103 protein-coding genes, 1 other RNA gene and 2 pseudogenes (2 of these 106 cut by a window edge) are annotated in these 115,343 nt (G+C 34.8%); 80 read left to right on the top strand and 26 right to left on the bottom strand.

All coding sequences use genetic code 11. The features are described 5' to 3' along the window. Window positions 1-380: the 3' portion of an MIP/aquaporin family protein gene (locus H3T43_RS01070; RefSeq protein ID WP_198211922.1), read on the top strand. It extends 340 nt beyond the left edge of the window; only the last 380 of its 720 coding nucleotides appear in the window; the start codon falls outside the window, past its left edge; its stop codon occupies window positions 378-380. Window positions 381-463: 83 nt separating this feature from the next. Here the strand turns inward: H3T43_RS01070 and H3T43_RS01065 are convergent. Beyond that, window positions 464-1,520 (bottom strand): annotated as a pseudogene (locus H3T43_RS01065) (transposase). 165 nt (window positions 1,521-1,685) lie between these two features. Further along, the gene (locus tag H3T43_RS01060; protein WP_198211920.1) at window positions 1,686-2,579 is read right to left on the bottom strand and encodes a LysR family transcriptional regulator; all 894 of its coding nucleotides are present in this window, start codon (window positions 2,577-2,579) and stop codon (window positions 1,686-1,688) included. 193 nt (window positions 2,580-2,772) lie between these two features. Here H3T43_RS01060 and H3T43_RS01055 point away from each other — a divergent pair, with 193 nt between their 5' ends. From H3T43_RS01055 to citX, 18 genes are all read left to right on the top strand, one after another. Beyond that, window positions 2,773-4,569 carry an FAD-binding protein gene (locus H3T43_RS01055; protein WP_370520766.1) on the top strand — a complete coding sequence of 599 codons (1,797 nt, stop codon included), beginning with the start codon at window positions 2,773-2,775 and terminating at the stop codon, window positions 4,567-4,569. Window positions 4,570-4,581: 12 nt separating this feature from the next. Beyond that, entirely contained in the window at window positions 4,582-6,417 is a 1,836-nt protein-coding gene (locus tag H3T43_RS01050) for an FAD-binding protein (RefSeq protein ID WP_198211918.1), read from the top strand. Window positions 6,418-6,421: 4 nt separating this feature from the next. After that, window positions 6,422-7,837 carry a DASS family sodium-coupled anion symporter gene (locus tag H3T43_RS01045; protein WP_198211916.1) on the top strand — a complete coding sequence of 472 codons (1,416 nt, stop codon included), beginning with the start codon at window positions 6,422-6,424 and terminating at the stop codon, window positions 7,835-7,837. Window positions 7,838-7,969: 132 nt separating this feature from the next. Continuing rightward, window positions 7,970-8,926 (top strand): N(4)-(beta-N-acetylglucosaminyl)-L-asparaginase, encoded by a 957-nt coding sequence (locus tag H3T43_RS01040; RefSeq protein ID WP_198211915.1) that lies wholly within the window; start codon window positions 7,970-7,972, stop codon window positions 8,924-8,926. 26 nt (window positions 8,927-8,952) lie between these two features. Further along, window positions 8,953-9,588, top strand: a complete 636-nt coding sequence (locus tag H3T43_RS01035; protein ID WP_198211913.1) for a copper homeostasis protein CutC — start codon at window positions 8,953-8,955, stop codon at window positions 9,586-9,588. 611 nt (window positions 9,589-10,199) lie between these two features. Then, window positions 10,200-11,573, top strand: a complete 1,374-nt coding sequence (brnQ, locus tag H3T43_RS01030) for a branched-chain amino acid transport system II carrier protein (RefSeq protein WP_198211911.1) — start codon at window positions 10,200-10,202, stop codon at window positions 11,571-11,573. A 97-nt stretch (window positions 11,574-11,670) separates the two neighbouring features. Continuing rightward, window positions 11,671-13,728, top strand: a complete 2,058-nt coding sequence (locus tag H3T43_RS01025) for a copper-translocating P-type ATPase (protein ID WP_232350221.1) — start codon at window positions 11,671-11,673, stop codon at window positions 13,726-13,728. A 181-nt stretch (window positions 13,729-13,909) separates the two neighbouring features. Next, window positions 13,910-15,313 (top strand): class II fumarate hydratase, encoded by a 1,404-nt coding sequence (locus H3T43_RS01020; protein ID WP_198211909.1) that lies wholly within the window; start codon window positions 13,910-13,912, stop codon window positions 15,311-15,313. A gap of 31 nt (window positions 15,314-15,344) precedes the next feature. After that, window positions 15,345-16,742, top strand: coding sequence for a flavocytochrome c (locus H3T43_RS01015; RefSeq protein WP_198211907.1), 1,398 nt, complete (start codon window positions 15,345-15,347; stop codon window positions 16,740-16,742). A 181-nt stretch (window positions 16,743-16,923) separates the two neighbouring features. Next, window positions 16,924-17,853 carry an L-lactate dehydrogenase gene (locus H3T43_RS01010; RefSeq protein ID WP_198211905.1) on the top strand — a complete coding sequence of 310 codons (930 nt, stop codon included), beginning with the start codon at window positions 16,924-16,926 and terminating at the stop codon, window positions 17,851-17,853. Between the two features lie 19 nt (window positions 17,854-17,872). Then, entirely contained in the window at window positions 17,873-18,583 is a 711-nt protein-coding gene (locus H3T43_RS01005; protein ID WP_198211903.1) for an RraA family protein, read from the top strand. Window positions 18,584-18,588: 5 nt separating this feature from the next. Beyond that, window positions 18,589-20,055 (top strand): DASS family sodium-coupled anion symporter, encoded by a 1,467-nt coding sequence (locus H3T43_RS01000; protein ID WP_198211901.1) that lies wholly within the window; start codon window positions 18,589-18,591, stop codon window positions 20,053-20,055. Then, a complete protein-coding gene (locus tag H3T43_RS00995; RefSeq protein WP_198211899.1) occupies window positions 20,056-20,850 on the top strand; it encodes an alpha/beta fold hydrolase in 795 nt (264 codons plus the stop codon). A 20-nt stretch (window positions 20,851-20,870) separates the two neighbouring features. Further along, entirely contained in the window at window positions 20,871-21,926 is a 1,056-nt protein-coding gene (gene citC, locus H3T43_RS00990; protein ID WP_198211898.1) for a [citrate (pro-3S)-lyase] ligase, read from the top strand. Then, window positions 21,916-22,212, top strand: a complete 297-nt coding sequence (gene citD, locus H3T43_RS00985; protein ID WP_034979687.1) for a citrate lyase acyl carrier protein — start codon at window positions 21,916-21,918, stop codon at window positions 22,210-22,212. The genes citC and citD overlap by 11 nt, the downstream gene beginning before the upstream one ends. Continuing rightward, on the top strand, window positions 22,213-23,127 hold the full coding sequence (locus H3T43_RS00980; RefSeq protein WP_109586341.1) for an aldolase/citrate lyase family protein: 915 nt from the start codon (window positions 22,213-22,215) through the stop codon (window positions 23,125-23,127). It abuts the gene before it with no gap. After that, window positions 23,117-24,655: a citrate lyase subunit alpha gene (gene citF, locus H3T43_RS00975; RefSeq protein ID WP_305067080.1), complete on the top strand. Its 1,539-nt coding sequence runs from the start codon at window positions 23,117-23,119 to the stop codon at window positions 24,653-24,655. Before H3T43_RS00980 ends, citF begins: the two co-directional genes overlap by 11 nt. A gap of 85 nt (window positions 24,656-24,740) precedes the next feature. After that, window positions 24,741-25,289, top strand: coding sequence for a citrate lyase holo-[acyl-carrier protein] synthase (citX, locus tag H3T43_RS00970; RefSeq protein WP_198211896.1), 549 nt, complete (start codon window positions 24,741-24,743; stop codon window positions 25,287-25,289). Between the two features lie 2 nt (window positions 25,290-25,291). Here citX and H3T43_RS00965 read toward each other — a convergent pair whose 3' ends face one another. Beyond that, on the bottom strand, window positions 25,292-26,236 hold the full coding sequence (locus tag H3T43_RS00965) for a sugar-binding transcriptional regulator (RefSeq protein ID WP_198211895.1): 945 nt from the start codon (window positions 26,234-26,236) through the stop codon (window positions 25,292-25,294). A 132-nt stretch (window positions 26,237-26,368) separates the two neighbouring features. Then, window positions 26,369-26,869, bottom strand: coding sequence for a Cys-tRNA(Pro) deacylase (gene ybaK / locus H3T43_RS00960; protein WP_198211894.1), 501 nt, complete (start codon window positions 26,867-26,869; stop codon window positions 26,369-26,371). 63 nt (window positions 26,870-26,932) lie between these two features. Here ybaK and prmA point away from each other — a divergent pair, with 63 nt between their 5' ends. The 6 genes from prmA (at window position 26,933) to H3T43_RS00930 (ending at window position 34,973) form a co-directional block, all read left to right on the top strand. Beyond that, a complete protein-coding gene (prmA, locus tag H3T43_RS00955; RefSeq protein WP_198211892.1) occupies window positions 26,933-27,877 on the top strand; it encodes a 50S ribosomal protein L11 methyltransferase in 945 nt (314 codons plus the stop codon). 418 nt (window positions 27,878-28,295) lie between these two features. Further along, complete coding sequence (locus H3T43_RS00950) at window positions 28,296-30,536, top strand: bifunctional (p)ppGpp synthetase/guanosine-3',5'-bis(diphosphate) 3'-pyrophosphohydrolase (RefSeq protein WP_198211890.1); 2,241 nt, start codon at window positions 28,296-28,298, stop codon at window positions 30,534-30,536. After that, on the top strand, window positions 30,536-30,973 hold the full coding sequence (gene dtd / locus H3T43_RS00945) for a D-aminoacyl-tRNA deacylase (RefSeq protein WP_198211888.1): 438 nt from the start codon (window positions 30,536-30,538) through the stop codon (window positions 30,971-30,973). The genes H3T43_RS00950 and dtd overlap by 1 nt, the downstream gene beginning before the upstream one ends. Window positions 30,974-31,243: 270 nt before the next feature. Then, window positions 31,244-32,530, top strand: a complete 1,287-nt coding sequence (gene hisS, locus H3T43_RS00940; protein ID WP_198211886.1) for a histidine--tRNA ligase — start codon at window positions 31,244-31,246, stop codon at window positions 32,528-32,530. A 3-nt stretch (window positions 32,531-32,533) separates the two neighbouring features. Beyond that, complete coding sequence (aspS, locus tag H3T43_RS00935; protein WP_198211885.1) at window positions 32,534-34,375, top strand: aspartate--tRNA ligase; 1,842 nt, start codon at window positions 32,534-32,536, stop codon at window positions 34,373-34,375. Window positions 34,376-34,472: 97 nt separating this feature from the next. Next, the gene (locus tag H3T43_RS00930; protein WP_198211884.1) at window positions 34,473-34,973 is read left to right on the top strand and encodes an NUDIX hydrolase; all 501 of its coding nucleotides are present in this window, start codon (window positions 34,473-34,475) and stop codon (window positions 34,971-34,973) included. Between the two features lie 51 nt (window positions 34,974-35,024). On the opposite strand, the gene tpx is transcribed toward H3T43_RS00930, so the two are convergent. Together tpx and H3T43_RS00920 are read right to left on the bottom strand one after the other, a co-directional pair. Further along, window positions 35,025-35,519: a thiol peroxidase gene (gene tpx, locus H3T43_RS00925; RefSeq protein WP_198211883.1), complete on the bottom strand. Its 495-nt coding sequence runs from the start codon at window positions 35,517-35,519 to the stop codon at window positions 35,025-35,027. A 90-nt stretch (window positions 35,520-35,609) separates the two neighbouring features. After that, window positions 35,610-36,794: a pyridoxal phosphate-dependent aminotransferase gene (locus H3T43_RS00920; protein WP_198211882.1), complete on the bottom strand. Its 1,185-nt coding sequence runs from the start codon at window positions 36,792-36,794 to the stop codon at window positions 35,610-35,612. Between the two features lie 160 nt (window positions 36,795-36,954). Between H3T43_RS00920 and msrB the strand changes: the two genes are divergently transcribed. Continuing rightward, complete coding sequence (gene msrB / locus H3T43_RS00915) at window positions 36,955-37,386, top strand: peptide-methionine (R)-S-oxide reductase MsrB (RefSeq protein WP_034979756.1); 432 nt, start codon at window positions 36,955-36,957, stop codon at window positions 37,384-37,386. Between the two features lie 58 nt (window positions 37,387-37,444). Here msrB and H3T43_RS00910 read toward each other — a convergent pair whose 3' ends face one another. From H3T43_RS00910 to H3T43_RS00895, 4 genes are all read right to left on the bottom strand, one after another. Next, a complete protein-coding gene (locus H3T43_RS00910) occupies window positions 37,445-38,323 on the bottom strand; it encodes a YitT family protein (protein WP_187160172.1) in 879 nt (292 codons plus the stop codon). 134 nt (window positions 38,324-38,457) lie between these two features. Continuing rightward, window positions 38,458-38,994 (bottom strand): peptide-methionine (S)-S-oxide reductase MsrA, encoded by a 537-nt coding sequence (gene msrA, locus H3T43_RS00905; protein WP_198211881.1) that lies wholly within the window; start codon window positions 38,992-38,994, stop codon window positions 38,458-38,460. Between the two features lie 133 nt (window positions 38,995-39,127). Next, window positions 39,128-40,723, bottom strand: coding sequence for an ABC transporter ATP-binding protein (locus tag H3T43_RS00900; RefSeq protein ID WP_198211880.1), 1,596 nt, complete (start codon window positions 40,721-40,723; stop codon window positions 39,128-39,130). Window positions 40,724-40,818: 95 nt separating this feature from the next. After that, window positions 40,819-41,646, bottom strand: a complete 828-nt coding sequence (locus tag H3T43_RS00895) for a pyruvate, water dikinase regulatory protein (protein ID WP_034979765.1) — start codon at window positions 41,644-41,646, stop codon at window positions 40,819-40,821. 176 nt (window positions 41,647-41,822) lie between these two features. Here H3T43_RS00895 and rpsU point away from each other — a divergent pair, with 176 nt between their 5' ends. The 10 genes from rpsU (at window position 41,823) to rpoD (ending at window position 51,924) form a co-directional block, all read left to right on the top strand. Continuing rightward, window positions 41,823-41,999, top strand: a complete 177-nt coding sequence (rpsU, locus tag H3T43_RS00890) for a 30S ribosomal protein S21 (RefSeq protein WP_009560161.1) — start codon at window positions 41,823-41,825, stop codon at window positions 41,997-41,999. A 139-nt stretch (window positions 42,000-42,138) separates the two neighbouring features. Then, window positions 42,139-42,582: a GatB/YqeY domain-containing protein gene (locus tag H3T43_RS00885; protein WP_198211878.1), complete on the top strand. Its 444-nt coding sequence runs from the start codon at window positions 42,139-42,141 to the stop codon at window positions 42,580-42,582. Between the two features lie 24 nt (window positions 42,583-42,606). Beyond that, window positions 42,607-43,557 (top strand): PhoH family protein, encoded by a 951-nt coding sequence (locus H3T43_RS00880; RefSeq protein ID WP_198211876.1) that lies wholly within the window; start codon window positions 42,607-42,609, stop codon window positions 43,555-43,557. 5 nt (window positions 43,558-43,562) lie between these two features. After that, window positions 43,563-44,084: an rRNA maturation RNase YbeY gene (ybeY, locus tag H3T43_RS00875; protein ID WP_198211874.1), complete on the top strand. Its 522-nt coding sequence runs from the start codon at window positions 43,563-43,565 to the stop codon at window positions 44,082-44,084. After that, window positions 44,084-44,992: a GTPase Era gene (era, locus tag H3T43_RS00870; protein WP_198211872.1), complete on the top strand. Its 909-nt coding sequence runs from the start codon at window positions 44,084-44,086 to the stop codon at window positions 44,990-44,992. The genes ybeY and era overlap by 1 nt, the downstream gene beginning before the upstream one ends. Window position 44,993: 1 nt before the next feature. Then, complete coding sequence (gene recO, locus H3T43_RS00865) at window positions 44,994-45,749, top strand: DNA repair protein RecO (protein WP_198211870.1); 756 nt, start codon at window positions 44,994-44,996, stop codon at window positions 45,747-45,749. A gap of 243 nt (window positions 45,750-45,992) precedes the next feature. Then, window positions 45,993-46,910, top strand: a complete 918-nt coding sequence (gene glyQ / locus H3T43_RS00860; protein ID WP_034979786.1) for a glycine--tRNA ligase subunit alpha — start codon at window positions 45,993-45,995, stop codon at window positions 46,908-46,910. After that, window positions 46,903-48,969, top strand: a complete 2,067-nt coding sequence (gene glyS / locus H3T43_RS00855) for a glycine--tRNA ligase subunit beta (protein ID WP_198211868.1) — start codon at window positions 46,903-46,905, stop codon at window positions 48,967-48,969. The genes glyQ and glyS overlap by 8 nt, the downstream gene beginning before the upstream one ends. 14 nt (window positions 48,970-48,983) lie before the next feature. After that, on the top strand, window positions 48,984-50,789 hold the full coding sequence (gene dnaG, locus H3T43_RS00850) for a DNA primase (protein WP_198211867.1): 1,806 nt from the start codon (window positions 48,984-48,986) through the stop codon (window positions 50,787-50,789). Between the two features lie 13 nt (window positions 50,790-50,802). Continuing rightward, a complete protein-coding gene (gene rpoD / locus H3T43_RS00845; RefSeq protein WP_045928115.1) occupies window positions 50,803-51,924 on the top strand; it encodes an RNA polymerase sigma factor RpoD in 1,122 nt (373 codons plus the stop codon). Window positions 51,925-52,013: 89 nt separating this feature from the next. Here rpoD and H3T43_RS00840 read toward each other — a convergent pair. From H3T43_RS00840 to H3T43_RS00830, 3 genes and pseudogenes are all read right to left on the bottom strand, one after another. Then, a pseudogene (locus tag H3T43_RS00840) lies at window positions 52,014-53,287 on the bottom strand (ISL3 family transposase). Between the two features lie 149 nt (window positions 53,288-53,436). After that, window positions 53,437-54,597 (bottom strand): CPBP family intramembrane glutamic endopeptidase, encoded by a 1,161-nt coding sequence (locus H3T43_RS09570; protein ID WP_198211865.1) that lies wholly within the window; start codon window positions 54,595-54,597, stop codon window positions 53,437-53,439. Between the two features lie 80 nt (window positions 54,598-54,677). Continuing rightward, window positions 54,678-55,118, bottom strand: coding sequence for an 8-oxo-dGTP diphosphatase (locus tag H3T43_RS00830; protein WP_198211863.1), 441 nt, complete (start codon window positions 55,116-55,118; stop codon window positions 54,678-54,680). A gap of 178 nt (window positions 55,119-55,296) precedes the next feature. On the opposite strand from H3T43_RS00830, the gene H3T43_RS00825 reads away from it, so the two are divergent. The 17 genes from H3T43_RS00825 to H3T43_RS00745 all read left to right on the top strand — a co-directional run bounded on the left by H3T43_RS00825 (window position 55,297) and on the right by H3T43_RS00745 (window position 68,250). Beyond that, the gene (locus H3T43_RS00825) at window positions 55,297-56,346 is read left to right on the top strand and encodes an ABC transporter ATP-binding protein (RefSeq protein ID WP_198211861.1); all 1,050 of its coding nucleotides are present in this window, start codon (window positions 55,297-55,299) and stop codon (window positions 56,344-56,346) included. Window positions 56,347-56,373: 27 nt separating this feature from the next. Continuing rightward, entirely contained in the window at window positions 56,374-56,535 is a 162-nt protein-coding gene (locus tag H3T43_RS09505) for a hypothetical protein (protein ID WP_198211860.1), read from the top strand. Further along, window positions 56,520-56,885 carry an ABC transporter ATP-binding protein gene (locus tag H3T43_RS09500; RefSeq protein WP_198212343.1) on the top strand — a complete coding sequence of 122 codons (366 nt, stop codon included), beginning with the start codon at window positions 56,520-56,522 and terminating at the stop codon, window positions 56,883-56,885. The genes H3T43_RS09505 and H3T43_RS09500 overlap by 16 nt, the downstream gene beginning before the upstream one ends. Before the next feature lie 72 nt (window positions 56,886-56,957). Further along, entirely contained in the window at window positions 56,958-57,641 is a 684-nt protein-coding gene (locus H3T43_RS00810) for a class I SAM-dependent methyltransferase (RefSeq protein ID WP_034979800.1), read from the top strand. Next, entirely contained in the window at window positions 57,634-58,431 is a 798-nt protein-coding gene (locus H3T43_RS00805; RefSeq protein WP_198211857.1) for a Nif3-like dinuclear metal center hexameric protein, read from the top strand. Before H3T43_RS00810 ends, H3T43_RS00805 begins: the two co-directional genes overlap by 8 nt. A 13-nt stretch (window positions 58,432-58,444) precedes the next feature. Beyond that, window positions 58,445-59,686, top strand: a complete 1,242-nt coding sequence (pepT, locus tag H3T43_RS00800) for a peptidase T (RefSeq protein WP_198211850.1) — start codon at window positions 58,445-58,447, stop codon at window positions 59,684-59,686. 330 nt (window positions 59,687-60,016) lie between these two features. Beyond that, a complete protein-coding gene (locus tag H3T43_RS00795) occupies window positions 60,017-60,904 on the top strand; it encodes an ABC transporter ATP-binding protein (RefSeq protein WP_198211848.1) in 888 nt (295 codons plus the stop codon). Window positions 60,905-60,909: 5 nt separating this feature from the next. After that, window positions 60,910-61,665 carry an ABC transporter permease gene (locus tag H3T43_RS00790; RefSeq protein ID WP_198211845.1) on the top strand — a complete coding sequence of 252 codons (756 nt, stop codon included), beginning with the start codon at window positions 60,910-60,912 and terminating at the stop codon, window positions 61,663-61,665. Window positions 61,666-61,683: 18 nt separating this feature from the next. Beyond that, entirely contained in the window at window positions 61,684-62,448 is a 765-nt protein-coding gene (locus H3T43_RS00785) for an ABC transporter permease (RefSeq protein ID WP_198211843.1), read from the top strand. 76 nt (window positions 62,449-62,524) lie between these two features. Next, window positions 62,525-62,878, top strand: coding sequence for a GntR family transcriptional regulator (locus tag H3T43_RS00780; protein ID WP_034979815.1), 354 nt, complete (start codon window positions 62,525-62,527; stop codon window positions 62,876-62,878). Between the two features lie 10 nt (window positions 62,879-62,888). Beyond that, window positions 62,889-63,593 carry an ATP-binding cassette domain-containing protein gene (locus tag H3T43_RS00775; RefSeq protein ID WP_198211841.1) on the top strand — a complete coding sequence of 235 codons (705 nt, stop codon included), beginning with the start codon at window positions 62,889-62,891 and terminating at the stop codon, window positions 63,591-63,593. Further along, window positions 63,593-64,402, top strand: coding sequence for a hypothetical protein (locus tag H3T43_RS00770; protein WP_198211839.1), 810 nt, complete (start codon window positions 63,593-63,595; stop codon window positions 64,400-64,402). Before H3T43_RS00775 ends, H3T43_RS00770 begins: the two co-directional genes overlap by 1 nt. A 44-nt stretch (window positions 64,403-64,446) precedes the next feature. Further along, the gene (locus tag H3T43_RS00765; RefSeq protein ID WP_198211838.1) at window positions 64,447-65,274 is read left to right on the top strand and encodes a hypothetical protein; all 828 of its coding nucleotides are present in this window, start codon (window positions 64,447-64,449) and stop codon (window positions 65,272-65,274) included. 27 nt (window positions 65,275-65,301) lie between these two features. Beyond that, on the top strand, window positions 65,302-66,189 hold the full coding sequence (locus H3T43_RS00760) for a hypothetical protein (RefSeq protein ID WP_198211837.1): 888 nt from the start codon (window positions 65,302-65,304) through the stop codon (window positions 66,187-66,189). Between the two features lie 149 nt (window positions 66,190-66,338). Continuing rightward, the gene (locus tag H3T43_RS00755) at window positions 66,339-66,704 is read left to right on the top strand and encodes a GntR family transcriptional regulator (RefSeq protein WP_198211836.1); all 366 of its coding nucleotides are present in this window, start codon (window positions 66,339-66,341) and stop codon (window positions 66,702-66,704) included. Next, window positions 66,704-67,411, top strand: coding sequence for an ATP-binding cassette domain-containing protein (locus H3T43_RS00750; protein WP_198211835.1), 708 nt, complete (start codon window positions 66,704-66,706; stop codon window positions 67,409-67,411). Before H3T43_RS00755 ends, H3T43_RS00750 begins: the two co-directional genes overlap by 1 nt. Further along, on the top strand, window positions 67,411-68,250 hold the full coding sequence (locus H3T43_RS00745; protein ID WP_198211834.1) for a hypothetical protein: 840 nt from the start codon (window positions 67,411-67,413) through the stop codon (window positions 68,248-68,250). The genes H3T43_RS00750 and H3T43_RS00745 overlap by 1 nt, the downstream gene beginning before the upstream one ends. A 305-nt stretch (window positions 68,251-68,555) precedes the next feature. Here H3T43_RS00745 and H3T43_RS00740 read toward each other — a convergent pair whose 3' ends face one another. Together H3T43_RS00740 and lepB are read right to left on the bottom strand one after the other, a co-directional pair. Beyond that, window positions 68,556-68,747, bottom strand: coding sequence for an LBP_cg2779 family protein (locus tag H3T43_RS00740; protein ID WP_034979071.1), 192 nt, complete (start codon window positions 68,745-68,747; stop codon window positions 68,556-68,558). Between the two features lie 56 nt (window positions 68,748-68,803). Continuing rightward, window positions 68,804-69,382 (bottom strand): signal peptidase I, encoded by a 579-nt coding sequence (lepB, locus tag H3T43_RS00735; protein WP_034979074.1) that lies wholly within the window; start codon window positions 69,380-69,382, stop codon window positions 68,804-68,806. An 85-nt stretch (window positions 69,383-69,467) separates the two neighbouring features. Between lepB and H3T43_RS00730 the strand changes: the two genes are divergently transcribed. Genes H3T43_RS00730 through H3T43_RS00715 form a run of 4 tightly spaced genes read left to right on the top strand, consistent with a single transcriptional unit; the run spans window position 69,468 to window position 73,350 of the window. Further along, window positions 69,468-70,220: an SAM-dependent methyltransferase gene (locus tag H3T43_RS00730; protein ID WP_198211833.1), complete on the top strand. Its 753-nt coding sequence runs from the start codon at window positions 69,468-69,470 to the stop codon at window positions 70,218-70,220. Next, entirely contained in the window at window positions 70,210-71,184 is a 975-nt protein-coding gene (locus tag H3T43_RS00725) for a hypothetical protein (RefSeq protein WP_198211831.1), read from the top strand. Before H3T43_RS00730 ends, H3T43_RS00725 begins: the two co-directional genes overlap by 11 nt. Beyond that, complete coding sequence (locus H3T43_RS00720; protein WP_198211829.1) at window positions 71,168-72,550, top strand: RsmB/NOP family class I SAM-dependent RNA methyltransferase; 1,383 nt, start codon at window positions 71,168-71,170, stop codon at window positions 72,548-72,550. Before H3T43_RS00725 ends, H3T43_RS00720 begins: the two co-directional genes overlap by 17 nt. A 14-nt stretch (window positions 72,551-72,564) precedes the next feature. Continuing rightward, window positions 72,565-73,350, top strand: a complete 786-nt coding sequence (locus H3T43_RS00715; RefSeq protein ID WP_198211827.1) for an HAD family hydrolase — start codon at window positions 72,565-72,567, stop codon at window positions 73,348-73,350. A 306-nt stretch (window positions 73,351-73,656) separates the two neighbouring features. Here the strand turns inward: H3T43_RS00715 and fni are convergent, their stop codons facing one another. The 4 genes from fni to mvk are packed head-to-tail and all read right to left on the bottom strand — an operon-like array spanning window position 73,657 to window position 77,683. Next, window positions 73,657-74,673, bottom strand: coding sequence for a type 2 isopentenyl-diphosphate Delta-isomerase (fni, locus tag H3T43_RS00710; protein ID WP_198211825.1), 1,017 nt, complete (start codon window positions 74,671-74,673; stop codon window positions 73,657-73,659). Between the two features lie 17 nt (window positions 74,674-74,690). Then, window positions 74,691-75,773, bottom strand: coding sequence for a phosphomevalonate kinase (locus H3T43_RS00705; protein WP_198211823.1), 1,083 nt, complete (start codon window positions 75,771-75,773; stop codon window positions 74,691-74,693). A gap of 36 nt (window positions 75,774-75,809) precedes the next feature. Then, window positions 75,810-76,769: a diphosphomevalonate decarboxylase gene (gene mvaD, locus H3T43_RS00700; protein ID WP_198211822.1), complete on the bottom strand. Its 960-nt coding sequence runs from the start codon at window positions 76,767-76,769 to the stop codon at window positions 75,810-75,812. A 5-nt stretch (window positions 76,770-76,774) separates the two neighbouring features. Further along, window positions 76,775-77,683, bottom strand: coding sequence for a mevalonate kinase (gene mvk, locus H3T43_RS00695; protein WP_198211820.1), 909 nt, complete (start codon window positions 77,681-77,683; stop codon window positions 76,775-76,777). A gap of 75 nt (window positions 77,684-77,758) precedes the next feature. Between mvk and H3T43_RS00690 the strand changes: the two genes are divergently transcribed. The 8 genes from H3T43_RS00690 to H3T43_RS00655 all read left to right on the top strand — a co-directional run bounded on the left by H3T43_RS00690 (window position 77,759) and on the right by H3T43_RS00655 (window position 91,145). Next, a complete protein-coding gene (locus H3T43_RS00690; protein ID WP_198211818.1) occupies window positions 77,759-81,232 on the top strand; it encodes a PD-(D/E)XK nuclease family protein in 3,474 nt (1,157 codons plus the stop codon). A 2-nt stretch (window positions 81,233-81,234) separates the two neighbouring features. Next, the gene (gene addA, locus H3T43_RS00685; RefSeq protein WP_198211816.1) at window positions 81,235-84,879 is read left to right on the top strand and encodes a helicase-exonuclease AddAB subunit AddA; all 3,645 of its coding nucleotides are present in this window, start codon (window positions 81,235-81,237) and stop codon (window positions 84,877-84,879) included. A 22-nt stretch (window positions 84,880-84,901) separates the two neighbouring features. After that, window positions 84,902-87,691 carry a helicase C-terminal domain-containing protein gene (locus H3T43_RS00680; RefSeq protein ID WP_198211814.1) on the top strand — a complete coding sequence of 930 codons (2,790 nt, stop codon included), beginning with the start codon at window positions 84,902-84,904 and terminating at the stop codon, window positions 87,689-87,691. Then, a complete protein-coding gene (locus tag H3T43_RS00675) occupies window positions 87,678-88,160 on the top strand; it encodes a hypothetical protein (RefSeq protein WP_198211813.1) in 483 nt (160 codons plus the stop codon). The genes H3T43_RS00680 and H3T43_RS00675 overlap by 14 nt, the downstream gene beginning before the upstream one ends. 67 nt (window positions 88,161-88,227) lie before the next feature. Beyond that, window positions 88,228-89,526, top strand: a complete 1,299-nt coding sequence (asnS, locus tag H3T43_RS00670) for an asparagine--tRNA ligase (protein ID WP_198211812.1) — start codon at window positions 88,228-88,230, stop codon at window positions 89,524-89,526. 74 nt (window positions 89,527-89,600) lie between these two features. Continuing rightward, window positions 89,601-90,242, top strand: a complete 642-nt coding sequence (locus tag H3T43_RS00665; RefSeq protein WP_198211811.1) for a DnaD domain protein — start codon at window positions 89,601-89,603, stop codon at window positions 90,240-90,242. Continuing rightward, the gene (gene nth, locus H3T43_RS00660; protein WP_122052397.1) at window positions 90,243-90,872 is read left to right on the top strand and encodes an endonuclease III; all 630 of its coding nucleotides are present in this window, start codon (window positions 90,243-90,245) and stop codon (window positions 90,870-90,872) included. It abuts the gene before it with no gap. Window positions 90,873-90,935: 63 nt separating this feature from the next. After that, complete coding sequence (locus tag H3T43_RS00655; RefSeq protein WP_046332109.1) at window positions 90,936-91,145, top strand: DUF3923 family protein; 210 nt, start codon at window positions 90,936-90,938, stop codon at window positions 91,143-91,145. 33 nt (window positions 91,146-91,178) lie between these two features. Here H3T43_RS00655 and H3T43_RS00650 read toward each other — a convergent pair whose 3' ends face one another. Then, window positions 91,179-93,545: a transglycosylase domain-containing protein gene (locus H3T43_RS00650; RefSeq protein ID WP_198211810.1), complete on the bottom strand. Its 2,367-nt coding sequence runs from the start codon at window positions 93,543-93,545 to the stop codon at window positions 91,179-91,181. Next, window positions 93,535-94,167: a Holliday junction resolvase RecU gene (gene recU / locus H3T43_RS00645; RefSeq protein ID WP_198211809.1), complete on the bottom strand. Its 633-nt coding sequence runs from the start codon at window positions 94,165-94,167 to the stop codon at window positions 93,535-93,537. The genes H3T43_RS00650 and recU overlap by 11 nt, the downstream gene beginning before the upstream one ends. Window positions 94,168-94,236: 69 nt before the next feature. On the opposite strand from recU, the gene H3T43_RS00640 reads away from it, so the two are divergent. The 11 genes from H3T43_RS00640 (at window position 94,237) to H3T43_RS00590 (ending at window position 105,997) form a co-directional block, all read left to right on the top strand. Next, window positions 94,237-94,803, top strand: a complete 567-nt coding sequence (locus tag H3T43_RS00640) for a DUF1273 domain-containing protein (RefSeq protein WP_198211808.1) — start codon at window positions 94,237-94,239, stop codon at window positions 94,801-94,803. Window positions 94,804-94,893: 90 nt separating this feature from the next. After that, window positions 94,894-95,334 carry a DivIVA domain-containing protein gene (locus H3T43_RS00635; RefSeq protein WP_198211807.1) on the top strand — a complete coding sequence of 147 codons (441 nt, stop codon included), beginning with the start codon at window positions 94,894-94,896 and terminating at the stop codon, window positions 95,332-95,334. A gap of 26 nt (window positions 95,335-95,360) precedes the next feature. Next, an RNA gene (gene rnpB / locus H3T43_RS00630) (RNase P RNA component class B) lies at window positions 95,361-95,730 on the top strand. Window positions 95,731-95,798: 68 nt separating this feature from the next. Then, complete coding sequence (locus H3T43_RS00625) at window positions 95,799-96,923, top strand: class I SAM-dependent RNA methyltransferase (RefSeq protein ID WP_198211806.1); 1,125 nt, start codon at window positions 95,799-95,801, stop codon at window positions 96,921-96,923. Beyond that, window positions 96,920-98,149, top strand: a complete 1,230-nt coding sequence (locus H3T43_RS00620; protein ID WP_198211805.1) for a metallophosphoesterase — start codon at window positions 96,920-96,922, stop codon at window positions 98,147-98,149. Before H3T43_RS00625 ends, H3T43_RS00620 begins: the two co-directional genes overlap by 4 nt. An 11-nt stretch (window positions 98,150-98,160) precedes the next feature. Then, on the top strand, window positions 98,161-98,493 hold the full coding sequence (locus tag H3T43_RS00615) for an acyltransferase (RefSeq protein ID WP_198211804.1): 333 nt from the start codon (window positions 98,161-98,163) through the stop codon (window positions 98,491-98,493). A 215-nt stretch (window positions 98,494-98,708) separates the two neighbouring features. After that, window positions 98,709-100,385 carry a formate--tetrahydrofolate ligase gene (locus H3T43_RS00610; RefSeq protein ID WP_198211803.1) on the top strand — a complete coding sequence of 559 codons (1,677 nt, stop codon included), beginning with the start codon at window positions 98,709-98,711 and terminating at the stop codon, window positions 100,383-100,385. A gap of 8 nt (window positions 100,386-100,393) precedes the next feature. Beyond that, the gene (gene lspA, locus H3T43_RS00605; protein WP_034979154.1) at window positions 100,394-100,858 is read left to right on the top strand and encodes a signal peptidase II; all 465 of its coding nucleotides are present in this window, start codon (window positions 100,394-100,396) and stop codon (window positions 100,856-100,858) included. Next, the gene (locus tag H3T43_RS00600) at window positions 100,851-101,762 is read left to right on the top strand and encodes an RluA family pseudouridine synthase (RefSeq protein ID WP_198211802.1); all 912 of its coding nucleotides are present in this window, start codon (window positions 100,851-100,853) and stop codon (window positions 101,760-101,762) included. Before lspA ends, H3T43_RS00600 begins: the two co-directional genes overlap by 8 nt. After that, window positions 101,763-102,818 (top strand): carbamoyl phosphate synthase small subunit, encoded by a 1,056-nt coding sequence (locus H3T43_RS00595; protein ID WP_034979157.1) that lies wholly within the window; start codon window positions 101,763-101,765, stop codon window positions 102,816-102,818. It abuts the gene before it with no gap. A 2-nt stretch (window positions 102,819-102,820) separates the two neighbouring features. Continuing rightward, window positions 102,821-105,997 (top strand): carbamoyl phosphate synthase large subunit, encoded by a 3,177-nt coding sequence (locus tag H3T43_RS00590; protein WP_198211801.1) that lies wholly within the window; start codon window positions 102,821-102,823, stop codon window positions 105,995-105,997. Between the two features lie 46 nt (window positions 105,998-106,043). Here H3T43_RS00590 and H3T43_RS00585 read toward each other — a convergent pair whose 3' ends face one another. Further along, window positions 106,044-107,732 (bottom strand): NFACT family protein, encoded by a 1,689-nt coding sequence (locus H3T43_RS00585; protein WP_198211800.1) that lies wholly within the window; start codon window positions 107,730-107,732, stop codon window positions 106,044-106,046. 356 nt (window positions 107,733-108,088) lie between these two features. On the opposite strand from H3T43_RS00585, the gene H3T43_RS00580 reads away from it, so the two are divergent. The 3 genes from H3T43_RS00580 (at window position 108,089) to H3T43_RS00570 (ending at window position 110,147) form a co-directional block, all read left to right on the top strand. Then, complete coding sequence (locus tag H3T43_RS00580) at window positions 108,089-108,502, top strand: MarR family winged helix-turn-helix transcriptional regulator (RefSeq protein WP_198211799.1); 414 nt, start codon at window positions 108,089-108,091, stop codon at window positions 108,500-108,502. Between the two features lie 75 nt (window positions 108,503-108,577). Beyond that, complete coding sequence (locus H3T43_RS00575) at window positions 108,578-109,456, top strand: DegV family protein (protein ID WP_198211798.1); 879 nt, start codon at window positions 108,578-108,580, stop codon at window positions 109,454-109,456. Between the two features lie 52 nt (window positions 109,457-109,508). Next, the gene (locus tag H3T43_RS00570) at window positions 109,509-110,147 is read left to right on the top strand and encodes an NUDIX hydrolase N-terminal domain-containing protein (RefSeq protein WP_232350220.1); all 639 of its coding nucleotides are present in this window, start codon (window positions 109,509-109,511) and stop codon (window positions 110,145-110,147) included. 15 nt (window positions 110,148-110,162) lie between these two features. Here the strand turns inward: H3T43_RS00570 and xerS are convergent, their stop codons facing one another. Beyond that, entirely contained in the window at window positions 110,163-111,251 is a 1,089-nt protein-coding gene (xerS, locus tag H3T43_RS00565; RefSeq protein WP_198211797.1) for a tyrosine recombinase XerS, read from the bottom strand. A 1,342-nt stretch (window positions 111,252-112,593) separates the two neighbouring features. On the opposite strand from xerS, the gene H3T43_RS00560 reads away from it, so the two are divergent. After that, entirely contained in the window at window positions 112,594-112,953 is a 360-nt protein-coding gene (locus tag H3T43_RS00560; protein ID WP_034979176.1) for a helix-turn-helix domain-containing protein, read from the top strand. 41 nt (window positions 112,954-112,994) lie between these two features. Here H3T43_RS00560 and H3T43_RS00555 read toward each other — a convergent pair whose 3' ends face one another. The 3 genes from H3T43_RS00555 to parC form a co-directional block, all read right to left on the bottom strand. Next, a complete protein-coding gene (locus tag H3T43_RS00555; protein WP_198211796.1) occupies window positions 112,995-113,924 on the bottom strand; it encodes a manganese-dependent inorganic pyrophosphatase in 930 nt (309 codons plus the stop codon). 129 nt (window positions 113,925-114,053) lie between these two features. Further along, on the bottom strand, window positions 114,054-114,989 hold the full coding sequence (locus tag H3T43_RS00550) for a LysR family transcriptional regulator (protein ID WP_198211795.1): 936 nt from the start codon (window positions 114,987-114,989) through the stop codon (window positions 114,054-114,056). Window positions 114,990-115,129: 140 nt separating this feature from the next. Then, window positions 115,130-115,343: the 3' portion of a DNA topoisomerase IV subunit A gene (gene parC / locus H3T43_RS00545; RefSeq protein WP_198211794.1), read on the bottom strand. Its footprint extends 2,240 nt past the window's final position; only the last 214 of its 2,454 coding nucleotides appear in the window; its start codon lies off the right edge, out of view — the gene reads right to left on this strand; it ends in the stop codon at window positions 115,130-115,132.

Raw genomic sequence — 115,343 nt, 5'->3', positions numbered from 1 at the left:
AAGAAACTACTGACCAAGAAGGCATTTTAGGTTCCTTTGCTACGACACCAGCCATTAGAAACTATGCTTGGAATTTCTTTACTGAAGCGATTGCTACGTTTGTTTTGGTATTTGGCTTGTTGGGATTAACCAATGCCAAATTGGCACCAGGATTGAATCCACTATTGGCAGGATTTTTAATTACAGCAATCTGTTTGTCCTTAGGAGGACCAACTGGAATCGCGATTAATCCGGCTCGTGACTTGGGACCAAGACTTGCGCATCAGTTTATGCCAATTGCCAATAAAGGTGGTTCTGATTGGGCTTATAGTTGGGTTCCAATTTTTGGACCGCTTTTAGGTGGCGGAATTGCCGCATTTTTGTTCAACGTTATTGCTTAAGTTGAAAAAGTTCATGACTTTAAAAGTCGTGAACTTTTTTGGCTCTTTGTAAAATTCTGTTGATAAAGATTAAATGACTAGAATCAAGCAGCAAATAAACTGCTTGGTTCTTTTTCTTTTACCTTGTTTTCTGCCAGTCTAATCCTGGTTAGCAGATTGTGGAAATCGGCATAGCCAAAAGCTATACGCTCAATTTGTTTGTTTTTGGGATTGAAACCTTCTAAGCACGCGTTGGAAAAATTCCATGTTATCTCTTTGATTACTGTTTTCAGATTGGGCTTAAAAGTTAACAGGGCTTAATGCATTTGCCAGCCAACTTCTTCATTGGCATTAATGATTTTTTAATTGCTTGCGGGTGTTTAATGGCCAATGCATCATAAAATGCTTGCAGCATGTTATAGGCATTAGTGAGCTCCTCACTGCAGGATATTCCATGGTTGACTACTTGCTCTTGCGTTAGATTGTCCTTGTAGTGCAGATGAATCTTGTCAAGCACCTGCAACTTCTTAACGATTAAGTTTTAACGGCAATTTAAAGAGTCTGTCTTCTTTGCTGGTCTTTTAAAAATAGGCAGTAATTGTTTTTTATAGTGCGCTCGGAGAATTTGGCCTACCTCTTGTTTGTGGGCATCAAGACAAATAAATGCAAGGTGCGTTCAACGCCTTTAAACTCGTCGGAGGACAGATGCTCATGCAAATAGTCATAGCTGCTATTAAACTGATGCGAGCAGTAGCCTGTACTCTCTTTGCACCGTATTGACAGAGAGATTGTTTTTTCTATCAATGCTGGTCATTGAGCGAACACCTTTTAAAGCAGTTAGAATTTTAAGCTTAGAATGCCGGGAAATACATCAGTATTTGCCTACCAAATCTGTTTGGCAATTGAGCGTTTATTGCAGATGTAACACCAGACTCTTCTTAAAGAGTCTGATAATGACTGGCTGACTAGCGTTGGCAGCAGGGTAACGAACTTTGGTTTTCAATCTGCCATTGTGCTGCAGCTTCTACTAGCTACAGAAAGGAGCGGCTTGGTTGCAGTAAGACAGCTTGATGAACTTTTTGCTTATGGTCGTTTAGCCAATCGGAAAAAATAATCTTCAAAAACAATGTTTTGATCTTTAATATTAAGAGTAAATTTAATCTAATTATTGAAAGAGGACATAATTCAAAACTTCTAAAAATATTGAGTGGTATTAATATTTTATTACAAGAAGCAGGGGAAAGATGTCACTTTTTATGTATTAAAAACCTATTAATAGCTTATCACAAGGATAGAGCATTAACAGGATAAATTATAGAGCCAAAATTATTTATATTCATCTGGTTTAAAATGTCGCAGTATTTCAATCCCTTTGCGCTGATACTTGTTAGGTATGAAGCTTTTTCTCATTGCTATCTGCATGTAGGCCCACAATTTTTGTCCCGGTTTTAACCGAATGACGTGAATATCAGAAACCTCTTTTAAGCTGCTTTCCATGGCAAGAGCAATGCCCACATTGCGTTTAACTAATTCAATCATCATTCTCATCGTGGTAGCAGTGTATGAAATCTGTGGCGTAAAATCACCTGACTTCGCTTCCTGTTCCAAACATTCTCTGGTTAAATAGCCTCTTTTGCGAGCGACAAACTTGCGGTTGCGCAAGTCGGTAGCACTAATTTGATGGACATCCCGCCACTTGTCGCTCGTACTGGTAATAATGACTAGTTCGGTTCTTTGCAAGTTATGAATAAAATATTCGGGGTCATTTATAGGAACCATCCACGAATATATTGCTACATCGACGGTACCGTTAGTTAAGTCGGAAAACGCGTTAGTCGATCTTTCAATTCTCGAATCAAGTAGATTGGCAATATTTGCTTGATAAAATTTTTGAATAATATCGGCGATGTAAAGACTACCGGCTTCCCCAGAAAAGGCAAGCCGAATTTTTTTGTCACTGGCATGCATCACATCATAATTGATGCTGGCGATATCCTGTAACAGTATTTTTGCTCTTTTATAGAGTAAGTCGCCGGCATCAGTCAAAGTTATTTTACTTTTACGATTTTTTTGCAATATTAGTGGATCATCGAACTTATCTGCCAGCCGCTTCACTGCCATGGAAATTGTGGGCTGGGTAACATCAAAAAATGCTGCTGTGGTCGTATAGTTACCAGTTTCGACTAATTTACAAAAATATAATAAGTCTTTTTCATTCATGAGTACTTCCTAAATAAATAAAATTTATAAATATATCTAATTAAATTATATTAAATTTAGCTTTAATGTACAATAACAAGCTACTGTAATAGTATTTTGTATTATGAAACTGAAATATTTTTTTAAAAAATTTAATTAGATTTAAAAAGATGGTCAAGATATATTTACGTTAAGAATAGTTTATAAGAAAGTGATGGTGAAAAATTTGATCTACGATTCAACTCTAAAATGGGACGCCGTTTACGACGTAATTGTAGTCGGATTCGGTGGAGCTGGAGCCGGTGCAGCAAGATTCGCAGCAGATAATAATGCGCACGTTCTGCTCATTGACTCAGCTCCTGAAGGTCATGAAGGTGGCAATACCAGATATGCTGGTGGTGCTTTTGCTTGGAGCGATAATTTTGCTGATCTGCGTGAATATTATAAGCAAACTTATTATCCCTTTAAGTATGATCCAAAAGATTTAGACGCTTTTGTCAATAATGTTTTGAAGATGAAGGAGTACTCTCAAAAATATTTTGGCATTGAAGCACAATACACCGGCAGAAGACCTCAAGGAGAATATCCAGAATACAAGCATGCAGAAACAATGCGCTCACAAAGCATGACCGCTGGTATGTATAATGGTGGATTCTGGAAATTATTACGTAAAAAAGTTTACGAGCGTTTAGACAAAATTGATGTTTGGTTTGAAAGTCCTGCACAACATTTAGTTCAGGACTCCAACACTAAAACCATTTTGGGTGTGCAAATTAAACATCAAGGTATAAATAGAAATGTAGCTGCCAGAAACGGTGTAGTTCTATCATGTGGTGGCTTTGAAAATAACCAAGATATGGTTCAAACATTTTTAGGTCAAGGTTCTTTAGCTCCAATTGGTACTTTATATAATCAAGGTAAAGGAATTGATTTAGCAGTTGAAGCTGGCGCTAGACTGTGGCATATGTCCAACTATGATTCACATGGTTTTTCTTTAAGAGAAGGGCAGCCAAGAGAAAAATTTGCCTATATGATCAACTGGAAAAGCTTGTTTAATGGCAGTATTTTCGTTGCTGGCGATGACGGCACACGGTATTACCGTGAAGACGAAGAGGACCGTCATGGATACAAATATAACCACGGCAACTGGATTATGCAGCCTAATCAAAATCATCCACATATCATCATGGATCAAAGGCAATTTGAGCAACTAGCTAATGACGATTCAGATAAGGCTGAACAAATTAAGAGCCTGATCACCTATGCCATAAAAGCGGAAACTATTGCCGAATTAGCTGACAAGATTGCCGCACCAAAATTGGCTGAAGCTATCAGTGATTTTAACTTTTTAGTCAATGAAAAAAAGCGCGATATGTTTTTAAATCGCAAAATTGAAACAATGCGTGCCTTTGGCGCAGGCCCATATTATGCTATCCCAATTCGCCACAACATTCTGCACACGCATGGTGGTGCTCGTCGTAATGAAAATTGCGAAGTTTTGGACATGGAGAATAATGTTATTCCTCATTTATATGAAGCTGGTGAATTAGGAGATATTTTTGCTACCAAATATGTTGGTGCAAACAGTATTGCTGATTTGTTAATTTCTGGCAAAATTGCGGGAGAAAATGCTGCGTGGCCAAAAAGAAAAATGGCTGAAGTTGATGTAGTTACAGGTGCTTCAGAAAACCCTGATCTAAAATCTGACGCTCATGCTTCTTCAACTGATTTTGAAGCTGGACCCAATCAGGGAATCGGGAATAGTGAAAATGGCATTAATGATGTTCCAATTGTGGTACGCGTCACGATGTCAGGTGATAAGATTTCTCAAATTGAAACACTGCAAGAAAAAGAAACTCCTTATTTGGGAGGTAAAGCAATTCCCGTTCTAACTAATGAAATGATTGAAAAGCAAACTACAGAGGTTGATGCGGTCAGTGGCGCAAGTACAACTAGTGCTGCTTTCAAAGAAGCTGTCAACCAGGCAATTGAGAACGCTGAAAAGCAGTAAAGAAGTGCAAAAATGAAAATCAACGAACAAGCTAAGTGGAATGGTGTGTATGATGTAGTCGTTTTAGGTTTCGGTGGAGCCGGAGGCACGGCAGCTCGTTTTGCGGCAGAAAATGGTGCTCAAGTCTTATTAGTTGACGCTGCTCCTTATGGTCATGAGGGTGGTAACACCCGTTATTCAGCACAGCATGTTGCTATGGCACATGATAGAAAGAAGATTGCTGAATATTATGAGCAGCTGGCAGCGCCATATAATTTTGATCAGAAAACAATGGCTGCTTATCTTGATGGCTTTGTTAATATGCCGCAATACTTTAAAAAGTATTTTGGTATTGATCCTTTTATCTGGTCACGTGATAATCAACCGGGTGACCATTTAGCAAAGAAAAAGAATTTATGTGAGTATCCTGAATATCGCGGCTCTGAAACCTTTGATTTTGCCCTGGTTCATAACCAAGACTTTGATGCTGAACTATGGAAAGTAATTCGTGCTCAAGTCGTAAAAAATGCTGCCAACATTGATGTCTGGCTTAATTCTAAAGCAGAGCATTTATTGCAGGACGAGGCAACTGGTGAAATAGCTGGAGTAATTATTAATCGTAACAAGAAACAATATTATATTCATGCTCGCAAAGGAGTAATTGTTGCTACAGGTGGCTTTGAAAATAATAAGCAGATGCAGCAGGATTACCTGCACGTCACTAAATTAACTCCGCTGGGCACTCTCTATAATAAGGGTGACGGGATTAAAATGACTAGTGAAGTTGGAGCAAAAATGTGGCACATGAGCAATTATGAGTCATTAGGCATCGTTCCCAGCTATGTAATTGCTGAAGGTGAAAATGAGCGTGGTCGGCAGGTTAGCGGCTGGAAAAATGTCAAATCAGGTGCAATTTTTGCGGTAGCAGACGACGGCACCCGCTTTATGCGCGAAGACGCTAAATTCAGACATGGTCATATAGCTGAACACGGTGACTATTTATCGCCTCACGCTTACGACAATGCTTGGTTGGTCTTTGATAATCAGCAATATCAAAAGTTTGTCTTAGAACAAAAACAAGGAAAGCTCAAGTATGGTAAATTCTTTGACAAGGTTGTTAGTGCCGGTTCACTGGCTGAATTAGCCCAAAAGATGAATGTACCAGCCGCAAATCTGAAAAATACTGTTTCGCAATTTAATGAGTTTGCCACTAAAGGCAAGGATCTGGAATTTGGTCGTGCACCCGAGTCAATGACTAGTTTCGATTTAAAAGATGACGTCCATGCAGTTAAATTGGCTCCTGCAGTGCTTAATACCCAAGGTGGACCAGAACATGATGAGTTTGCCCGTGTACTTGATGTCAACGATCAACCAATCAAACGTCTCTACATAGCTGGTGAGCTTGGCGGAATGTGCGTCAATCGTTACCAGGGCGGTGGCAACTTAGCTGAATGTTTGATTTTTGGCAAAATTGCTGGAGAAAATGCTGCCAAGTTAGAGCCAATTGAGGATTCGATTAATTTAACGGAGAAATTGCCGCGAATTAATGATCTTTTGGATGGAGAAAAGGACGATCAAATTGAGCTGGGACAAAATCAGTTCCTAGGATCTTCTGAAGCAGGTATTGGCGGCAGGATTTTGGTTCGTGTTACTTATTTTGATAATAAAATCAAAAAAATCGAAGTACTGAAAAATCATGAAACGGAAGGAATTGGAGCTGTAGCCATTGAACTTATACCCCAAGAAATGGTAAGCAATAATTCTACGGATGTTGATGCAGTTTCAGGAGCTTCTACCACAACTAATGCTTTAAAGGAAGCCGTGAATGCGGCGATTAAGAAAGCACAAAATAGCTCTAAAGGAGAATAAAGAAATGTTAGATAAAATTCAATGGAAAAAGTGGGTTTTACCACTAGCTATTGGCATTGGCTTCTGGCTGTTAACTCCATTAAAACCAGCGGCAATTAACGTTCAAGCTTGGCACCTATTCGCCATATTTATTGCAACTATAATTGCCTGTGTAACTAAACCATTACCCATGATGGCAACTACTATAATAGCGGTAGTGATTGCTACATTAACCGGTATTTTTAAGATGGAAGAAGTCACTGCCGGTTTTGGTAATTCCACGGCATGGATGGTCGCTATGTGTATGTTTATGGCGGCCGGCTTTATTAAATCAGGTCTTGGTAAAAGAATTGCCTATTTCTTTGTCAAAACTTATGGCAAGAGAACTTTAGGTTTGGCTTATGCCTTATCGTTAGTGGAAACTGTTTTGGCAATCGGCATCCCGAGTAACAACGCTCGTGTTAACGGAATTATGTACCCAATTATTGATAACTTATCAAGAGAAATGGGTTCAGATCCTAAAAAGGGAACTGAGCGTGACATGGGTTCTTTCCTTGTCTTTACAGAATACGAAGTTAACATCGTTACTTCCACAATGTTTTTAACTGGTTTGGCAGGAAACATGGTGGCATTAGGAATAGCAAAGACGCAAAACGTTACCATTTCGTGGATGCAATGGTTTGTAGCTGCAATTGTACCGGGCATAATTTCCTTAATATTAGTACCTTTTATTCTATATAAAATATATCCGCCTAAGATCAAGGAAACACCTAATGCTCATGCTTGGGCAGACAAAAAATTACAAGAATTAGGCAAAATGACAGCTGCAGAAAAAATCATGGGTGTGGTTTTTGTCCTGTCAGTTGCATTATGGTTAGTAGGTTCTAAGTTTGGTATTGACGCTACTTTAGTCAGCTTTATTGCAGTTGCATTACTATTGGTATTTGGCGTCATTAACGTTAAGGACATTTTAGGTCAGAGTTTTGCTTGGAACATCTTAACTTGGCTTTCAATTATCATGTTGATGTCTCAAAAATTAATGACTTTGGGCTTTTTCCCTTGGTTCTCAAAGACTTTAGGTAGTGCACTTCATGGTATGAACTGGGTTTTAGTACTGGTAATATTATTCTTGGTATATTTCTACCTCCACTATTTATTCCCAAGTGTCTCTACACAAATTTCTGCCCTTTACGCAGGATTTCTCTCAATTGCGATTGGTGCCGGAGTGCCACCTATGATGGCAGCGTTAATGCTAGCTTTGGACGGTTCTTTATACTTGTCAACTTCAAGCTATTCGGCAGGTCCTGCTGCTTTACTTTCTTCAACAGGCTATGTTTCTAACAAAGATTGGTGGAAACTAAGCGCCATAATTGGTGTTGTACTTAACATCATCTGGTTAGGCGGCGGTCTGATTTGGACTAAAGTTATCGGCATGTGGTAATAAACAGGCTTTGAATTTTTGATTCAAAGCCTGTTTATTTTTGACCCAATTTGATCTTTTAAATTTGTAGCTTGTTAGTTTCACGACTCTAGTTTACTATTATTACTATACTGAATAAAAAGGAAGATCATAATGAAAAAATGGGCTGTAATATCAACTTGGAGCATGTCATACGATGGGTTGTTAAAAGCAAGCAGTATGTTGCAAAACGGTGAGAGTGCAGGGGATGCCGTTGAAAACTTAATAAAAAAAGTTGAATCTTACCCTCTTTATAAATCAGTAGGCTATGGCGGACTTCCTAATGAAGATGGAGTTGTTCAGTTGGATGCCGCTTTTATGAATGGTGATACTTTAGCACAAGGCTCAGTAGCAGCTATTGAAAATGTGAAGCATGCTGTTTCTGTAGCCAAAAAACTAAGTTTAAATAAAACCAACAGCTTTTTAGTTGGAGAGGGCGCAACTAAATTTGCTATGCAAAATGGCTTTGAAATGACCAATATGCTGACAGAAAGAGCAAAAAAAATATGGCAAAATAAGGTAAAAGAGCAATTTAAAACTGGATTGCATCCCTATGATGGGCACGATACTGTTGGTGCACTAACACTTGATCAAAATAATTCAATGGCTGCAGCTACATCAACTTCAGGCTTATTTATGAAAAAAGATGGTAGAATTGGCGATTCACCGTTATCAGGATCTGGATTTTATGCTGATAGTCGTATTGGAGCAGCGGCAGCAACTGGTTTAGGAGAAGATATCATGAAGGGCTGCCTTTCGTATGAAATAGTTCGCAGAATGGCAGAAGGTCAGTCACCTCAAGAAGCTTGTGATACTGCACTTTACCCATTTTGTGAAGATTTAAAACAGCGCTATGGTCAAGTAGGGGAAATTTCTTTAATTGCTTTAAATCGAAAAGGTGACTGGGGAGTAGCTACTAATGTGGAATTTCCTTTTTGTGTTGCTAATGAAAAACAAAAAGCTCAAATTTTAATGGCCAATCCCGGAAAAAATCAAAAAACTCAAATTGAGCCTATTTCACAGTCTTGGTTAAATGATTATCAAAAGCAAATCAATGCTCCGGTCGAGTAAGGTTTAACTAAAAGAAAGCGAATAAAATGCTAAAAGAAGCGTGTGTTGAAAATTTTTCTAATATTCCTCATGTAATTAAGGCTGGTGCTGACAGATTAGAACTGAATAATAATTTGGAGCTTGGCGGCACTACGCCTTCCTATGGCGTAATAAAGAAATCTGTTACTTATGCTGCGAATTTTAGAATACCTGTTGTCGTAATGATTAGACCTAGAGGTGGTAATTTTGTTTATAACGAAAATGAAATTAGTATAATGGCTGATGACATTGAAGCGTCTGCCAAACTGGGTGCTCAAGGAGTGGCTTTTGGTTGTTTGACCAGTCAAAATCAAATAAACAGAATTCAAATGATGCATTTGATTACATCAGCTCGTTCTCTAAACCTTGAAGTCGTTATGCACATGGCTTTTGATGACATATCAAACGATAACCAGGAAACAGAATTAAACTGGTTAGCAGATCAAGGTGTCAAAAGAATTTTGACACATGGTGGAAAATTAGACAAACCTATCTTGGCAACAATACCCCATTTAAAAGAAATTATTAAATGGGCAAATAATCGTATAGAAATTTTGCCAGGTGGAGGCATTACAACCGAAAATAGAGATGATATTGCCAAAAAATTGCATTTAAATGAACTTCATGGTTCGAAAATTGTTTAGACATAAAGTTATTTTATCTTGAAATATCTTATTAGGTTTAATCTGTTAAATAATCGTTATTATCCGTTCATTGCTAACTTCTCTGACTTTATTCTTAGTTTACTTTTTGATTGCGGTTAAAGATTACTGATATAAAGTATGAAGTAAACTAGCTTATTATGATTTTGACAACATTCGTTGTTAAATTATTTTATTTTGATTTCACTAATTTTTCAGAATTTTAGTTGACAGAAAATAAGACATTGATTAGAATATCATTAATATTGATAAAGCGAAGAAAAGATAAGTAAGCTTACAAGTAGCGTTTAAGAGAGTCCTGTTGCTGAGAACGGACCGTGATGGCAAGCTGAAAGTAACTTTGAGCTATATGGTGAATTTTAGTAGCTATTATTGGGTACACCCATTAACGTGTTAGCGTATCGCATTTTTGCCGTACGTGAAGTGACTATGCTATTTGTCATTTTTTGATTTATAGTGCAGTAATATAGGTGGTACCGTGCTAAAGCACCCTTGATTTAAAATCAAGGGTGCTTTTTTATTACCCAAAATAATCTAGCCAACCCTTTATCATTATTAAATTTATCTGTAAATTCTGTTTAGGAGGAATTGTAATGGAAGAAATTGAGCAAGATGTTAATACAAAACCTTTAACATGGAAGCAATATTTGGTAGTAGCGTCATTGTTGTTTGGGCTGTTTTTTGGTGCAGGCAACTTGATTTTTCCGATTCATTTAGGTCAGCTCTCAGGAGCAAATTGGGGAATAGCTACTTTTGGCTTTTTGGTAACGGCAGTGCTTTTACCTTTACTAGCCGTTTTAGCTATTAGCGCAAGTCATGCCAAAGGAGTTTATGATATTGGCAGGCCACTGGGTAACATTTTTGCTCTAGTATTTATGGTTTTAATCCATTTGACTCTGGGGCCATTATTTGCCACCCCGCGTACGGCAAGCATTTCATTTTCAGTGGGTTTGCAACCAGTTTTGCCGAAATCTGCCACAAAGCCAGCACTCTTAATCTTCTCTGCAATATTTTTTATTTTAGCTTTTATTATTTCGTATAAACAGTCTACGATTTTGACAAGTATTGGGAAAATTTTAAATCCATTGTTTTTGCTATTGCTATTTTCGGTTTTTTTATTGGCAGCTATCTCACCCATGGGTGCGGCTAAAAATCAAAGCATAACAGCAGCTTATCAAAGCGCTCCTTTCTTCAATGGCTTTTTAGAAGGCTATAACACAATGGATGCTCTGGCTGGATTAGCATTTGGCTATACAATTGTTTCGGCGGTAAGGCAGCTGGGGAAAACTTCTGCTAAAAGCAATGCGAAAGTTACAGCTAGAGCTGGTGTGATCGCTACAAGTGCAATTGGTATTATTTATATTGGACTAATTTGGGTAGGTGCAACTACTTTAAATCATTTTAAAATTTCCGCTGAAGGTGGCACTGTTTTTAACCAAATAGTTACTTATTATTTAGGCAATTTTGGTCATGCTTTACTTGCTACACTGGTTACACTAACTTGTTTAACAACCGCTGTAGGCTTAATAGCCGCTTTTGCACAGGACTTTCACCGCAGTTTCAACAAAATCAGCTATCATGGTTGGTTGACAATTATGACTCTTGTTTCTTTCATCACAGCTAATTTTGGCTTGGATACAATCATTTCCTGGTCAACTCCAATGCTAATGTTTTTATATCCTATTGCAATGGTTTTAATCATTCTGTCAATTGCGAGTTCGTTATTTGATCGTGATCCAATTGTTTATTTTTGGGGAATAGTTTTTACATTCATTCCTGCAATCTTAGACATGATTGCTTCTTTTCCTGCTGTAATTAGTCAACAGTCATGGGCATTACAGTTAAGGTCATTGCAATTACGCTTCTTGCCATTCGCAGATATTGGTATGGACTGGGTAATTCCGGCTGTTATTGGATTAGCTGTTGGGTTTATTATTCGTTTTTATAAAAAAGCAAAAAGTATTTAATTGTGCAAATATAATTCAAATAATTAAGCTGATATTTTGACATCACCTGTTTATAAAAGTAGATTAAAGAAAAGAGCAATTTTGGTGATTGTATAGAATGGGGCTGAATATTTTGAATAATATGAATATGAACCATAATGAAAATATGAATCATTCGATGAATAATAATTCATCAATGAAAATGGGTAATCATGATATGATGATGCATGGTGGTCACATGATGCACATGGGAAACTTAAAGAAAAAGTTTTGGGTTTCCGTTTTATTATCATTGCCAATTATTTTTTTATCACCTGCAATGGGCGTTCATTTGCCTTTCCAGTTTTCTTTCACCGGGTCTGACTGGGTAGTGGTTATTTTTGCGACTATACTTTACTTTTACGGAGGGGAACCATTCTTATCAGGTGCTTTTTACGAGATAAAAGACAAGAAGCCTGAAATGATGACTCTTATTTCTCTGGGAATAACTACTGCATATATTTACAGTATTTATGCTTTTGTGAAAAATAATTTATTAAACAGTAAAGCTCAAGTAATGGATTTTTTCTGGGAATTGGCTACTTTAATTTTGATTATGCTTTTAGGTCACTGGATCGAGATGAATTCAGTGATGAACGCAAATAGTTCTGTGCATGATTTAGCAAAGCTTTTGCCTGATAAAGTGCATGTCCAAAATAGCGGTCAATTTAAAGATATGGCTATTAATGATGTGCAAAAGAATGCTGTTATTTTAGTAAAAGCAGGAGAGAGCATACCTCTAGATGGGGTCATTCTAAGTGGTTCAAGTCAGGTAAATGAATCGCTAGTTACCGGTGAATCGCGAGAAATTACCCGCAAAGAAAACGATAAGGTGATCGGTGGTTCAATTAATGGTTCTGGTACATTAACGGTTAAAGTAACTAGTTCTGCTAATTCCGGCTTTTTAGCTAATGTGAATAAGCTGGTTCAGTCTTCACAAATGAATAAATCAAAATTGCAAAATCTGGCCGATAAAGTTTCCAGTTGGTTATTTTATGCGGCACTTGTTTTTGGGATTATAGCATTAATCGTTTGGACTAGTCTGCGTGGTATATCTGGTGGTCTAGAACGAATGGTCACCGTCTTAGTTATTGCCTGTCCTCATGCTTTGGGGTTGGCCATTCCCTTAGTTAATGCGAGAAGTACTTCAATTGGCGCCAAAAATGGCTTATTAATTAGAAATCGCAATGTCATCAGCATCAGTTCAAAAATCAATTATTTGCTTTTAGATAAAACTGGAACTTTAACTGAAGGAAAATTTCAAGTTCGAAAATTTGATAGTTTGGATAAAAATTATAGTGCTGATGAAGTAATTAAGCTTATTGCCTCACTTGAGCAGGATTCAAATCACCCGATTGCTCAAAGCATTTTACAATTTGCTAAAGAAAAGAATATTAATCTATATTCATTAACAAATAGTAAAACTTTAGATGGTAAAGGGGTCTCTGGTACTCTAAATGGAAAGGAATTTCAACTAGTAAACGAAACATCTGCTAGAAAGTTAGTGAACAATTTTCCCCAAATGGATGCTTTAAACTACACTTCAAGCTATTTAGTAGAGGGGAATGATCTTTTAGGATATGTTGCTGTTGGAGACGAAATTAAGAAGAACGCTGCTTCTTTAATTAAGCAAATTAAAGATCTTAATATCACACCAGTAATGCTAACAGGAGACAATGAAAAAGTTGCACAAAATATTGCTCACAAACTTAACATTTCTGAAGTTCATTCAGGTTTGATGCCTGCTGACAAACAAAGAATTGTTGCAGAACTTCAAGAAAAAGGCAATAAGGTAATGATGGTCGGGGATGGCATCAATGATGCTCCAAGTTTAGCAAAAGCTGATATCGGCGTTGCTATCGGAGCAGGAACAGATGTTGCTGTGGATTCAGCGGATGTCATTTTGGTAAATAGTGACCCACTTGACATTATTAGCTTTTTAAATCTTGCCCAACATACTCAAAGAAAGACTGTCCAAAATTTATGGTGGGGAGCCGGCTATAACATTGTGGCATTGCCCTTGGCAGCTGGAGTATTAGCTCCTTGGGGAATTTTATTATCTCCGGCCGTTGGAGCAATTTTGATGTCCTTATCAACAGTAATAGTAGCTATCAACGCAGAAACATTGAAAATATAACATTTAGCATTAAGCACTCGTCAGGAGTGCTTTTTTATTTTAAAGCAAATTTTATTTTTTTAAATTATAGCCCTTTTATTTAAAAATATTGAAAAAAGTCCAAAAAACCTGTATCATGAGTGAAAGAGTAATATAAAATTTATTATTAGAAGAATGTTAGCATTAAATAAGGAGACTGAACATGAGCGAAAAAGAATATCGTGTTGAAAGTGATACTATCGGTCCTGTCAAAATACCAAAAGAAGCTCTATGGGGACCGCAAACAGAACGCAGTCGCAATAACTTCCCCAGCGGTGAATTAATGCCTCTTGCGATTATCCGTGCATTTTTACATTTAAAAAAAGCTGCCGCCGAATCAAATGTAGAAGTAGGAGACGAACCCGAAGAAAAAGGAAAAGCAATTGAGGATGCTGTTGACCATTTGCTTAAATTAGATGACCATGAACTACGCAAGGACTTTCCACTACATGTATTGCAAACGGGGTCTGGAACTCAAAGTAATATGAATGTGAATGAAGTTGTTGCAAATTTAGCTAATAAGTTGCATCCAAATTTGCATATCTTACCAAATGATGATGTTAATAGAGGACAATCGTCTAATGATACTTACCCTACAGCAATGAATATTGTGGCTGTTGAGGCACTGGATAAACTTGAACCAACTGTGCAACACCTAATTGATGAACTTATACTAAAACAAAATAAGTATTGGAAAACCGTTAAAGTAGGTCGTACTCATCTGCAAGATGCCACTCCAATTACTTTTGGCCAAGAAGTTTCGGGTTATATTTCTGCATTAAAACATGACTTGAATTATATTCAAGAACTTAAACCAACATTGTACGAACTGGCAATTGGAGGGACAGCTGTTGGCACTGGACTTAATGCTGCACCTGGGATGACTGAAAAAATTGCCGGTAAATTGTCCCAAGTTTACGGACATGAATTTAAAGTTAATACCAATAAGTTTTGGGGCTTAGCTCATCATTCTGGAATTGATGTTGTTCATGGTGCATTGAAAACTTTAGCTGCTGATATGTTCAAGATAGCACAGGACATTAGATTCTTAGCTTCTGGTCCAAGGGCAGGCTATCACGAGCTCAACATTCCAGCCAATGAACCTGGATCATCAATCATGCCAGGCAAAGTTAACCCTACACAAGCTGAAGCTGTAACCATGGCAGCCGCAAAAGTTTTTGGCAATGACGCTACTATTACTTTTGCCTGTTCACAAGGAAATTTTGAAATGAACGTCTATAAAACTATAATGATTACAGCTTTTCTTGATTCATGTGATATTTTAGCTGGTACTATCAGGGGGTTTGCTGATAAAATGATATCGGGCCTAACAGTTAATGCGGAAAAGATGGATGACTTGCTTGAAAGCTCTTTGATGACTGTTACAGCTCTGTCACCACACATTGGTTATCATGCAGCTGCAAAAATTGCCCAAACTGCAGATAAGGAAGGTACAACACTTAAGGAAGCAGCTTTAGATAGTGGCAAATTATCAGAGGAAGAATATGATAAGTGGATGGATTACATGGAGATGACCAATGTATCTCAAACTAATCCTGAGAAATAACTATTTTAATGTTTTTAGAGGAGAAAAATAAATGGGTAAATTTGTTTTTACGCCTAACGGCAGTGCAGAAATTAAAGACCGTTATGATGCTGTAATCGTTGGAGCCGGTGGAGCTGGTTTAACAGCAGCAATTCAGGCAAAAGAACTCGGACTCAATGTTGCTGTTTTTGAAAAAAATGCTGACCTTGGTGGAAATACCAATAGGGCATCATCTGGAATGAATGCTTCTGAAAGTTTGGTTCAACTTAATGAAGGGATTATAGACAATAAAGAAGATTTTTATCAGGAAACCTTAAAGGGTGGAGGCAAATTAAATGACCGTGACCTTTTAAGATATTTTGTTGACCACTCTGCTGTAGCAATTGACTGGCTGATGAACCATGGGATTGAGCTTACAAATCTAACAATAACAGGTGGTATGAGTAAAAAGAGGGCTCACCGGCCTGCCTCAATGGCACCCGTTGGAAATTATTTAGTTACAGGGACTTTGAAGCAAATTCAAGAAAAAAATATTCCTATTTTTAATAATTCTCGTGTAATTAGTTTATTACAAGATAAGCAGAAAAAAGTTGTAGGAATTGAAGTTAAAACTGATTCAGGAGTCAAAAAGGTTCAAGCTACAGCAATTTTACTGGCCTCAGGCGGCTTTGGTTCTTCAAAAGATTTAATACAAAAATATCGTCCAGATCTGGCAAATTATAAAACAACTAATCAACCTGGAGCTACAGGTGATGGACTCAAATTAGCAGCCAAAATTGACGCTCAATTGGAACAAATGGAATTTATCCAAGTTCATCCTACAGCCCAAACAGATACTGATCACGTCTATTTAATAGGTGAAGGTTTACGTGGCGAAGGTGCAATTTTAGTTAACAAATCTGGTCAGAGATTTGTTAATGAACTCAACACACGGAAAATAGTTTCTGATGCAATTACTAAGTTAAATGAGGATGGAGCGTATCTTCTGTTTGATCAAACGATCCGTAATAATTTCACCGCTGTCGAATTTTATGATCATGTAGGATTAGTTAATCAAGGATCTTCCATTGAGGAATTAGCAGAAAACATTGGTGTTAACAGTGATAATCTAAAGAAAACAATTTCAAAATGGAATGAAGCTGTGAAGAATAAAGATGATAGTGAATATCAGCGGACTACTGGAATGGATCGCACTATCGAACAAGGTCCTTTCTTTGCTATTCATATTAATCCAGCTATTCATTATACTATGGGTGGAATTCATATAACTCCAAAAACTGAAGTTTTGGATTCAGACGGAAACATTATTTCAGGGCTCTATGCCGCAGGTGAAGTTTCAGGAGGATTGCATGGCAATAATAGAATTGGAGGAAACTCAATAGCTGAAACTGTCATATTTGGCCGACAGGCAGGGATACAAATGGCAGAGTTTACCAGACAACATAAATAACTACTAAAAATGCTTAGAAATTCTAAGCATTTTTTATATTATTTGAAAGATGAAAATCATTTTATATTTTTAAAAAATCAAAATTTAAATTATTTATTTTAAATATTGAAAAAACTAAAAAGTAATTTTATAATTATAAATGTAAAGGATTACATTTTTAAAAATTGAAAGGAATGACGTTATGAATAAAAAGGTTTTATTAGTTGGCGATGGAGCAGTAGGCTCAACTTTTGCCAACGATTTATTGCAACATACTAGAGTTGACGAGCTGGTTATTTGTGATGTGGTAAAAAAACGTCCACTAGGTGATTCAATGGATTTAGAAGATATATTGCCTTTTACAGGAGAATGTTCTATTCATTCTGGAGAATACTCTGATGCAAAAGACGCTGATGTTGTTGTGATCACCGCTGGTGTTCCGCGCAAGCCGGGAGAAAGTCGTTTGGATCTAGTTAACAAAAACGTTAATATCTTAAAAAGCATAATTCAACCAGTAGTTGAATCAGGCTTTAATGGCATTTTCCTTGTTTCTGCTAATCCAGTTGATATTTTAACAACGCTGACCCAAAAATTATCTGGCTTCCCTAAAAATAAGGTTATTGGGACAGGTACTTCCCTTGATTCAGCACGTTTAAAGGTAGATTTAGCACGTAGATTACATGTTCCTGTTGCTGAAGTTAATTCTATGGTCTTAGGTGAGCATGGTGATACTTCTTTCGAAAACTTTGATGAATCAACAGTTAGTGGCAGGCCTCTTAAAGATTTTGATGGTATTGACAACACTGTGCTCGATCAAGTAGAATCAGGTATTCGTAAAAAAGGGGGAAAAATAATTGAAAATAAAGGTGCTACATTTTATGGCATTGCGATGATGTTAACTCAAATTGTTACCGCAATATTAACTAATCGGTCAATCGCTTTGCCTTTATCAGCACCAATTAACGGTGAATATGGAATTAAAAGTGAGCTTTATTTAGGAACTCCTACTGTAATAAATGGTGCCGGAATCAGTCAGGTGCTTGAGACTAAGCTTTCTGAAACTGAAAAAGCTAAGATGTTGAACTCAGCTTCAAAAATGCGGGAAGTACTAGATAATATTACTTTAGATTAACCAAAAGAAGGCATGACGAATGCAGGTTGGAAAAAGAATTTTTTTAAAAAGAAACCTTCCGCAAAAAGAGGTAATAGATGCATACAAAAAATTGCCATCGTCAAACGTGGCTGATTGTATGAATAGAACAGGTGCAATGGCACCGAGAATTAAGCTTATGTCCAAACCTCATGAGGAAATGTGTGGACCAGCTTTTACAGTTCATAATCGTCCAGGTGATAATCTGACCATTTATGCAGCTTTAAAATATTGTCATGAAGGCGATATCGTTGTCATTGACAATGAGAATGACAATACCAGGGCCGTTATTGGCGAAGTGATGATGACCTGGCTTCGCGACCAAAGACATGTTGCTGGAGTCGTAGTTGACGGGCCAATACGTGACATAGATAGTTTGCGTGATTGGGACTTGCCCATTTATGCGGTTAGCACAACACCTGATGGACCATATAAAGAGGGCCCAGGAGAAATAAATGTTCCAATTTCTTGTGGGAACGTGAGTGTTAATCCTGGTGACGTAATTTTAGGTGATGCCGATGGTGTTATAAAAATTGCTTTAGAAGAAGCAAGTGAATTGCTTCCAGCCGTCCAGGATTTTCACAAAAAAGATGATGCCAAAGCGGCAAGTTTTCATGATGGCACAGGAAATATAAATTGGCTTGATGAAGAACTGAAGAATAAAAATTATGAAATTATTGACGATTTTTATCGCCCGGAAAATTACAGGTAATTAAAATGAAAACACTTGAAAAAGTTAATTACAAGGGATTTATCTTACCCCTGGCTGTTGGTATTATACTTTGGTGCATCACGCCTTTGCGTCCTGCAGGTTTATCCGCTCCAGCCTGGGAAATGTTTGCTATTTTCGTAGCAACTATTGTTGGATGTATCACTAAACCTTTGCCAATAGGCGGCACCACTTTAATCGGACTTATAGTAACGGTTTTAGTTGGTTTAGCCCCAATCAAGGACATTGCAGATCCTAAAACAGGCAAAGTAACAACTGGAATTCTCAGTGCCTTTAGCAATTCAGCTTCTTGGCTAATTGCTATGGCTTTCATCATGGCATATGGTATTAGTAAAACTGGACTGGGCAACCGTATAGCTTATTGGATGATTAAACGTTTCGGCAAGAAATCCATTGGTATCGGCTATGCCATTACTGGATTGGAATTAATTTTAGGAGCTTTGATTCCATCAAACAGTGCCAGAACTGGAGGAGTCGTTTGGCCCGTAACCGAATCAATATCTAAAGATTATGATTCTTACCCTAATGACCCTTCCAGAAAGAAAATTGGTGCCTATCTCAGTTTTATGGCTTTTCATGCCAATATTCTTTCAACTGCCCTCTTTATTACCGGCGCGGCACCAAATATGGTTGCTTCACAAATGGCAGAGCAGAAAAATTATAACATGACATGGATTAGTTGGTTTTCAGCCGCAGTAGTTCCTGTTCTTGTTGCAACTATTGTCATTCCACTTGTGATTTATAAAATTTTCCCACCTGAGATAAAAGAAACTCCTAATGCTGAAAAATGGGCCACTGATCATCTCAAGGAGATGGGACCAGTTACAAAACCTGAAAAGATTATGTCAATGGTATTTTTGCTTGCCATAATCTTATGGGTTTTATCTGGCGTTTTTGATATTCCACAATTAGATTCAACTTTTGTTGCCTTTCTAGCAGTTGGCTTGTTGTTGCTAACTGGTGTTTTAACTATGAAAGATGCTTTAAACCAAACTGGAGCCTGGAATATTCTAATTTGGCTGTCAATTTTAGTTTTTATGGCAAGTAAACTTATTTCATTTGGCTTTATTGACTGGTTCTCAAAGACTATTCAAACAAGTCTTCACGGCATCAACTGGCAAGTAGTATTAGCGGTTTTGGTAATATTAATGTTTTATACCCACTACTTCTTTGCTAGTGGAACCGCTCATATGACTGCCTTATATTTACCATTCTTGTCAGTGGCAGTAGCTACTGGTGCTCCTTTGGGACTTTCTGCAATGCTGCTTGCATTTACAGGAGCTTTCAACGCTTCAACTACTCACTATGCCAACGGCCCAGCTTCAATTTTAGCTACTACAGGTTACATTAAACAAGGTGAATGGTGGAAATACAACTTTATTTTGGGAATTATCTATTTGCTGATTTTTGGAGTAATTGGAACTTTATGGATGAAAGTTATCGGAATCTGGTAAATGCTTAATGAGAAGAGTTTTATCACTAATGATGGTATACGAATAGCATATTATGATACTGAAAAAGGCAAACAACCTGTATTGGCAATTCCCGGTATAGGGAGCACCGCAATATTATGGGAAGAAGTTGCTAAACTTTTTGCAACTGACTATCGTTTTATTGTAATAGATCCGCGTAATCAAGGACATTCACAAAGAACATTTAAGGGACAGCGTATCAGTCGTCATGCGGCTGATTTAGCGGAACTGATTACCAAGTTAAACTTGAAAAATATTATTGCTATTGGAAATTCAATGGGTGCAGCAAATATTTGGGCTTATGTTTCATTACTTGGCTATGACAGGCTACATGCAATTATTGATTTGGATCAACCTCCCAAGATGATTCGAGATAGCTCTTGGGAGTACGGTTTTAAAGATTTAACTTGGCAGAATTATCCGGATTATCTAAAGGCAGATCTTGGCAATGGCATTTATGCTCATATCAATGATGAGATGTTTAAAGAGGCCAAAATAGAAGCCCAAAAATATCCGTATAATGCTGAAGAGAATTATCTTTGTCGTATAGATCATGCTGAGCAGGATTGGCGAGATGTTTTAATTGATTTAAAAATCCCAATGCTCGTTTTAGCAGGGCAGAAATCCCCCTTTTTTGATTATCACTTCGCCTTTGCTATGGAAAGGTTAAATGTAATAATTAGCGCAAAAGTTATTAAAGATTGTGGACACTTAATTCAGGCTGAGCAGCCTCTGAGCATGCATAAAGAAGTTATGAACTTCTTAAAAAATATTTAACTCAAAGTGAGAATGGAAAAATGGATAAGACCGTAGAACTTTTTTTAAGGTTACCAAAAACAAAACAAAGGTGGCAAAATTTCCTGGTTAGTCAAGGAATTAATAATTTTAGTTCTCGTGAAGTTGCTGTGATTGATCATACAGTTGGCCTAATTGATGAAGATGGTCAATTAGTAGGAACGGGTAGCATTGCTGGAAATGTTCTCAAATATATCGCAGTTTCAAATGATGAATCTGTTCAAGGAGCAAGATTTAATCAAATAGTTTCAGCTTTACAAGAATACCTTTTTAGCCAAAATATTTATCATTCGTTTGTTTTTACTAAGGCAAAATATTCTGCCAGTTTTTCTCACTTAGGATTTAAGGAACTAGCTCATACTGATGAAGCAGCTTTTTTAGAGAGTGGCACGCCTAATATTCAGGATTTTTTGGCAAAAATTCCCAGAATAAAAGACCAAAGTCATAAAAAAGTTGCAGCAATTGTCATGAACGCTAATCCATTTACTTTAGGTCATCAAGGGCTGGTAAAACTTGCTAGTAGCGAAAATGATCTGGTATATGTATTTGTTGTTGCTACAGATGCTTCATTATTTAAGACGAGCGAAAGAATGGAGCTGGTAAAACAAGGCACATCTGAGTACAAAAATGTATTAGTAGTTAGTGGTGGAAACTATTTAGTTTCTCAATCAACTTTTCCAGCATACTTTTTAAAATCACCTGATGAACTGATCGATACGCAAACAGAAATTGATGCATTAATTTTTAAAAATACTATTGCACCGAAATTGGCAATAAAAAAGCGTTATTTGGGTACTGAACCATTTTCAAGAACAACTAATTTCTATAATCAAAGCTTAAAAAACACACTTGGTCCCAAAATTGACGTTGCAATTGTTAAGCGTTTTTGCAATAGCAATCAAATAATTACAGCTACTCGTGTTCGTCAATTGATCAAAAGTGATAATTTAAAAGACATTTCAAATTTAGTTCCACCAACTACTTTTGATTTTATTAATAAAAACTATCAAATTTTACAAGAAAGAATAGAGAAAGGAATGAACATCAATGGAAATTAAGACTGTTGGAGTGGCAGGAACTTTAGAATCTTCAGATATTCAAATAATGGTATCAGCTGGTCAAAATGGCGTTGAAATTGATTTGGAATCCGAAGTAGCCAAATCTTACGGGGATCAGATCAAAAAAGTAATAACAGATGTACTTAAAAAATTCGGAATTGAAAATGCAAAGGTTAAAGCAACTGATAAAGGCGCTCTTGACTGCGTAATTGCTGCACGTACATTGGCTGCAGCTCAAAGAGCAACCGAAACCACAGATAAACCAAGATTGGAGGTACTACAATAAATGACTTACGTAAAAAATCGTTTGCGTCGAACTATGATGTTTGTACCGGGAAATAATCCAGCTATGGTTAAGGATGCCGGTATCTATGGTGCCGACTCTATTATGTTGGATTTGGAAGATGCAGTATCTCTAACTGAAAAAGATGCAGCAAGAATGTTAGTATTTAATGCCATTAAAACCGTTGATTTTGGTGGTGCAGAAGTAGTTGTCAGAATTAATGGTCAAGATACGCCTTTTTATGACGAAGATGTAAAGGCAATGGTTCGAGCAGGAGTCGATGTTATTCGTCTGCCAAAAACTGAATCAGCTGCAATGATTAAAAAATTAGTAGCTGATATGGAAAAGGCAGAAGAAGAATATGGCGTTGAAAAAGGTTCTATTGGCGTAATGGCTGCGATTGAAAGTGCTAAAGGTGTTCTTAATGCACCTGAAATTGCAACGGCCACACCATTAATGATGGGTTTGGCAGTTTCTGGCGAAGATTATACTGCTGATATGCACACTCACCGGTATCCTGACGGACGTGAACTTGAATTTGCTCGTAATATGGTTTTACAAGCTGCTAGAGCTGCAGATGTTTATGCCTTCGATACAGTTTTTTCAAATATGAACGACACCGAGGGATTTTACCGCGAGACAAAATATATTTATGAACTTGGGTATGATGGTAAGTCTTTGGTCAATCCACGGCAAATTCCAATGGTTAATAAAGTATTCAATCCTACTAAAGACGAAATTGAAAATGCACTTGCTGTGCAAAATGCAATTCAGGAAGCAAAAGCAAAAGGTTCTGGAGTAATTTCGATGAACGGTAAGATGGTTGACAAACCTGTAGTTGAAAAAGCTGATCGTGTTATTGAAACAGCAAAAGCTTCGAATTTAATTGATGAGGAGGGTAATTACATTGGAGAATAAAGTAAAGCGCAATTTGCCGGATGATTTGATGACTGATATGAATCTTAAACCATTTAAGTCTGTTGTAGTTGGCAATCCTGAAGTAAAGAGAGTTGCACCCAAAGTACAAGTTACCACCGGTGAATCAAAAGTGGTCGATTCTTTAGAAGAAGTTATCAAAAAGACGCTAAAAGACGGTATGACTATCTCGTTTCACCATCACTTTAGAAATGGCGATTTTGCTTTTAACAAAGTAATGGATTTAATCATTAAAATGGGTTATCAAAACCTGACTTTAGCTCCTTCTTCTTTGACTGGTGTTATGAATGACAAAGTAATTGAGGCAATTAAAAATGGTGTCATTACCAATATTACTTCTTCTGGAATGAGAGGCAGCTTAGGGGATTTTGTTTCCCACGGTGGACTTAAGAATCCGGTAATTTTCCGTTCTCACGGCAATCGGGCTCGTTCAATTGAAGAAGGAGAAATCAAAATTGATGTTGCTTTTTTAGGTGTTCCCAATTCTGATCCTGCAGGAAATGCTAATGGTCAAGAAGGAGATGCTGTATTCGGTTCTTTAGGTTACGCATTGATTGACTCTCAATATGCGGATAAAGTAGTTTTATTGACAGACAACATTGTTGATTATCCAAATACTCCTGCTTCTATTAAACAAACTCAGGTCGATTACGTTGTTAAGGTTGATCAAATAGGTGACGCGGATAAAATTGGTTCAGGAGCGACTCGTTTTACTAAAGATCCAAAAGAGCTGAAGATTGCGCAAACCGTTAATCAGGTAATTACTAATTCACCTTATTATAAGCAAGGATTTTCTTTTCAGACAGGATCTGGCGGAGCTGCTCTTGCTGTGACCAGATATTTAAGAGAATCAATGTTAAAAGATGGCATCACAGCATCGTTTGCTCTAGGTGGCATTACCAAGCCCACAACCGACCTACTTGAGGAAGGCCTGGTCAAAAAAATTATGGATGTACAGGATTTTGATAAAGGTGCTGCTGCATCAATGGCTAAGAATAAAAATCAACAAGAGATTGATGCATCTTGGTACGCCGATCCTCACAATAAAGGGGCAGTAGTTAATAATTTAGATGTTGCTATTCTTTCGGCTTTACAGATTGATACAGATTTCAACGTTAACGTAATGACCGGTTCTGATGGTGTTATCCGTGGTGCTATTGGTGGTCACCAAGATGCAGCTGCAGCCAAAATGACTATTATTACTGCTCCATTGGTACGCGGACGAAATGCGACTGTTGTTCCAGCAGTTGAAACAGTTGTAACTCCTGGTGATTCAATTGATGTTTTGGTAACTGAAAGAGGAATTGCAATTAATCCACGTCGTAAGGATCTCATAGATGCTTTTGCCAAAGTGCCTGAACTTAATGTAGTTGATATTAAGGAACTTCAAAAAATGGCTCAACAACAAGTTGGAGTTCCAAAACCACTGGCATATACTGATCGGACTGTTGCTCTTATTCAGTATCGAGACGGCACAATTATTGATACTATTAAGCAAGTAAAAGACTAATTATTTATTTTAAAAAAAGTGTGAGAATGAGCTTTAACTTGTTCTCACATTTTTTGGCTATAATATAAAAAGAGGAGGATGTCAGATGGTAAAAACAATTTTTGCTGAAGGTAAGCCTCAGAGTATAGCTGAAGTACTGGAAAATAAAGATGAACGAGTCAAGCTTCAGCAAGAAATTTTGCAAAAGTTTCCAAAGATTACACTATTGGATGTTAAATTGAATATTCCCGGACCTATTAAAAACAATTGTTATTTAGAAAAAATATTTGCCGAAGGTATTTTTGATTTAGAAAAAATTTTTCAAAGTAGTAATTTGCCTTTTATTCTTTATGAACATTGGGAAAAATTAACAGGCCCCGAAAATTTTTACCTTGTTAATAGTAACTATAGAGTTGTAAAAGAAAAAGCAGTTGAATTTGAAGATCATCAAAAACTAAATCGACTTTTTGATGCTGATGTTTTAATTAATAAGCAAAAACAGGCTATATCCCGCAAAGAATTGGGTATGCCTGTTCGCAGATGTTTTTTATGTTCAAGACCTGCCAAAGAATGTGCTCGTTCGAGAAGACATTCAGTCACGGAATTACAAAATTATATCACTAATTTGTATAGACAGGAGATAAAGTCTGATTAAAACTAAAGAGTGTCATTCTTATGTAAAACTCTTTCTGCTATTCCACTAGTAGTGATCAAGTGAGTAATTACGCCTGTCCTTAACGCTCCCAAAAGAGCATCTTCTTTAAAGCGATTTCTAACAATTACAAAGCGATCAGGAATTGCAAAAATATTAGAGAGGCTGATACCAGATATATGTGGTTCAATGGGACTATAAAAGCGTCCTTTAATATCATAAGGCCTGCCAAAAATAATTCCTGCTAATTGATTTTTCTCCAGACCAGCAAAAAGTTTGTCAGCATAATGATCCATAAAGAATTGACCTGATTCTAACGACTGGAATGTTCCGATACTTGCAAATACTAGGTCGAGTTGTGAGAAATATTTTTCTATGTATTCATAATATGGTTCTTTATGAACCTTTTTTACTAAAGTTGGATCAATCGCATAAAGAGGGGCAGGAAAAGTTAGACATTTTGCGCTGAACTTATTGGCAGCATGTTGAATCAATGGCAGTTTACGCTTGCTTGCATTAACCACTTGACCTAACAACTGTACAAAAGTCAAATCATCACGCGTTTCTACTGAAAAATCATCAATAATGTCTCTTAAGAGAGTTCCCCAAGTTAAACCAATGACATGAGCGGAATTAATATAATTCTGTATTTGTTTAGCTGCAAAGTTAACAATCATTTCATTATCTTGATTTTTGGTTTCTTTATCTTCTAAGATATAAATTTCTTTTAAATCAAAGAGTCTTTGGAATTCACGCTCAAGTTTTTGTGCCCGTTTAGGACTTTGATAAATACTAATTTTCACAATTCCCTTATCTTCGGCTTCTTCTATTGCTTTAGCTATAAGATAACGAGAGAGATTATACTTTTTCGAGATTTCTGCAATGTTCAGCTTGCTCAAAAAATAGTCATGTGCGATATTCGCAAGTTGTTCATCTGTTAACAATGTCATTTGCTTATTCCTATTCTTTATACTTTACATTTGTTTTAATTATATTAGAAAAAAAGCTTTAATACTATAACTTAAGTAACTTTTAAGGAGAAAAATTTTTAGTAAATGAGACGAAATCTAAATTCGACTTTTTTATTCAAGTAAATCACAAAACTTTGCATGTGTAATTTTTTGCAAATCTTGAGGTTTTAGAAATACACTACGTCCTATTTTGCCACTTGAAACAGCAACATTTTCTTCACTAACCATACTATTGTCAAGAAAAATGGGAAAGTGATGTTTAAAATAAATCCCAATAGGAGTATTGGCACCATGTACATAACCGGTAGTCTTTTCTAAATCTTTCAGAGGCAACAATTCACATTTTTTATTACCTGAATTTTTCGCTAGTTTTTTCATACTTAAATGTTCTGTTACTGGAATCACTGCTACTAAAGCAGGTGTCTTATTTCCAAAACACACGAGAGTTTTATAGACCAAGTGTTCTTTCTCGTTTAAAATAGATGTATCCATTTTTGCCACACCACCTGAGTCTTCATGTGTAGCAAATTCTGCTTGGCGATAAGAGATTTTATTTCTATCTAATATTTTTTCAACAAGTGTTTTTTCAATCTTATTTTTCTTTTTTGACATTATGATCACCTTTTTAATGATAGCATTGATAATAGGGAAAATAAAAAGGGAGTTAAAAAAATAATGAAATTATTAATTATTAAAATAGAAACTAGTCATGAAGTTGAAGATGCACTAAATATATATAGTCATGATGTACTGCACTGTTTGGGCACTGAAACACGAAGGCGCTCGGACTTTGAACAAGCAGGTTGGGAATCTGATTCAACTATTGTTAAATTAGACGAAATAAAAGATTTACCTGAGGATATGCAATTCTTAGCGTATTTTGACACAGAACAAGATAAGGCTGATTTAGTTAAAAAGTACCAAAAAAAGTTGTCTGAATTAAAAAGCTATGGTTTGAAAATAGGCCAGGCTAAAGTGAGTGCTTCTTACATTAAAGATGAAGACTGGAATACAGTATGGCAAAAATTTTATCATCCAATTGACTTTTCTAGACACCTTGCAATAGTACCTGAATGGGAAGAATATGAGCCTGCATTTAAAGACCAGAAAGTAGTTAAGCTTGATCCAGGCCTAGCATTTGGAACAGGATCACACAAGACCACTCAACTAGCATTGTTAGGACTGGAACAAACTTTAATCAAGTCAGAGACTGTTTGTGATGTTGGCACCGGCTCTGGAATTTTAGCAATTGCTTCATCTGTTTTAGGAGCGAGATCGGTTTTAGCAACGGATATATCTGACGAGGCAATAACTGCTGCTAATGAGAATATATCTTTAAACAATTTAAATAATATAAAACTACAGAAGACGAATTTATTAAATAAAGTTAAGGGTAAATATGATATTATTGTAGCAAATATTTTAGCTGAAATTTTACTTGATTTAATTCCAGAATTGAATGAACATTTAAATTTAAACGGAAAAGTGATTTTTTCTGGGATAGATTGTGACCAGATTGAAAAAATCAAGAAGGCTTTGACTGTAAATGGGTTCCATATTATATTGTCAATGCAGCAGGGACGTTGGATTGGGCTAATTATTGAAAGAAAAGATAACTAAAAAGAGTTATAATAGATAATTAAATTAGTAAGGAACTGACAAGTTGATTGATAAACTAAAAAATATTCCTTTTTTTAAAAAGTTAAATAGCTATAAGATAACACCAGTAATTTGCTGGAGTATATTAGTCATGATTTTGCCACTTTTATTTAGCCTGTTTTCAATAGGGACTATTTATCGTGTGGGTCTCTTATTTATAGTACTCAACAGCATAATCAGCTATCACATTGGCAAATTGATTAAAGCACTTAGTTTAAGGCACTATTGGCTATTGTTTATGCCGGGCTGTTTTTGCTTAATTGTTTTATTGAAATATGCCAATTACAATTTTTTATTTGGGTTAATTTACCTGATTTTGGAAATATTTGGTTTAATGGATAATCAAATCTATGGTTAGTGCTAGAAGGGGCGATATTCTATGTCAAAGTACATTGAAATGACACATGAGCAGGTGATAGATACCTGTAAAAAATATATGAATGATGATCAAATTGCATTTGTTGAAAAAGCATATAAATTTGCTGAAAATGCTCATAAAGATCAAAAAAGAGCTTCTGGACAACCATACATCGTTCATCCTACCCAAGTTGCTGGCACTCTTGCTCAATTAAGTCTTGACCCTGATACAGTAGCTGCGGGATTCTTACATGATACTGTAGAAGATACCCCAGTGACCAATGACGATATTAAAGAAAACTTCGGTAAAGATGTAGCTTTTATAGTAGATGGCGTCACTAAGTTAAATAAATACCAATACAAATCACACCAAGAATTTTTAGCTGAAAATCACAGAAAAATGTTGATTGCAATGGCAAAAGATATTCGTGTGATTATGGTCAAGCTGGCAGACAGACTGCATAATATGCATACACTTGAGCATTTACGCCCTGATAAGCAACGCAGAATTGCATCGGAGACAATGGATATATATGCACCTTTAGCCGATCGTTTGGGTATTGGAACAGTTAAATGGGAACTCGAAGATATGAGTTTTCATTATTTAAATCCCAAAGCATATTACCGCATTGTTAATTTAATGAGTCTTAAACGTAGTCAAAGAGAAAAATATATTCAAGATGCGATCAAGACACTTAAAGAGAGCTTGGATAGTCTGGGAATCAAGTATGAAATATATGGTCGTCCAAAGCACATCTATTCTATTTATAAGAAAATGGTCAACAAGCATAAAGATTTTAATGAAATTTATGACTTGTTAGCAGTACGTGTGATTGTTAAAACAGTTAAAGACTGTTATGCGGTTTTGGGTGCTGTTCATACTAAATGGAAACCAATGCCAGGTCGCTTTAAAGATTATATTGCTGTGCCTAAAGTTAACGGTTATCAATCACTTCATACTACGATTATTGGCCCTGGTGGCAGACCTCTTGAGATACAAATCAGAACCGAACAAATGCATGAAGTTGCTGAATACGGTGTGGCTGCTCACTGGGCATATAAGAGGGGGAATTTTAAAGGCGTAGAACAAACCAGTTCAAATGAAAAATTGGACATGGTCCGTGAAATTTTAGAATTAAAAGATGAAACTTCAGACGCTGATGAATTCATGAAAAGCGTTAAAAGCGAGATCTTCTCTGATCGCGTTTATGTTTTTACTCCTAAAGGTGAAGTTTATGAACTGCCAAAAGGTTCAGTTACCTTAGATTTTGCTTATGAAATCCATACTCAAGTGGGTAGCCATGCAGTTGGAGCTAAAGTCAATGGCAAATTAGTACCATTAGATTATAAGTTAAAAAATGGTGATGTCATTGAAATCATGACTCAATCTAATGCCACCCCATCACGAGACTGGGTGGATCTTGTTAAGACCTCACGTGCACGCAATAAAATTCGCCGGTACTTTAGAAATCTTGATCGTGACCACAGTATTGAACAGGGCGAGCAAATGGTTGCAGACAAATTGCGTGAGCAAGGACTTTCACCCAAAGTATTTATGTCTAAAGAACATATCGAGCCTCTTTTAGAGCAAATAAATTACCACACTGCTGATGAAATGTATGCTTCAATCGGTTTTGGTGATCTCTCAGCAATTGGTGTGGTCAACAGGTTAACTGCGGATATACGGCACGAAAATGAAAAGAAAAAGCAACAGCAACTTGAAGAAGAAATTCTGAATTCAGGGCAAAAATCTGTTTCTGAAAATCCACCAAGTAAAAAAGATTCTAAGGCAATGAAGATCAAGCACAAAAATGGTGTCATGATACAAGGCATAAGTGACCTGATGCTTCATTTGGCCAAGTGCTGCAACCCAGTACCAGGAGACGACATTGTCGGCTATGTTACTAAAGGTCGGGGCGTGACAATTCATAGAACAGATTGTCGCAACATTGTAAATAATGACGAAAGCAAGGGCAGACTGATCGAAGTTCAGTGGGAAAATGTTGAAGAGAACAGTGCTCAGGCATTTAATGCCAATATTGAAGTTTTTGGTTACAACCGAGGAAAGCTGCTTACTGATGTTATTACAAAGTTAAATACGTTAACACCGAATATTAATAATATTTCTGGTAAGGTTAACGAGGATAATATTGCCCATATATATGCTACAGTGGCAGTCAACAATTCAGCTCAATTGGATGGAATTTTGACTAAGTTAAGGGATATACCAGACGTATACCAGACAAGGAGGGCTGATAATTAATGCGGATTGTGATTCAAAGAGTTAACAGGGCTAGTGTAAAAATAGCTGAAAATACAGTAGGACAAATTTCCAAGGGTTTATTACTGCTAGTTGGTTTAAAAGAAGGCGATGGAGCTGACGTTGTTAAAAAAGCTGCAGTTAAAATTGCTAAAATGCGTATTTTTGAAGATGAAAATGGTAAAACTAATTTAGCAATTAAAGACGTAGACGGACAGATTTTAAGTGTCAGTCAGTTTACATTGTTAGCAGATACCAAAAAAGGCAATCGACCAAGTTTTATCAATGCAATGAGACCACCAAAATCAAAAGAGTTATGGGAACAGTTTAATGAAGAATTGGAGAAACTGGGTTTAACTGTAGAAACAGGTGAATTTGGTGCTGACATGCAGGTTGATTTACAAAATGATGGTCCTTTCACAATCGTATTGGATTTGTAAATATCATGCATAGTAGTACTACAGGTTGACTTTTTGCTAGGAAAACTATATTCTAAAAAAGAATTATCAATGACAAAGACTGAAGTTTAGTATTTTTATTCAGAGACCACCTGTTTTTAGTGGAAGGGTGGTAAAAAACTAACTGTGACCCCTTTACCAGATAATGATCGCATCGCGAGCGTTATTCGCAGCAGGTAAAAGGTGGTACCGTGCTAAATCAGAGCGCCCTTGATTTGTTCAAGGACGTTTTTTTATTAAAAGGATGATTAAATGAGAGTTCAAAGACCTAAAGGAACAGTTGACATTTTGCCAGATGAATCTGGTTCATGGGAAAAGGTGGAACAAATTTTACGTGACTTTTTTAAACGAGCAAATTATCGCGAAATTCGCACACCCAGCTTTGAAAATTACAATGTTTTTTCACGTTCAAGTGGTGAAACTTCTGATGTAGTTGAAAAAGAAATGTATGATTTTAATGATAAAGGTGGCAGACACATTGCCTTAAGACCTGAAGGGACAGCTGGAGTTGTGCGTGCTTACGTTGAAAATAAGCTTTATGCACCAGAAGTAGTGAAGCCTTTAAATGTTTATTATATTGAATCAACTTTTCGTTATGAAAGACCTCAAGCAGGTCGTCAACGTGAATTTCACCAAATAGGAATTGAAAGCTTTGGTTCTTCTAATCCACTAGCTGACGTAGAAACAATTGTCCTAGCTCATGATTTATTAGCCAAACTCGGTGTAAAAAATTATGAGTTACATATTAATACGCTGGGTAATGCACAAGTTCGTCAAGATTATCATGATGCACTGGTCAATTATTTTAAGCCTGTCAGAGAAAAGCTTTCAGAAGACTCAAAGAGAAGGTTAGAAAAGAACCCTTTGCGTATTTTAGATTCCAAAGATGAACAGGATAAGCAATTTTTGCCTAAAGCACCTAAAATAGTTGATTATTTGGATCAAAAATCAAAAGAAAATTTTGACCAAATTCTAAAGATACTGGACCAATTAAAAATTAATTATGTGATTGATAATGATTTAGTTCGCGGACTTGATTATTATACTGGTGTAATCTTTGAATTTATGGTAGAAGATAAAAGTATTTGGGAATCTGCATCTGCAATTGTAGGTGGTGGCCGCTATGATAATTTAGTAGAGGAATTTGACGGACCAAGAACACCCGCAGTCGGTTTTGGTATAGGCGAAGAACGCTTGATGCTGGTTTTACAAAAACAAAATCCCGAACTTTTTAAAGATCAGGGTATTGATTTCTTTATTGCCAATATTGGTCAAGGAACCGAAGTAAAAACTGTCGAAATTGCTCGTTTGTTGCGTAAGCAAGGTTTAAAAGTTCAATATGATGTTGATCAAAAGAAGTTAAAAGCCCAATTTAAAAAAGCGGATAGAGCTAAAGCTAAATACGTCATTACACTTGGCGACAAAGAGTTAGCTGCCGAAGTTTTAAATGTTAAAAGACTTGCTGATGCTAAAACATTTAAGTTTAATTTCAACGATCTCGAAGATATGAATGCGGTAATGAAACAATTAAAGGAATAAAAAATGGAAAAAAGAACTGACTATTGTGGTAATATCACATCAAAATTTATTAATCAGAGTGTAAATTTGTACGGCTGGGTACAACGTGTGCGAAATCTAGGTAATCTGGTGTTTATTGATTTACGCGATCGAGAAGGTCTTGTCCAAGTTGTAGTTAATCATGATTCAGGCCAAGAGTTAATGGCTATTGCAGATTCACTAGGAAATGAATATGTAATTCAGGTTAAAGGTAAAGTAGTTAAGCGTTCAAGTATTAATCCTGACATGAAAACGGGAGAAGTCGAAGTCGAGGCTAAAGAAATCAATGTGCTGAACAAAGCCAAGAATCCGCCGTTTGAAGTTAAAGATAATGTTGAAGTTGCAGAACAGACTCGGCTAAAGTATCGCTATTTGGATTTGCGTAGACCCAACTTGCAAAATGCTATCATTTTACGGTCAAAAATTTTACGAGCAACACATGAATTTTTTGATCAAAATGGTTTCATTGATATTGAAACACCAATTTTAGGAAAATCTTCACCCGAAGGTGCTCGTGATTATTTGGTACCATCTAGAATTTATCCTGGCAGTTTTTACGCTCTGCCACAATCTCCCCAGCTTTTCAAGCAGCTATTGATGGGAGCGGGATTTGACAAATATTATCAGTTAGCTAGATGCTTTAGAGACGAAGATTTGCGGGGTGACAGGCAACCTGAATTCACTCAGATTGATATGGAAACTTCTTTTACCGATGAACAGCAGGTACAAGACTACACTGAAGGCTTGCTCAAGAAAATCATGAAAGACGTAATGGGAATTGATCTGAAAACTCCAATTGACCGCATTTCTTGGACAGATTCAATGAATAATTACGGAACAGATAAACCAGACACTCGTTTTGGCATGTTGATTCACGACTTAAGTCCAATCTTTAAGGATAGTGCTTTTAAAGTCTTCTCTGGTGCTATTGCCAATGGTGGCTTTGTTAAAGGGATTGCAGTTAAAGATGGTGCTCAAAAATACTCTCGCAAACAAATTGAGAAAAAGCAGGACTATATTAAGCGCTACCATGCAAAAGGTTTGGCTTGGGTCAAATTTGAAGATGGTGAGTTCTCTGGTCCAATTTCTCGATTCTTAACTGATAAAAATAAAGCTTCTTTAATCAATGAATTTAACTTGCAAGGCGGCGAATTAGTCGTATTTATTGCTGACAAATGGAAAGTTTGCTGCGACTCGCTTGACCATTTGCGTCGTGAATTTGCTAAAGAAACAAATATTATTCCAAAACATGTATTTAACTTTGTGTGGGTGGTTGATTGGCCATTATTTGAATATGATGAAGGATTCGGTAGATGGATTGCAGCGCACCATCCATTTACCATGCCCGATGATGAAGGTATTAAATTATTGGATACTGAACCGCACAAGGCTCACGCTCGCAGCTATGATATAGTTATGAACGGTGATGAATTGGGTGGAGGTTCAATACGTATTCACAAGCGTTCAATTCAGGAAAAAATGTTTAAGGCACTCGGCTTTACCAAAAAACGTGCCTATGAACAATTTGGCTACCTTCTTGAAGCTTTGGATATGGGCTTTCCACCACATGCTGGACTTGCCATCGGGCTTGACCGTTTTGCAATGCTGCTTGCTGAAAAAGATAATATCCGTGATGTATTGGCATTCCCGAAAAATGCCAATGCTTCAGAACCAATGATGCATGCACCTGCTCCTGTATCTGAACAACAATTAACTGATTTGGGTATTGAGGTCGAAGATAAGTATCAAGACGATGTAGCTAAAATTGAAGCAAACTTGAAAGTACAAGCCGAAAAAGATGCTGCACAAAATACCAGTTGGGATTAAAGAGAAGACAAAAATAAAAATAGCATGAAGAATTATGCTCTTCATGCTATTTTGTTCACTTATTGTTAAAAAATGATTTGAATTAGGAGGAATTCATATGACTGACAAGTTTCATCGAGCTTTTGGTTGTTATGGTATTATTGGCGATTCAAAAATGTTGGTAGTGATTAAAAAACATGGTGGTCCTTATATTAATCGCTACGACTTACCAGGAGGTAGTTTAGAAGACGGGGAATCATTAAACCATACAGTTAAGCGTGAAGTAAATGAAGAAACAGGCTTAATAGTTCAAGATTACAGACAAATTGGTGTTACTTCGTTTAAATACCCTTGGGATTATGAACAATGGCATTTTAATCAACATATTTGCGTTTTTTATGAAATAAAGAAAACTATTGGTAAAGTTCAAGGAGAAGTTAAACAATTCGCCGGTCAAGACTCTTTAGGAGCAATCAGCATACCATTAGCAAAGATAAGTATTGCAAATTCTTCGCCTTTAGTAGTTAAAGCCAAGCAATTTTTATTAAACCCAGACAATTTTGATTTAGCAGATCAAACTTTTGATAAGTGGATTGTACTTGATAAACCTGTTTTTTAAAGTAAAAAAAAGCGGTTAAGGAAATCATTTCCTTAACCGCTTTTAACTAGATTATTTTAAACTTTGTAAAAAATCTAAAGCCTTATCGTAATTGGGCTCGTTAGTTAATTCCTGAATAAGTTCTTGGTACAAAACTTTTTTATTTGCATCAACGATCCAAACGCTTCTGGAATCTAAGTTATTAGCTTCAATAAATAAGCCCATGTTTTTACCAAAATCAAAAGAATCATCAGACAAGAGTTTCATCTTTGAAACACCTTCAGCTGCACACCAGTTTTTCTGCTCTTCTGGAGTATTGGTAGAAATAGTATAAAAATTGATACCGTTAAACTTATCAACTTCACCGTTAAAACGTTTAGTAGAAATACTGCAGACGCTGGTATTAATATTAGGTACTACACTGATTAAAGTAGGCTTGTCAACTAATTCTTCCATTGAAACAATAGAACCGTCTGCCTGCTTTACCTTGAAACTTGGTAATTCTTCTCTCACTTTTGGTGGTTCGCCATTTGTTGACAGAGGTTGACTTTTCATTGTTACTTGCATAATCTTAACCCTTTCTCTTGTTAAAAATATAAACGACTACACTATAAATTTTAAACTACTAGAGTTGAATATCCCAAGAAATTAGCTTTTTTAGTTATTATTTGTGTAATCAGTAATGCGCTTAATAGCCTCTTTGAGCTTTTCTTCAGATGATGCATATGAAAAGCGAACGTATCCATGACCTCCAGCACCAAAATAACTTCCAGGTGTTACCCCAACTTTTGCTTTTTCAGCCAAATCTTTAGCAAATGCGACATCATCGCAGCCGAATTTGCTTGGTATTTTAGCAAAAATATAAAAAGCTCCTTCTGGTGTAGCCATGGTATAGCCATTCTTCTTTAGACCATCCTGAAGAAGATACAAACGCTTTTGGTATTTTTCCCTGGCTTCAATATAGTCTTGATCACCATGTTCTAATGCCTCTGAAGCTGCAATTTGAACATTATCAGTTACAGAAGAAATCATGAATGAATGTATTTTGATCATTGACTTCATTAACTCAGCAGGGCCAGCGATATAACCAATTCTCCAACCAGTCATTGCAACGCTTTTTGACAGCCCCGATAACAAAACAGTTCTTTCAGGAATAATCTGTGTAAGAGAGTAATGCTTTTTTTTACCATAAATTAATTCCGCATAAATTTCATCACTTACTGCAAATATATCGTATTTAGTGATAACGTCTGCTAACTCTTTTAAGTTTTGCTCTGAGTATACTCGACCTGTTGGGTTAGAGGGGTCAGTTATTACAACGGCTTTTGCTCCTTTGCCTTCATTTTCAAGCGTTTCAGTCAGCTTTTTGGCTGTTAAAAGAAAATTATCAGCAGAAGTATCAACTTGAATAGGTATTCCACCGGCCATTTTTATAATACCAAAATAAACTTCCCAAACAGGAGTAGGAACAATGATTTTCTCTCCCGGATTTAGCAAAGCCATGGCGGCAATATTCAGTCCTTCTGAGACACCTACAATAGCACAAATTTCACTTTTAGGATCATAGCTTACACCCAAACTCTTTTTTAAATATTTGCTGACGGAACTTAAGTATTTTTCCTTTCCAGCTTCTGGAGCATAATGAGAGTCATTGCTATTAATATCATTAATTGCCGCTCGTTTTATATGTTCGGGAGTATTTAAATCGGGCTCACCAATAGTTAATTTTATTATTCCAGGAATTTGAGAAATTTTTTGACTAAAAGATCTGATTTCAGAATTAGGCAAGTTTCTAATTCTAGAATTTATTTTTGCAGATAAGTTTTTTGCTAAATGTGGCATAACATAATAAGATCCTTCCTATTTTTCTTGAAACCATATTATAACCCAGCCTGAACGTAAATAAAATTAAGAAAAAGTATTATTTTACTGAGTTTAAAATTAGTACATGCTTGTTTATTTTTGTTATATTGAATATATCAAAGTAAGGAGTGTGTGATATATGGATCAAAATGAGAAAGATAAGAGACTAAAGCAGTTAACTCCAGATCAGTACCAAGTGACTCAGCAAGCTGCAACTGATTATCCATTCAAAGGAAAATACGATGATTTTTATCAAAAAGGAATTTATATTGATATTGTATCAGGTGAACCACTCTTTTCAAGTGAAGACAAATATGATGCAGGGTGTGGCTGGCCTAGTTTTACACGACCTATAAAAAAGTTAGTTTATCACCGTGATCAATCTCATAACATGGAACGAACAGAGGTCAAGAGTCCTGAAGGTGACTCTCATTTAGGACACGTTTTTGATGATGGTCCAACTGATAAAGGAGGACTTAGATACTGCATTAATTCGTCAGCTTTAGATTTTATACCTTATGATCAGTTAGAGCAAAAAGGGTATGGAGAATATAAAAAGCTCTTTAAATAATAAAAATTATGTAAAAAAGAACATGCTAAACCTAGTCATGTCCTTTTTTTAATATCTATTAAACTATTTCTTGTTCCTTAAAACTGCCATAAACACGTTCTACTTCTGTTACACTCATAAACGCATAAGGGTCACTTTTTTTCACGATGTGTAAGACATCGTACATATCATAGCGATCAATCACAGTTATCAAAACCTTTTTTTCATTATGACTATAAGCTCCTTCAACATCATGAAAAATAGTGATGCCACGGTGCATTTTTTCCTGAATGCCATCAATAATAGCGTGAGGCTGCTCTGTAACGATGGTTACCTGCAGCTTTTGGTGTTGAGTATAAACGGCATCAATTACTCGTCCGTTGATAAAAATCGTCAGGGCAGAATATAATGCCCGCGTCCAACCGAAAGCAAACCCAGCAGCAGCTATAATTATTAAATTAATTAAGATACTGATTTTACCGTAACTGGTTCCTGTTTTTCTCTGAATGACTATGCCTATAATGTCAAGCCCACCTGTAGATATACCGTTCTTAAGTGCAAAGCCTGTTCCCAAACCATTGATCATACCACCAAAAATTGCACAGACAAGTGGATCAATGTGCATGTTAATTGGTTGCACTACTCGCATCATAATTGATCCGAGTATGACTGTAATGACTGTAAAAAACGTAAATTTATGTCCAATTTTTATCCAGGCAAGCAAAAGTAAAGGTAAGTTCAATACAAAATATAAAGCCGAAGTTGATAAAGTAACAGGTAAATAACGTTCGCTCATAGTATTGATTAATTGGGCAAAACCAGTTATTCCAGAAGAATACATGTGTCCTGGCGTCCAAAAGAAATTTAAAGCCACAGCTACGGCTAAAGAATAGAAAAAAGAGGCAGAAATTTTAGAGAGTAGATTATACCGCCGATTAAATGCGTCAAGCTGGTCCATTATTCAATTATTCCTTTTTGAAAAAATGCTAATTAAAAATAATAAATACTAGTTTTTATATAAAAACTAGTATTTTTCTTAAGTATACTAACACATTTACGTGAAATTTAAAGAGGTTTTTAATTTATCTTTGATTAATTTTGCCAATGTTTCTTGATGAAATCTTCTCTGCCACCAGATTCTTCTATACTATAACGTAGGGGATTTTTTTTGTAAAAATCTTGATGATAATCTTCAGCAGGATAAAATGGTTTCGCAGGTTCAATTTTAGTAACTATTGGCTCATCAAATCTGCCACTATTTTGCAAATCTGCTCTGGACTTTTCTGCTGCTTCTTTTTGCGCATCTGAATTATAAAAAATTACGGGGCGATAATTATCGCCACGATCTTGAAATTGTCCTGATGCATCAGTGGGATCAGTTACTTGCCAATAATATTCTATTAATTTTTCATAAGGCATAATTTTTGGATCATACGTGATTTCAACAGCTTCAGTGTGTCCCGTTTCACCCGTGCATACTTGTTCATAGGTTGGGTTTGGCACATGTCCACCGGTATAACCTGAAATTACTTTTTTAATTCCCGGTAAAGAGTCAAACGGTTTAACCATGCACCAAAAGCAACCACCGGCGAAAATAGCTGTATCTAATTTTTCTTTATTTTCATGCATAAATTCTCCACGCTTTCTATTGCTAGATCAGATTACTATTTTTCTCCATTTTATTTTGCCCGGTAGTTTACTGCAATTGATGAGCTTAAAATTATTAAACTTAGTAAATAATTAACTTAAATCTGTTTATGTATCATAAAGCATACTGATCAAGTTCTATTACTTTATCATATTTTTTAGCAAATGCAGGCTGAACATTGTGTTCAATATCAATCACTGTGCCAGGAAAATGGAGAATCAAGTCAAAAACTTGGCTGTAGCTTTCTTTATCTAAACCTGATAATGCTTCATCAACCAGTAATAACTTTTTATTGCGCAGTAGCAGCCTGGCCAATTCTAACTTTCTCTTTTCTCCGCCAGATAAGGCGTTGGCACCTTCACCAAGCCTCATATTCAGTGCATTCTCACTAGCAAATTTGGTTAATCCGACTTCATTTAAAACTTGTAAAATTGAAGCAGTCGGATAATTTTGACCAAGACACAAGTTAAAAAGCAGGGTACCGGTAAAAATGGTGGTCTCTTGGGCTAAGACACCGATATTCTGATAAATTGGTTTAGCATATAGCTCATTGCTGTATTTAATTGTTCCACCCAGTAATTTGAGCTCATTCAACATTGTTTTTACAATTGTTGTTTTACCGATGCCGGATCTACCAGAAATTAAAATTTTTTGACCATTACTAGCACTATAAGAAAAATTATGAATAATAGCTTTATCATAACCAAATGAACCATCATCAATTTTAAGTACCGTGTCATCTGTAAATTTTTGGGGCTCGATATTGTTAATTGGTTTTTCTTTGGTAGAAATAATATTTTTGCATGAAGCAATTAATGGTCGACTTGAAAGTAACTGGTTAGTGAATTGAATAGAACTAATTATGGGACTTGTAACCCTGTCAGCTGCTAAATATAAAGACATTAAGGCACCAGCGGTCAATTGACCAATGCTGACAAAGTAAACGCCCAAACCCAAAGAAAGAATGGTAGATAATGAATAGAGCAAGTTAGAAACAAAACGTGAATGTTCCTTGTCCGCATCCATTTGATAATATTTATTTTCCGCATCATTTAAGAGATTGTTCAGCTTATCCTTAAAGATTAACAAGCTTTCAAATCTTTTGATGGTATAAAAGCCGTTAAAGTATTCAGTGGCGTGCAGTGAGTAGCTCTGGTATGACTTGTTCCACCGGTCAGTTGATTTGCTCAGCCATTTTTTAAAAACAAAGGGAACTACTGCTGGTATAAATCCTAATATTAAATAGGTCAGACCTAATATAGGATTAATCTTAATTACAAAGAACAAAGTGATTACTGCTTGCTCGATGCAGTAGATCAACATTATTACTGAATCAATGATCTGGTTCTCAAATTGTTTGATCGTGACATTGATAAAATTTAAAATTTTACTTGACTGTAGTTGCGGATGGTTATTGTAGCTGGCTACTGCCTGACTGCGCAACCATTTGTTAATAATTTTCCTGATATTCAGGCTCAATAAGCGCCAAATCCAAAAGGAAGCGTTAACTAAAACAAAACACAGTAAAAATACTACTAATAGGATGAACGAAGTAGAAAATTCTTTTTTACTGATATTATCCATTAATTTACCAATTAGAATTGGGCTAATGATGCCATCTAATGCTGTGATTCCGCCAAAAATAGCGATTAAGATCAGTCTTAGAACAACCACTTTTCTGATTGATTTTTTAGCTTGTTTGTTTTTCATTATTTTGCCTCAATTGGCTTCAATAGTTTAATTTTTTAACATTAAATTAATTATATGGAAGTTAAATAATGAAAACAATGCAAACAAAGAAAAAATTAGTTTTGAACTCCTAAGTGGTTCATGATAATTGCTGCAGTCTCTTCGATCGAACGGTGAGCAACATTTATTACAAAGCAACCAAGCTGATCATAAAGCTTTTGTGCTGAATCCAATTCTTTTTTTATGGCATCGATATTAGAATAGGAGGTATCGGGATTTAAACCATAGGAAATCATTCTTTCACGTCTGATTTCATTTAACACAGAAAGGTCATTTGTCAAACCAATAATTTTTTTAGGATCAATTTGATATATTTCTTTCGGGATATGGGTATCTGGAACTAATGGCAGATTTGCGACTTTGAGATTTTTATTAGCTAAAAACAATGATAAGGGAGTTTTCGACGTACGCGATACTCCCAAAAGTACGACATCAGCTTCTAAAAAACCCTTAGGGTCTTTGCCATCATCATACATAACTGCAAACTCCATAGCTGAAATGCGATCAAAGTATTTTTGATTCATTTTATGCTGAGCACCTATTTTCTGTTGCGGTTTCAAACCAGTTAATTTTTGAATCGATTCGATCGCAGGAGATAAAATATCAACACTTTGAATATGATGTTCTCTGACAAACCGAATAACTGGTATTTGCATTTCATCCTTTACCAGACTGTAAATAAGCAATAAATTTGGATATTGAACTATTTCTTCGAAGGTCTCTTCTAATTTTTCCTTATTAATTATAAACGGATATCTTCTATAATTAATTTGCGCATCAGGAAACTGGGCAGCTGCGGCAACAGCATTATTAAAAGCAGTATCCCCAGCAGAATCTGAAATTATTATTATGTTGACTTCTTTTTTTGTTGTTTCTTCAGCCATTATTTACTCCTTTTTTCTTCAATTATACAATTTAACAAAAATCATTAACAGGTTAAGTTTTTTCTATGAAAAATTTTAAAAAATATTGTACGTTTGTATTGACCCACCGGTGATGTTTGATATAATTTAGTTAAATGTATGACGGTAACGTCAAGAAATGGAAGGAGGGATCACATATGGCAAAGACAGTCGTTCACGAAAACGAGTCTATTGATGATGCTCTTCGTCGTTTTAAACGTTCCGTTTCTAGAAGCGGTACACTACAAGAATACCGCAAGCGCGAGTTTTATGAAAAACCTAGCGTTCGTAGGAAGCTTAAATCTGAAGCTGCTCGGAAGCGCAGACATTATTAATTTATAAACGACTTTTATCAAGCAGGTAGAAGTCGTTTTTTTGTTAACAATAATTAAAGTTTAATGCTTTATTTAATTTAAACTAGGGTGTAAATTTGTTATAATTTACCTAGATTTTGTAAAGAAAGAGGGAATTCATTTGAGTTTATCTGAGCAAATAATGTCAGACATGAAAGAAGCGATGAAAGCTCGCGACAAGGTTAGATTGAACACTGTTCGTATGATCAAGTCTGCTTTAATGAATGAAAAAATTAAAGCAGGTCATGATTTGACCGCTGAAGAAGAATTGACGGTCCTTAGCCGAGAAAAAAAGCAGCGTGAAGAATCAATTGATGAATTTACCAAGGCTAATCGTAAAGACTTGGCTGATGAAACCAAACAGGAATTGGCAATTGTTGAAAGCTATCTGCCTAAACAAATGACTGAAGAAGAGCTCGATCAAGCCGTTTCATCGGCAATTGCAGAAGTTAATGCTCAAGGTAAATCGGATTTTGGTAAAGTAATGAAAGTTTTAATGCCTAAAATCAAAGGTAAAGCTGATGGTAAAGCAGCTTCTAATGCGGTGCGCAAGCAGCTGAAATAAGCACAAGAAAAGGAGCAGAGTTATTTGGCCCAAACCAATTTTATTCCTAAAAATCCTGAGAACATCCAAAAATTAGTTGGTATTAATGATAATAATTTAGGTCTATTATCAACTGGATATAATGCCAGTGTAGTTGATACTGGCAACAGTATAGCTATTCAAGGTGATGATAATGACATCAAAAAAGTTTTAGCTGTTCTGAAAGCTTTAGATAACGTTGTTAGTGCTAATATTAATATTGGTCCTGCTGATGTTGTCAGCGCAATGAAAATGGCTGATAAGGGAACAACTGAATATTTTCCTGACCTATATAAAAAGATTCTAATTCGAGATGCTAAAGGCAAGCCGATTAGAGTCAAAAACATGGGACAGAAAAAATATGTCGAAGCCATAGAAAAAAATGATGTAGTATTTGGAATCGGGCCAGCTGGTACCGGTAAGACGTTTATCGCCGTGGTTTGTGCTGTTGCAGCTTTTAAAAAGGGTGAAGTTTCAAGGATTATTTTGACCAGACCTGCAGTTGAAGCTGGAGAGTCACTGGGATTTTTACCTGGTGATCTTAAAGAAAAAGTTGATCCATACCTGAGGCCCATTTATGATTCGCTTTATGCTATTTTAGGGACAAATACTACTGATCATTTAATGGAACGAGGAGTTATTGAAGTGGCTCCATTAGCATATATGCGTGGACGTACGTTAGATGATGCATTTGTTATTCTTGATGAAGCTCAAAATACTACTGATGCGCAGATGAAAATGTTTTTAACCAGGTTAGGCTTTAATTCGAAAATGATCGTTAATGGTGATATGACGCAGGTTGATCTTCCCGGTAAACAACACAGTGGTTTAATAGATGCTGAACGGATTTTGAAGAAAATTGAACAAATTAAATTTATCTGGTTTTCAGCTAATGATGTTGTTCGTCATCCAGTTGTTGCTAAAATTATTAATGCCTACGAAAAGGAAGAAAAATAGATTTAATGGATTCAATAGATATTACTTTTAATGATGAAGTTGGTTTTCTTGACAATGAAAAACGTGATTGGCAAAAGTGGATTACCAATCTCCTTTTGCTTGCTAAAAAGGAAATAAATAAAAAAAACAACTTAGAAATGAGTATTAATTTCATTGATGAAAAACGCAGTAACGAAATTAATAAAAAATATCGTGGTAAAGACAGACCAACTGATGTGATCTCTTTTGCTATTGAAGATGGGGCAGATCAAATTGACTTTAGTGTGTTTGATGATCCTGAATTCATTGAAGATATTGGTGATTTATTTATGTGTCCTAGCGTTATTATGCGACACAGTAAGGAATATGGTACAGGTTGGGATCGTGAATTAGGTTATACTTTAGTTCACGGCTTTTTGCATCTTAGCGGATATGATCATATTGAACCAAACGAGGCAAAAACCATGTTTAAAATACAAGGAAAAGTGTTGGAAGATTATGGTTTGCCATTGTATCCAGATCAGTTGGATGAAGGCAGAGGTAAATAATGGTTGAAAACAAGAAAATAAAATCTGGATTTGTTGCTTTGTTAGGAAGACCTAACGTTGGTAAATCTACTTTAATGAATTATCTAGTAGGGCAAAAAGTAGCAATTACTTCCAGTAAGCCACAAACTACGCGTAATAAAATTTCTGGAATTTATACAACTGATGAAATGCAGGCAATTTTTATTGATACACCTGGGATATTTAAGCCACACCTTGATTTAGATAATTACATGGATAAAGCCAGCTTATCTAGCTTGAACGATGTTGACCTCATTTTATTTATGGTAGAACCGGAAAAAATGGGCAAAGGTGATGCTTATATTGCGGAAATATTGCAAAAGTCAAAAGTTCCCATTGTGCTCCTTATTAATAAAGTAGATCAAGTTAATCCAAATGAACTTTTACCAATAATTGATCAATATCGTAAGCTAAATATTTTTAAGGAGTTTTTGCCTGTATCTGCAACTCAGGGAGTTGGAATTAGTGATCTAATTCAGGTTTTATATCAATATTTACCTGAAGGACCTAAGTATTATGGCACAGATCAAATAACAGATCGTCCTGAATATTTTATGGTTGCAGAACTGATTCGTGAACAAATTTTAAAGTTTACAGCTGAAGAAGTTCCTCATGCTGCTGCAGTTTGGGTGGAACAAATGAACAAGCATGAGAACAATAAGCTACAAATAGAGGCCACTATTTATGTAGAAAAAAGTGGCCAAAAAGGAATAATCATTGGTAAGGGCGGCAAGATGCTTAAGCAAATTGGTATCAATTCCAGACGACAAATTGAAGATTTATTAGGTGAAAAAGTTAACTTGCATCTTTGGGTAAAAGTCCAGCATAATTGGCGTTCTGATCCTCAATTTTTAAGGCAAATTGGTTATAACCTTAAGGATCTTGCCTGAGATGGCTCGTCAATTAAGAGAAGTGCAAGGGATAATTTTTAAAAGACAAAAGTATCATGAAGCTGATTTATTGGCTAAGATAATGACCGAAAAAAATGGCATAATTACACTTCTTGCCCGCGGTGCTCTAAAATCAAAATCTAAATTAGGTGCTTCATTACTGAATTTTTCGTATGGAACCTATGTCATTTATTCATCTGGACACGGTTTAAGTACTTTAAGGACTTACAAGAATGTAAAACAATTTGATGGATTATATGATGATTTAATAAAAAATGCGTATGCTTCTTTTATTCTTGACTTAATCGATCACGCATTTATTGAATATCAGGATTTAGGCAGGTATTACGATCTTGCAAAATTTGCTTTGCAAAAAATTAATTTTGGAACCGATCCCGAAATGATAACTCAAATAGTACAAATGCAATTACTAGCGGCTTATGGTGTTGAACCAGAGCTGAGAAGCTGTGTGATCTGTGGTGAAAAGCAGGGAGAGTTTGACTACTCAATCAAAAATGGCGGCATCCTGTGCAGTAAGCATTTTTATGCTGATCCAGGTCGTCTACATTTAAAACCGAAAGAAACAGCTGTTTTGAGAACTATCTTTTTACTTCCATTTAACAAGTTAGGTGATATTAAAATTAAATCTCCTACTAAAAAAGCTACACGCAGAGCAATTGACCGTATTTATCAGGAAACAATTGATCTCAACCTCAAAACTAAAAAGTTTTTGGACGAATTGAAATTAACTGACTAGCCCTTCAGATCACATGCATTTTATGATAAAATAATAATATGTTTTGGCTATAATGAGGATAAAAAAAGTACCAGTTAAGCGAGTGCTGGGAGTGTGAGAGCATCTGGGAAAAGGCACCTCTAGCTAAATTAATTAAGAGCAGGAATTTATTTCCTGAATTAGGGTGGAACCGCGACTAAATCTCGTCCCTATGCATGTTTTGCATAGGCTTTTTTTATGGTCTTATGCAGGAAGGAAATAAAAATGGCACAGAAAAAATTAAATATTCAAGATATGATTTTTAAACTAGAGAAATTTTGGTCTTCGAAAGGATGCATGGTAATGCCTTCTTATGATGTTGAAAAGGGAGCAGGAACTATGAGTCCATACACCTTTTTGCGAGCTGTTGGCCCGGAACCATGGGCAGCTTGCTATGTAGAACCCTCAAGGCGTCCGGCTGATGGTAGGTATGGAGATAACCCTAATCGCTTGTTTCAGCACCATCAATTTCAAGTTGTAATTAAACCTGCTCCAGAAAAGATCCAGCAATATTATCTGGATAGTTTGAAAGAATTAGGAATAAATCCATTGGAACACGATATTCGCTTTGTCGAAGACAACTGGGAAAATCCTTCAATGGGCTGCGCTGGAGTTGGCTGGGAAGTATGGCTTGACGGTATGGAAGTAAGTCAGTTTACTTACTTTCAAACTGTTGGTGAACTTGATGTTAAGCCAACAATGAGTGAAATTACCTATGGGGTTGAACGACTGGCTTCCTATATTCAAGATGTTAATTCTGTTTTCGATCTTGAATGGGGTGATGGCGTTTTATACAGTGACATTTTTAAAGAAGCTGAATATGAAAACTCTAAATATGCCTTTGATGAATCTAATCAAGAAGATCTATTAAAATTTTTTGACGTATACGAAAGAACAGCTCAAGAATTAATTGGGTTGAATTTAGTACAACCAGCTTATGACTATATTTTGAAATGTTCCCATACATTTAATTTGCTTGATGCTCGAGGAGCTGTGTCGGTTACTGAACGAGCAGGATATTTAGCTAGAATTAGGAAATTAGCACATGAGGTAGCTGTATGTTTTGTAGAAGAGCGTGAAAAAAGGGGTTTTCCTTTATTGAAAAGTGCAGAAGATAAGAAGGCGGGACTTGAAAATGGCTAAAGATTATTTATTTGAAATTGGCATTGAAGAAATGCCAGCTCATGTGGTGGGAAAGAGCGTTAAGCAATTAGCTGAAAGAACCGAAAAATTTCTGAAAGAAAATAAACTTAAATTTAAGTGTATTAAAACCTTCTCTACGCCTCGGAGATTAACAGTTCTAGTAGAAGAGCTTTCTGAAAAGCAAGCTGATATTGATGAAATTAAAAAAGGACCTGCCAAAAAAATTGCTTTGGATCAGGATAAAAATTGGACTAAAGCTGCTCAAGGATTTGCCCGTGGTCAGGGAATGACTACTGATGATATTTACTTTGAAGAATTAAAAGGTACCGAATATGCTTATGTGCATGTCCAAAAAGAAGGTAAAAAAACAACTGATATTCTTTTAGGAATGAGCGACATCGTCAAAGCTATGACTTTTCCAACCAAGATGCGGTGGGACTCTCATGATTTTGAATTTGTTCGTCCTATTCATTGGCTGGTATCACTTTATGGTAACGAAGTAGTGCCTGTCAAAATCCTCGATATTACGGCGGGAAGAAAGACAGAAGGTCATCGTTTCCTAGGCGATAGTGTGGTTTTGGCTAATAGCAGCGACTACGAAGACGCCTTAAAAGATCAATTTGTAATTGCTGATGCAACAAAACGTCGCAAAATGATAGTTGACCAAATGAATAAGTTAGTAAAAAAGAATAATTGGCAAATTAAGCCTGATAAAAGTTTACTTGAAGAAGTAACAAATCTAGTTGAATATCCTACAGTTTTCACTGGTTCTTTTGACAAAAAGTATTTGGAAATGCCTAAAGAAGTATTAATAACTTCCATGAAAGATAATCAACGTTATTTTGAAGTTTATGATCAAAATGGCAACTTGATTAATCATTTCGTAGCTGTACGTAATGGTAATAAAGATTACTTGGAAAATGTTGTTTCAGGAAATGAAAAAGTTCTAGTAGCACGTCTGGATGATGCACAATTCTTTTATGATGAGGACCGTAAATATCCTCTGAGCCATTTTGTTCAAAAACTTGATAACGTTTCGTTTCACGATAAAATTGGATCAATGTATGAAAAAATGAGGCGTGTCCGTATTATAGGTGATTTTTTAGCTAACAAATGGCAACTTGATGAACAGGTTGTTAAAGACTTTGACCGTGCCAGCGAATTGTACAAGTTTGATTTAGTTACTCAAATGGTGGGAGAATTTGCTGAACTTCAAGGAGTGATGGGCAGACACTACGCAAAATTAGCCGGTGAAAAAGATGATGTTGCTGATGCTATTGAAGAGCATTATATGCCGACTACTTCTGAAGGCGAATTGCCTAATACAACAGTGGGTTCATTATTATCTGTTGCTGATAAATTAGATACAATTATTACTTTCTTTGCTGTTGGCATGATTCCTAGTTCATCAAATGATCCATATGCTCTTCGTCGTTATGCCTATGGCATTGTCCGGATTTTATTAAATCAAAAATGGTCATTACCATTTAATGAAATGCTACCGGAAATTGTTTCAGCTCTTGAAAATAAGACACCAGCTAAACTGCCTAAAAAAGCTGAACAGGAAGAGGAAATTTCATCCTTTATTCGTGATCGCATTAAACAGTATTTACAGAAAAATAACTATAAATATGACATCATTGATGCGGTTCTGGCTTCAAGTCAACAAGATCCCATTCAAATTTTGGCTGCAGCAAAAGTTTTGCAATTACACCATGATGATGATAAATTCAAGCCAGTTGTTGAAAGCTTAATCAGAATAAACAATATTTTGCAAAAAGCTAAGTACAAGGGGCAGAATGTTGTAAAACGAGAAATGTTTGAAAATAATACTGAAACTGAACTTGCTGATGGTGTAAAGAAATTAAGTAAAGTTGATAATCTCGCAGAACTATATGATAGTTTTGTGAAGCTACAACCTGTCATTGACGTTTACTTTGACACAAATATGATAATGGATAAGAATGAGGCTATTAAAAATAACCGCTTGGCGCAGCTTAACGAAGTAGCTCAACTTGCAAAACGACTTGGCGATCTAAGCAAATTAGTTATTAAATAAGAGTAGGTGGAAAGATGGCTGGTCTTATACCTGAAGAAACAATTGCTAAAGTTCGTAATAATGTGAATATTGTCAATGTCATAAGTCAGTACGTTTCACTTGAAAAGAAAGGCAAAGACTATGTCGGTCTCTGTCCTTTTCATGAAGAAAAAACTCCTTCATTTACTGTTAGCGAAGGAAAACAGTTTTTCAAGTGCTTTGGTTGCGGAAAAGGTGGCAATGTTTTTTCGTTCCTCATGTATAAGGAAAATTTAACCTTTCCGGAAAGTGTTCAAAAAGTAGCAGATTTTGCTCATATTGACATTGGAGAATATTCCAGTCAAAAGCCTAAATTTTCGAATGTTCTCATCAAGATAAATGAAGAAGCAGCTGACTTTTATCATCGAGTATTAGTTTCTACTAATGCGGGAAAGCCCGGGTATAACTATGCAAAAAAGCGTGGTCTTGAGCATGACATTATTAGTCACTTTCGAATTGGTTATGCTCCCAAACAAAACAATTTACTCTTGACTTATCTGAGAGAAAAAGATTTTAAAGATGAGGACTTGGTAAAAAGTGGTTTGTTTGTTCAATCTCAAAATGGAGAATTATTTGATCGCTTTAGGGAACGACTAATGTTTCCGCTTAGTAATGAAGGGGACTATGTGGTCGGGTTTTCTGGAAGAAGACTTTCTAATGATAAAACTGAAGCCAAATATATTAATAGTCCTGAGACCGAAGTATTTACTAAATCAAAGACTCTGTTCCATTTTGCTGAAGCAAAAAAGGCAGTCCGAAGTGAAAATCATTTGATTTTGTATGAAGGATACATGGATGTAATTGCAGCATATAAAGCCGGAATAAAGTCTGGCATTGCTTCAATGGGAACCAGTTTGACAGATCAACAAGTATATATGTTACGCAGGATTACTAAAAATATCATTATCAATTATGACGGCGATGATCCGGGAGTACATGCAGAAGAACGGGCAACAAGAATGTTCAACCAAATTGGAGGCTTTAACTTAGGAATTGTTGTTTTGCCTGAAAAACTTGACCCTGATGAATTTGTAAAAAAATATGGTATTGAAAAATACAAGGATGAAGTAAAAGGTGCTTTGACGCCAACAGATTTTTTCTTGAAAAGGTTAAAACAGAAATATAATCTCGCAAATGACAGGGAAAAATTAGCGTACTTAGATGATGCCATGAAAGAAATAGCTCAGTTGTCTAATCCAGTTGAACAAGATTTATATTTAAACAAAATCGCCAAGGAACAAGGTGTGGCACAAGATTCACTTAAAGTAAACTTGACAAAATACCGCAGGCAGCAAAATCAAGCAAAGAGACACCAAGGTTATCCTGAACAAGAACAAGGTAAGTCCTATAATTATTCAAATCCACCAATAGATAACGCTCAAAAGCAGGAAGTCAATGATCCTATTCAAACACGATTATTATATTTATTTATTCATTCAAAGCATGCTCAAGAATATTTACTAGCCCATCAATTTTTATTTCCAGATTCAAAATATCAAAGATTAGCGGAATTATGGTTAAATTTTAGTGAAAATCAAGAAAATCCAACAGTTAATAGTTTTTTAGATTTTATTCCCAGCGAACTTCAAGGTATAATAGTTAATGCTGAAATGACAAACATGCCCCAGGATTTTTCAGACCGCGAAATTGATGAGCAAATAAACGCATTAAATATGCGCAAAATTAATATTAAACTGCAACATTTAATGAATGATTTACAAGACGCAAAACGCAAAACTGACACAGACGAAATATTAGATATTACTCGCAAAATTTTGCAGTTAAAAAGAATTCAGGGTTAAAGGGGGGCTTATTGTGGCAGATAAGGAACAAGCAGCTAACAACGAAAAATTATCTTTAGACAAGATGGTTAAAAAGGTTGTTAAAGATGTTAAAAAAGATAAATCTATTACGGAAAAGGAATTTGTTGCTCAATTGATTAAGCCCTATAAACTACAGGGAAAAGCAGTCGATCAATTAGTTCAAGAATTTGAGGATAACGGCATCAGTATTGTTGATGAAAAAGGGAATCCCTCGAGATTAGCCTTGAAAAAGCAAAAAGATGTTGAAAAAGCTGAATTAAAAGATATGTCAGCACCTTCAAGCGTAAGGATGAATGATCCGGTCAGAATGTATCTGAAAGAAATCGGTCGGGTACCCTTACTGAATGCAGATCAGGAAATTTCTTTGGCAAAAAGGATTGAAAAAGGTGATGAAGAAGCTAAACAGGAGCTGGCAGAAGCCAACTTGCGTTTAGTTGTTTCTATTGCTAAACGTTATGTAGGCCGTGGTATGTCATTTCTTGATTTGATTCAAGAAGGAAATATGGGTCTGATGAAGGCCGTGGATAAATTTGATTACAGCCTAGGTTTCAAGTTCTCAACTTATGCAACTTGGTGGATCAGGCAGGCAATAACTCGTGCGATCGCCGACCAAGCTAGAACTATCAGAATTCCAGTTCACATGGTCGAAACTATTAATAAGTTAATCAGAATCCAAAGACAATTACTGCAAGACTTAGGTCGTGAACCGACTCCAGAAGAAATCGGGGCAGAAATGGACATGCCTACTTCTAAAGTTCGTGACATTTTAAAGATAGCTCAAGAGCCGGTATCCTTAGAAACTCCAATTGGGGAAGAAGATGATTCTCATCTTGGAGATTTCATTAAGGATAAAGATGCAACTAGTCCAGAACAACATGCTTCTTATGAAATGCTGAAAGAGCAATTAGAAGAAGTGCTTGACACCTTAACAGACCGTGAAGAAAATGTTCTTCGCTTACGTTTTGGACTTGATGATGGTCGAACTAGAACACTTGAGGAAGTTGGCAAAGTGTTTGGAGTTACCCGAGAACGTATTCGCCAAATTGAAGCTAAAGCTTTACGTAAATTACGGCATCCAAGCAGATCAAATCAATTACGTGATTTCTTAGATTAATAAGATAAAAAAAGCATGATTTTTTTAAATCATGCTTTTTTATTATGGCTCTTTGTCAAATCCTGTTGATAGAGCTTAAATGAATAGAATCAAGCAGCTAAAAAACTGCTTGGTTCTTTTTCTTTTACCTTGTTTTCTGCTAATCTAATCCTGGTTAGCAGATTGTGGAAGTTGGCGTAGCCAAAAGCTGTGCGCTCAATTTGTTTAATCTTGCGATTGAAGCCCTCTAAGCAGCCGTTGGAATAATTCAATGTTATCCCGTTAATTACTGCTTTCAGGTTATGCTTAAAAGTTAACAGGGTTTGATGCATTTGCCAGCCAACTTCTTCTTTAGCATGAATCACTTCTTTAATTGCCAGCGGATCTTTGGCAGCCAAAGCATCATAAAATGCCTGCAGCAGGTTGTAGGCATTAGTAAGCTCCGTGCTGCAGGCGATGCCTTCGTTGACTATCTGCTCTTGCGTCAGATTGTCTTTGTAGTGCCAATTGTAATGCGGATGAATTTTGTCGAGTGCCTGGTACTTCTTGAGATACAGTTTCCACGGTGCTTTAAGCAGTTGGTATTCTCTGCTGGTCTTTTTGAATTTCTTCATGACCTGCACGCGCAGGGAGTTGAAGGAACGCGTAAGCATTTGTACCATGTGAAAGCGATCAAGCACAAGCTCAGCGTTGGGAAAGCATGCTCGTACAATGTCTTGATAGTAAAAATTCAGGTCCAGAGAAACTGTTTTGACGCCTTGCAAAGCCGCTGGCGCAAACTTTTTGAAGTAGGCAATAATTGCTTTTTTATAGCGTGTTCGGAGAATCTGAACCACCTCGTGTTTGTCGGCATCAAGACAAATAAAATGCAAGGTGCGGTCAACGCCTTTAAACTCGTCGAAGGCCAGATGCTCCGGCAAATAATCATAGCTGCTACTAAACTGATGCGAGCAAGAGCCCAGCACTCTTTGCACCGTATTGACAGAAACATTGTTTTCCCGGGCAATGCTGGTCATTGAGCGGTCTTCTGTTAAAGCACTGAGAATTTTGAGCTTAGAATGCTGGGAAATACAGCAGTATTTGCCTGCCAGGTCAGATTGAGCCATTGAGCGTTTATTGCAGGTGCGACACCAGACTCTCTGCTTAAAAAGTCTAATAATGACTGGCTGACCGGCATTGGCAGCAGGATAGCGGATTTCGGTTTTCAAACGGCCATTGTGTCCGCATCCTGTGAGCCACAAAAGGGACATTTGGGCTGCAATAAGACAGCTTGGTAAACCTTCTGCTTATAGCCGTTAGCCAAACGGAAGAAATAATCTTCAAAAACAATGTTTTGATCTTTAATATCAAGAGCAAATTTAATATAATTATTAAAAGAGGACATAATTCAAACCTTCTATAAAATATTGGGTGAAGTTAATATTTTATTACAAGAAGCAAGAGGAAGATGTCCTCCTTTTTTATGCAATAAAAAACCTATTAACAGCTTACCACATGGATAAGTCATCAACAGGATAAATTATAGAGCCTTTATTATTCGAAAGATAATCCATAAACACCATGATTATCTGCTAATTTATTTTGTTCCAAATTATATTCGATAACACTTTTTCGCTTACTTGATAATAAGAAGAAAGCAAAAGCCAAATAGATCAAAGTGGTAATAAAGAGATATTCCCAGTCAAAGATATGGGGTACTGTCATAACTGTTGAACCAGTAGCTAGGAAGGCTAGTATATCATAAACTGCATGATAGCCCAAATTAACCAAAAAAGAACCTGTATATAAATAAACTGCAGCAAAAACAATACCTGCGGCAAACGCATTAATCATTTGTAAAATCGTGGCAGAGAGTGGTTGCATTAGGGCGTTAGTAAGATGAATTGAACCGAAAAGCAAACCATCCAGTAATACTGCCAATAAAACTTGATTCTTAGAATTTTTAAATATTTTGAGTAATATACTTAAAACACAAAAACGCATTAACCATTCTTCAGCTACACCAGCTTCTATGCCCTGACAAATATACTGAGTTACGTGTTTTGTTGTTATATAAAAATCCCAGCGTGTTAGCAATTGTCCTAAATTATCTGCATCATTAAAAGCATTAATTAGGCAGTCAGCAATAATAAAAATAAATATAACTGCAAGAACTGAATACTTAGCTCTTGGACTTATTCTCAAACTCGGATTTTGATAATGCCAGCTTTTCATTACAACAATTGATGAAATCACAAAACAAATGCTACCTGTGATTCCTGTGGTGTTGAGAACTTGAAGCCAAGAATGGCTATCCATAGTTAAAATTTCAGGTAGCGAAACAATCAAACTTGCAAACAACAATAAAGTTATGATCTGGCCAATCGGATTCTTTATTTTGCCCCATGCCAGTTCCGCCATTGGAAGAAGCATAATGAGTTCATACAGGGTAAGGAGAATTAATAAAAAGATCACATTCTTATTATTAAAAACTTTGATAAATGCTGCTCCCAAACTGAGTAGTGCAAAAAAGCACAATAATATATTGACGGACTGAAAATAATGATTAAATTGAACTAACTTTCTTTCAGGATGTTTTTCGCATAAAAGGGTTAGTTGCAATAGAACCAGTATGAATAAAACCGGCAGAACTACTACTGCTCCAAGTCTACTCTTGGTTAGGGGGTTGATTCTGAAAAATAGCACAAGTGCCACAATAAGCAAATTTCTTGAATTATTATTTGTCCGAGGTGCCATCGTCTAATTAATTTATCAGAAAGCATTCCAAAAACTCCTTAAAATAATTCGTCCCGCTTACCGTCTAAGATATGCTCATCAATGTTTTCATTAAAATATACTAGCAAGTCGCGGTCAAAATTATATGCCAATTTATGGTGGAAAAGTTCTTCTTTAGTCATCCACGTCAATTCGCCTTCTCTGGAAGCTTTGACTGTGCCAGTAAATTCAGTTGCTATATAAAAAAGAACAAGATAACGGTGATCGTTTTCGTCGTAAAATTGCTTAATACCACATAAGCGTGGATTTTCAATGTCTAAATTTGTCTCTTCTTTAACTTCCCGCACTACTGAATCATAAAAAGATTCATGACCTTCAACATGGCCACCTGGAAAAGTTAATCCCGGCCAGTAGGGATCATTACGATTCAAGACTAAGATATTATCATCTTTTTTAATCATGCACATATTTGTCAGAGTAACAGGTTCAGTTCTATCCATTAAAACAATTCTCTTTCATTTAATTCATATGTTCAATTATAAAATAGGAATTTAGAAAGAAAAAGGAAATTTTTCTCACTTTTTTGCCGGCAAATTAAAATTATACTAGGGATTTTGTGGCATTTATTAATTTGTTCCATTATACTTGTAATACTGTTTTAAGTTTTAGAAGGATAACATGGCTATCAAATATGCAAAGAAATGGAAACTTTTTCTTTTTCTAATTATTTCAATTCTTGATTCATTTCAGTCAGTATTTTTAGCTTGTCTATTAAAAGTATTCATTTCCTTTGCTCAAAAGCCTACGGAAAATTTGCTCGGATTAACTTTATTCGCCATTAGCGGATTAATTATTTTCAGCATAATTGGAATACTTTTTCAGTATTCCTTTTTAAATTTGATCCATGATATTAACATCAAAATCAAAGAGATAGCAACTGATCATATCGTTAATATTAATGATCAAGCTAATCTTGATACGTCATTTATGACTAACGACCTTAAACAAATTGAGACTAGTAAAGTTGTTGCCGAATTAAAAATTTTTAATTACATCTTAAAATTTTTGACTGCTATTATCACTGCAGTGATTACATCTTGGTTTATTTCTTTGGTCTTTTTTATTGCAGCAATAATTCCAGCCTTAGTTCAAAATTTTGCCGGTAAAAAAATTTCTGCTAATTCTAAAAAATGGGAAAGGGCAAATAGTAATTATACCGCTACCGTTACGGAAACGATTAACGGCACAACCATTTTTTCTTTATATAATTCAGAAAATTCTATTGCTAAGCGCTTAATAAAAAGCGCTCGCAAAATGGAGGACGCCTTACAATCAACGAATTTATCCAAGGGCATTGCAAACGAATTAACCTCTTTTGCCGCATATTGTTTTGGCATGATTATTCCATTTAGTGTTGGAGTTTATTTGATAACTATAGGAAATATTACTTTGAGTACTTTTATGATGATTGTGCAGCTATCGAATAATTTCGTGAATCCGATAGTTAATATTTTTATGTGTGCTAATGATATTAAAACGACTACTCCCATTTGGACTAAATTTATAAAAATACAAAAGTATAAAAAACCAAAACAAACAAGCGATAATGGTTTTACCCCAGTTTTCAATAATTTGAGTTTAACTAATGCCTCAATCCATTTTGATAACCAAACTATTTTTAAAAAAGTAAATTTGGTAATCAAACAGGGGAAAAAAATATTATTATAGGCTCCTTCAGGTTGGGGAAAATCAACTTTGCTCAAAGTCTTGATAGGAAAATATAAGCTGAATTTAGGCTCTTACCTGATAAATGGAGAAAAGGCTAGTGGTAATTGGAATAAAGACCATGAACTCTTTGCTTTAATCAATCAACAACCTTTTATTTTAAATGACACGATTGAATACAATATACCTTAGGACAAAAGGCTACCAAACAAGAACTGAATAGGGCCGTTTCTAAAGCAGGCCTAGAAGAACTGGTAAGAAAAAAAGGATATCAGTATCAAGTTGGTCTTGGAGGCAAAAATTTGTCAGGAGGACAAAATCAGCGCATAGAAATTGCCCGCGCATTACTCAAGAAAAGGCAAATTTTGTTAGCAGACGAAGCTACTTCCTCATTGGACACAAAATTATCTCGAAGAATTCACGCTACTTTTTTAAAAAAATTTTCCGGAACAGTAATCGAGGTTGCTCATCATATATCTACAGATGAAGCAAGCATGTTTGATCGTAAGATCGATTTAGAAGCTAATAAAAAAAGTATTTAAAATCGTTATTTTATCTTTATCTAATAAAAATTCATTATGCTAAAATTTTATTATGAAGAAAGTAGGATATAAATGAACTTAAGATTGAACTCATTGGCACAAATGGTTGACCAGAGTGCACGCATTGCAGATATTGGTACAGATCATGCCTATTTACCAATTCAACTAGTGAAAGAAAATAAGATTCAGTTTGCTATTGCTAGTGATGTTGCAGCTGGACCATTGGAGAATGCGAAAAAAGACATAGCAGCTGCTGGTTTAGATGGGAATATTGAAACTAGGCTTGGGGCAGGACTTGATACTATTAATTCTGCTGATCAAATTGATACAGTAATTATTGCCGGAATGGGCGGCAAGTTAATAACGCAGATTTTAAATGATGCTTGGCTAAAAGATTCTATTTTCAAAACTTTAATCCTTGAGCCAAATATAGGTGAGCCCGGTGTCCGAAACTGGTTAATGAATCATAATTATCAAATAAAAAGAGAAAAAATTATTGCTGAAGCAGGACACACATACGAACTAATTAAGGCAGAAAAAACTAATAAAATTGTCAAATTGACAGAAAAAGAATTATTTTTTGGTCCAGAAATCTTAACAGAAAAAAATGAAGTTTTTTATCAAAAATGGCGAGGTCAACTTGCATATCACAAGAAATTACTGCTTAATTTAAATAAGGCTAAAGAAAAAGATTTGGTCTATATGCACAAAATTGAGTCAGAAATAAAAATGATCGAGGAAGAAATAAATGACTAAAGTAGAAGATATAATAGCTGTTTTACAGCAACATTTTCCAGAAGAAATAGCTAGTAAGGGTGATCCAGTTGGTCTTCAAATCGGCTCGATGAAGCAAAAAGTGACCAAGGTTCTAACTACCTTAGATGTCAGACCGCAGGTAGTTGACGAAGCAATACAAAAACGGGCAAATTTAATCATTAGTCATCATCCGTTAATGTTTCGTCCAGCTCAAAATCTTGATTTTGCTAATCCCCAATATGCGATGTATGGCAAAATTATTGCTCATGGAATTACCGTCTATTCTATTCATACTAATTCTGATAAAGCAGAAGATGGGTCAAGCGACTGGCAAGCTGAAGAACTGGGATTAAAAGATGTTGAACCATTTTGTCCTGATGAAGATGGCATAGCTATAGGGCGTAAGGGTAGACTAGCCCAGCCACTTTCTGCTAGAGAATTTGCTTATTATGTCAAAGACAAAATGCACGTAAAGATGGTAAGATTAATTACTGCTGATAATGAGCAACTGATTTCTTCTGTCTGCTTTATTTGTGGTGACGGCGGAAAATATTGGCATCAAGCAGTAGAAGAAAAAATAGATGCATTTATCACAGGCGATGTATACTACCATACGGGACATGATATGATTTCAGCAGGTTTGACAGTAGTTGATCCAGGACACTATACTGAAAAAATATTTAAACAAAAAATTTTTCAAAAGTTGCTTAAATGGAACAAAGAAAATTCATGGGAGGTTGATGTCACAGAATCAAAGGTTTCTACAAACCCATTTCAAGATTTATTTTAATTAAGGAGAGACAATGAAATATCCAAATTTATTACCTAGATTTTTAAAATATGTCAAAGTTAATTCACGCTCTGATGAGCACTCTGATCGTTTTCCTTCGACAAAGCGACAAGAAATTTTTCAAAAAGAATATATTCTGCCTGACCTGGAAAAATTGGGTTTATCTGATGTGCATTATAATCAAAAATCAGGCTGCGTCATTGCTGAAATACCGGCAAATGTTGATTATGATGTTCCAGTAATGGGACTTTTAGCTCATTGTGATACTGCTGATTTTAATGCTGAAAATGTCAGACCACAGGTTCACAAGAATTATGATGGGAAATCTAAAATTCAGTTGGGTGATTCACAGTTTTATTTAGATCCTGCCGAATTTCCAAATTTGAAAAAATATGCGGGACAAACTATTATTACAGCTTCCGGAGACACACTTCTTGGCGGCGATGATAAGTGTGGAGTAGCAGAGCTTGTTACTGTAGCAGAATACTTATTAGATCATCCAGAAATAAAACACGGTAAAATTCGCTTTGGCTTTACTCCTGATGAAGAGATTGGAATGGGCGCACAGCATTTTGATATTGATGAATTTGGAGCGGACTTCGCTTTTACAGTTGATGGTGGTGCTCCGGGTAAGTTAGATTGGGGTACCTTTTCTGCTGCAACCTTTACCCTTGATATTCAAGGGGTTAATGTTCATCCATCTGTGGCAAAAGATCAAATGATTAATGCAATTCAGATTGGTATTAACTTTCAAAATCAGCTTCCGCAAAATGAGGTTCCTGAAAAAACAGCTGGACGAGAAGGATTTTACCATTTAACCCATTTTGCTGGTACGGTTGACAATGCGCAAATGGAATACATTGTTCGTGACTTTGAAAGAGACGGTCTTGAAAATCGCAAAAATAAGGTTAAAACAATCGTTAACCAAATGAATAAGGAATTTGGCACCGAAAGAATTAAACTCGAAATGAGGGATCAGTATTATAACATGGCCGATGTGCTAAAAGACCATATGGAAATTGTTAACTTAGCTAGAAAAGCATATGAGGCTGAAGGACTTACGATCAACGAGGACCCTGTCAGAGGTGGCACTGATGGTTCACTTTTAACTTACAGAGGTCTACCTTGTCCAGATCTTTTTTCCGGACAAGAAAATATGCACGGACGCTTTGAATATACCGTGCTTGAATCTATGGCGAAAGCAGTAGATGTAATGATTAAAATGATAGAGTTGAATGCAAATAGCAATAAATAGTGAAACAAAAACGACTGTTTTTATTATTTCTTATTAAAATAATTAAAAGCTTAAATCTTGTTCTGATGGAGAAAATTTAACTTCTAAAAAGTTAGTAAAATTATGCACAATTAATAGAAATTTAAATTTAGGTACATAGGATCATTATCAAAAATGGTTTTATGTGCCTTTTTTCTTTTTAAAATTTTATATTGTTAATTTGTGGAACACTTAAATTTTTCTAAGACAAAAGGCAAAAGACTCCTTGCAAAAGTTGATTATTTATTTTATTATACTAGTGTATTAGATAAATAGTTCACTATTATAATATAAGAGAAAGGATGAGTGATCATGCGAAGTTCTATTGCACTACAAGTTGATAATGTTTGCACTTATGTGGGCAAGACAGTGCTAGTTAATAATGCTACTTTTGATGTTAAAGCTGGTGAAATAATAGGTCTAATAGGCCCAAATGGAGCTGGAAAAACAACTATTATGAAAACCATTTTAGGGTTAATGAAATTTAAAGGAAAAATAGAGGTCAATGGTAAAAATGTGTCTGAAAATGACCATCATGCTTTAACAAAGGTTGGAGCATTAATTGAACATCCAGCAATTTACCCATTTCTTACTGGTATGCAAAATTTGACCCTTTATGCTCACGATCAAAAAGATATGGCAAATTTGATTTCTGAATTACAAATGGATTCATATATTAATAATAAGGCTAAAGGATATTCACTAGGGATGAAGCAAAAATTAGGCATAGTCATCGCCTTATTAAATCAGCCCCAAGTTGTAATTCTTGATGAACCAATGAACGGACTTGACATTGAATCAACGATTCGAGTAAGAAAATTAATCAAAAGATATTCTGATCAAGGAACAGCTTTTTTAATTTCAAGTCATATTTTAAGTGAATTACAAAAAGTAATGACGAGAGTTGTCTTAATCTCCGGAGGACAAATTATATTGAATAAAGAGGTCAAAGAATTTGAAAAAATTAGTCACCAAAAATACCATTTGACTACTGAAAATAATAGACTTGCAAAAAAGATTTTTGCTGCTTACCAGATCACATTTACAGAAAATGAAAATTATTTGATAGTAAGTCAAAACGACATATACAAAATAGAAGATCTGCTATTTAACGAAGGTGTTCACTTAAAAGAAATTTTGCCGCTTGAAGCCAACCTTGAACGAATTGTAGTTGATGTCTTGGAAAAGAAAAGAGGCTAGACAAAATGCTTATAAGCTTTAAACAGGAAATCTATAAATTCAGGCATGAAAACATTGCTCTGTATGGTCTGATTATTCTCATTGTAACAATGATTTACAACTTTTTTACTAATCCTATTACGCGCCAATCCCTTGGCTACGGATTTGGTGCAAATGAGTGGATTCCTTTAATAGTTATTACCGTAGCATCTGCAATTTTTTCAATGGAATACAAGAATAACACGATTATCATGCTGGAGTATAAGACTTCAAGCAAGTTTCAAATTTACTTTTCCAAGTTTTTGGTTGTCTTAGTCTATAGTTTTCTCCTAACAGTGATTGCATTTTTACTTACCTTGATTTTAAGCATGTTCTTTAATAATGTCAGATATGATTGGTTAGTTAACAAAAATGGTAATAATCTTTTAAATGATCTGGTAACTAACCTGGCAGGAGCATTGATTTATTCTTTTTTTAGCATTGGCTTATCTTTTATGCTCACTATGCTGGTTAAAAATAATGCTGTAGTAGTTTGTTTTGGAATTGTACTAGCATTTTTTGGTGCCAGCTTTTCCAAAGGATTAATGCAAACCTTTCCCCATTTTATAAGTACTATTAAATGGAACTTTTTAAATATGATTTTTATTTCCCAGCAATTATCAAATTCAAGCCTTAGCTTAAAATCGAATTTATCAAGTCTTGAACTAATTATAGCCAATATCATTTACGGCATAGTTTTTATGGTTCTAGGATATTATCTATTCAAACATCGACGAGTATAAAGAGAGGAGATCACTAAAATGATTTATAGTATTAAGCAGGAATTATATAAATTAGTGCACCGCAAAATTACTTGGATCGCAGCTATCATATTATTTTTTCTAATGCTTATTACCGGTTTCGCTTTAGCAGATGAAAGTAAAAAGCTAATTTTAACATTAACTTTTGATTCTTCTGATTTTATAATGTTTATCTTAGTGATAGTAGGTGCCACGTATTTTTCAATGGAATTTCAAAACAATACGATTTTGACACTTTTATATAAGTCTGCTAATAAAATATATGTTTACTTATCAAAATATATTGTTTTATTCTTATACAATGTTTTTCTGCATCTGCTAGCTCTTTTTTATACAATTTGTTTGCAATATACCATATTTAATTATCAAGTTAACTGGTCAGCGTCATATCTATATCATCAGCCGGTATGGCTAAACATGGTAACTGCTTCTCTAATAGATTTAGTAACTACAATGTTAATTATTGCTATTGTTTTTTTACTCTCGTGTCTAATTAATAGTAGTGCAATTGTAATTACAGCAAGCCTTCTAATTACATTCATGGGTCAAAGCATTTCTTCAGACCTAATGAACGGAGGCAAACTGGTGAACATTATGAAATGGAACCCTTTTAATATGGTGGACTTGACTAGGCAGTTTGGTAATTATGGCATGTATGTTTTAACTACCCACCTGAACAATCAAGAGCTTTTAATTGGTAGTCTAATCTATATTCTTATTTTTGTGATTGCCGGCTATTTAATCTTTCGGAGAAAAAGATTTTAAGTAATTAATTGCATAACTTTTAAGTTTATTGTAATATTATAGTGTATTATAAATGTAATACAGTTGGAAAAGAATTATGAATTTTAAAGACAATCTGCCGATATACATACAAATAAAAGAATACTTATGTCGACAAATCATTAATGGCAAACTTGAGCCGAATCAGAGGATACCTTCTGTACGTAATTTAGCAGCACAGTTAACAGTGAATGTTAATACTATTCAAAAAGCGCTTAGACAAATGATTAATTCCGGTCTTCTGGTTACTAAAAGGGGAGAGGGTAATTATGTCACAAACGATAAAAAATTATTAAAGAAAATAAAAAAAGACATCATCGTTGCTGAACAACGTAAGTTTGTTCAGAACATGAGAAGTTTTGGAATTTCATCTGGACAAATCAATTTAATTGTTGCTAATCATTTGAAGTAGGAGTATTAATATGGAAAATCTTTTAGAAATTAGAGATTTAACTTACAAGAAAAACTTAAAGACAATTTTAGATAATATAAATTTAAATTTGCAACCGGGTAAAATAGTAGCCCTTTTAGGTGAAAACGGTGCAGGTAAAACTACCCTTATGCGAGTAATTAGTGGTATTGCTAAAAACTATCGTGGAACAGTAAATATCTCTGGAGAGAATAAAGTAGCCGAAAGAAAGGCTCGCCTTTCATTTACTGATAGTCTAACAGGTTTTGGGAACTCGACCAAAATTCAAGAAATTGTCAAATTTTATGAGATTATTTTTCAGGATTTCGACACGAAACAATTTGAGCAACTTCGTCAATTTATGAAATTGGATTCAGAAATGCGTTTATCAGAAATGTCTAAGGGAATGAAAGAAAAGTTGATTATTGCACTTGCATTCTCACGTAAAGTGGATCTCTATTTATTAGATGAGCCATTTTCAGGTATTGACGCAATGGCTCGTAAAAAAATTATTAACTCAATTATTTTATGGAAGCCAGAAAATTCTACTATTCTAGTTTCAGATCACTTTGTGAACGAAATTGCCAGTATGCTGGATGAAATTGTCATTATCAAAGATAAAACCATTTATGCTCATAAATCAACTGAAGAGATACGAGAACATCATAAGAGTGTTGAAGACTACTATGAAGGCTTATACGATGCGGAGGATGAATAATGGTCATGTTTAACCATTTATTTGGCAGATTTTTTAAAAGAAAAGTCAAAATTGTTCATCTCATAGTTGTTTTGCAATTTATTAGTTCTTTGGCATCAGCTTTTTTTACTTATTTTAGTTTTTATTCTGGCAGGTTTCACTTAAATTTGAACAATAACCTTGAATTTTTTCCAGGATGGATGGCCTTATTTGCTTCTTTTACTTTCCTGTTTGGACCTATTTTATATATTTTAACTGTCGTTCAGAATGAACGCTTAAATAGAAGTCAGACATGGCGTTTGGCACCAATCAGTGATGGCAAATTCTATGCTGCTAATATCTTAAGTTCATTTGTTTCATTAATTTATTTTGTGTTTTTAGATTTGTTAATTGCAATTGGTTTTTTCCTTTTGTCATTAATAATTTACCCCCAATTTGGCAAAAATCTGCGGTTTGAACTCAATTTAGATACTGACACATTTCTTACCTTTATTTGTATCATACTGTTGGTAATTCTAACTTCTCTTTTTATTTATTTTTTGGTTAGTTTCCTCAACTTTTCCAGTCAGGCAATTTTAAGTTTTTTACCACAAGCATCAAGTCATATTTTAATTTCTTTTATTCGTATATTCATCATTATCATATTAATGGGACTGCTTGTTAAGCTCTATAGAGTATTGATAAACTCTTTTGTAAATCTTTTTTTACTAAAAGCTACTGATCTTGCGGGATTAGAATATGTTGTAGGTATGATGTTTGTTGCTAATTTGATAATGCTTGGCATTAACGTCTTTTTAATCAATCATTTCTTTGAAGCAGAAGAGAAGTAAATCCTAATGTTTTTATAATATTTTTGTGGTGGGGAGGAAAGAGTATGACCTCATTTAAAAGTTTGTTTGGCAGATTCTTTGTAGAAAAAGCAAAAAATGTTTATTCATTTTTAATAATTCAAACAATTGGTGCCCTTGCATTTTCTGTTTTTGGCCTGCTAATTGGGACAGGTAAGATAAGTGAATTTTTAAACTCTTATACTGAGCTTTTACCTGATTGGTTAATGGGCTTTTGTCTATTAGGTGTCTTTTTTATCATATTCTTTTTCATTTATATTACTGTTAAAAATGAAAAGATTAACCATAGCCAAACTTGGCGTTTAACTGCAATTAGTGACGAAAAATTTTACATTGCTAACAGCTTGAGCACATTTGCAACATTTGTTTATTTTATTATTCTTAACTTTATTGTTGCTGGTATCTTGCTGACTGTTTCATTTTTTACAGACAACGCTTTTCGTAATTCATGCGAAAGAATGCTTAAGCAATTTAGACCAAATTTTGAACTGAATACAATTCGTTCTATTTTTGATATCATGCTACTCTTACTTTTATGTTGCTTTTTTATTTCGTTATTGATCAGCTTTTTAAATTTTTCCAGTAAAGCCATCATGGATTATCTTCCTGTAGCTTCAAACGGCTTAATTGTCAAACTATTACATATTTTTATTGTTATCGCAATAGCCTGGCTTTTTACCAAAGTAGAAAAAATTTTTGTCGATCAAGTTTTAGGTAGCCTTTTGAATTTTTTAAACTTAAATCCGGCTTACAATAATACTTTACCCTATCTTAATGTAATCGTTGTAGTTGTTAATTTGATAATGTACGTTATTAATATCTTTTTATTTAAGCATTTCTTTGAAGCAAAATAAAAAATAGAGGCATAATAACAATTTCACATGAGTGAAGATTTGTCAGCGAGCAAAAATAAAAATAAGGAGTCCAAAATGACGGAATTTAGCAGGTTATTTAACAGATTTTTTAAAATTAAAACAAGAAAATTACACATTATACTTTTTTTTCAATTAATAGCAGCATTAGCGTGTGCCTTTTTTACTTATTATGAAGTTACAAATTGGCATATTCAAAAAAATCTAAAAAATAATGTCGGTCTAATAACAGAATGGACATTATATTTTGTCATCTTAGCCTTTCTTGTCATATTATTTGTATTCATTTTAACCCCTTTGCAAAGTGAAAAATTTAATCGAAGTCAAACTTGGCGGTTAGCTGGAATAAGTGACAGCCAGTTTTATCTTGATAATATTTTAAGTACATTTGTATCTTTTATTTACATGCTTGCACTTGAAGTAGTTGCTGCAATTATGCTTGTTTTCTTATCTTTTTTGATTGATAAAGATTTCCAACAAGGATTTCATAATTTCCTAATAGATCTGCATCCTAATTTTGATTACAGTGTTTTCTGGACTGTAATTGGTACAATTGTCTTAGCCATTTTAAGTTGTTTCTTTTTATATTTTGTTATCAGTTTCTTTAACTTTGCTAGCCAGTCCATAATAGATTTTGTACCCGCTAACGTTAATGGAGCACTTGTAAAGATACTCCATTTATTCATAATTTTTGTACTGATCTGGTTCTTTTTTAAAATTCAACATATATTTGTCTACAAAATTCTTTTGTCAGTATTTAATCCAGCTAATTATGGACTTGCTTATTCTAGTGATTTACCTTTTGCAATTTTGTCAACCACAATTTGCGATCTTATTTTGTTAGGCAGCAACGTTTTCTTATTCAATCATTTTTATGAAGCCAGTGAACGTAAGTAAGTCAGCAATTAAGAAAAAATTTCCTTCTACAATTTTGTAATTTCTTACAAAAAACAGGTTATTACAACAATTAAAAGGTTTGCGGAAAAAAACAATCTAGTTTATGATAGTGTATTATAGGTGTATTACGGCCAAAGGATGGTGGACTTGTGGAATTTAAAGATAACATTCCCATTTACTTGCAAATTAAGCAATACCTATATCGACAAATAATTACCGGTAAATTAAAGCCAGGTAAAAAAATTCCTTCCGTGCGTGAACTAGCAGTGCAATTAACTGTGAACGTCAATACGGTGCAACGTGCTTTACAACAAATGAACTTTGAAGGCATTTTGTACACCAAAAGGGGTGAAGGCAATTTTGTCACTGAAGATACTACTTTACTTGAGAAAACTAAAAGGGAATTGATTAATGCTGAACTGGATAAGTTTGTTCAGAGTATGAACTCTTTAGGAGTATCTGACGAACAAATCCTCAAATCTTTATCTGAATATCTTAAAGAGGAGCGTAAATAATGGGCAATTCCTTAGAAATAACTGATCTGGTTTATAGAAAAAATCAAAAACGAATTATTAATAATTTAAACTTAACGCTCAAACCAGGCAAAATCGTTGCTCTTCTTGGCGAAAATGGTGCGGGCAAAACTACTTTAATGCGAATAATTAGTGGCGTAGCAAAAAACTATCGTGGAATGGTAAAAGTTTCCGGCTTTACTAAAGAAGCTGAAAGAAAAGAACATCTATCTTTTACAGATAGTTTAACTGGCTTTGCTAATTCAACAAGAATTAGTGATATTGTTAAGTTTTATCAGATCTTATACCATGATTTTAATCTGATGCAATTTGAGGAATTAAGAGAATTTATGAAGTTAAGTTCTAATCTTCGTTTGTCAGAGATGTCAAAAGGTATGAAGGAGAAGTTAGTTATTGCTTTAACTTTTTCCAGAAAAACAGATTTATATCTTTTAGATGAACCCTTTTCCGGCATTGATGCTATGGCACGTAAAAAAATCATTAAATCGATAATTTTATGGAAGCAAGAAAAATCCACGATTTTGGTTTCAGATCATTTCGTAAATGAAATCGCTGCGGTTTTGGATGAAGTTATTATTATTAAAAATAAGACTGTTTGTATGCAAAAGTCGACTGAAGCAATTAGGGCTGATAATCAAAGTGTGGAGGAATTTTATGAGAGTTTTTATCAAAGAGAAGAGGATGAATAATGGCAATTTTTAATCGCTATTTTACGGTGCTTTTCAGATTGAAAACCAAATGGATTTCACTATTGTTAATTATTCAAACAGTTGCCTCTTTTGCGATGGCATTTTTTAATTTTAGTAACGATCATGATTACATTAATAGAACTATTTTTTCTAATTTCTTTACCTTATGGCTGACTATTTTTATAGTATTAGCATGGCTTTTTACTGGCATATTTTATTTAACCACCTGTTTTCAAAATGAACATGTCAGTGGCAATCAAACTTGGCGCTTAGTACCAATTGACGATAAAAAACTCTATTTCGATAATATTTTAAGTTCATTTGGAGCTTTGCTGTTATTCGTAATACTAGAAATAATTTGTACTCTTGTTTTAAGTGCTGTGACATTTACCTTTGACAGTCAGTTTCATACCAGCATACTCAAAATGTTTGCTGATATTGGAAGGCATTTGCAACAAGTTGACCTGGAAATTATGTTTAACTTCTTTGGTGCTATTATGATGACTATTCTTAGCGCATTTTTTGGTTATTTCATTATTAGCTTTTTAAATTATTCCAGCCGTGCTCTTTTGGATTTCCTTCCTCAAACTCTCAGCAAAACTTATTTTCAGATAATTGCAGTTTTTGTGATTATTTTAGTTGCTTGGCTTGCAATCAAAGCCAGTGACATTGGCTTACAAATAATTTCATTTCCATTTAGATTTATGATGGGAAAAACCACAGGAACAAATGATGATTTGGCTTTAGCTCTAATTTTAATGCTTGTAATCAATTTACTTTTTTGGTTTTTGGATACAATTCTTTTCAGTAAATTTTTTGAAGCAAGAGAAGGAAAATAAATTAAAATATACATATTAAAAGACGCCAAAAAGTAATTTTTAGCGTCTTTTTAACAGTCAAAAAAGACTCATGATACAAACAGCAAAAATGCCAACGCAAATAAAAGACAAAAGGCAATGAAAGTCAAAAAAGCAATTTTCTCAGCTTTAAGATTTTTGCTTTTTTTGGAAATGATAAGAGCTATTAAACTGATCGAAGGCAAGATAATTCCTATAATTATTCCTAAACTAAAATTTTCTAAAATCACTGAAAATAAAAGCCCGCAAAAATAATCTCTTGCGGGTTTTGATATTTAGCTAATATTTTAATGATTTGCAGCAAGGTAATCGTACAACTGATTAATTTCTTCAGGAGTGAATTCGCCATCGCCAGTTTTCATTGAGTGAATTTTTTCAACTGATAAGTGACTTGCGAAAGCCAAATCCGTATCAGTAACATGATGTTTTACTTGAAAATCGATAATTGCATCGGATAATTCTTCTAACTGCTGATTCATAATAAATTCTCCTTTACAATTTATTTTAGCGGAAAAATATTAAAATTCAAAGGAAATTAAAAACCCTGAATTTTATTAAATGGCCAGTATCTGAATTTGACTTTACCAATTAAATTTTGTCGTTTTACAGGACCAAAAATATGTGAATCCTTAGAAATATCACGGTGATCGCCCATTACCCAATAATAGCCTTTTGGAACCTTATATGTGAAATTTGTTGTATATGTCTGCCCTTGAGCATTATTATCCTTTTTGAAATGATTTTCAAGATATGGTTCAGGTAAAAGCTTTCCGTTAACATACATTTTATCATTTTTTGAAACAAGCTTATCACCAGGAAGACCAATTATTCGCTTGATGTAGTATGCTCCTGGGACATCATTTGCTGCCTTAGGAGCCAGCAAAACAACAACATCATTACGTTTAGGAGTAAAATTACGCACAGCAATCAAACGATCATTATCTTCAAAAGTCGGTTGCATAGACGGTCCAGAAACTCTATCATTAGAAAGTACAAAATGGAATAAAACATAGAACACACCTAAAATAACTGCCATCATTATGACAACATCAAGAATAAATTTACCTAAGCTTTCTTCCTCTTCGTCTTGCTTTTTTGTTACTTTTTTCGCCATAAAATTTTTCTCCTTTATTATGTTACCTTTTATTATAACTGAAATCCTTCAGTTTGAATGTTAAAATCATTATAGGTATTTGATAATGATAAATTTTTTAAGTAAAATTAACCAGTTAGATCAAGAGCTTAATATTGACCCCATACATCATCAAGTCAAGGAAATTAACGATATTATTTATGCTGTGACCCAAAAGCAAGTTTTAAGGAAAGCTCCACAGAAACTGGGTTTTTTGCCGGATAAATCTGAAGAAATATGTGCTGATCTTTCGCAAACTGATATTAAGAAATTTAAGTCTGCTAATCAGTTAATCAACAATTTAAGACAATTTTTGGCAATTAATTTTGGTGTTTGGTCACTTCCTAATTTGCAGACAGCTAATGCAATTAAAGAAAGTTTAAATATTAAAACCGGTTTGGAAATTATGGCAGGCAATGCTTATTGGAGCAAAGCTCTCTCCGATGTAGGCGTAAAAATGACAGTCACAGATAACTTAAATTGGTCAAAAACTTCAAGCACTGGCTCCAGGCAATTTATGACAGTCACAAATTTTGAAGCTGCTAAAGCCGTTGAGATATTTGACAATGTTGATCTAATAATATGCTCTTGGGCTCCCAATTTTGGCAATAGCGACACAAATGTTGTTTCAACATGGCAAAAACTGAATACAACAAGCCATCTGCTGTTCATAGGAGAAAAAAGCGGAGCGACCAATTCAGCAGCTTTTTGGCAAAAAGAATTAATACATCATTCCCCAGAATTAAAACAGATTAATCAAACTTTTCCCAGTTTTGATTTTATTGATGAACACATTTTTGAGATAACACATGAAATTTAAAAAAATCATTTTAATTATTATTATATTTTTATCATTTTTAGGTATAGGCAGTATGTTGTCAAATGTTCAGTCCCGTGAAGCGAACCAATTGCTCGAGGCATATGGTTTAAGCAACAATACCCGCTATATTGAAGTCAAAAGCAATCAAGAAGTCAGAACTTTCTTGACCTATTTGAAAAAAAGATATCCTCATAATAAAATCCAAGTTCATATGACCTCCAAAGCCAAGAAAAATCAGACTCTCGTATGGTCAAATCATAATGTGCTAAAATTACCGACAGAATCAGGAAGGTACTTCACAAAAGATGACTTTAAAGGTCAAGTTTCTTTTGCTGTACTTGGTTTAAACGCAAAAGTTCCGACATTAAAAGCGCAAGGAAACGAGTATGTTTACATAAATAAAAAATATTATACGGTTATAGGAACTTTAAAGCATTATCGTCAAATGAAGCAAAACGGCTATTATTTGACTGCTAGTCCGAAACAACCAACTGGCAAATTTAAACTGCGTGATTATCAGATCATAATCGACAGTTCAAATAAAGTAATTCAACAAATCGCTAAGCATTATGGTGTAAAAGCAAAAACACCAGTTTTTGTCAAAAATCATCAAATACATCAGTTTTCAATTATTCGTGAAATTTTATTTATCTTAATTTTTTTGTTAATTGCTTCAGCAAGTAATATAATTTTAGCATTTATGGATTGGAAAACAGTTCAGCAGACAAATTTGAAGGGCAGTCTGCTACATAACTGGTTAATCAATCATGGGATTAGAATTCTGCTCATTGAACTTGTAGTTACTATAGGTGCTTATTTCTTTTTAGTTTCGCAAAAATTTGTTTCCAAGCCACAACATTTAATATGGCTTTTAATGACAAGTTGGGTAATAATTTCTGTTCTTTACGCCTTAAGCATTCTGCACTTATTACGAAAGGAAAAAAATAATGCCAAAATTGCCTGAAGATTTCATCAAAAAATATACAAAGCTATTAGGTAAGAGTAAAGCTGATCATCTTTTTAAAGCAATAAATGAAAATTCTAAAAATGCTTTTCGAATCAATTCATTGAAGGAAAATCAAACTCTTTCTTATAATCTTAATGAAAAAATTCCGCTAATACCAAATGCCTATTATGGCAAAATAAGTGGAAAAGATCCTGAATGGGTGAGTGGGACAGTGTATTCACAAGAACCTGCTGCAATGTTTCCTGCTTTTTTTCTTGAAGTCCAGCCTGGGGAAAAGATTCTAGACTTATGTGCTGCCCCTGGTGGGAAAAGCACTGCGATTGGCTCACAACTAAAGGGTCAAGGATTCTTGCTTGCAAATGAAATTTCGCTTAGTCGAGCAAAAATTTTACGTGAAAATCTTGAACGTTGGGGAATAACCAATGCACTCATCACAAGTGAAAAACCAGAAAAATTAACAAAATATTTTTCACAGTATTTTGATAAAATATTGGTTGATGCTCCATGCAGTGGTGAAGGCATGTTTCGCAAAGACCCTAAAGCTATTGAATATTGGTCACAGGATTACGTGCTTTTTTGTCAGCAACGGCAAAAAGAAATTCTGTCTTCTGCAGTTCAAATGCTTAAACCAGGTGGGAAACTAATTTATTCAACTTGTACTTTTTCTCCAGAAGAAAATGAGCAAATAGTTTCTTGGCTAACTAAAACTTTTGATTTTACAATATTGCCATTAAAAATAAATGAACGATATATTGAACCTGGACATCCAGAATGGTCAGATAATAATATTGAGTTGGCTAAAACAGCACGATTTTGGCCTACTGCCAATATTGGAGAGGGACAGTATGTTGCAAAGTTAAGGTTAGAACGAAAAATGAATGCTCAATCTTCTGGTTCGACAAGTAAAAAGTCAGATCATAAGAAGCAACATAAAAGTGCTTTAACCAAATCTGATATGCATTTGATTTCAAGCGTGCTAGATAGATTTAATTTACCATCTGCAATTGAGAACTGGCAGTTTAAATGTCAAATTCATAATAATCACGTTTTTATTCCCGCACTAAGCACAAATTCTGCTTCTCATCTTAAAATTTTATCCAATGGTATTGAGTTGGGTATTCTAAAGAAAAAACGCTTTGAACCTGGACATCAACTGGCTATGGTCTTAGCAGCACAAGAGCAGAATAGGGTAGTTGACTTAAGTAGTAGTAATTATCTCAAATATCTGCATGGAGAAGCTATCAGAACTGATTCAGATGAAACTGGATTTATTCTTGTCAGCTTTAAACATTTTATTTTAGGCTTTGGCAAAGTAAGCAATCATATTATTAAAAACTATTATCCCAAAGGATTACGAATTTAGAGAAAGAAAAAAGAATGATTAAACTAATCGCTACTGATATGGACGGAACTTGGCTAACTGACCAAAAAACTTATGATCAAGAGTTATTTTTCCAAGAATTCCAAATAATGCAAAAAAGAGGAATAAAGTTTGTAGTTGCAAGTGGAAATCAATTTGAAAATTTATACTCCCGGTTTCCCCAAGTGGCTAACCAACTTTATTACATTGCTGAAAATGGAGCACTGGTAGCTCAAGGCAGACAAGTAATTCATGTTGATTGTCTTTCTGAAGAAGATTGGCTAACGCTCTTGCAAATTATTCAGGAGTATGATGAAAAAGCAACGGTTTCTGGTCTTGCCAGTGCATATATCCTAAAAAGTGATGGTCCTGAATATGCAAAAGAATTGAAAAAATATTATGAGAAACTAACAGTCGTTGATAGTTTTAATAATCTAGATGACCAAGTTTTTAAGGTAACATTTGACGTTCCAGAAAATAGAATGGTTAAACTTTTAGAAGAACTTAAGCGGAAATATCCGCAAATTGGTTTTGTTTCCGGTTCAGCTTCATCAATAGATATGTCGACAAAAGGGATGAATAAAGCACGCGGTTTGCAATATTTGGGCAGCAAATACAAGATTAGTCCAAAGGAAATGGTTTCTTTTGGCGATAGTGGTAACGATGTGGGAATGTTAAAATATGCAGGCAGCAGTTATGCTACTGGAACAGCTCTTCCGAGTGCCAAAAAAGCTGCCAACCACATAATAGGATCCAGCAATGATAGTGCTGTTCAAAAGGAGATATGGCGTTTATTAAATTAAAACATTAGTTAATTTTGATTATCTTTTTCTCCTCAATTTTAATTGGGGAATAAAGATTCTGCTCATTCAATAAAAATGCTTCATAATAGTGTCTTTAACTATTATGAAGCATTTTTAAATTATGAATTACACCTTAGATATTTCATAGCAGAGCACTTTGTAAACATCTGAATTATTAATCAAAAAGTTTGAAAGGGAAATATAGGATGAGCAAAAATTGATTTTCACAAACTTGCTTATGTTATGAAAATTGTCAAAATAAAAATGAGTACTAAGATTTTTTAAAATTTTCGTACTCATTTTTATTTATAATAACTGATCAATAATAGTTTTTAGTGATACGTCATAATATTTATCAATCTTGTTCAGAGCAGAGAGATCGTTTTGACCGTAAATTGCAAGAAGACAGGCAAGTTCATATTGCCATTCTTCAATAAGGTTTTGCAGGTAATCTGCGTCATGCTTAATTAATGCCTGTAAAAATACATTAGAAATTCCGACAAATTTTCCACCTAAGCAAAGCCCCTTAAAAACATCTAACGGGTTGCGTACACCACCGGAAACAGTAAATTCAACTTGCTCTTTAGCTGCCATTAAACTCGAAATAACGGTAGGTAAGCCAATATTATTTAAATAAGAAACATTATTAGTATTACGTGCATTTTCTATCTGAGCAAAATTAGTTCCGCCAGTTCCTGCAACGTCATAAAATCTAAAGCCTTCATTTTTTAACGAACGAATTGTTTCTCTGTCTAGTCCAAAACCAACTTCTTTTATAATAATTGGAACTGTCACTTTCTGACGCAGCTCTTTTAAGTTATCAAGCCAATAAAAATCTCGATCTCCCTCTGGCATAGCTATTTCCTGTACCACATTTAGGTGTACTTGCAATGCATCAGCTTTTAACTCTGTCACAATCTTTTCAGCTTGTTCGGCTGAAGTCTTTGCATTAACATTTGCTATTAAAGCGCCATCAGGATCTTGTTGCCTTGCAATCAAAAAGCTATCTAGTAAAGCAGGTTCTTTAGTTAAAATACTGGCAGAACCTAATGCTAAAGCAATATTTGTTTTTTTGGCTATTCGACCTAATTCTTTATTAATCAGATATGATCTGCGAGATCCACCAGTCATAGCATTAATAAAAAAGGGGGCCGCAATCTTTTTACCAAACATTGTAGTTTGTATGGTTCGGAGATCAACTTTAGTTTCTGGTAATGCAGGGCGTACTAAGTGCATTTTATCAAAACTATTTGGTTTTTCATTTTGATAAAATTTTTGTGCCAAAACTAAATGTTCCTCTTTACGATTAGATCTGATTGACATAATTTTCCTCTGTTCTTCTAGTCAGCAACTCGAATTTGGTGTACACGAAAGTCCAAAGGCATTATACCGTTTTGACGCCATTTATCTTCAAGAAAAGCAGTATCTGTATTCCTGTCTGCAATTACAATGCCACAATCACCATTACCGGCACCTGAAGTTTTAGCTGCGCCACCAAATGATTCCGCAATGTTAATTAGTTTAGAAAGTCGTGGTATTTCAATGGCAATTTGATTTATTTGCGCAAAGTGCTGCAACAATTTACGATTGACACGAATTTGTTTTTTAATTATCTGAATATCATTATGTTCAAATCCAGCAATCATTTTAAGAACGCATTTGCGTGAGAGCCTGAGGAACTCCTGGTATTGGCCGTTTAAGGCAGCTTTATTTGCGTTAGTTTCATCAACAAGCCTTGAGGTTGATGCTGGCTTTTGACTCCAGCCAATCATTAATTTTAAACCGGCAGGAGGAGTCAGAAGCTGAATTTTAAGTCCAGGCCAAGCCTCGTTCAGTACTTCAGATAAAGATTTGTGTGCTAATTCATCAGCAAGCCATTGTTTATCAAAAGTTTGAAAAGCAATCCAGCCACCATAAACACTTGCAGCGATGTCACCGGCTGAACCATTACCTTGCACAGAATAATGTGAAATGGCTGACAGTTTATAAACTAATTCATTGCTGAAAGGCACATTATAAAAACGAAGTATTGCTTTAACTGTTGCTACAGTCACTGCCGCACTAGAGCCTAAACCATATTTTTTGCCATCAGAAGAATCAAGATCAGAATTAACATATAAATCATAAACTTTCATCTTTACTTGTTGTTCCAAACAAAATCTTTCCGTGTATGAGATAGCAGCGAGGATATATTCAAAAGGATTATCACGGTTGTCAATAACCATTTTTGCTCCCCGTCTGATCCAGTGAATGGAACTTTGAGAATACTGTTTAGAATGAATTAAACCAGTTCCTGATTTTGACTTAATAATTGAAACACGAATAAATTGATTAACTGCGACCAAGATAGCGGGACAATCTTGTTCTAATACGGCGTATTCGCCAGCTATGTATAATTTACCGGGTGCTTGTTCTGTTATCAAAAGAATTAAATCTCCTAATCAATTAATTTATATTAATTAGTTCAGACATGAAATACCTGGACCAAAACTTGCATTTATTATGTTAACATTATCAAATTCGGATACAAACCTATTAGTAATATCTTTTACATTTTTTAATTGACTTAAGATTTTTATATTAGGTCCGGCATCTATTGTAAAGTAACATTCTATACCATGTCGACGTAAATCATCTACAAGTTTGATTGCTTTAATAGTTGCGGGTTCAAAATATGTGAAACCTGGTTGTGCACTTAAATTGACTGCATGCATCTCACAAGCATTCAATTCTGCCAAACTGCCAATAGTTGAAAAATCATTTGCTTTAATTGCTGCAATCATTTGTTTTAATTCTGTTTGATTACGCGCAATCCAAGGTATAAAAAATGGCGAAGTTTGCGCCTGCTTCATGCCTTGAGTGGAAGACAAATTTTTTTGCTGATTATTCAGCTCAACCACAAGCAATCGCAAATCTACGTCAGGCTTTTCATCTAGAGCATAGGCATAAGATGATTCATCATCGTGTCCTTTTTGCCAAATAGCAAAACCACCATAAATTGATCTGCTGGCTGATCCTGAACCTAAACGAGCCAAACGCGAAAGTTCAACAGGGGACAAATTAAAACCATAATGTAGGCAAAAAGCTCCTGCTAAAGCCGCAAAAGCTGAACTAGAAGAAGCTAATCCTGCAGCTGTTGGAACATGATTATATGATTCAACTTTTAATTTGCCGGTCACAGCAAATTTTTTTTGCAGTAATTTTAAGAAAGAAAAAACACGGCTGCTGCTTTGTCCATTTTGTTTGACGCCATTTAACCAAAATTGATTTTCTAAACTATCTGAAATCTTAGTGTCAGTATAAAATTTATCAAGTGTCATTGACAAGCTAGACATCAAAGGTAAACGTAAACCTGAATCTGCTTTGCCCCAATATTTGATTAGCGCAATATTTGTATGGGCACGAACTGTTTTTTCCATAAAAATTATATTTCCTCAATCCAACTATTCGTAGCTATTTTTTGACATTTATCTGCTATTTTGACAGCATCTTGATGATTTTTGCACAAGGCAATTACAATTCCACCGAGTCCGCTACCAGATAATTTAAAACCTAATGCACCATTTGCAAGAGCAATTTTTTGCAAATGATCAATTTTTGCGGTTGAAAGATTAAATGAATGGAGTATCTCTTGTGCCCGATTAAAATATGAACCTACCTTTTCAGCGTCTTTTTTTAACCATGCTGATTTAGTTTCATCAGCCAGTTTGCCTAATTCCTTGATATTTTCTTTTACACCGGGGACTTTTGCCATCAAACCTTGAACTTGACTAACTGCTTTTTTAGTACTGCCTAATTCACCAGTATCCATTATAAGCAAAGTTGCGTCTAGTTTAGCTTTTAGCGACTTGGGGCCATCTTTTTGATTAAAAAAGATCAGATAATCTGAATTAACAGTTGCTGCATCAAGACCTGATGCTTTACCGTGATTAATCATTTCAGCATGGTTAGTAATTCCAATTATTTCTTCTTCAGTTAAATTAAGTTTGAAATAAGCATTCATTGCTCTTGTTGTAGCAAGAGCAACTGTGGCGCTTGAACCTAAACCACGTTCTATTGGAATCTCTCCTGTATAAGTTATTTTCAGAGTTTCATTACTGGCAGCTTTTGTCAGCATAGTTTTAACAACATATTTTAGTCCGTCATATTCAGATGGAGACATAAAAAAAGGCCCTTGATAATGAGCCGTATCCATCCACATTTGCTCTGCCGGTTCAACAGTCGTTTTAATATGCAATGATTTGATTGGCAATGCTAACGCATCATAGCCATAAACTACTGAATGTTCACCGATAAGAATAACTTTTCCGTGTGCTAAAAAACTTGATTTCATTTTATTTAAGATCCTTATTGTTTGTAAAAAAATTTGGTTCCTATGCTAAAATAATGACAAAGGAGAAGAGAACAGATGATCAAATTTCTAGTCGGTCGGCAAACCGATCCCATGCAGGAAAAAATTTTACAGGAAGCAGTACAAAATTATCGGACTTTCCCTGATCATAAAACTTTTGTCATCGTTCCCAACCACATTAAGTTTACCACAGAAGTCAGAGCAATAAATAGGTTGGCTACCAGTCAAAACCATACTGAGCAATCTGTCAAAAATCTGCAAGTTTTATCATTTTCACGTTTGGCCTGGTTTTTCTTAAAAGATGCAAAAAAGGGCTTGCCAACTGAACTTGATAATGCTGCTGCAGCAATGCTTCTTGCCAAAATTGTTGATCAAAAGAAAGATCAGCTGCACCTTTTTCAGACTACTAACTTGAATCCGGGCTTAATAAAGCAATTATATGATACAATTCTGCAAATTCGCGAAGGCAATTTGAATCTTGATGATATCGATCAAGATGCTCTTGAGCTTGAAACCAAAAATAAGATCTCTGATCTTAAAATTATTTATTCAGCGTTCATTGAAGCCATTACAGGCAAATTTTCTACCTCAAACGAGATACAGTTGCAGTTAAATGAATTTTTAGCTACACAAAAAAATTTAGATCAAGCAGACTTTTACTTTAGCGATTTTTCTCATTTTTCTCTTCAGGAATGTCTAACCGTCAAATTATTGATGGCCAAAGCCCATAGCGTCACATTGGCTTTTAAAACGCAGCTGGGTGAGATTAACCCAAAAGCTGAGCCAGGAGATTACGATTATGTCATTCAAACTACTATCAATAAACTATTACAATATATTAAAGTTCATAATTTGCCACATCAAATATTAACTACAAATGTTAGTCCCAGACCAACTAAAAGAGAGTTGCTCAATGAATTTTGGACTGGAGACGTAAGCAACATTGGTGATCTTAATCAAGTCCAACTCGTGCGTGCAGATAACAGATATGCGGAGGCATATTACGTAGCTCACACCATTTACCAGCAGGTTGCATTAAGACACTATCGCTACCGCGATTTCTTAGTTCTGGCACCAAATCTGCATGAATACGAGACATATTTAACCCCAATTTTAAGACAGAATCAAATTCCTTTCTTTAATGATTTACAACAAGAAATGAAGTATCATCCTTTAGTGGTCTTAATTGAAAACATCGCTCAGTTATTGTCGAGACCTTTTCAGACCCAAAATTTGCTGGCCATAATGAAGACCCGTTTAATAATACCTGACTGGTATCAAGACGAAACGGCTTATGTATATGATGTTGACCAATTGGAAAATTTTGTTCTCGCTCATGGCATAAACCATAATTTATGGCAGAGAAACTTTGCGGATTATATGGCAGCAGAGGTCATAGGATTAGACAAAATTCCCGAAGAAGTAAATAAAATAGAAAAATTAAAAGAATATTTTATCAAACAAATTACGCAGCTTTTTAATAGTTTAAAAGAAGAAAAGGATAGCCAAAAAGCTATTACGATATTTTTTAATTTTTTAACTAACAATGGAGTCAATGAAGTATTAGAAAAATGGCGTGCTGATGCCCAAGAAGATGGTGCTTTACAAGAAGCCCGGCAGTCAGAACAGGTTTGGGATCTTTTAATTAATCTGCTACATGATTATTTGTTAATTAACCCTGATAATTTTGATCCAGCAGGCTTTTTTGCAGTATTGATTAACGGCTTTAAGGAAGCCACCTTTTCTCAAATTCCAGCCACTTTGGATGCTGTAAATTTATCCGAAATGGGTATTGTTCAAGTCAGTGGCTACAAGCAGGTTTTTATTATGGGGGCAACGGTTAACGGCTTACCACAAATACAGAATACTCCCGGCTTTTTAAGTACAGAAAATCTTGCTGAATTAAAAAAAGATTTTGGCGAAGACTCTTATATTGAAGATAGGCAGCAGCTAAGTAACTGGGACCAAAACTACCAATTTGGTAATTGTTTGGCTTTAGCACAGGACAAAGTTTATTTGTCGTATTGTTTAGCGACTGATGAGGGTAGTACAGTACAGCCTTCAATTTATTATGAAAGGTTTAAAACTGCGGGTGCACCAGAATTTTCGCAACACAATTTACCTGAAGAACTTAGTCAGTTATTATCTTTTATAACCAATCCACAGGCAAGTTTAGGATATCTAAGCTATCTTAATCGGGCAGAAAAGAATATTGATGTTAAAGAATTGTTAAAGCTAACGGCTGAACTTTTACCGCAAAAAACAGCTAAAGTTATAGCAGGAAGCAATTTTATAAACGAACCTCAAAATATAGGTCCTGACTTGGCACAAAAATTATATGGTTCAAACCTCAATTCTTCTGTTTCTCAGCTGGAAACTTTTTATGAAAATTCATACGAATATTTTTTGACATATGGTTTACACCTTCATAAAAGATTTGAAAATGAATTGGATGCTATACAAGCAGGCAATTATTTCCACGAAACCTTCGACCGTTTAGTTAAGGAGTTAAATGACCGCTCACTTGATTTGAAAGAAATTGATGACGAAACACTAAATCAGTTACTTACAATTGCACGTACAAAAATGAAAAATGAGGCCAGATATCAGCAATTATTAAATGACCCATTTAATGAGTTTTTATTTAAGTGTCTTGATAAAACTACTAGTAAAGTAGCAAGTAATTGGCATCATGCAGTTTCCAAAACTCCTCTGCGTGCTAAATATTCAGAGTTAAGTTTTGGAAAAGGTGAACAGGTGCAAGGACTTAACTTTAAAGTGCCAGGCATAGAAGGTAATCATTACGTTAATTTAAGGGGAAAAATAGATCGAGTTGATTTGGCTCATGTTCCTGATCAAAACGGATTAATTGCTCAAGTAATCGATTATAAGTCCTCCGCTAAAAAATTTGATCTGGGGTTATTTTACCAGGGTATTTCTTTACAAATGGTTTCATATCTAGATGTGTTAATGCAAAACCACAAATTCTTTGCTGGATCTGACCCACTTTCACTTTTAGGTGCTTTTTATCAAACAGTTACAAGGCAAACAGAAAAGCTAAATAACAAAAAATTGTACAACAATAATTTGCAGATAAAAGAAGCATACTTAGATGGCCAAATTAAACTTAAATATACTGGTTTAATTAATGATGACCAGCTATTAATGCTCGCGGCTGAACCTGACTTAAATAAACCACGTAGTACTTCTTCCATTTATGCCGGAGTCAGTTCTACGAAAGATGGATCTTTAAAGTTTGGTGGCAGTTATTTCAATAGTGATGAACTTGAATTATTGCTGAAATATGACGAAGAGCTTATTAAAGATGCCTCCAGTCAAATTTTAGCGGGAAAAGTAAAGCTGAATCCCTATAAATATGGGAATGGAAATAATGCATTAACTTATTCTGACTTTCGTGATATTTTCTTTTTTGACGCCATGTTGAAAGAAAATAAGTATCATCAAGTAGGAAGCCTGAAAAGGGATGAGCTACTGGAAAAGATTAAAAAAAGGCTAAAGGAAGGAAATTAAAGATGGTTCAAGAAAAAAGAAAAACTCCATTTACAGCCGTTCAAGAAAAAGCTATAAATGATCATGGCCGCGACATACTAGTATCGGCTTCCGCAGGTAGTGGCAAAACCACCGTTCTTGTACAGCGCTTAATGAAAGAAATTCTTTCTGGCGTCAGTGTTGATCATCTTTTAGTAGTCACATTTACAAAAGCAGCTGCAGCTGAAATGAAAAAACGAATTAAAGAAGTATTATCAAATGAAATGCAGATGTCTTCAAAAAAATCATATTTGAGACAACAGTTAAATCTAATTGATTCTGCTAATATTTCTACGATTGATGCCTTTTGTTTGGATGTAATCCATCGTTTTTATTATGTAATCGACATTGATCCCAGTTTCAGTATCCTAACTGATGATTCTCAAGCGGAATTAATGCGTGAAAGAGCATTAAAAGAAGTTGAAGGAGAATTCCTAGAGAAAAAAGACAGGGACTTTATAGCTTTTTATGATAATTTTGCAGGTGACAGGGATGCTGCATCTCCACAAAATTTATTGTTAGACTTATATAATTACGCAATGGCTAAGCCTGATTATCGAAAATGGCTGCAAGGGCTAGCCCAAAAATATCAAATGGAAGAAGTAATCAAATCTTCTTTGTGGCAGAAAGAAATTAAACCTTATTTAGTCAATCTTTTCCAAAATCTTGCTGATAAGTTAGAGCATTTTTGTCAAAGTACGGTAATGGAAACTAAGGATCTGCACAAAACAAAAGAAACTTTTGACCTGTTTGAAAAGTGTCTTAGCAGCTATTTGCATGATCTGGAAAATGATAGTCCATATGATGAGCAACGAGAAAGATTGCGTGCCTGTGTTTTCAAAAGCGGTATGCGTAGATCAAAAAATTGGGACGAAGATATTGTTGCTTTTTATGATGAGTGCTGTGATTTTAAAAACGAAGCAAGAGAGCAAATTTTAACTACTTTTGTTTTTTTTTATGCTACTGACGAAAAAGAGCAATTGTCTATGATGCAAAAAGGTCAGCAAATAATGGCTGCAATTGTAAAAGCAGAACTGGCACTGATTGACCGTTTTAATCAGTTAAAAAGAGCAGAAAACCTGCTTGATTTTAGCGACATGGAGCAATTAGCATACCAAATTCTCAGCCAAGACACTTCTGCATCCCAAATGGCACGAACTTTTTATCAAAATAAATTTAATGAGATTTTGGTCGACGAGTATCAGGACATCAACCCGCTACAAGAAAATATCTTGCAATTAATTAAAAAAGATGGTCAAAACAATCTTTTTATGGTTGGTGACGTTAAACAATCAATTTATGGCTTTAGGCAAGCTGAACCAAGTTTGTTTTTACACAAGTATCAAGAAGCAGCCCTTAAAGAAAATCAAGCAAAAGAAGAAAGAATTTTATTGTCGGACAATTTCCGTTCTTCTAAGCCAGTTATTTCTATTGTTAATCAAGTATTTAAAAATATTTTGACGGATGATTTTGGAGGTATTGATTATAATAAGGAGAGTCAGCTGACTTATGGTGCCAAATATTATCCTTCAAATCTTCCTGATGCAACTGAAATACTAATTCATGAAAAAAATAGTGACCAAACTAACCCTCAAGAAGATTATCCTGACGATATTGACTCAGCTGAAATTGCTATGGTTATTAACCGTATTAAAAAATTCGCAGAGGAAAATTTGTTAATTTATGACAAAAATTCGCAAAATAGCAGTCATTTAAGACCTTTTAAGTACAGTGATATTGTTATTTTAACCAGAAGTCGCAGCAATAATCTTGAAATTATGCAAGAGTTTGCCAAAAGTCATATTCCGATAATGGTTACCGATGCGAAAAATTATTTTCAAACTTTAGAATTAACTATAATCATGAACTACTTGAGGATCATTGACAATCCAGATCAGGACATTCCTCTTGTAGCTGTATTAAGGTCACCACTTTTTAATTTTACAGAACCTGAACTCAGTACGATTAGAATTCATACGCAGAATGCCAGTTTTTACAACGCTTTAACTTCTTATGTTGCCGTGGGTGACGAACTTAGTCAAAAAGTAAAAGATTTTTTGAATCAACTCGAAGAATTGCGTAAATTTGCTGCAACACATAGAATTTCAGAATTGATTTGGAGCATCTATGAAAAAACCAGCCTGCTTGAAATTATGACCTCACTACCTAATGGCAAGCAGCGAAGAGTCAACTTAGAGGCTTTATATGAAAGGGCTGCTTCATATGAAAGCGCTGGTTTTAAGGGCCTGTATCAATTTATCAATTTTATCGAGCGAATGAGACGCAGCCAAAAAGACTTGGCGCAACCCCTTTTAACTAAAGAGGCCGGCAACTCTGTGCGTCTAATGACTGTACATAGTTCCAAGGGCTTGGAATTTCCCATTGTTTTTTACTTAGGCTTGCAACACCAATTTCAAAAGCGGGATTTAAGTGGCAATTACATTATAAATTCAGGTTCTGTAGGTTTAACTATCAAGCAAAAACATTATCGTGCTGATACCCTTGTTAAATCTATCGCCAATATATCCAAAAAAAAGCAGCTTTTAGAAGAAGAAGCTCGCATTTTATATGTAGGGATGACCCGAGCAAAGCAAAAGTTAATTTTGGTAGCTGATTTAAAAAATCTGCCTCGAACAATTGAAAATTGGCAAAATGAAGCTGATCAAAATGGACGTCTCACGTTGAGCAGTAAGCTTAACGCTTCAAATCCTATGAGTTTGATTGGTCCATCAATCAAATGGGACAAGCTTTTAAGTCAAAAAATTAATGATATAAATTCAGCGTTGGAAACAAGTCAGGAACTGCTTTATATCCAGTACCAAGATGAAAAGGTTTATCCTCAAGAAGATGCTGGTCCAGAGGAGAACAAAACTGAGAACATTTCATCATTAGAAGAATATACAAAAAAACTATTTAATTTTAATTATCCTTTTCAAGATGCCAGTCAGACAACTGCTTATCAATCAGTATCTGAAATTAAAAAAGCATTTAGCGATCCTCTTGATACCGAACTGGAAAATACGCACCTAATTTCTTCAACTAATCGTTACTTGCAGCCAATAGATACTAAACCTGATTTTCTGTTTAAAACACGGTTTACAGGAGCAGAAATCGGTACTGCAATGCACCTGATCCTGCAATACTACGATTATCATGGATCGGGAAACATCGACCAAGTTAAAGAAGAAGTACAGGAACTAGTTAAGCAAAATAAACTTAATAACAATATTGTTTCCAGTTTAGATTTAGAAAAAATAAATTGGTTTGTTAATAGTGATTTTGCAAAGAAATTTTGGCAAAAGCCAGAAAACTTGCACCGTGAAATTGAATTTTCGAGTCTGTTGCCAGCCGATAGTCTATTTGATAATTTCAGTGATGCAGACGCAAAAATTTTAATTCATGGTACAATAGATGGTTATTTTACCGAAAAAGATGGCATAATATTATTTGATTATAAAACCGATCATATTGATCAAACTCATTTGCAATTAGCTATCAAAAACATAAAGCAAAAATATTTAGGTCAGCTGCGTCTTTATGAAAGAGCTCTTAATTCCTTTGCTGACAAAAAAGTTAAAGCAAAATACTTGGTTTTGTTAGATGCATGCAAAATTGTTGAATTAAATTAACAGAAAGGAGGGTAATTGCAAAATGAAATCATTCGAGCATACCGTTTTTGCTGTAGTGGATTTAGAAACTACGGGAACACAACGGGAAGAAAATAATCATATCATTCAGTTTGGCTGCGCTATTATTAAGAATATGAAAGTTGTCAAGACTTACTCTTTTATGATTAATCCTCACCGCGAAATTCCGATAGCGGTGCAAAATTTAACCCATATACACAACAAAGATGTAGCTCAAGAAAAAGATTTTGCTTATTATGCACCCAAGATTGTCAAAATCTTGAAAAATACTGTCTTTGTAGCTCATAATGTTAACTTTGATTTGCCATTTTTAAATTTTGAATTAGTGCAGCACGGCTATGAACCACTAACTAATCGCGCAATAGATACGGTAGAGCTGGCAAAAATTGCATTTCCTACTGAACCATCATACAAGTTAAGCGATTTGACAACTCGCCTGCAGATTAGACATTTAAACCCTCATAAAGCAGATTCTGATGCCTACGGCACCGCTGTTTTATTAATAAAAATAATTGAACGACTTGAAAATCTTCCTCAAGCTACTTTAAATACGCTAAGCTCTTTGGCTCACGGTTTAATACGTGACACTTCATGGATTTTCACTACCATTGCTGATAACGCACGCAAGGAAAAAAGGCCGTTATCTTCACAATATCAGCAAGTACGACAAATAATTTTACGAAAACAAGAAAAACTTAATAATGTTGAACATCAACAGTCAAATGTTTTTCCGAAAAGTGATACGGACAAAAAGAGATTATTTAAAAATAAAATTAATTACCGCCAGCCTCAGGTAGACCTCATCAACCGAATTGAGCAGTTTTTGAGTAACCCTAAACAGAAAGCATTATTGATAGAAGCACCTAATGGTACTGGTAAAACCTTTTCTTACTTGTTTTCATATTCCTATCGATTATATACAAACAGAAAATTGGTAATTGCCACGCCAACCAAAGTACTGCAAAGACAAATAATAGATCAGGAAATTCCACAATTACTAAATGTAACCAAGTTGGATTTAAAAGCAGAAGAAGTAAAAGCCAGCAGCCATTACCTTGACTTAGATGGTTTTTATCAAAGTTTGTATCAGGGAACTCCAAATAAACTAACTTTGGTGTTACAGATGCGCATTTTGGTTTGGTTAACTGAAACTCAGACAGGTGATCTAGATGAATTGCAGCTGACTAATTATCGTGCCCCCTTATTTACCCAAATTGCTCACCCTGGAGATGCTCGTGTTGGCAGTATTTTTGCTGATGTTGATTTCTGGAATTTGGCAAGACAAAGGCAGGAGCAGGCTGACATTTTAGTTACGAATCATGCTTATTTAGCGAACCACTATAATGATACAATTTGGGGTCAAAATCCCTACCTCGTTATTGACGAAGCTCATCGTTTTGTTGACAATGTGATCACTTCAAGGAATGACTCATTTCAATTTGAATCATTGTGGGGAGTTCTTAATCATCTGCGTAATTTACTTTATTATGCTGATGACAGCGTATTTAACCAATATGGCAATGATGTACAGTTCAATTTTCTCTTAGAAAAATTAGATCCGGCAATACTTGATTTGATCAAAGTTATTAATCATTTGCAACGTTTGCTCTGTTCAAAAAAGAAAAAAGCTGTCAGTCAAAATACTTTAGCCAATGGCAACTTGCTTCTCAGTTTCAGGGGCATGGATCTTTTTCCAAAGAATAGTCAATTTTTAACTAAATTGGCGGAATTACAACGAAAATTAGAAAGCATCAGACAGAACACAAATCAAATCTTATTTAAGCTTTACAATGAAACTGACAGCTCGAATATCGATAGGGATGCTATTTTAAGTGAAATTTCTGATCAAATAGATCAACTTGATGACTATATCACCAAAAGCTATCAATTATCGGATTTACTTCGAAAAAAAGTCTATGTCAATTCAGAAGGGTTTATCATTACTTTAACTAATCCGCAAGATCCTTTAAGTGCCAATTTAAGCTGGCTAATGCTTGATGCAACGCCAGAACTTCATAAAATTTATGATCGCTTCAACCATATTTCATTTGTCAGTGCTACCTTAACCAGTGGAAAAGGGTTCGATTTTATCACTAAGCTTCTTGGCTTAACTGATTTAGCACCACAAAAGTATATAGGAACAAGCACATTTAAGTTGAGTAAACATCTTGAAGTATTGTCTGTGACTGACTTTCCCGATATTAACGATCCAAAGTATGAGAAAAATCTAATTCAGATTTTGGAAAAAGATCTGACAAATAAAAGTCATGTTTTAGTTCTTATGACAAATCTTGAACAAATAAAAAATGTTTTTAGTGCTATTATAAATTCTCCCAGTTTACGTGATTATGAAATTTTGGCACAAGGTGTCTCTGGTTCAAATAACCGGATTATTAAAAGATTTGCAATTGCCAAACAAGCACTTATTTTAGGGGCAGATAGTTTTTGGGAAGGAATTGACTTTCATGAATGTGGCGTTGATTTGGTAATAGCAACTAAATTGCCTTTTGAATCTCCTGATTTGCCGGAAGTTAAGTTACGCCAAAGACAACTTGTTGACAGAGGTATAGATGTTTTTAACTCTGATACAATGCCGCGGGCAATTATTCGCTTTAAGCAGGGGATGGGCAGGCTGATTCGTGGAGAGCAAGATAAGGGTCAGTTTTTAATACTGGATTCAAGAATCTGGTCTAAAGATTATGGTTCAGTTTTTCTGGCAGCCGTACCAGTTAAAGTAAAAAAAACATCTTTAAGTAATTTACAGGAAAAGTTAACAAACTATGATACAAGATGATACAAAACAAACATTTAAATTTTTAGCATGGGTATTTATAATTTTGATCTTTTTATACTTTGCCTTCATTGTTATTTTTTATAAAGCAGGTAATCCAGAACGGTCAGAAACTCGTGAACTCAACAGAATAGCCATCGAAAAGACTCCTATCAAATATACAGAAAAAAACTATCATTTAAATCGTGGTGTTAATAGTTATGCGCTTAAGGGTCTAACAAAGGACCATAAGACATACTATTTTATCTATTTGCCAGGATCTAAAAAAGCATATCTTTATTCAGCAAGCAGAGGCGTAAATGAAGGACTCATACGTAATAAATATATTGCAAAAGAACCCAATGAAAAAATTACTGAAGTAAATCTGGGCTGGTATAAAAATAAACCTGTTTGGGAAGTAAGTTCTAAAAATATAGCTGGTGAATATCATTATCAGCTTTATAATTTTAAAGATGGAAAATTAGTAGGTTAAGTCGCTAAATTGATCAAACTTTGGTATCATTAATTTGATTACGATAAGGAAAGTGGAATAAAAGTTTATGACAGAATTAATTTCAATAGAAGATTGTCGCAAGCATGTTGACCAAGAAGTACGGATGCACGTTTGGTTGACTGACAAACGTTCAAGCGGCAAAATAGTGTTTTTACAATTACGTGATGGTACTGCCTTTTTTCAGGGAGTAGTTCGTAAAAATGCAGTTTCTGATGAAGTGTTTGAAATTGCAAAATCTTTGCATCAAGAAGCAAGTTTTTATATTAAGGGAACTGTACACCAAGATGAGCGCTCCCATTTTGGTTATGAAATTCAAATTTCCGACTTAAAGCTAATTACTAACAACGAAGGTTATCCCATCGGTAACAAAGAACATGGGATTGAATTTTTGCTTGACCATAGACATTTATGGCTTAGAAGCAAACGTCCTTTTGCAATTATGCGCATCAGAAATACTATTTTCAAAGCTACAGTTGACTTTTTTGAAAATGAAGGCTTTGTAAAATTTGATGCTCCTATCTTTATGCATTCTGCACCTGAAGGAACTACCGAATTATTTCACACGGAATACTTTGGAGGAGATGCTTATCTATCACAATCCGGACAACTATATGGTGAAGTTGGAGCAGAAGCATTCGGTAAAATTTTTACTTTCGGTCCAACTTTTAGAGCTGAAGAATCAAAAACGCGCCGTCATTTAACTGAATTTTGGATGATGGAGCCAGAAATGGCTTGGATGCATCAGGATGAATCTCTTGATTTGCAAGAACGTTTTTTGTCATATGTGACTGGTCAAGTTCTCAAGCATTGTCAATATGAATTAGAAATTTTAGGTCGTGATCCCCAAAAATTACAGCCTGCAGCACAGGGTAACTATACACGCTTGTCATATGACGATGCAGTAAAGATATTGCAAGACGATGGACGCGACTTCAAATGGGGTGATGATTTTGGTGCTCCTGACGAAGCTTTTATTTCCGAAAAATTTGATCGTCCATTTTTCATTGTTAATTACCCGACAAGTATTAAACCATTTTACATGAAGAAAAATCCTGATAATCCTAAGGAATATCTATGTGCAGATGTTTTAGCACCAGAAGGTTATGGCGAAATCATGGGTGGTTCTGAACGCGAAAGTGATTATGAAACATTGCTCAAACAAATTCATGAGGCCGGCTTGAATGAGAATGATTACAGCTGGTATTTAGATTTGCGCAAATACGGCAGTGTGCCTCATTCCGGCTTCGGTATGGGCTTTGAACGTGTTATTGCTTGGATCTGCAAATTAGATCATGTCCGTGAAGCTATTCCATTCCCGAGAATGATTAATCGTCTAGAACCATAAATTAAAGTTAATAGTATAGTTAAAAGTTGAACTAAAAAATATTTAGTTCAACTTTTTTAAAGGGAGAGATTAATATGCGCTATAATGATTACCGCTTCTTTGGTTTCACTACTTTATCAAACGGGTTACTTGCTTATTATCCACAACTTAATATTGACGATGCAGAAATGATGGTCATTATCCAATTGGAAATGTTTGCCCAAAAAAACAATTCTTTTCCTACCAATGAACAGATTGCGGCTAATACTAATTTTTCTGTTACAGAAATCACTGCTTTAATTCAAAAATTAATTGAAAAAAATTTAATTGTAATTGACCAAATAACTGACAAGAGCGGCATGATTGGAAACAAATATAACCTTAACCAGTTATATGATAAACTGGACCAACTGTTGAAGAATAAAACTTTGTCTGTCAATAAAAAAATGACTGCTAAAAAAGCGGAAACTGCAGTTGATAACACTCCGTTAAATCAATTAGTAAGGCAGTTTGAAATTGAATTTGGTCGTTATTTAAGTCCAATAGAACGAGAAGAAATTTCTGCCTGGCTTAATGTAGATCACTACGATCCAGCTATTATTAAGTTGGCCTTGCGCGAAGCTGTCTTATCTCAAGCATATAGCCTAAAATACGTTGACCGTATTTTGCTGAATTGGCAAAGACATAACTTAAAAACAAGTAGTGAAGTTCAAAAGTTTTTGAGGAGGAACCGCTAAATGAAAGCAGAAAAATTACTTAGTAAAAATGAAGCTAGAAAAGTGTTAGAGTGTATCAACCGAATGTATCCTGATGCCAAAAGTGAATTAGTTTGGGACAATAACTTTCATTTATTATGTGCTGTCTTAATGAGTGCTCAAACAACAGACAAGATGGTAAATCGAGTAATGCCAAAATTTATGAAGGATTATCCTGAACCTAAGAATTTGGCCGTGGCAACAATTCCAGAAATAGAAAATCATATTTCCCAAATTGGGCTTTATCATTCAAAAGCTAAGCACTTAAAAGAAACTGCGGAAATTCTAGTTTCAAAATATGATGGTAAAATTCCAAAAGATAAAAATAAATTAATCTCTTTGCCGGGAGTCGGTGAGAAAACTGCTAATGTTGTTTTAGCAGAGGGATTTGGAATTCCTGCGATAGCAGTCGATACACATGTGTCACGAATTTCTAAACGATTTCATATAGTGCCTCAAAATGCCAAACCTCTTGAAGTAGAAAAAAGGTTAGAAGAAATCTTACCAAAAGACGAATGGATTCATACACATCACGCAATGATTTTATTTGGTCGCTATTCTATGACAGCGCGTGATAAAAATGATCCTTACAGTTATTTAATAGAAAAATAGTGTTTAAAAAATAAAAGTTTAGTATAATTTCTTTATCAAAATAATATTAAAGGAGACTATACTATGAGTGGTTGGCAAACGACTAATTTTATTTTAGCAATTTTATTTTTGGGTTTTGCTTTATTCTTATGGCTTCGTCCATATGATGGAACTGGCGTTCCTAATACTATGTATGTAAAATTGATTTCCTTAACTGTTTTAACAATATTTTTTGCCTTTATTTTTTTAATAGAATTCATTTTTTACCTTATACTGAAAAACAATAAAAAATAAAAACGTCGAAAGATTTTTCGACGTTTTTATTAGTTAATGTTCATTATTTTCATTGTTGGTTGAATTGTTGCTTTCTCCTCCAGGTTTGTTAGGTTTTTGTTCTTGATCAGAACTGGTACCTGAATCAGAATTGCCAGATTCATTATTTTGACCTGAATTTTGTGAATTATTTTCACTAGTATTGTTTTTATTCTTGTCTTTTGAATTTTTCGCTTTTCTTTGATTTTTATCAGATTGCCTAGTTGAGCCATTTTGATTGTGATGAACAGAATATCTTCCCTGAGTATTAGTTGAAGATGAATCATTAGTGTTAGTTTTTTCATCATCTTCATCATAATCGCTGCTGTCATCAACAATACCAATAGGAGAATGGCCACGAACAAACAACTGCCATTCACCTGTAGATGATACCTCTGGTGGATTTGAGTTTTTAGCGATTTTAGCCCGAATCACAGAGTCAGGTTTTTGCCAATCAACATTTTCTTTATTTCTCATTAAATAAGTCATCATGTTCTTATAAAAAAGCTGTGCAGATTGTTGACCAACACCAGAAATAGTACCATCTTTCAGATTATCATAGCCCGTCCAAACACCAATTGAATAGCTAGGGGTGTAACCCACAAACCAGGAGTCTTTAGGTGTTGCAGCGTATGCTGGGTATCGTGCCAAATCCTGTTCTGAATATTTAACAGAACCAGTTTTCCCCGCATGATATAAACCTCTAATCTGTGCGTTGGTTCCAGAACCATGTTTAATTACTCCTTTCAACATGTCTGTAATCATGTAGGCAGTAGCCTTGCTCATCACTCGAATGCCTTCAGAGTCATAATTTCTGGTAAGTCCATCAGGAGTTTCGATTTTAGAAACAAATTGCGGTTTATGATAGATTCCCATCGTAGCAAATGCACTAAAAGCACCAGCCATCTGCAAGCTTGACGCATTTACACCAATCGCCACTGACAAGCCTGAGTCCTCAGGAACATTGATATCCATTTTCTCAGCAAATTTTGTTGCTCGTTTAACACCAACTTTTTTCAAAGTTTTGACTGCGGGAACATTACGTGACTGTTCCAAAGCATGCCTCACAGTCATCATACCATCATATTTATTATCCCAGTCGTAGAGCTGGACATTTGTTCCTGGATAAACATACTTGCTATCATCTAACATTTTTGCTGTTGACCAATTGAGATATTCAATTGCTGGACCATAATCTAAAACTGGTTTTATCGAAGAGCCAGTTGATCGAGTGGTTTGTACTGCACGATCTAAACCCAATTGAACTGAAGAGGGCAGGTGCCTTCCACCAAGTATAGCTACTACGTGACCATTACTTGGATCAACCACGGATGCTCCTATTTGCATCTTGTCATTAGTAAAAGGAACCAGACCACTGTTAGCCAATTGATAAAGTTTCTTTTGAGCTTTTTGGTCCATATTAATGGTAATCTTTAAATTGTCACGAAAAGGATCAAAGCCTTTAGCTCTGACTTCGGCAATTGCTTCCTTTACATAGGGATCATTAATTTTGCGTAAGTTAGATTGCTTACGCTGATTATGAGGTTTTAAACCCTTTTTTATGCTTTCTTTCCTAGCTTCATCATACTGTTCCTGAGATATTTTTTTATTGTTTAACATTGCTTTTAGAACAATATTACGCCTATATTTTGCATATTTTGGGTAGGTATAAGGATTATATACGGTTGGTCTATTAGGCATTCCCGCAAGCATGGCTGTTTGCGCTAAGTCCAGATCTCCAATCTTTTTGCCATAGTAATAGTTAGCGGCGGTGCCAATTCCGGTATTACCATAATTCATATATACCTTATTGATATAAAATTCCAGAATTTCATTATGGCTGTACTCTCTTTGAACTCTCATAGCCAGCCATGCTTCCTGAGCCTTTCTGCGTAATGTTCTTTGGGAAGCAGCAGTTGAAAATTTTGTCAGTTTAACTAATTGCTGGGTAATTGTAGAACCACCTGCAGAAATGCTTTTGCTTTTAGCGTTAGTTAACATTGAACCTGCAATTCGAATAGGATCAATTCCCAGCTTGTCTCTGTAAAAGCGCTTGTCTTCAACTGATACAATAGCATCTTTTAGTAGTTGCAAATCCTTGCTGTCTTTGACGTATAACCTTTTTTCGGTACCAAGGGACATGATAAATTTGCCATTTGTGTTGTATAACCCTGACGATCCGCCACTTTCAAGATCAGCTCGACTAATGTTTGGAGCATCTTTAGCATAATAGGCAAACAAACCTACACCAGCTACTGAAATTAAAAAAACACCTAAAAATGTCCACTTAAGTATTTTACGCCACAATGGTTTAGGCAAACTTTGCCGGTAATTCTTACGTGATTCACGTCCATTATTTGAGTTTGAATTTTTATTTATCATCGTGTATTTTCCTATCCGAGATAAAAGAATCTATGGCTTTCAGGTATGGTAGATTAGGTTGAAAGCCACTCTTAATCTCTATTGACCAATCTTCGACTTCTTTTAACGTTAATGAACTTTTATCTTTAGTCCACCAAGCTTTTATTATTGCACTTGCCGGAGTTACAAAATAGCGGTTTAAGCTTGTAAATCTTATTATTGTAAAGCATATTCCTTTTTGCTTCAAGCATTCTGCCAAGTGAATTATTTGATGCTCGTGAAAATTTTTTAAAGGAAAATTGGTTTTATTTTTGGTCTCTTTTGCTTCAAAGTCCAGGTAATAACCTTTATAAACCCCATTATAATCCGTAGTGGATTCTTGGCGAAAATAGGCCTCTTTTATTACTGCACGTGACCTTTTAGGGTAGTCTACCTTAACGATTTGAACTGGCGTTGGCTTTTTATGCACCACTGCGATTTCTTTTGTACGATAATATTTATTAGATTCATTAATCATCTGCTCAAGGTTCATCCCCCGGTCAGAAAAATTAATATTTTTGTGTCTTCTTTTTTGGTGCTTGACTTGAGAAGTATAATTTGATTTGCGAAAAGCGGCAGAACTGCCTGTTGGATATTTGACCATAAATATCACTCCTGCTAGCATTATAGCAATAAAGAAAAAGTTTTTGAACAAGGAGCTATCTGTTTCATTATGCAAAGATTGTGGGTAACTGGATACCGTAATTATGAGCTTAATACATTTGGAGACAAAGACCTCAAGATAAAAATTATTAAAATGGTTCTAAAAAAACATATGATAAGCCTAATAGAAAATAACCAACTTGACTGGGTAATAACTGGAGCTAATTTGGGTGTAGAGCAGTGGGCAAGTGAGGTCGCAATCGACTTGCGACAAAAATATTCTTTAAGGGTTTCTATCATTGTTCCTTATGAGGAATTTGCCAGCAGATGGAATGAAAATAATCAGGAAAAGTATCTCTCTTTAAAACAGCAAGTTGATTTTTTTGCTTCCACTTCAAAAGAAACTTACCAAAATCCTGTTCAACTGCGCAATTATCAAAACTTCATGCTTATGCATACAGATAGAGCCCTGATGATCTATGACCCAGAAAATCCTGGAAAGCCCAAGTTTGATTATAATTTAATCAAAAAATACCAAGAAACGACAGAATATTCATTAGAATTAATTGATTTTTATGATCTGCAGGATGAAGCAGAAGAATTTCAGGAAAATCAAGATGACGAATATCAAGAATAAGATAACTTTGTTTTAAAATTAACATTTTAGTTTTAAGCCAGTCCAGTTTTTGCTAGAATAAAAGTGATATAAAAGGAGTTGTATATTATCATGGCAGATTTAAATGATATTCAACTATCCACTCAGGATATTTTAAAAAAACAATTTAGAACAAAGGTTAAAGGTTTGGATCCACATGAGGTTGATGTTTTTTTAGACAAAGTAATTGCTGATTACGATACATTTGAACAAATTATTGAAGATCTTTATGGTCAGATTGGCAAGTTGCAGGGAGAGTTGATGGACGATCGACATAAAGAAGATTCTATTCAAGAGCAAAAGACCAGAAGAGTCAGTCCAGCTGCTACTCAGGAATCAGTGCGGACTTATACACCGACCCAAGAACGTTCCACTCAGAGTTTTAGTCCAACAAATGAAGCAGATTCGCAAAAAGAAAATTCTACTAATATGGCTATCATTCAACGCATTTCGACTCTTGAACGGAAGGTATATAATTTGGAACAGCGAGTTTATGGGTTACAAAAAGAGTAAGCTTTGATATAATTTTTAATGGTGCAAATTTTGAGCAGTCGCGGTTTGATCTTGAAAAGGTCAGGCTGAGGAAAGTCCACGCACGCACGAGCTGCGATGCTTGTAGTGTTCGTATTTAGCCCAATAAGCTAAAGAATTTACAATTACGGCGAAAAAAGTGCTAAATCACCATTATGACATGCATGAATATTCTGAAAAGTGCCACAGTGACGAAGCAGAGGCGGAAACGCTTCTGGTGGAACGAGGTAAACCCTGCGAGCGTGCAACCCAAACTTGGTGGGGGCGTTTCAATCTAAGGAAATGAACTAAAGATTGGATTGCTGATATTTAGCAAAGATAGATGGCTGCTGAAGGTATTTATGCCACAAATACCTGAACAGAACGTGGCTTACAGAAATTTGCATTGGCAGCGTTGAGCTTTTCAAAGGGCTCAACGCTTTTTTTAAAGAAAAGAAAGAATAAAGATGGAAAAATATCAATTATATACAACTATGGGCGTTGGGTTTGAAAGTGTTGTTGCCAAAGAACTGCAGGCAATGGGCTATAAAACGCACACTGAAAACGGGAGAGTCTTTTTTACCGGTAATGAAACTGATATTGTCAAAACCAATCTCTGGTTAAGAACAGCAGACCGCGTTAAAATTTTACTAAAGGAATTTAAAGCCACGGATTTTGATACTCTTTTTAACCAAGTATATGAAATTGATTGGGCAGAATTACTACCTGTTGACGCTAAATTTCCTGTGAAAGGCAGATCAGTCAGGTCTAAATTACATTCTGAGCCAGGCATTCAATCAATCGTAAAAAAAGCGATTGTTAATAAAATGTCCGATCAGTATCATCGTCGCGGCTTCTTGCCGGAAAACGGTAATGAATATCCTCTTGACATTCATATAAACAAAGATATTGCAAGGCTTTCGTTAGATACAACTGGGGCCAGTTTGTTTAAAAGGGGTTACCGCATTGAACATGGGGGAGCTCCTCTGAAAGAAAACTTTGCGGCAGGATTATTAGAACTAACTCCATATGATGGCAGTCATCCCTTAATAGATCCAATGACTGGTTCTGGTACTCTTGCTATTGAAGCAGCCTTAATAGGAAAAAATATTGCTCCAGGAATTTGGCGCCAATTCGCCTTTGATGGCTTTGATTGGTTTGACAGCACTATTCATAATGAATTGGTAGCAGAAGCAAAGAATAAAATCAAACCACTTGAACAACCTATTTGGGCGTGTGACATTGATCAGTCTATTTTAGAAATTGCAAAATTAAATGCGAATAACGCAGGTGTATTACAAGATATTTATTTTAAACAGGTTGCGGTAAAAGATTTTGCTACGGATTTACAAAATGGGGTTATAATTGCAAATCCCCCATATGGTAAAAGACTGAAAGATCGAGAATCTGCCGAAAATCTTTATAAACAGATGGGCGACTCACTTCTAAAATATGATAGTTTCAGTCAGTATTATTTAGTTGGAGATCCTGCTTTTGAAAAATTTTTTGGTAAAAAAGCAACAAAAAAGCGAAAGCTATTTAATGGCAATTTAAGAGTAGATTTTTACCAATATTGGGCAAGAAAAAAATGATTACTGAAAAATCAAATACGGAGTTTTGGGTTATTACAGACACTCACCTAATTGCTGATAGCTTGCATGATAATGGCCATGCATTTCAACTTATTCAAAATACTAGTCAAGGTAAAGATCTGGCTTATCAAGAAATAGCTCTTCGAGCTTTTACTGATTTTGCTAATCAAAAGAAGCCAGCCGCTATCATCGTTACTGGAGACGTAACTTTTAACGGAGAACTTATTTCTGCACAAAAATTTGCGGAAATATTTAGTCGTTTAAAAGCAACAAAACTATTGGTTTTACCTGGGAATCATGATATATATGATGGTTGGGCGCGTGCTTTTAAAGGTCCAAATCAACTTTATGCTCACCAAATAAGCCCAAGGGACTGGCAGGAAATATTTAAAAGCTCATATGACTGCGCACTGAGCATTGATCCTGATTCATTAGCATACAGTGTTCAATTAAATCAGCGTTACCTTTTATTGCTACTAGATTCCAATATTTATGGTAAACATGAGGCAAATGGTGCCCCTGCTACTGAAGGACAAATAAATGAGGAACAAATTATCTGGCTAGAAAAACAGTTGGAAAATGCTAAAAGAAATCATCTGAGACCACTTCTATTTATGCATCATAATCTGTATGCTCATAATCCGGCAGTAAATCGTGGCTTTGTCCTAAATAATGCTCAACTTTTACGTCGTCTGTGTGAGGATTTCAACATTAAAGTTGCCTTTTCTGGTCATATACATGCTCAAAATATAGTTGGACCATTAGAAAGAACACCTACGATAGAAGTGGTCACCTCAAGTTTTTGTTCATATGACCAGGGATATGGGGTAATCAAGGTAAGACCAGATAACATTAAATATCAGCGTCATACATTTAACATGAAACCATTTTTGAATAAAAAAGAGCTGGAAGATCAAAATTTAGCTCATTTTCACCATTATTTGAAGGAAATTCAAATAAAAAATTTAAAAGGAAATTCAAATAAGAAAGATAATTTTAATAATGAACAATCTGAGCTTCTGCAAAAGGTAAATCATTTGTTTATAGAGATGAATTATCAGTATTTTACTGGTCACAATCATATCGAAAAGGAGCAATTAAAAAAATTATATTCTTCTCCAGAATTTAAAATTTTAGTCAATCAAAGACCTCGTTTTAGCAATTACATGAAAACTTTATTCGATACGACTGATCATAGCAATCTTGAAACAGAAATTTGGTATTGAAAAGGAGCCTTATGAGAAAAAAACATTTCATTATTTTAGGTCGCAGTGGATTAATTTATTTCAGCTGGGTATTAATAGTTCTTTTTTTATGTCTTATTTTCTTATATGAAAGTACAAAAATTTTCAACTGGCCGGCTTTAATTTGTGCCTTATTATTCGTGATATTATTAGTTCATACTTACTTTAATTCTTATTGGAACAATGAAATATTTAAGTTGCCATTTCGTGCTAAAGCAAAATTGACATCTGAACCAGCAATTATTTTCGACTGGCAGCTGCTAAAAATTTATAAAATCAGAATTGCTGAATTTGGTCAGTATTACTTATTAAGATTTGAAAAGTAAAGCAGGCAGACCTCTGCCTGTTTTTTACATCAGTTAAAAGTAAATTTAGCGTAATTCTTAATTTGTGACTGGCAATGCATAAAAATTGATCAATATTTGTTATAATGACAATTGATTAAACAAAAGGTGGGACCTAAATTCTAATATGAAAAGGATATTACTTAAAATGAAGAGTTAGATTTAACAATTTACATTTATAGAAAGAGGCATGCGCAATGAAATCAGATATTCAAATTGCACAAGAAGCTCACGCATTACCTATTAATGAAATAGCCGCAAAGGTCGGCTTAAGAGATACTGACATTGAACCTTATGGTAACGACAAGGCTAAAATTAACTGGCAGGCAATAAAACGTACCATGGCAAACCAACACCTTGGTAAACTTATTTTGGTTACCTCTATTTCACCTACTCCTGCTGGAGAAGGCAAGTCAACTATGACGATTGGTTTAGGAGATGCCATAAACAATCAGTTACATCAAAGAACCATGATTGCTTTAAGAGAACCGTCAATGGGGCCAGTTTTTGGCTTAAAGGGCGGAGCAACTGGAGGAGGTCAGGCACAGGTAATTCCAATGGAAGACATTAATCTCCATTTTACCGGAGATATGCATGCTTTAACCGCCGCAATTGATACTTTGGCTGCACTAGTAGACAATTATATCTATCAAGGAAATGAACTTAAGCTAGATCCTGACAGAATCCTCTTAAAACGCGGAATTGATGTGAATGATCGCAGTTTAAGAAATATTACTGTCGGACAGGGTTCAAAGTTTAATGGTGTTGAGCATAAATCCAGTTTTGCAATCACAGTTGCTAACGAATTAATGGCGATTCTGTGTTTGTCGACTGACATCAACGATTTAAAAAAGAGAATTGGATTAATGCTCGTTGGTTATACCATTGATGATCAGCCTGTTTTCGTTAAGGATCTTGGTTTTGAAGGTGCAATTGCTGCTCTTCTTTCCAACGCCTTAAAGCCCAACCTTGTACAAACTATTGAGCATACTCCTGCTTTAGTGCATGGTGGCCCATTTGCCAATATTGCTCATGGTGCAAACACAGTCATGGCAACGAATTTAGCCTTACACCTAAGCGACTACGTATTGACTGAAGCGGGATTTGGTAGTGATCTGGGTGGTCAGAAATTCATGGACTTTGTTTCTGAACATCTTGATAAAAAACCAGATGCCAGTGTAGTTGTGGCTACTGTCCGTGCCTTAAAATATCAAGCTGAAGGAACTACTGATAACTTAAGTAAGGAAAATCTGTCTGCTTTACGCGACGGTTTTGAAAATCTTAAGAGACATATGAATAATATGCGTAATTATGGTCTTCCAGTTATTGTTTTAATTAATCACTTCACTACAGACACTGAAAATGAGCTTAATCTTTTACAGAAATTGATCAAGGAACAAGGAATTGACTCTGTTGTGGTAGATTATCATGAACAGGGATCAAAAGGTGGCATAGATGCAGCAAAAGCAGTCCTTGATTTGGCAAATTCTCAAAGTGGTCATCTTATTCCGACTTACCAAAAAGATGATGACGTTAAAACTAAAATTGCAAAAGTTGCGCAAAAAATATATCATGCAGCACGAGTAGAATATAGTGAAAAAGCGGAAAAAGATATTCAAGAACTGGAAAAAATGGGGAAGGATAAGTTGCCTGTAATTATTGCCAAGACACAATATTCATTCACTGATAATCAAAAATTGTTAGGTGCTCCAAATGATTTTACCTTGCATGTTAAAGGTGCCAGTTTGAAAAATGGAGCAGGCTTCATTGTCATAACCACCGGACATGTTTTAGACATGCCTGGGTTACCTAAGCATCCTGCTGCATTAGATATTGATGTTGATAACAACGGCAAAATTAGTGGCTTATTTTAAAAGTAGCAATGCAATTTTTATATTTAATTATTTCGTTATTAATAGTGATCTTCGATCAGGCTTTAAAGTCTTTTATTGCTGGTAACTATAGACTTGGTGAATCACACCAGGTTCTTCCTCATATTTTTTCATTTACCTACGTGCAAAACGAAGGTGCTGCTTGGAATATTCTTCCTGGTCAAATGGGACTTTTTTATTTAATTAGCATTATTGCCATCATAGTATGTTTATATTATCTGTTTATTAAAAAATTTCATAGTAAGCTTTTCAGTACTGGAGTTGCATTAGTTCTTGGGGGAATAATAGGTAATTTAATTGATCGGATTCATCTAAAGTACGTCATTGATATGATCCAAGTCGATTTTATTCAATTCAATATTTTTAACATTGCCGATTCTGCAATAACAGTAGGGATAATACTCGTTTTTATTTATCTTCTGTTTTTTGATGAAAGCGAAAAAAATAATGCCTGATAAATATCAATTCGTAATTCAGGAGGAAAAAGGTAGAATCGATAAAGTGCTCGCGACCAAAATTCCATCTTTATCACGCTCAAGGATCCAAGATTTAGTGCAAGATAAAAATATTTTAGTCAACAGCAAGGCAGTTAAAACTTCTTATAAGGTACAAAAAAATGATTTGATTTCAGTTAGTGTACCGAAGTTAAAACCTTTGGCAGTAGTTCCAGAAGATATACCGCTTGATATTATTTATGAAGATCAAGATGTAATAGTTGTTAACAAACCTCAAGGTATGGTGGTTCATCCGGCTGCTGGACATCCAGATCACACTCTTGTCAATGCTTTGCTGTTTCATACAAAAAATTTAGCCGAAAGTCCTGAAGGCTTTCGGCCGGGAATTGTGCATCGAATTGATAAAGACACATCTGGTTTATTGATGGTGGCCAAAAATGCTTTTTCGCGTGAAAACTTAGAGAAACAGTTAGCACAAAAGACTAACAAAAGGCTTTATTTAGCAATTGTACATGGGAATTTTTCTGAAAAATCTGGAACAATTGAAGCTCCGATCGGACGTGATCATTATGATCGTAAAAAAATGGCTGTAGTTGAGAACGGTAAAAATGCAGTCACTCATTTTACTGTCCTAGAACAGTTTCAAAAATATAGTTTGATAAGATGTCAGCTTGAAACAGGGCGTACACACCAGATTAGGGTACACCTTGCGTATATTGGGCATCCCGTTGCAGGGGATCCATTATACGGACCACATCATACCTTAAAAGGTAATGGTCAATTTTTGCATGCTCAAGTTTTGGGATTCGAACAACCACATTCAGGCAAGTGGCTGGAATTTGAAGTGCAGCCTCCACAAATTTTTTTGCAACAATTGGCTGACTTAAGAGAAAAAAGTGATTAAATGAAACGATATTTAATTCTGGAAAATGGTCAATCATTTCCGGGAGAGGGATTGGGAGCTTCAATAATTTCAACAGGTGAATTAGCTATTCAAACTGGTAATTTTGGTTATCAGGAAGCTTTAACTGATCCAACAAACACAGGTAAAATTTTAGTTTTTACTGCTCCTATGATCGGTGGCAATGGCATTAACGCAATAGATTATGAAAGTATTAATCCAACTGTAAAAGGAATCATTGCAAATGATGTAGCTCAAAATATCTCAGATAGTAATAACTTTCAAGATTTAGCTTCCTTTTTAAAGGAAAAAAACATACCGGCTATTTATAACGTTGACACCAGGGCTTTAGTTCATCTTTTAAATAAAGAGAAAACCATAAAAGCCTCAATCATGGATACAAATGACGAACATGCTTTTGATCAAATCAAAGCTTTAGTTCTGCCTAAAAACAAGTCTGCTACTGTTTCAACTAAAAATGCCTATGCGGTACCTAATGTGGGTAAAACTGTAGCTATTATCGATCTGGGATTAAAGCATTCTATGCTTAGAGAATTGTCTTTACGAAAAGTCAACGCTACCGTTTTACCTTATAACGTCTCAGTACCTGATATTAAAAATCTGCGACCGCAAGGAATTATTATTTCAGGTGGTCCAGGAAAAGTGGATGAACTCAAAGAGAACCTTAATCCTATTTTGGCAGCATTTTATAGGAAAATTCCTCTTTGGGGAATTGGTCTGGGCTTTTTGGCCTTAAGTGAATTTCTTAATTTTGAATTAGTTGCTTTGCCTCAATCATATAATGGCATTAATTATCCTGTTATTGACCAAAATACGAATGAGATTTGGCAAGTGGCGATGAATATAGATCAATTAGTACTGCCAAACAGCGTCCAATTTGAAATGGAAAAAGAATTATACGATCTCCACAGTGAGTTATTAGCTGGTTACAGTAATAAAGCCAATAAGGTAATTGGTACAGCTTTTAATGCTGAAGGTGCTCCTGGAAGTCTAGATGCTCTTCCTATTTTTGATAGTTTTGTAAAGATGATGGTGTAAAAATGCCTTTAGAGAATGACTTAGATAAAGTTTTAATCATTGGATCTGGCCCAACCTTGGTTGGTAAAGTATCTGAAACTGATTTACTAGTTGAAGATGCAATTCAAGCACTTTCTGAAGAAGATATTCAAGTTGTTTTAGTTAATCCCAATCCTGCAACTATTTCTACTGACAAAAAATCTGGGCTAACTGTTTATCTTGAACCAATGACACTGGAATTTCTAAAAAGAATAATTCGCATGGAAGAACCAAGTGCTATTATTTCTGCTTATGGCTCAACTACAGGATTAAAAGTTACACGAGAACTAGTTCAGGATGGTATATTGCAAAAAATGGGAGTTAGGTTGCTGACCTTGAACAAACAAACTCTCACAATGGATAATCATCAAAAAATGAATGCTTTTTTGGCTGAAAATCAAATTGAGGCTAATAAATATTGGAATTTAACTGATTTCAGTGCTGTTGATATTCAGAAACAGCTATCTGAAAAAGTTCAGTTTCCAGTAATGCTTATTAAAGAAAATACTTCAGCCAAAAATACACAAATTATTTTTGACAATGTTTCCGATTTGAACGAGTATCTAACAAAAGAAAAACAATCAGAAAGTTTTTCCTTTGGCAATTATCATTTGTCTGAAGATCTTTCCTCTTGGGAAGAAGTCATTGCAAACATAATTCGTGATAGCTCTGGAAATATCCTCTTTACCAATTTAGCTGATACTGTTGAATCCGTAGCTATTAATGCAGGAGATTCTGCTACAGTAATGCCAGCTTTAACGCTAAACAACGACCAAGTACAGAAAATTCGTGCAATTGCTAAAGTAATTGCCAACAAATTAAAAATCGTTGGAATATTAAATATTCATTTTGCTGTCAAACATGAGGGAACAAAGTTCTCTGTAAAAATTTTATCAATAAAACCCAGGTTAACACGCAGTGCAATTTGGTCAAAAAGAGTGGGATTGTACAGCTTAGGTTATATTGTATGTAAAGTAGCTATTGGCTACCGTTTAGATGAAATAACAGATCCCTTATCAGGTCTCAATGCTGCTGTTGAGCCAACCTTAGATAAAGTTGCAGTCAGAATGCCTTTCTGGTCATTAACACAATCCGGCAGCAACCATTATTTATTAGGTGCCAAAATGCAAGCCAGTGGTGAAGCAATCGGAATAGGAACGAATTTTGAATCTGCTTTTTTAAAAGGTCTTGCATCATCGGTTAACCTAAAAATGTCACTTAAGATTTTTAAAACTGAAAAAGCGAAAGAAAAAAACGAAATAGCAAGTGATTTAGAGCATCCCGATGAGTCACATTTAATTAAGCTTTTAGCTGCAATATCTAAAGGTTTCAGTTATCATGATCTGCAAAGAATTGTTCATATTCATCCAGTTTATTTTCAAAAACTTGCACATATTGTGGAGATAGGACAAAAATTAGCAGCTGGAAATCTAACAGATGAATTATTGATTGAAGCGAAAAAGAGAGGATTTCGCAACGCGTTAATTTCTGATCTTTCTGATACTGATATTAATGCGATCGAAAAGAGGCTTATAAAATTACATTTGAAGCCGGCTTATCAGCAAATAGATGGATCAGCGGGAACAATTAAGCCGTTGGTTAAGGCATACTATGGCTCATATGGAGTTCATGATGAAAGTCAAGCGTTATCTGCAGCTAAAAAAGTGCTAGTAATCGGTATGTTACCCTCGCAAGTTTCAGTTACAAGCGAATTTGACTACATGATTAGTCATGCAATAGATACTTTACATAATAATAATTATGCCACTGTTTTATTATCAAATAATGATGAATCTGTAGCAATTAGCTATAAAAGGGCAGATAAGGTTTATTTAGAACCTATAACCCTTGAAAGTATCTTACATATTGCTAAAAAAGAGCAAATAAAAGATGTTTTAGTTCAGTTCTCTGGCAAAGAAATGAATGCTTTATGTAAAAAACTAATAGAAAATGGTTTAAATATATTAGGCAGTAAAAACATTAATCCGAAAGATCGGATTGAGCAGGTTTTAACTAAACCATTAAAAAGTTTAGGTCAAAATAAACTTTTAACAACAGTTGATAAGACAGAGGCTAAAAATTTTATCAATGAACATGGATTTCCAATTCTCATTGGCGGATTTAATAATATGGGCGTTAAGCAAAAATCTGCTGTTGTCTATGATTTGCCAGCTTTAAAGAAATATTTAAAGGAAAATCAATTATCCAAGGTCAGTTTATCTCATTTTATTGAAGGAAATAAATATGAAATTACTGCCATTTCAGATGGTAAAAATGTCACAATTCCTGGTATTATTGAGCATTTGGAGCAAACAGGATCTCATGCGTCAGATTCAATAGCTGTTTTTAAGCCACAAAATTTAACAAAAACAGGCAAAAAGTTACTTACTGAATATGCTATTGAGTTAGTCAAACGCATAAATATGCGTGGTATATTCACGTTACATTTTTTGATTGTTGCAAAGAAAATCTTTTTACTGCAAATTAAGCCATATGCTGGTCACAATATTGCTTTTCTTTCTAAGGCAATTGGAAAAGATATTACAAATTGTGCAACGGAAGTCCTTATTGGCAAGAATTTACCTGATTTAGGCTATAAAAACGGTTTATGGCATTCAAATAATTTTATTTTTGTCAAAATGCCAGTTTTCTCATATATTGATTACCAAAGTGAAAATACGTTTGATTCAAAAATGAAGTCATCTGGATCCGTCATGGGGCGAGATACTGAGCTTGCAAAAGCTTTATACAAAGGCTATGAAGCCAGTGGCCTAAAAATACCTAACTTTGGTACAATTTTTATTTCTGTTCGTGATGAAGACAAAGAAAAAGTTACGTCATTGGCTCAACGTTTTTATCGTCTGGGTTTCAAAATAATTGCTACTGAAGGTACTGCTAATGGCCTAGCAGAAGCTGGAATAACCACAGGAATTGTTTCCAAAATTAGTCATGGTTCTCACAGTCTGTTAGATAAAATACGACAACACAAAATTGATATGGTGATTAACATTACTAACTTATCCGATTCTGCTAGTGACGATGCAACCAGAATACGTGATGAAGCTTTGAATCAGAATATACCTGTTTTTTCAAGCATCGAAACCACAGAACTTATTTTGGGTGTTCTAGAATCACTGGCGTTAACTACACAGCCAATTTGACAATAAAGCGAAAATGAAACGAGGATGATTTATTCATCCTCGTTTTTTAGTTTATTCTTTTGCTTAATACTCGTTCTTTTTCGGGGGTTACTTCAATTGAATTTTGTCCAGTATAAATTACGAAACCAGGTTTTGCGCCATTAGGTTTTTTTACTCTTTTATCCTGCACATAGTCAACCTGTACATGAGCTGAATTTTTAGCTTTAGAAAAATAGGCCGCAATTTCCGCAGTTTCTAAAATGTCTTTTTCTGTTGGTTGATCAGATTGCAAAATGACATGCGAACCAGGAATATTTTTTACATGAAACCAAATATCAGTTTTATTAGCTTTTTTTAAGGTGAGCCAATCATTTTGTAAATTATTTTTACCAACTAAAACAGTTTTACCAGATGAAATGCGAAATTTATTGAGGTTTTTCTCAGTGATTTTCTTTTTACGTTTCGGTTTCTGGGGTTTTTTAATGTAGCCTTGATTCATTAATTCTTCGTTAATTTGATCGATATCTTGTGGTTCGGCATTATCGATCGCGGTTTGAATAGTATCAAAATAATTTAAATTGTCTTGAGCTATTTTTATTTGTTCTTTAACGTGTTTAATTGAATCGCGCAGCTTTTTATACTTGGTGAAATATTTTTGACCATTTCGAGCAGGAGAGAGTGCCGCATCAAGCTTAATTTTTAGTGGTTGATTATTATCATAATAATTAGGCAGGTCAATTTCAGTCATTCCCGGTTTAACTTGGGACAAATTTGCATTAAGAATTTCACCTCTAATTCTATATCCTTCAGAATTTTCAGCTTGATCCAATTGCTTTTGGAGCTTAACTATTTTTTTGGCTAATTTTTTATGCTCGTTTTTTACAACTCGTTCAATTTGACTTGACTTTTGTCTTACCCAATCCTGATTTGATTGATATTGATAAAAACTGTCTAAAGCATGATTAATATCTGGATCAGAACTTTCTTTAGTTAGGTTAAGATGGTAAGGCAAATAAGGAAAAATCTTTCGCTTATTATTTGGTGTTTTCAGAATAAAAGCACCTTTTTTATTAAACTGATCCATAAAAGTTTTAAAAGACGAATAAGAAAAATCGTCTTCCAAATAACCTGCAAGCTCTTGACGATCGTCTCGATCAATCCCCCCAATCTGACCGGCGAATTTTTCAGGATCGGAATTCGAAGCCCTTTTATTAAACTCTGTTTCCGTCATCTTGAAACCATCAATACCAGATATAAGAGGAGGTAACTCATATTTAGCTTTGGGTAAGAGTAACCGCACTCTATTTTCATCAGGATTAATTCTTTTGAGCAAATCAATTATACGTCCATTTTTCTGGTCATAAAGAATAACATTGCTATGTCTGCCCATTAGCTCCAACGATAAGACTAACTGAACTTGATCTCCAAGCTCATTACGATTACTAAAATAAAAATTGACAATACGGTCAACTCCTAGTTGGTCAATTGACTGTAGAATTGAGCCTTCTAAATATTTACGTAACACCATAACAAAAGTTGGTGCCTTATCAGGATTAGCAATAGTTTGCTCAATAATATAAAAACGTGGATACTGAGCATTGGCAGATAATAGTAATTGTATATTTTTTCTGTCTTTTCTAAAAGTTAGCACTAGATCTTGTTCAAATGGTTGATAAATTTTGGAAAGCCTGCCACTTTCTATTTTTGGTTTAACATCATTTAGCAGGCTATGTATAAACAAACCATCAAAAGCCATAATATCACCTCAAAACACGCTTTCTATTATACCAAGTATTAGGCGATAAGTGCTTGTTTAAAATATATTTTATTTATAATCTTAAAATAGAGTACCACTAATTATATAGTAATCATTTTTGAAATAACTAAAGAAATCATTGCAAAAAACTGATATACTGGTAATATAGATTTAAAGTTATCAGTATAAATATTTATAAGCTAAAAATAATAGTAACAAATATTACTATACAATTAAGCATGAATGTTTCACAACTTTTCGTTTAGCTTTTTATGCATTTTCATGCTTTTAATATTGCTTAAATTTAAGTTTATAAAATATTTTTATGTTTTGTTTTAATCAGAAAAGGTAGTTAAATGGACGTTTTATCTTTTAGCACAATTGCTGGAAATATTAAAAACGAAATAAATAAAAAGTGTGGGTTAAATCTTTCGCAAACCAGAATTTTGCTTTATTTTTACCATAATGGTAATACTGCTTTAAAAATGGGAGATTTAGCTGAAAAATTAAAAATATCACTTTCAACATTAAGCAGACAATTGCAGCAAAAGAAAACCATGAGTTTTGTAACAATTAGAAGGTCAGAAAGTGACTCAAGCAAAACAGTTCTGTTAAATGATCTGGGGTTGAAAAAAATTTCTGAACTGAGAAACGTTTTAAAAGAAATAGAAGCATCACTTTTGCATGGTTTAACAGAGCAAGAAATAAAAGCATTTGACCAAACTTTTGCTAAACTAGTGCAGAAAACAGAGAGAACAAGTTCGCTGTAGTTGATGGTCGAAACACTTATTTTTTTATGCTATAATTCTTGTATGTTGTACACACAAAAGCGAAAGGTAAGTTAGATGAAGATTGCTTTAGTTACTGATAGTACTAGTGCCATAACAAAACAAGAGGCAGAAAGAAATAACATTATTGTTGTTTCAATTCCAATCATTATAGGTAAAAAAGAGTATTTGGAAAATGTTGATATAACTTCTGATCAGCTTTTTAAAATGCAGAGAGAGGGCGCAGATTTTCCTAAAACTTCTCAACCAAGTACTGGCGATTTAATTCGTCTTTTTGACAGCCTAAATGATAAGGGTTATGAAGCCATTATTGCTATTACACTTTCCAGCGGGATTTCTGGTTTTTATCAAACATTATGTAATATTGCTGAAAATCATCCAAAATATAATTTACATGCAATTGATACAAGAATGACTGTTCGCTTACAAGGAAATTTGGTTTTGGCAGCAGCCAAAATGATAAAAAATGGTCTTGATCTGGATACAATTTTAACTCGACTCGAAAAGATCCGTTCAACTATTGATGAAATATTCGTGGTTAATGATTTAAATAATTTAAGTAGAGGAGGGCGCTTAAGCAATGCCGGTGCTTTTATCGGCTCAATGCTAAATATCAAGCCGCTGCTTACTTTTAAAGACGGCAATATAGTAGCTTTTGACAAAATTCGTTCTATGAAACGAGCTTTTATCAAAATTAAAAAATTAACGGTAAAGAAAATAGATCAATTGCCTTATAAAGATAAAATCAAGCTCTTTATTATTGACTCCAATGACAGCAGTCAGGTAGACGAAGCTAAAGCATTTTTAACAGAAAAATTTCCAGAGCAAAACATTTCCGTTACGAAATTTAGCCCTGTTATTGCCACGCATCTAGGAGAAAAGTCTTTTGCCATTGGATGGATGATTGATATTGATAAAATCGATTTGACTAAATAAAAGCAACCTTTTGTAAGATTGCTTTTTTTGTTACAGAAGTATGAGGATATTTATGAAAAAGCAAATGGATCAAATAACAAAATGGGCTGTAGAGTTACAGAGTATTGCTCAAAACGGTATAGAATATGGTTATGATCGTTTTGATCGGGAGCGCTACGAACAAGTAAGAAAGATTGCTACCGAAATGATGGCAGCAAAAACTGGACTATCAATAAATGTTGTTAAAGGCTTGTTCAGTAGTGATGATGGGTACCAGACACCTAAAGTTTCTACTCGAGCTGCAATTTTTAGTAAACAAAAAATCTTACTGGTTAAAGAGACTACAGATAATTTATGGTCAATGCCTGGTGGTTGGTGTGAACCTAATATAACTGTTAAAGAAAATTGTATAAAAGAAGCCGAAGAGGAATCTGGGCATAAAATTGAAGTTGAACAAATTATTGCAGTGAATAACCATTCAACTAATATTTATGGTAAAAAGCGAATTAAAAGAGCTATTAATGTTTGTAATGTCATCTTTTTATGTAAAGACTTGGGTGGGAAATTTTCAAAAAATACCGAGACTGATAAATGTTCATTTTTTGAACTCGATAATTTACCACCTTTGTCATTGCCACGAAATTCTTTAGCAGAAATAAAAATGTGTTTTGAAGCGAATCAAAATCCTAACTGGCAAACAAAATTTGAATAAAAAACAGGCTCTGCATCAAGCCTGTTTGTGATCACTGTTCTTTTTATCTGCTTTTGAGATCTCATTTAAAGCAGCACGTTGCTTTTTTTGATCAACATGAGTATATAAATCGGTTGCTGAAGTTCCTTTTTGGCCCAGTTGCTGAGCCACCAACACTTGGTCTTTGGTTACACCATATAGTTCAGAAGCCACTGTGTGACGTAATTTATGAGGAGTGAGGGGGTGCCCAAAAGCAGCTGAATATTTATTGACCATTTTCTCGATAGCGCTAGTAGTGATCCGACGTGTTTTATTATGCCAGCGAGTCAGGAAAAATGCTGAATCGCTTTTGACTGCCAAATAACGTTGCTTTCTTATTTTCTTATACTCTCTGATGTAAACCAACGTCCATTCAGCAATTGGCACGCTGTCTCGTTGGCCACCTTTGCGGGTTACGTCCAATGTGGCCTTTTTAAAATTAATGTCTGGCAAATCAATTCCTGCACATTCAGAAACTCTTATTCCAGTTCCTAAAATTAAAGCAATAATTGCCATATCGCGTTCTTTATTTGCTTTAAATCCTGGTAAAGCATGTTTATTGCATTTAAATTCATAATTATTTTCAATAAAATCCAAAAACTGGTATTTTAATTTTCCTGTGTACATGTGCGATTCAAGAACATGGGCTCGATAGTTTAAAGTTTCCGTATTATTAAGAGAATCAATTTTGAGCATAACATTGCGTTCAAAGTACGGTTTGCCATTTATATTATCAGCAGTAATGGTTAAAAACTTAAAAAGGGATCTCAAGGCATTAATAGACCGATTTATTGTTGTAGGCGAATTCAAGTTGCCTTGCTTATTCTTAGTATGACCTAAATAATTAATGTAAAGCATAATGTCATTGCGTTGCAGGTGAGCTAAAGTTTGAGTTTCAATACTTTTGTTATTTTCAGCTTTTGAAATGCCTTCATGACGGAGCCAGTCAAAAAATCTTCTGATTTCTGTTAGATACTGATAGGATGTAGCTAAAGAGTGACTTGTGCCAAAATTGTATTCTTTAACAAAATCAGGCATTTTATTTAATTCTTCATCAATTAGATCTAAATATTTCTTTGTTTCCACGTAATAAATTTCTCCTAGCTTCAAATATTAAGTTATATAATTCATTATAAAACAAAACTAGAATGTATGTTTGTGTCGTGTATACTTATTATGGAATAGAGGAGAGGGAAAGGCGAAAATTACATTTAATGAAACAAAATACTGCTTTGGTATTTTAAAGATAAATCTTTTAAAAGTTTGAATTGAAATTTCGCCTTTAATTGAAATTAATCTAAAAAATCATATTCAGCTTTGCTAAAAAACATTCAACGAATACAAAATAACTAAACTTGTTTATTGTTTTAATATCTTTCATTAAAATTATAGTTTTAATGAAAGCAACTATAAAATTCTTTAATAGTTAGCACGTTTAGAAGTTGAAAAAAATTATGTGAGCAGACTTTTTATACTTAAAATTGAGATTTTAACCATTATTACTCAACTGTTATCAAAGCAATTCTTAATTAACTTAATTAAAATATATCAACGCAATTTTATAGACTTTCAATATTAATTAACAAAACACTTTTATTAATAAAAATTCAAGTCATTTCTGATGAGACTCAGAGGCAACTCGATGACCAATTGATAAATTATGCATTCATTTTGATTTTAACGAGCTCTGAATTGACCTGTGACAATCTCAAAGTAAAATTATTTTGTTTAAGTCAAATGCAGTCTCAATCTCATAAGCTCTCTTTCAATTTTTTTGTTTTACTTTACATAATATATATTATACGAAGCAAAATCAATGAAAGAAGTATTTCTGACATTCTGATACTACTCTATTTTCATCAAAGTATATCTCTAATTAGATTATATTAGTAATATTGGTAAAACTAATTTTTATTTAGATTGTCATAAATTTGCTTTTGAACTAAAAATTGTATCTTACATTAGGTAAAATAATACTTATTGTTTGTGAAATTTGTAAATTAAATAATTACTAAACCATTTTCTTCATATTATTTGATTTATTTAAACTTTTTACGTTATAAGTGTAAAAATATAAATAAAAGCGTTTTCTATAATAGATAAATATATAAAAACAATTGGATTTTGATTTTTCACTTAAGCGCTTTTCTCCTTGCCCCTCTAGCAAGCGAATCCATACTTTGATATAATATTTGCCACTCTTTCCTTTTTCACTTTAAGTTTAATTAATTGGTGCTTTTTTATTTTATTTTTCCAAAAAATAGCTTACAATACTATGTGGGGTATAGTTTAAAACATTTAGTTTGAGTATAATTTTGCCAAAAGCAAGTGTTTTATTCATTATTATTTTTGTTTTATTGTTTATTTCTATAATTAATCTGTTATTATAGAATATGGAATTATTTTTTGAAAGGGTTGAATTTATTCCATGAGTATAAATTTAGGAAAAGAAATATGCCGTAGGCGGCGCGAACAAAAGTTGACCCAGGAGGATCTCGCTGAACTAAGTGACTTATCGGTTAACTTTATTTCTCGTTTGGAAAGAACAAAAAATCAAAACATTAGTATTCAAAAGCTCGATTCAATTGCCAGAGCTTTAAATACCACTACACCAGATATTATCATGAATGCTTACCGCTTTAAGGAAGTTAAAGTAGAAAATCATCAAGATAATACTCCTGTATTTATTAAGAAGGTTCTTAATGAACTTAGAAAAATGTCACCTGACAAAGCTGAAAGAGTATGTAAATCATTCATTATTTTGGCCAAGGAAATTAACAAAGATTAAAAAAAGCACGAAATAGTTAAATCTATTTCGTGCTTTTTAAATTACTTAAATGCTTCAGTTAACGGTGGAACAACCTGTTTTTTCCTTGAAACAACACCAGGTAAGCTGATTTCTGAATCTTTAACTTCCCCAAATGCCTTTTCAAACGAAGCCAAAGCTTCGTTTGAACCTATAACTAATGCAGTTGAGTCTGAATCGAGTACATTAGTTATAAGCAGCATAAACAAATCATAGCCCTCTGAATTTGCTGAATCTTTCATAGTTTTCAGGAAGGCTTCTTTGCGTTCTAATGCTTCTGGCAAGTCAACCACATTAATTTGAGCTACCCGTACATTCTTGCCATTTAATTCAAATGATTTGGCATCTAAATCGATTAGTTCTTCTTCTGATTTACTTGCTATATTAGTTCCAGCTTTTAATTCATCCAAGCCATATTTTTCGTAATCTACGCCAGCAATTTCGGCAAGTTCTTTAACGGCTTTTTTATCTCTATCAGTAGTTGTTGGTGATTTTAGCAATAATGTGTCAGAAATAATGGCAGAAAGCATAATACCAGCAATATTCTTAGGAATTTCAACTTTAAAATGCTTATAGAGACCAAACATAATTGTACTAGTACAACCTACCGGTTCAGCAAGATAAAATAAAGGCATACTGGTGTTGAAATTCATAATTCTGTGGTGATCAACAACATGAGTTACAGTAACCTGATCAATGTCTGATACACTTTGCTGTGGTTCATTATGATCAACAAGCATTACTTCTTTAACTTCATTTGCTGCTGTTTTGATCACTCTTGGCGCTTCAAAACCAAACTTCTTTAATGCAAAAGCTGTTTCATCATTAGGTTCGCCTAAAGCAACCGCCTCTGTGTTGTAACCCAGCTTATTCTGCAAATATGAATAAGCTATCGCTGTACCAATTGCATCTGTGTCAGGATTTTGGTGACCAAAGACCAATTCTTTTTCCATTAGATTTCCTCTTTTTCTTTTTAAAATTTTACTTATATAATTAGTTTACCTAATAAAGGCTATTCTTGACAGAACAAATTATAAATTTTTGTCTTACTTCAAAAGAACTTACAAGATTATGTGGCAACATCAGTCTTCCAAAAACTTTTTAAATTCTTTCAAAAAGTTTTGTATACGTGGGACTTCTTTTTTACCCTTTCGATAAATAAGTGAAATTGTGAACTTTTTAATGCCTTTTAAAAATACAGGTACCAAATTAATTTCACTTTGATTTAGGCGGTAATAAGAGTCACTTACAATTGTATCATAGCCAGTGTCCTGCGCTGTCTCAACCATCTCCTTGGTAGAAGTAAAAGTTAAAGGAACGTTCAGACCATTTCTTGCATTCACCTTACTGCCGAGCTTGCCTTTAAGTATCTGAGTTAAATAAAAGCTATCTGGATAAAGAACCCATTTTTTTCCTAAAAACTTAGAAACTGGATAGGACTTCCCTGCTTCAACATTTCTATCGTGAGTTAAGATAGTTAATTTGTCTTGAGTAACTTTCATTAATTCGTATTGATTTTGTAAATTCGTCTGACTCTTTTTAGTAGTTTCGGGAAGATAAAGCATTGCTAAATCAACCAAATTATTATCAAGATTATACCAAAGATCTTTACGATTGAAATAAGAAACACTGATAGTTATATTGGGATAGTTTTTATTAAATTCAACCAAAAATTTTCTAAGAAGATCAGAATTGACGCTTTCTAAAACACCAATTGCGATATTGCCTTTGTCAGCCTGAGTAAACTCTTGTATATCGCTAACAACAGAGTTAATAGTCCCGAGTAGCTTAATTGCCCCCGTTTGCAACTGCTTACCAGCTTCAGTCAAATAAAGCTTTTTCCCCATTTGTCCAAACAAAGGTGTTCCGATTGCATGTTCAATTTTCTTTATCTGCTGAGTTAAAGCCGGTTGAGTAATACCAAGGATTTGAGCAGCTTGAGTGTAGTTCATGGTATCAATTAATTGCAAAAAATAATGTAGGGATTTGGTTGAGAGTATTGTATCTGTTTTAGGCATAAGATTATTCCTTCTATCTTAATAATAATATGGCTCTATTTATATGCTATTATCAATCAAAAACCCTTTTGTGTCAAAGTAATATTTAAATCTTTTGAAGCCATTCCATAAATTATTAATATCATTAAATAAATAAAAATTTATTCTGCTCTTAAAGGCCTTCCCAATTTTATATTAACTGGATGACCGTCACTTGTCGTATCTAATACAAAAGAACCATTAGAATATCTGTCACCCAAAGGATAATCGCAAGTCGAAATCTTTACATGCCGGCTGCTTGTTGTTGTTATCAGCAGGGTATGGTCTTGGCCATACGAAGTAACAGCAGCAACACGGTGCGGCTTAGTTTTAAGT

The sequence above is a fragment of the Lactobacillus sp. M0396 genome, assembly GCF_016101625.1.
Taxonomy (GTDB): domain Bacteria; phylum Bacillota; class Bacilli; order Lactobacillales; family Lactobacillaceae; genus Lactobacillus; species Lactobacillus huangpiensis.
This window is presented reverse-complemented; position numbering and strand designations above follow the sequence as displayed.

What these genes read in the sequence shown, in the direction of transcription:
- H3T43_RS01060 (WP_198211920.1), bottom strand. Translation starts at nt 2,579, where the DNA reads ATGAATGAAAAAGACTTATTATATTTTTGTAAATTAGTCGAAACTGGT.
- H3T43_RS01055 (WP_370520766.1), top strand. Translation starts at nt 2,773, where the DNA reads ATGGTGAAAAATTTGATCTACGATTCAACTCTAAAATGGGACGCCGTT.
- H3T43_RS01050 (WP_198211918.1), top strand. Translation starts at nt 4,582, where the DNA reads ATGAAAATCAACGAACAAGCTAAGTGGAATGGTGTGTATGATGTAGTC.
- H3T43_RS01045 (WP_198211916.1), top strand. Translation starts at nt 6,422, where the DNA reads ATGTTAGATAAAATTCAATGGAAAAAGTGGGTTTTACCACTAGCTATT.
- H3T43_RS01040 (WP_198211915.1), top strand. Translation starts at nt 7,970, where the DNA reads ATGAAAAAATGGGCTGTAATATCAACTTGGAGCATGTCATACGATGGG.
- H3T43_RS01035 (WP_198211913.1), top strand. Translation starts at nt 8,953, where the DNA reads ATGCTAAAAGAAGCGTGTGTTGAAAATTTTTCTAATATTCCTCATGTA.
- brnQ (WP_198211911.1), top strand. Translation starts at nt 10,200, where the DNA reads ATGGAAGAAATTGAGCAAGATGTTAATACAAAACCTTTAACATGGAAG.
- H3T43_RS01025 (WP_232350221.1), top strand. Translation starts at nt 11,671, where the DNA reads ATGGGGCTGAATATTTTGAATAATATGAATATGAACCATAATGAAAAT.
- H3T43_RS01020 (WP_198211909.1), top strand. Translation starts at nt 13,910, where the DNA reads ATGAGCGAAAAAGAATATCGTGTTGAAAGTGATACTATCGGTCCTGTC.
- H3T43_RS01015 (WP_198211907.1), top strand. Translation starts at nt 15,345, where the DNA reads ATGGGTAAATTTGTTTTTACGCCTAACGGCAGTGCAGAAATTAAAGAC.
- H3T43_RS01010 (WP_198211905.1), top strand. Translation starts at nt 16,924, where the DNA reads ATGAATAAAAAGGTTTTATTAGTTGGCGATGGAGCAGTAGGCTCAACT.
- H3T43_RS01005 (WP_198211903.1), top strand. Translation starts at nt 17,873, where the DNA reads ATGCAGGTTGGAAAAAGAATTTTTTTAAAAAGAAACCTTCCGCAAAAA.
- H3T43_RS01000 (WP_198211901.1), top strand. Translation starts at nt 18,589, where the DNA reads ATGAAAACACTTGAAAAAGTTAATTACAAGGGATTTATCTTACCCCTG.
- H3T43_RS00995 (WP_198211899.1), top strand. Translation starts at nt 20,056, where the DNA reads ATGCTTAATGAGAAGAGTTTTATCACTAATGATGGTATACGAATAGCA.
- citC (WP_198211898.1), top strand. Translation starts at nt 20,871, where the DNA reads ATGGATAAGACCGTAGAACTTTTTTTAAGGTTACCAAAAACAAAACAA.
- citD (WP_034979687.1), top strand. Translation starts at nt 21,916, where the DNA reads ATGGAAATTAAGACTGTTGGAGTGGCAGGAACTTTAGAATCTTCAGAT.
- H3T43_RS00980 (WP_109586341.1), top strand. Translation starts at nt 22,213, where the DNA reads ATGACTTACGTAAAAAATCGTTTGCGTCGAACTATGATGTTTGTACCG.
- citX (WP_198211896.1), top strand. Translation starts at nt 24,741, where the DNA reads ATGGTAAAAACAATTTTTGCTGAAGGTAAGCCTCAGAGTATAGCTGAA.
- H3T43_RS00965 (WP_198211895.1), bottom strand. Translation starts at nt 26,236, where the DNA reads ATGACATTGTTAACAGATGAACAACTTGCGAATATCGCACATGACTAT.
- ybaK (WP_198211894.1), bottom strand. Translation starts at nt 26,869, where the DNA reads ATGTCAAAAAAGAAAAATAAGATTGAAAAAACACTTGTTGAAAAAATA.
- prmA (WP_198211892.1), top strand. Translation starts at nt 26,933, where the DNA reads ATGAAATTATTAATTATTAAAATAGAAACTAGTCATGAAGTTGAAGAT.
- H3T43_RS00950 (WP_198211890.1), top strand. Translation starts at nt 28,296, where the DNA reads ATGTCAAAGTACATTGAAATGACACATGAGCAGGTGATAGATACCTGT.
- dtd (WP_198211888.1), top strand. Translation starts at nt 30,536, where the DNA reads ATGCGGATTGTGATTCAAAGAGTTAACAGGGCTAGTGTAAAAATAGCT.
- hisS (WP_198211886.1), top strand. Translation starts at nt 31,244, where the DNA reads ATGAGAGTTCAAAGACCTAAAGGAACAGTTGACATTTTGCCAGATGAA.
- aspS (WP_198211885.1), top strand. Translation starts at nt 32,534, where the DNA reads ATGGAAAAAAGAACTGACTATTGTGGTAATATCACATCAAAATTTATT.
- H3T43_RS00930 (WP_198211884.1), top strand. Translation starts at nt 34,473, where the DNA reads ATGACTGACAAGTTTCATCGAGCTTTTGGTTGTTATGGTATTATTGGC.
- tpx (WP_198211883.1), bottom strand. Translation starts at nt 35,519, where the DNA reads ATGCAAGTAACAATGAAAAGTCAACCTCTGTCAACAAATGGCGAACCA.
- H3T43_RS00920 (WP_198211882.1), bottom strand. Translation starts at nt 36,794, where the DNA reads ATGCCACATTTAGCAAAAAACTTATCTGCAAAAATAAATTCTAGAATT.
- msrB (WP_034979756.1), top strand. Translation starts at nt 36,955, where the DNA reads ATGGATCAAAATGAGAAAGATAAGAGACTAAAGCAGTTAACTCCAGAT.
- H3T43_RS00910 (WP_187160172.1), bottom strand. Translation starts at nt 38,323, where the DNA reads ATGGACCAGCTTGACGCATTTAATCGGCGGTATAATCTACTCTCTAAA.
- msrA (WP_198211881.1), bottom strand. Translation starts at nt 38,994, where the DNA reads ATGCATGAAAATAAAGAAAAATTAGATACAGCTATTTTCGCCGGTGGT.
- H3T43_RS00900 (WP_198211880.1), bottom strand. Translation starts at nt 40,723, where the DNA reads ATGAAAAACAAACAAGCTAAAAAATCAATCAGAAAAGTGGTTGTTCTA.
- H3T43_RS00895 (WP_034979765.1), bottom strand. Translation starts at nt 41,646, where the DNA reads ATGGCTGAAGAAACAACAAAAAAAGAAGTCAACATAATAATAATTTCA.
- rpsU (WP_009560161.1), top strand. Translation starts at nt 41,823, where the DNA reads ATGGCAAAGACAGTCGTTCACGAAAACGAGTCTATTGATGATGCTCTT.
- ybeY (WP_198211874.1), top strand. Translation starts at nt 43,563, where the DNA reads ATGGATTCAATAGATATTACTTTTAATGATGAAGTTGGTTTTCTTGAC.
- era (WP_198211872.1), top strand. Translation starts at nt 44,084, where the DNA reads ATGGTTGAAAACAAGAAAATAAAATCTGGATTTGTTGCTTTGTTAGGA.
- recO (WP_198211870.1), top strand. Translation starts at nt 44,994, where the DNA reads ATGGCTCGTCAATTAAGAGAAGTGCAAGGGATAATTTTTAAAAGACAA.
- glyQ (WP_034979786.1), top strand. Translation starts at nt 45,993, where the DNA reads ATGGCACAGAAAAAATTAAATATTCAAGATATGATTTTTAAACTAGAG.
- glyS (WP_198211868.1), top strand. Translation starts at nt 46,903, where the DNA reads ATGGCTAAAGATTATTTATTTGAAATTGGCATTGAAGAAATGCCAGCT.
- dnaG (WP_198211867.1), top strand. Translation starts at nt 48,984, where the DNA reads ATGGCTGGTCTTATACCTGAAGAAACAATTGCTAAAGTTCGTAATAAT.
- H3T43_RS00830 (WP_198211863.1), bottom strand. Translation starts at nt 55,118, where the DNA reads ATGGATAGAACTGAACCTGTTACTCTGACAAATATGTGCATGATTAAA.
- H3T43_RS00825 (WP_198211861.1), top strand. Translation starts at nt 55,297, where the DNA reads ATGGCTATCAAATATGCAAAGAAATGGAAACTTTTTCTTTTTCTAATT.
- H3T43_RS00810 (WP_034979800.1), top strand. Translation starts at nt 56,958, where the DNA reads ATGAACTTAAGATTGAACTCATTGGCACAAATGGTTGACCAGAGTGCA.
- H3T43_RS00805 (WP_198211857.1), top strand. Translation starts at nt 57,634, where the DNA reads ATGACTAAAGTAGAAGATATAATAGCTGTTTTACAGCAACATTTTCCA.
- pepT (WP_198211850.1), top strand. Translation starts at nt 58,445, where the DNA reads ATGAAATATCCAAATTTATTACCTAGATTTTTAAAATATGTCAAAGTT.
- H3T43_RS00795 (WP_198211848.1), top strand. Translation starts at nt 60,017, where the DNA reads ATGCGAAGTTCTATTGCACTACAAGTTGATAATGTTTGCACTTATGTG.
- H3T43_RS00790 (WP_198211845.1), top strand. Translation starts at nt 60,910, where the DNA reads ATGCTTATAAGCTTTAAACAGGAAATCTATAAATTCAGGCATGAAAAC.
- H3T43_RS00785 (WP_198211843.1), top strand. Translation starts at nt 61,684, where the DNA reads ATGATTTATAGTATTAAGCAGGAATTATATAAATTAGTGCACCGCAAA.
- H3T43_RS00780 (WP_034979815.1), top strand. Translation starts at nt 62,525, where the DNA reads ATGAATTTTAAAGACAATCTGCCGATATACATACAAATAAAAGAATAC.
- H3T43_RS00775 (WP_198211841.1), top strand. Translation starts at nt 62,889, where the DNA reads ATGGAAAATCTTTTAGAAATTAGAGATTTAACTTACAAGAAAAACTTA.
- H3T43_RS00770 (WP_198211839.1), top strand. Translation starts at nt 63,593, where the DNA reads ATGGTCATGTTTAACCATTTATTTGGCAGATTTTTTAAAAGAAAAGTC.
- H3T43_RS00765 (WP_198211838.1), top strand. Translation starts at nt 64,447, where the DNA reads ATGACCTCATTTAAAAGTTTGTTTGGCAGATTCTTTGTAGAAAAAGCA.
- H3T43_RS00760 (WP_198211837.1), top strand. Translation starts at nt 65,302, where the DNA reads ATGAGTGAAGATTTGTCAGCGAGCAAAAATAAAAATAAGGAGTCCAAA.
- H3T43_RS00750 (WP_198211835.1), top strand. Translation starts at nt 66,704, where the DNA reads ATGGGCAATTCCTTAGAAATAACTGATCTGGTTTATAGAAAAAATCAA.
- H3T43_RS00745 (WP_198211834.1), top strand. Translation starts at nt 67,411, where the DNA reads ATGGCAATTTTTAATCGCTATTTTACGGTGCTTTTCAGATTGAAAACC.
- H3T43_RS00740 (WP_034979071.1), bottom strand. Translation starts at nt 68,747, where the DNA reads ATGAATCAGCAGTTAGAAGAATTATCCGATGCAATTATCGATTTTCAA.
- lepB (WP_034979074.1), bottom strand. Translation starts at nt 69,382, where the DNA reads ATGGCGAAAAAAGTAACAAAAAAGCAAGACGAAGAGGAAGAAAGCTTA.
- H3T43_RS00730 (WP_198211833.1), top strand. Translation starts at nt 69,468, where the DNA reads ATGATAAATTTTTTAAGTAAAATTAACCAGTTAGATCAAGAGCTTAAT.
- H3T43_RS00725 (WP_198211831.1), top strand. Translation starts at nt 70,210, where the DNA reads ATGAAATTTAAAAAAATCATTTTAATTATTATTATATTTTTATCATTT.
- H3T43_RS00720 (WP_198211829.1), top strand. Translation starts at nt 71,168, where the DNA reads ATGCCAAAATTGCCTGAAGATTTCATCAAAAAATATACAAAGCTATTA.
- H3T43_RS00715 (WP_198211827.1), top strand. Translation starts at nt 72,565, where the DNA reads ATGATTAAACTAATCGCTACTGATATGGACGGAACTTGGCTAACTGAC.
- fni (WP_198211825.1), bottom strand. Translation starts at nt 74,673, where the DNA reads ATGTCAATCAGATCTAATCGTAAAGAGGAACATTTAGTTTTGGCACAA.
- mvaD (WP_198211822.1), bottom strand. Translation starts at nt 76,769, where the DNA reads ATGGAAAAAACAGTTCGTGCCCATACAAATATTGCGCTAATCAAATAT.
- mvk (WP_198211820.1), bottom strand. Translation starts at nt 77,683, where the DNA reads ATGAAATCAAGTTTTTTAGCACACGGAAAAGTTATTCTTATCGGTGAA.
- H3T43_RS00690 (WP_198211818.1), top strand. Translation starts at nt 77,759, where the DNA reads ATGATCAAATTTCTAGTCGGTCGGCAAACCGATCCCATGCAGGAAAAA.
- addA (WP_198211816.1), top strand. Translation starts at nt 81,235, where the DNA reads ATGGTTCAAGAAAAAAGAAAAACTCCATTTACAGCCGTTCAAGAAAAA.
- H3T43_RS00680 (WP_198211814.1), top strand. Translation starts at nt 84,902, where the DNA reads ATGAAATCATTCGAGCATACCGTTTTTGCTGTAGTGGATTTAGAAACT.
- H3T43_RS00675 (WP_198211813.1), top strand. Translation starts at nt 87,678, where the DNA reads ATGATACAAGATGATACAAAACAAACATTTAAATTTTTAGCATGGGTA.
- asnS (WP_198211812.1), top strand. Translation starts at nt 88,228, where the DNA reads ATGACAGAATTAATTTCAATAGAAGATTGTCGCAAGCATGTTGACCAA.
- H3T43_RS00665 (WP_198211811.1), top strand. Translation starts at nt 89,601, where the DNA reads ATGCGCTATAATGATTACCGCTTCTTTGGTTTCACTACTTTATCAAAC.
- nth (WP_122052397.1), top strand. Translation starts at nt 90,243, where the DNA reads ATGAAAGCAGAAAAATTACTTAGTAAAAATGAAGCTAGAAAAGTGTTA.
- H3T43_RS00655 (WP_046332109.1), top strand. Translation starts at nt 90,936, where the DNA reads ATGAGTGGTTGGCAAACGACTAATTTTATTTTAGCAATTTTATTTTTG.
- H3T43_RS00650 (WP_198211810.1), bottom strand. Translation starts at nt 93,545, where the DNA reads ATGATAAATAAAAATTCAAACTCAAATAATGGACGTGAATCACGTAAG.
- recU (WP_198211809.1), bottom strand. Translation starts at nt 94,167, where the DNA reads ATGGTCAAATATCCAACAGGCAGTTCTGCCGCTTTTCGCAAATCAAAT.
- H3T43_RS00640 (WP_198211808.1), top strand. Translation starts at nt 94,237, where the DNA reads ATGCAAAGATTGTGGGTAACTGGATACCGTAATTATGAGCTTAATACA.
- H3T43_RS00635 (WP_198211807.1), top strand. Translation starts at nt 94,894, where the DNA reads ATGGCAGATTTAAATGATATTCAACTATCCACTCAGGATATTTTAAAA.
- H3T43_RS00625 (WP_198211806.1), top strand. Translation starts at nt 95,799, where the DNA reads ATGGAAAAATATCAATTATATACAACTATGGGCGTTGGGTTTGAAAGT.
- H3T43_RS00620 (WP_198211805.1), top strand. Translation starts at nt 96,920, where the DNA reads ATGATTACTGAAAAATCAAATACGGAGTTTTGGGTTATTACAGACACT.
- H3T43_RS00615 (WP_198211804.1), top strand. Translation starts at nt 98,161, where the DNA reads ATGAGAAAAAAACATTTCATTATTTTAGGTCGCAGTGGATTAATTTAT.
- H3T43_RS00610 (WP_198211803.1), top strand. Translation starts at nt 98,709, where the DNA reads ATGAAATCAGATATTCAAATTGCACAAGAAGCTCACGCATTACCTATT.
- lspA (WP_034979154.1), top strand. Translation starts at nt 100,394, where the DNA reads ATGCAATTTTTATATTTAATTATTTCGTTATTAATAGTGATCTTCGAT.
- H3T43_RS00600 (WP_198211802.1), top strand. Translation starts at nt 100,851, where the DNA reads ATGCCTGATAAATATCAATTCGTAATTCAGGAGGAAAAAGGTAGAATC.
- H3T43_RS00595 (WP_034979157.1), top strand. Translation starts at nt 101,763, where the DNA reads ATGAAACGATATTTAATTCTGGAAAATGGTCAATCATTTCCGGGAGAG.
- H3T43_RS00590 (WP_198211801.1), top strand. Translation starts at nt 102,821, where the DNA reads ATGCCTTTAGAGAATGACTTAGATAAAGTTTTAATCATTGGATCTGGC.
- H3T43_RS00585 (WP_198211800.1), bottom strand. Translation starts at nt 107,732, where the DNA reads ATGGCTTTTGATGGTTTGTTTATACATAGCCTGCTAAATGATGTTAAA.
- H3T43_RS00580 (WP_198211799.1), top strand. Translation starts at nt 108,089, where the DNA reads ATGGACGTTTTATCTTTTAGCACAATTGCTGGAAATATTAAAAACGAA.
- H3T43_RS00575 (WP_198211798.1), top strand. Translation starts at nt 108,578, where the DNA reads ATGAAGATTGCTTTAGTTACTGATAGTACTAGTGCCATAACAAAACAA.
- H3T43_RS00570 (WP_232350220.1), top strand. Translation starts at nt 109,509, where the DNA reads ATGAAAAAGCAAATGGATCAAATAACAAAATGGGCTGTAGAGTTACAG.
- H3T43_RS00560 (WP_034979176.1), top strand. Translation starts at nt 112,594, where the DNA reads ATGAGTATAAATTTAGGAAAAGAAATATGCCGTAGGCGGCGCGAACAA.
- H3T43_RS00555 (WP_198211796.1), bottom strand. Translation starts at nt 113,924, where the DNA reads ATGGAAAAAGAATTGGTCTTTGGTCACCAAAATCCTGACACAGATGCA.
- H3T43_RS00550 (WP_198211795.1), bottom strand. Translation starts at nt 114,989, where the DNA reads ATGCCTAAAACAGATACAATACTCTCAACCAAATCCCTACATTATTTT.